A 112,729-nucleotide genomic window follows, 5' to 3' on the forward strand; every position below is an offset into this window, starting at 1 on the left:
CACTCGGTTTACTCCCTACAAGGAAGTACGTCAAATCCTGCTGGCACGTTCTCCGGCGCTACTGAGCGTCAATCGGCTTGAGTTGGGTGCGCAAGCACGTCAACCAAGTGCGGATAAATCGTGAATAGTTTTGATTAGCTTTTTACGAGCAGTATGCCCATGCGTGTGCTGAACATTTCTTTCTCTGTCGCGGTGACCAGTTTGTGCAGTGCGCTGTTGCTGAGCGCTTGCACCGGCCCGCGCACCAAAGTGCTGGGGCCGCAAGAGAGTTTCGCTTCCGTCACCACCTATTCACGGCTGTTTGATGCCACGCCAGCACAAACCTGCGAGGCCGCGCGGCGCGCCCTGCTCAGCCAAGGCTACATCATCGAAACCAGCAACCCCGAGCTGATTGAAGGCAAAAAGAATTTTCAGCCCAATGGCGACACCCATTTGCAAATGCTGATTCGGGTGGTGTGCGTGCCCGAAGGCAGCGCTGGCAATATCAGCTTGGGCTTTGTTACGGCGGTGCAAGACAGCTACACCCTGAAAAAAATCAACAACTCGGCCAGTTTAGGCGTGGGGGGGGTTGGCTCGGTGTCTTTGCCATTTACCTCGGGCGGCGAATCGCTGGTCAAGGTAGGCAGCCAAACCATTGCCGCCGATAGCTTTTACGACAGCTTTTTTGATTTGGTCAAACGCTACCTGCTGGACAACACCACACCCAATGCAGATTGAGTTTTCTTAAACCACCAGCGGCTCGGGTTCTAGGCGGATACCAAAACGCTCATAGACGCTGGTTTGAATCGCTTTGGCCAGCGTCATGACCTCGCCGCCGGTCACGCTGTTGTCACCTTGGCCCCGATTCACCAGCACCAGCGCCTGTTTTTCATAAACCCCAGCCTTGCCCACGCTCTTGCCTTTCCAGCCGCAGGCATCAATCATCCAGCCAGCGGCCAGTTTGATGCTGCCGTCGGGCATCGGGTAATGCACAATTTTCGGGTCGCGCGCGATGATGTCTTGGCATTGCTCCGGCGTGACGGTCGGGTTTTTGAAAAAACTACCCGCATTGCCGATGATGGCCGGGTCGGGCAATTTGGCGCGCCGAATCTCACACACCCAGTCAAAAATTTGCTGTGGTGTTGGTGGAGCCTCGGCCTCAGCGGCGCGGCGTTGCAGCTCTACATAGCCCAATTCGGGCTTCCAAGGTTTGGGCAGACGCAAACGCACCCGCGTGATGATGGCCCGCCCGGCCAAGCCCATGCCACGCGGCAGGTCGTCGGTGCTGCTGCCTTGGGCCGGGGGGTGTTTGAACACCGAATCGCGGTAGCCAAAGGCACACTGCGCCGCATCCAAGGTAAAGGTTTGGCCGGTCAGCATGTCAAAAGCCTCCAATGACTCAAAACGGTCTTGCAGCTCCACCCCATAGGCACCAATGTTTTGCACCGGCGCGGCCCCGACGGTGCCCGGAATCAAGGCCATGTTTTCTAAGCCCGGCCAGCCTTGGGCCACAGTCCACGCCACCACATCGTGCCAAGACTCGCCCGCACCGGCTTCTACAATCCAAGCACGCTGCGTCTCTTGCCACAAGCGACGGCCCCGGATTTCCATTTTTAACACCACCGGCTCCACATCGCCGGTAAAGACGATATTGCTGCCACCGCCCAGCGCCAGCCACGGTTGTCGCCCCAGCAAGGGATGGGCGCGCAGCGCCTGCAAATCATCCACACTACGCACGCGCAGCAGGGTTTGGGCACGGGCCAAGATGCCAAAGGTGTTGCAAGGCTGTAAGGAAACGTTTTTCTCGACTAACATTGCCCGGATTGTCGCACTGGCCTGTTCGGGCCTTGCACCCCTGTGCGGCAGCTGTTTTTTGAAAGACCCTGACCATGCCCTCCTTTGATACCGTTTGTGAAGCTGATTTTGTTGAAGTAAAAAACGCCGTGGACAACGCGGCCAAAGAAATTGGCACCCGCTTTGACTTTAAGGGCACCTCTGCCGGCATCGAGCTGAAAGACAAAGAAATCACCCTGTTTGGCGATGCCGAGTTCCAATTGCAACAGGTAGAAGACCTGCTACGCAACAAACTGACCAAGCGCAACGTCGATGTGCGTTTTTTAGACATTGGCAAGCCGCAAAAAGTCGGCGGCGACAAGGTCAAGCAAGTCATCAAGGTGCGTAATGGCATCGAGAGCGAGTTGGCCAAAAAGCTACAAAAGCTGATTAAAGAAAGCAAGCTCAAGCTGCAAGCGGCCATCCAAGACGACAAAGTGCGCGTCACGGGCACCAAACGCGACGATTTACAAGCAGCAATGGCTTTGATTCGCAAAGATATTGCCGATATGCCCTTGTCGTTCAACAACTTCCGCGATTAAACCGATTTTTTTGCTTGCTACGCCATGCCCTTTATGCCCGCTCTTGCCGCTCCTTTACTGATGGCCACCCTGTTGGCGTTCACTGGCTCCTTGGCCAAGGCCCAAGCCGTAGCCTTGAGTGGTGTGTTGGGCAGTAAAGCGCTGTTGGTGGTGGGCAGCAATGCACCGCGCGCCGTGGCTGTGGGCGAAACACACCAAGGTGTGCGTGTGCTGTCGGTGGGCAAAGACGAGGCCGTGGTCGAGGTGCAAGGCCAGCGCAGCACCTTGCAGCTGGGCCAAGCCCCTGTGAATGTGCGCGGCAGCAGCGGCAGCGGCCAGCGCGTGGTGTTGATGGCCGATACCCGAGGGCATTTTGTGCAGCAGGGGCAAATCAACGGCCAGTCTATGTCGTTCATGGTGGATACCGGCGCTTCTACCATCGCCATCGGACAGGCCCAAGCGCAGCGTTTGGGTTTGGACTACCGCAGTGGCCAGCCGGTGCGTATGAACACCGCCAACGGCGTGGCCCAAGGCTGGCGCTTGCACCTTGATAGCGTGCGCCTAGGTGAAGTGCAAATAACGGGCTTAGAAGCCGTGATTACCCCCCAGCCGATGCCGCATGTGTTGCTGGGCAACAATTTTCTCAATTATTTTCAGATGACCCGCACCCCAGACCAGATGGTGCTAGAAAAGCGCCGTTGAGTGCCTGCCTGTCATGAATTCCAGAGCCGTACAGCACCGTCCAGCCCAAGACGAAGAATACGAAGATTTGTTGGGCCTGTGGGCCGATTTAGAGTCGGCCCTATCGGTGCTGTTGGCACATCCGCTACAAGTACGCAATTTTGCCGCCAAGGTGCGCCAGTGCGACCGTTGGTTGCAAGACTTGGTGGCACACGATATTGATGCCGCGCTCTACTTGATGTTCCAGTTGGCCTCGACTTCCACCGTGGGTTATAGCACCTCACACGCGCTGGTGTGCGCCACCTTGTGCCACATCATGGCCGGTGAGTTGGCCTTGTCGCAGCGCGAGCGCAATGCCCTGGTGCGCGCCGCCCTGACCATGAACATCGGCATGACAGCGCTGCAAGACGAATTGGCCAACCAGCACGAGCGCCCCAGTGCAGCGCAGCAGGAGGCCATTCGCAAGCACCCCGAAGAAGGCCAAGCGATTTTAGAACGCCTGTATGTGACCGACCACCTTTGGCTCGATGTGGTGGGGCAACACCATGTCAATCTACCCCAGCGCACCCCTTTGGCGGCCTTGGAAGAGCTAGACCGCCTCACGCGCGTCCTCAACACCATAGACCGCTACGCCGCCATGATCAGCCCGCGCCACAGCCGCCCTGGGCGCAGCACCACCGATTCGGTGCGCGCTTTGGTCGGCCCCGGCATTGACCAGCGTGATGAAGTGGGTTATCTGTTGGTACGCACGATTGGCCTGTGCCCACCGGGCACCTTTGTGCGCCTAGACAACGGCGACATTGCGATTGTGTTGCGCCGCAGCGACAAGGCCAATCTCCCCTTGGTTGCCAGCTTGGCCGATCGCAACGGCAAGCCTTACAGTCCGGCCAGGCTGCACCAAACCGCCGATAGCAAACCCAATATCCAATCGTCTTTGCCGCGTGCTGCCGTGACGATAGAACTCAACCACCGCACCATGATGCGCGTAGGCTTGTATGCCGCCCAACGCAGTATAGGCGTAGGTACTGGCAGCGTGGCGATACCCTAAACACGGAGCGGATAGGCTCCTTTTTTTGAAAAATTTTATGCCCAACACGCCCTTTGAACCGCTTATCACAATTCATAATCGTTCACATGCCCCGTCATGGCACGGGCTACCAAGTCACGGCTTAATCGGTCGCTGATGAGTTCGGCAAATTTATAGACAAAATTACGCAAATAAGCCCCGCGCTTGAACGCCACCCGCGCCACACTTTGGCCAAACAGGTGTCCTACCGGACGCACCAGCAAATCACCCACTGGGTCATCGCGCATCGCCATCTCGGCCACAATGCCTATGCCCAAGCCCAAACGCACGTAGGTTTTAATCACGTCCGAGTCAATCGCCTCTAAAGCGATGCGCGGTTGCAAACGGCGCGCCGCAAAGGCAGCATCAATCTTGCCACGCCCGGTGAAGGAAGGGTGGTAGGTAATCAGCGGCTCGTGGGCAATGTCTTCGATAGCGATACGTTCTTTTTGCGCCAAAGCATGGCCCGGTGGCAGCACCAGCACATGCTGCCATTCGTAGCAGGGCAAGGTCACCAGCTCGGGATAATCGGCCAATGATTCGGTGGCCATGCCAATCTCGGCCACCTCGTCAATCACCATGCGCGCCACTTGGTCGGGGGTGGTCTGGTGCAAACTGACGTTGACCTTGGGATAAGCCTCGCGCAGGCGTGCCACCGGCAGTGGCAGCACATAACGCGCTTGGGTGTGCGTGGTGGCAATGCTGAGCGTGCCGTTGTCTTGGGCGCTGAATTGCTCGCCAATGCGTTTCAGGTTGCTCACTTCGCCCATGATCAGCTCAATGCTCCGCAGCACATGCAGGCCCGGCTCGGTGATGCGCTTGAGGCGCTTGCCGTGGCGGGCAAAAATCTCTACCCCCAGTTCTTCTTCCAGCTCAATAATGGCCTTAGACACCCCCGGTTGTGAGGTGTGCAGCGCCTTGGCAGCTTCGGTCAGGTTCAGGTTGCGGCGTGCAGCTTCTTGCACGAAGCGGAATTGATGCAAATTCATATCAAATTTCTTATAAAGAATTGCATCATTATGGACTATTGGTCTATAAAAGACCGCGCAAGGGTTATGGCACCGGGAGCGTGCAGGCGATTTCGGCCATCAGGGCGGTCAGGCGTGGCTGCTCGCCGATGGCGGGTTGCACTGTCAGGGCGATGTTGGGGTGGGCGGCGCGCAAGGCGGCTACCAGCTGCGGCAGGTCTTCGCGGGCGTGTTTGCCGGTGCCCAAAAACATCGGCACCACGGTGATAGCGCGCAGGCCCTGTGCGTGCAGTTGCTGCACGGCGTGGGCCAAATCGGGCTGACAGCACTCCAAATAGGCACAACAGGCCAACACCTGCGGCTGGGTGGCGGCGATGTGCGCGCACACCGCTTCTATCGGTAAACACCACAGCGGATCGCGCGAGCCGTGGGCAAACAAAATAACACCGTGGGTCCAAGTAGTCATAAACACCAAGCACAAGAAGTGCGCCGCACCCTCAACGGCGCAACACCAACCAAGCAAAAGCAGCCAAGGACAACAGCGAATACAGCAAGCCCGGAATCGCTGCCGCTAACCACGGTGCCCAATGCTGCAAACTGCCGACAAAGCCAAACACGTTGTTGAGCAAAAAGAAGCTGATGCCCGCCATCACGCCACCAAACACATAACTGGCAATGCCACCCGAGCGGAAATGCAGGTAAGCAAACGGCAGCGCCAGCACCACCATCACCAAGCAGCTCAAGGGGTAAAACACCTTGCGCCAAAACTCGATTTCGTAGCGCTGCGCTGCTTGGCCGTTGGCCTCTAAGTGGCGGATGTATTGAAACAGGTCAATCGTGGCCATGCGGTCGGGTTTGAGTACCGCAGCCGCCACCATATCGGCACTGATTTGGGTTTTCCAGTGCCATTGTGGCCATTGCAAATGTTCTATGCGCGCTGGTGCCTCTGGGGCGGTCCAGTGGTAGCTGGTGTGGTCTATTTGCTGCAACAACCAGCCCCCTTCTGGCACGAATTGGGCGTGTGCAACATGGGTACGCGCCACCATGCGCCCTTGGGGGTCAAAGGCAAACAAGCGCAAATCCAACATTTGCCCTTCTGCCCCAAGCGCCCGCACATTGACGACAAAAGAAACCTCGCCTTGGGTTTCGCGCAGCCACGCGCCAGTGGCCCCGGTGCTAATCACCCCCCGGTATTTTGCTTTGACCAGCTGGGCCGCCCGGTCGGCCAGTGGGGCCAGATAATCCCCCACGGCAAAGGTCAGTACAACAAAAAATCCGCCCAAGGCCAGCAAGGTACGCAAAGCGCGCCACGGCCCCAAGCCGCTGGTTCGCATGATGGTGAACTCGGAGCTTTGTGCCAGCCTTGCCATCACAAAGATGGTGCCAATCAGTACCGTAATCGGTAGCAGCTCGTACAAATGATTGGGCAGCGCCAAAGCGATATACAACAACGCATGGCGAAGTTGGTAACCGGGGCTACGACCGACCCAGCGCAGCTCATCGACCAAATCGAAAAAGAAAAACAGCGCCAAAAAGCCCAGTGTGACAAACGCCACGGCGGCCAGCACTTCGCGGTAAATCAAACGGCGAATAGTTTTCATGCAGCGCTCCGACGCTGCCACCACTGGCGCGGGCTCCAATGGTAGTGGCGCATCGTCAACCACAGCCCCGCCAATGCCAGCGTACTGCCGTGCAGCAGTAACAGAAAATGCGGCAAACTGACCCGGCCCACCGCCACCCAACTTTGGCCTAAATTCAGCAGGTTGTAATACACAATAAAGGTAAACAGTGCCAACATCAGGTTGCCACTTTGGCTGGCGCGTGGGTTCACGCTGGCCAGCGCCAGCGCCAGTAGCACAAAGTTCAGGCCCGCGAAAACCAGCCCCAAGCGCCAACCCAATTCGGCTAGATGCAGCGGGGTAGGCTCGGCCCACAATTGGGCGGTGCTACGGGTTTTGAGTGGCTCTGCCCCAGCAGCACTATCTGCCGTGCTGGTGCCGATGCGGGTGCCATACTCCATAAATTGGCTGATTTTGCTGCCCGGCTGCTGGGTAAAGGTCTCGACACGCTGGCCGTGGCTCAAAACCACCATTCGCTCGCCCTCGCGCACCTCCACCTTGGCACTTTGGGCCGACGTAATGGATTCGCCTTGGGCATCGGTAGTGGCTATAAACACTTTGCTGGCCACATCGCCAGCGGTGCTATCGCGGTCAATAAAAAAGACGCGGCGGCCATTGGCTGATTCTTGGAACTCGCCCGGTGCAATGCGGTCAATGTCGCTGCGCTGCTCATACTGCACCCTGAGGGTCTGAATTTGCTGATTGGCCCAAGGCCAGACCAGCAAAGCCAACAAGGCAATCGCCAACAACACCGGCCAAGCAAAACGCAACAGCGGCCCCAAAAAGTTGAACAGCCCCCGGCCACTGGCAAACCAAATGACCATTTCGCTGTCGCGGTACATGCGCGACAAGGTGCTGACAATAGCGACAAACAGGCACAAACTCAGCAGCGTGGGCAACTGCCCGAGTACGGTAAAGCCCATGACCAGCATCACATCCGAAGGACTGACATTGCCGCGTGCGGCCTGACCCAAGGTGCGAATCAGCATCATGGTCATCACCACCGTGACCAGCACCACTAAAGTAGCGCCAAAGCTGCGTGCCAGCTCTTTGCGGATAGATGAATCGAATAACATTGCTTCAAACGAAAAGGCGCATTATGAACTTCGACTTAAAAACCCTGACACTATCTACCGCTGCCCACGAAAAATGCGATTTGCTCATCGTACTGGTGGCCGATGGCTTCATTCCCGGCAGCGATGCGCTGTCCACGCTGGCAGCTGGGGCCATCAAGGCGGGTGATTTGCAAACCAAAGCAGGCAAGATTTTGCCCTGCTACCAAGTGCCCACCGTGGCCGCACGCCGTGTGGTGCTGGCAGGCATTGGCAACGGCCAAGCTGCTGGCGCGCGCCAAGGCGTGCTGGCGCTGGCGGCTGCCCTCAGTGCGGGCGCGCCCAAACGCGCGGTAGTGTGCTTTGCTGGCCCCACCGAGGCCAGCGCGGTGGCTGCTGCCGTGGCGGCCCTGGCGCAGGCCAGCTACGTCTATACCGCTACCAAACCCAAAGCCGAGGCGCGCAGTCTGCAACGGGTTGTCATTGGGGTGCCAGACACCGCCGCTGTGGCCGATGCCTTTCACCACAGCGTGGCGGTGGCCACGGGGGTCGAGCTGGCGCGTGAATGGGGCAACCGCCCCGGTAACCATGCCACTCCCACCTTGTTGGCCCAGGCCGCCAAAGAATTGGCCAAGCAGCCCAATGTAGATTGCAAAGTGCTAGGCCCGACCGAAGTCGCCAAGTTGGGCATGGGGGCATTTCAAGCCGTGGCCCAAGGCACTGCCGAAGAACTGCGCTTTATCGAGTTGCGCTACCAAGGCGCGGCCAAGTCGCAAGCGCCTATCGTGCTGGTGGGCAAAGGCATCACCTTTGACAGCGGCGGCATCTCGCTCAAGCCCGGTGCCGAAATGGACGAGATGAAGTTCGATATGTGCGGTGCAGCCAGCGTGCTGGGTGTCTTCCGTGCCTTGGCCGAGCTGCAACCAGAAATCAACGTGGTTGGTTTGATTCCGGCCTGCGAAAATTTGCCCAGCGGCCAAGCGATTAAGCCGGGTGATGTGGTCACCAGCATGAGCGGCCAAACCATCGAAATTTTGAACACCGATGCCGAAGGCCGCCTGATTTTGTGCGATGCCCTGACTTACGCCGCGCGCTTCAAACCCAGTGCCATCATCGACATTGCCACGCTCACGGGCGCTTGCGTGATTGCCTTGGGGGGTGTCCGCAGTGGCCTGTTTGCCAGCGATGATGCCTTGGCCCAAGCCCTGCAAAATGCAGGCGAGGCCGCGCAAGACCCCTGCTGGCGCTTGCCCTTGGACGAAGAATATGCCGAGGGCCTCAAATCCAATTTTGCCGATTTGGCCAATGTTGCCGGTCGTCCCGGTGGTTCTATCACGGCGGCTAAGTTCTTGCAAAAGTTTGTCGGCAACACCCCGTGGGCGCATTTGGACATTGCTGGCACGGCTTGGAAGAGCGGCACCGCCAAAGGGGCCACAGGCCGCCCGGTGGCCTTGTTGGTGCAATACCTGCTCTACGCAAGCACCAGCAGCGCCAGTAACGCCAGTAACGCCAGTAACGCCAGTAACGCCAGTAACGCCAGTAACGCCAGTAACGCCAGTAACGCCAGCGCTACACCCGCTGCACTGGCCAAAGCCAGCCGCGCACCCCGCACCAAGGCCAGTAGCGCCAGCAAAGCCTAAAGCCCGGCGCTGCCATGACCACGCAAATCGCCTTTCACTTTAACGCCCCCGACAAGCTCTACTACGCTTGCCGGGTTGCGCGCAAGGCACAGCGTCAGGGGCAGCGCTTGGTGCTGACCGCCCCTCAGCAAACGCTGGCGCTGCTCGATGAAATGCTCTGGAACTTATCACCCTCAGATTTCATTCCCCATTGCAGCGCCGATGCCAGCGCGGAGCTATTAAAGGCATCACCGATTGTGCTGGCCCCCGACCCGCGCCAAGCCCCACAACACCGGCAATTGCTCATCAATCTGGGCAGCACCCTACCGCTGGGTTTTGAGCGCTTTGAGCGCCTGATTGAAATTGTCAGCAGGGATGATGAGCAAGACCGCCAACAGGCCCGCACCCGCTGGCGCAATTACCAAACCAGCGGCTACACCATCGTGCGCCACGACTTAGCCCTGTCCGCCCGCTAACCGAGAAGATACTACTTGCATGAGCCGAAACCCCAAGGCACCGCCGCGTTTTATTCCTACCCTGACCGAGGTGGTGCCACTGCCGCCACCCAGCGCACCGCCAGCTGCCGCACCAGAGCTTGCCCCTGCTCCCGCTGCCAGCGCAAGCCAGCCACCGCCGTGGCTGCTGGATATTCCTACTTTGGCCGATAGCATTGACGCACAGCTCAACGACCCCCCAGAAGCCCCGCCTGCACCGGCAACGCCCCCCCTGCACCGCCCAGCCCCCACCCCAGCACCGGCCTTGCACGCTAGCTTATCGGCAGCACAAGAAGCCCAGTTGGTGCAGCGCCTATTGCAACGGCTAGAAAACACCCTAGAGCAGCGCTTAGAACAGGCCATTGACCACATCGTGCAAGAGCAAATCGCCCTGATACTGCCGCGCTTGCGCCACGAGGTGCGTGGCCTGGTGCAACAAACCGTGGGCGAAGCGGTGGCGCAAGAATGGATTAATGCGCGCACACCGAATCGCCAAGACCTATCGCCCCCTCTCTGAAGCGTGCCACCTTTAGCGGCGCATTTGCAAGGCCCCAGGATTGACGATATTGGTGGGCGTGCCTTGCAGGTAGCGCAGCACATTGTCAAAGGCGGCACCAAAAGACTGCTCGTAACTGTCTTGCTCTACATAGCCAATATGCGGCGTGCAGACGCAGTTTTCTAGCCGCAACAGGGCGTGGCCTTGCAAAATAGGCTCGCTTTCAAACACATCTATTGCCGCCATGCCGGGGCGGCCTCGGTTCAGGGCGGCAATCAAGGCATCGGGGGCAATCAACTCGGCGCGCGAGGTATTGACCAGCAAGGCGCTAGGTTTCATGCTGGACAAATCATCCAAAGTGATGCTGCCTTGGGTCTCTGGGGTTAGTTGCAGGTGCAAGGACAGCACATCGCACTCGGCAAAGAACGCTTCACGGCTACTGGCCACCGCATAGCCATCTTGTTGCGCCCGCGCCAAAGAAGCCTCACGCCCCCAGACACACACCTGCATCCCAAAAGCGCGGCCATACCCGGCCACCAACTGCCCCACTTGGCCATAGCCCCAAATACCCAGCGTTTTGCCGCGCAACACTGCACCCAGGCCAAAGTTGGCCGGCATAGAACCGGCCTTGAGGCCCGATTGTTGCCAAGCCCCATGCTTGAGGTTGGCCACATACTGGGGCAGGCGGCGCATCGCGGCCATCAGCAGCGCCCACGTCAGTTCTGCCGGGGCCACGGGGGAGCCAATGCCCTCGGCCACTGCCACGCCACGCTCGGTGCAGGCCAGCACATCAATGTGGCTACCCACCCGGCCACCGGCTTGGGCAATCAGGCGCAGGCGCGGCAGCTTTTCTACCAGTTGGCGGCTGATGGGGGTGCGATCACGCAGCAGCACGATGATGTCGGCATCTTTGAGCCGCACCGATAGCTGCCCCAGCCCTTTGACGTTGTTGGTGTAAATCTTGAGGTTATAAGCATCAAGGCGAGAGGCGCAGTGCAGTTTACGCACAGCATCTTGGTAGTCGTCCAAAATGACGATATTGACTGTCATGCAGATCCTTTTTTTGCACGGGGAACGGCAAACCAATCGATGCAGCGGTACCACACAGTGCCGCCACTCAAAAGCCGAAGTTTACGCAAGGCACAGTGTCTACGGCAGCGCTTGGGTTTAAAGCTCCTCAATGCGCCGTGCTGGGTAGCTGTCCCAGCTTTGGCAGCCGGGGCATTGCCAAAAATGCTGGCGCGCTTCAAAACCACAGGCGGCACAGCGGTAGCGCATCAGGGGTTGAGCGGCACGTTCCACCGCCCGTTGCAGCCAAGGCTGCCATGCGGCGTGGCTGTGGGCTTCGAGGCGCAAGCAGTGCGCTGCTGCTACCAAAGAAGCCTCTTTCTCCAGATGCTGGGCATAGCGCAGTGCTGCCGGTGCCGAGGGGGAGCTGCTGCTATTTTCCAGGACGACAATGCCGTCCAGCACATCCAAGGCCGGAAATTGCCCATAATGCTGTAACAACAATGCCAATGTGGACGGCACCTGTCCGCAGGCTTGCGCCGCTTGGGCCAGCAAAGCAGCAGCCAACGGCAGGGCTTGCGGTATATCGTGCGCTAACTGGCTGAGGATGCGGACGGCCGCCTCGGCTTGGCCCTGTTGCAAGCGTAACCGGGCCAACTCTATGCGCGGGCGTGGGGCTTCGGGGGCCAGCTGCATCGCCTGCTCTAACAAGGTGGTGGCTTGGGGCCATTGGGCTTGTGCCATCAGTGCGTGCGCCTGCTCGCACAAATAATGGGCTTGGCGGGTACTGAAATCACCCTGCCCCGCTTGCTGCATTTTTTGCGCGATGGTTGTCGCTTGCGGCCAATCGCGTGAGCGCTCATGAATCGCCAACAGGGCCAATCGGCCTTGTTCTTCAAAGGCGGTACCTTCTAGGCGCAGTAAAGCCACCTCTGCCCGGTCTAGCAGCCCGGCCTTGAGAAAATCCAACGCCAAGGCATACTGCGCCCGGTCGCGGTCTTTGCGGTCTAAATCGCCACGCGCGAGCAAATGCTCGTGTACGCGCACCGCCCGGTCGTATTCACCCCGACGACGAAATAAATTACCCAAAGCAAAATGCAGCTCCGAGGTGTCGGGGTCGTGCTGTACGGCCTCGATAAAGGCATCAATGGCTTGGTCTTGTTGCTCATTGAGCAGGTAATTTAAGCCTTTGAAATACGCTTTGGGAGCGGTGCGGCTTTCGGCACGCAGTTGGCGCAAATCAAAGCGCGAGGCCAGCCAGCCCAGCATAAAAGCCAAGGGCAGGCCCAGCAAAATCCAAGACAAATCAAATTCCATGGGGTGGCTCGGTGCTGGCTGCTGCGGTAGCAGCGGAAGGAGGGGCAGCGGCATCAGCGGCAGCCGGTGGTGGTGCTGCTGCATGTTGTCGCTGCGCCGCGCAACGGTGCATCCACCAGCGCGGCACCATGCCCAGCACACCAGCCACCATACCCAAGGCAAAGGCGCTTAAAACCAACAGTACCATCGGGGCGCGCCACTGCGTACCAAAAAAGAAATACACCGTGGCATCTTGTTGGTTATTTAAGGCAAAAGCAAACAGGGTAAAAAAAATGGCTGCCTTGAGCAGCCACAGGAGGTATTTCATGGTCGGCCACATCCCCTTGTTGAGGGGGCCATTTTAAGACGACATGGCCATACTAGCAGCTTGCTGCTTTGTATTGGATGGTAAGCCTGCATCCACGGCCTCGCGCAGGGCTTTGCCCGCCTTGAAATGCGGCACCTGTTTGGCAGGAATTGCCACCGCCGCACCACTGCGCGGATTGCGCCCCATGCGCGGTGGGCGTGCATGGATAGAAAAACTACCAAAACCCCGAATTTCAATGCGCCGCCCTTGCTCTAGGCTGTGGCTCATCGCATCTAAAATCGTTTTGACGACCGCCTCGGTGTCGCGGCGGCTCAATTGTCCAAAACATTCTTCTAGTGCTGCCACTAAATCTGATCGGTTCATGGATTTTTACTAGCTTGTGCCAATTATCATGAAAAAAGCCGGGGCTGTGTTGGCACACAAACCCGGCTTTGGCTTGGCTTTTCAGCTAAAAGCGATAAAAGCGATTACTTGTCCGAGTTATCCAACTTGGCGCGCAACAAGGCACCCAAGCTGGTGGTACCGGCGCTTTCGCGGGCCGATTGCTGGCTCAGCGATTGCATGGCTTCTTGCTGTTCGGCTTGGTCCTTGGCCTTGATAGACAACTGGATGTTGCGTGTCTTGCGGTCGACGTTGACCACCACGGCAGTCACTTCATCGCCTTCTTTCAGCACGTTGCGTGCATCTTCGACGCGGTCGCGCGAGATTTCGGAGGCACGCAGGTAGCCGATGATGTCTTCACCCAGGTCGATTTCAGCGCCACGGGCATCCACGGTCTTGACCTTGCCAGTGACGATTTGGCCCTTGTCGTTGACGGTGACGAAGGTGGTGAACGGGTCGCCATCGAGTTGCTTGATACCCAAGGAGATGCGTTCGCGGTCCACATCGACAGCCAACACGATGGCATCGACTTCTTGACCCTTCTTGTAGTTACGCACGGCAGCTTCGCCGGTTTCGTTCCAAGACAGGTCAGACAGGTGCACCAGGCCGTCGATACCGGCAGCCAAGCCGACAAACACGCCAAAGTCAGTGATGGACTTGATGGGGCCCTTGACGCGGTCGCCGCGCTTGGTGTTTTGGGAAAACTCTTGCCAAGGATTGGCCTTGCATTGCTTCATGCCCAGGCTGATACGGCGCTTGTCTTCGTCGATTTCCAAGACCATGACTTCGACTTCGTCGCCCAGCGTGACCAGCTTGGATGGAGCGATGTTCTTGTTGGTCCAGTCCATTTCGGACACGTGTACCAAGCCTTCGATGCCGGGTTCGAGTTCAACAAATGCGCCGTAGTCGGCGATGTTGGTGATTTTGCCGAACAGGCGGGTGCTTTGAGGGTAGCGACGCGACACGCCCATCCAAGGGTCATCACCCATTTGCTTGAGGCCCAAGGAGACACGGTTCTTCTCGGTGTCAAACTTGAGAATCTTGGCGGTGATTTCTTGACCAGCCGTGACCACTTCGGAGGGGTGACGGACACGGCGCCATGCCATGTCGGTGATGTGCAGCAGGCCGTCGATGCCACCCAAATCAACAAACGCACCGTATTCGGTGATGTTCTTGACCACGCCTTGCACAATGGAGCCTTCTTTCAGGGTTTCCATCAGTTTGGCGCGTTCTTCGCCCATCGAGGCTTCGACCACAGCGCGGCGGCTCAGCACCACGTTGTTGCGCTTGCGGTCCAACTTGATGACCTTGAACTCCATCGTCTTGTTTTCGTAGGGAGTCAGGTCTTTGATTGGACGGGTGTCGATCAGGGAGCCGGGCAGGAAAGCGCGGATGCCGTTGACCAGCACGGTCAGGCCGCCCTTGACCTTGCCGCTGGTGGTGCCAGTGACAAATTCGCCGGATTCGAGGGCTTTTTCCAGCGCCAACCACGAGGCCAAACGCTTAGCGGTGTCGCGCGACAGGATGGTGTCGCCGTAGCCGTTTTCAATCGAGCCGATGGCCACAGAGACGAAATCGCCTACTTGGACTTCGACTTCGCCCTTGTCGTTCTTGAACTCTTCTAGCGGAACGTAGGATTCGGACTTCAGACCGGCATCCACCACAACAAAGTTGTGTTCTACACGCAACACTTCGGCGGGGATGACCTCACCGGAACGCATTTCGGTACGCTGCAAAGATTCTTCAAAAAGGGCGGCAAAAGATTCAGACATGTATTTCCTTGCCACTGACAGGTTGACCACAGCCCTATTGCCGTGGTTTCTAAGGCCGCCAGTGGTGGTTTGCAATGTGGCTAAAAGCCACGGGTTAAGTAAACAAAAAACCACACTGCCCAGACGCTAAGGCGCGGCGCAAGCTGGTGTGGACCGGGATGGTTGAAAACAACCGAACATCAACCTGCTGCGTGGGACGCAAAAGGCTGGCGTTGCTGCCACCAAACCAACACCTGCTGCACGGCCTGATGGGCGGTGCAGTGGGTGCTGTCGAGTAGCAGTGCATCTGGTGCTGCTTGCAGGGGGGCAACGCTGCGGGATATATCCCGCGCATCGCGCGCTTGCAAATCAGCCACAAGGCTGGACATATTAGCCGAATCGCCCTTGGCAAGCAACTGCTGATAACGCCTATCGGCGCGCGCCTCGGCGCTGGCAGTCAGAAAAACTTTGAGCGGCGCTTGCGGAAAAATGACGGTGCCCATGTCGCGGCCATCGGCCACCAAGCCCGGCAAGCGTCTAAAGCTGTGCTGCAAAGCCACCAAGGCGGCGCGCACCGCAGGCAAACTAGAAACCTGTGAGGCGTTCATACCGGCTTCTTCGGTGCGAATGGCGGCGCTGATGTCTTCGCCCGCCAGCCAAACTTGACCGGCCTCAAAGCGAATATCGAGCTGCTGCGCCAAGGCGGCAATTTCGGCTTCGGCACTGGCATCGAGGGCCAAACCGGCGCGTTGGGCGGCCAAGGCGGTGATGCGGTAGAGCGCCCCAGAATCTAAAAAGGCATAGCCCAGTTGTTGCGCCACGGCAGCGGCCACCGTGCCTTTACCGGAGGCGGTCGGGCCATCCAAGCAAATGACCGGAATGGCCGTCGGGCGCGCTTGTACCACCGAGAACAAGGCTTCAAAATAATCCGGGAAGGTTTTGGCCACGCATTGGGGGTCTTCGATGCGGATGGGCAGGCCCGCCGGGTTCAACGCGGCCAAAGAAAAGCACATCGCTACGCGGTGGTCGTCGTAGGTGTGGATGCTGGCAGTGCGCCAATCGGCTGTCGCCGCTGGAGGCGTGACGCGGATAAAGTCGGCACCTTCTTCTACCGTGGCACCGAGTTTGCGTAGCTCAGTGGCCATTGCGACGATGCGGTCGGTTTCTTTGACGCGCCAACTGGCAATGTTGCGTAGCGTGGAGGTGCCATTGGCGTACAGGGCCATGACGGCCAGCGTCATGGCGGCATCGGGGATGTGGTTGCAATCCAAATCAATCGCTTGCAAGGGCCATTGGCCGCGCTCAATCTGCAACCAATTGGGGCCGCCGCTGATGTTGGCTCCCATTTGCCGGGCGGCTTCGACAAAGCGGATATCACCTTGGATGGAGTCTAGGCCTACGCCCAGTACTTTCACGCCTTCTGTATGGCCTGCGATGGCTCCGGCGGCAATGAAGTAGCTGGCCGAGGAGGCATCGGCCTCAACATGGATGGTGCCCGGTGACTGGTAGCGGCTGCCTGCCGGAATGACAAAGCGTTGCCATTGCTCATGGCGCACCGCAATGCCAAAACGGGCCAACAGTTCTAGCGTGATGTGGATATAGGGTTTGGAGATGAGTTCACCCACCACCTCAATCACCACGTCTTGCGTGGTGGCTACCAAGGGCAAGGCCATCAGCAGCGCGGTTAAAAATTGGCTAGACACATCGCCACGCACCCGAATGGGTTGGGCCAACGATAAAGTCGGTACGCCAGCAGCATGGGCAATCCGCAAGGGCGGATAACCGTCTTGGCCTAAATAATCAATCTGGCAACCCAGTTGGCGCAGGGCATCGACCAAATCACCAATCGGGCGCTCGTGCATCCGGGCGATGCCGCTGAGTTCATATTCGCCACCCAGCAAGGCCAACGCCGCTGTGAGCGGGCGCATGGCGGTGCCTGCATTGCCCAAAAAGAGTTGGGCGGGCGATGAGGCTACGCGCCCACCCAAGCCGGTGATGCGCGCTTGGCTGCCAGTTTCTTGTACGCCACAGCCCAGCGCTTTCAGGGCATCGAGCATCACACGGGTGTCGTCAGAGGCGAGCAGGTCTTCAACCACCGTGGTGCCTTCGCTCAGGGCGGCCAACAGCAAGACGCGGTTAGAGATGCTTTTGGAGCCGGGCAGGCGCACGCTGCCGTCAGCGCTGGCTAAGGGAGGAAGATCGAGAAAAGGAATGGCAAACATGCTAATGGTGGCCCTTGCTGCGTTGTGCGCCCATGCGCCAATGGCTGCGCGTGGCACTGGCCAAGGTGATAAGGTCTTCTAGGCCCTGTCGGTTGCCGGTGCGAATCAATTGTTCTAATTGCGTGAGCGCTTGGCGAAACAATTCAGACTGGGCCAACACATCTTGGCGATTGGCCAGCAAAATATCGCGCCAAATTTTGGAGTCACTGGCGGCAATGCGACTGAAATCACGAAAACCCGGACCAGCCAACGAGAAGAAGTTTTCGGCCTGCGTTTGCCCTGCCAAGCCATTGATAAAGGCAAAGGCCAGTAAATGCGGCAGATGGCTGACGGCGGCAAAAGCCTCATCGTGGGACTCGGGCGACATACTGGTGACGCGGCAACCCAGCGCCTTCCAGACTTCTTCGGCCTGCTTGATTTGCAGCGTCAGGGTGCGCTCAATCGGGGTCAAAATCACTTGGCGCCCGACATACAAATCAGCATCGGAATGCTCTACCCCGGCCACTTCGCGCCCGGTAATGGGGTGCGCGGGCACAAAGGGGCCGACTTTATCGCCCAAGGCACTGCGCGCCGCTTGCACCACATCGGCTTTGGTCGAGCCTACATCCATGATGAGCATATTGGGCGTCACCAGATGCCGAATCGCCTTGAGCGAGGCTTCGGTGGCCGACACCGGCACCGCCAGCAACACAATATCGGCCCCCGCCACCGCCAGCAGGGCCGAGGGGGCCTCTACATCAATCACGCCCATTTGGCGCGCACGGTCGGTGGTAGAGGGTGACTTGCTGTAACCCACTACCCGCTTGACCAGTCCGGCGCGTTTGAGCGCCAGTGCAAACGATCCACCCATCAGGCCGCAGCCGATGAGCCCCAATTGTTCAAACATGCCGTTTCCTTAGGAGGCCACCGGGTAGGTGCCCAGCACCTTGTAAAAAGCGCACAAACCACGCAAAGCCGCCAAAGCAGCGGCTACGTGCGGTTGGCTGGGGTGGCCATCAATGTCGATGTAAAAATAGTATTCCCATTGGCCGGTGCGTGCCGGACGCGACTCAAAGCGCGTCATAGACACGCCATACTGCTTGAGCGGCACCAGCAAATCATGCACCGCCCCCGGCTGGTTGGGCACGGACACAATCAGGCTCGTACAATCTTTGCCCGAGGGGGGCGGGGTTTGCAGGGTGTGCGGCAAGCAAATGATGGCAAACCGGGTGCGGTTGTAGGCATCATCTTGGATGGCATGGGCCACAATGTGCAGGCCAAACTGTTGTGCCGCCCGTTCGCTCGACAGTGCAGCCCAAGCCGGGTTGGTGGCAGCCAAACGTGCGCCTTCGGCATTGCTGGATACCGGGCGGCGCTCGGCGTGCGGCAGGTGTTTAGACAGCCAAGCTTGGCATTGGGCCAAGGCTTGCGGGTGTGCCAGCACGGCCTCAATGCCATCTAAGCTATCGGTTTGGCGCAGCAGGTTGTGCCGAATCAGCAAACTGACTTCGCCCACCACATGGCAGGGGGTGTGCAAAAACATATCCAAAGAGCGCGTGACTACGCCTTCGGTAGAGTTTTCTACGCCCACCACACCATATTGAGCGCTGCCCGCCGCCGTAGCGTGGAACACCTCGTCAAAGTTGGCGCAGTACATCAGGTCGGCAGCGCCGCCAAAGTATTCGACGGCAGCCTGTTCGCAGAAGGTGCCTTCTGGCCCCAACACGGCGACACGCTGGGGCGCTTCTAAGGCCAAGCAGGCCGACATGATTTCGCGCCAAATGGCTGCAACATGCGCGCTTTTGAGTGGGCCGGGGTTGGCGGTGGTGATTTTGTCAATCACTTGGGCCACGCGGTCAGGGCGGAAAAATGGCGTGCCTTCGCGTTTTTTGACTTCGCCCACCTGCTCGGCCACCAGCGCGCGCTGGTTGAGCAAGCTGAGCAATTGCCGGTCAAGGCTGTCAATTTTTACCCGCAAATCGGCCAAATCAGGCGAAGCCTGCACGGTGGGGGTGGCGGAGGATGGGGCGGTCATGCAGATTGGCGTTCAAATTCTTGCAGATAGGCCACCAGCGCTTGTACGCCCTCTAGTGGCATGGCGTTGTACAGGCTGGCGCGCATCCCATCGACCGATTTATGGCCTTTGAGCTGCAACAGGCCGCGCGCTCTGGCTCCGGCCAAGAAGGCATCATTGCGGCTTTCGTCTTGCAAAAAGAACGGAATGTTCATGCGCGAGCGGCAATGCGGGGCCACCTTGTTGACATAAAGCTGGGATTGGTCAATCGCGTCATAGAGCAATTGGGCCTTGGCAATGTTGCGCTGCTCCATCGCGGCCACGCCAGTGAGGGTCCCCTCGCGTTGGCGCTTGAGCCACTGGAACATCAATCCGGCCACGTAAATGCTCCAAGTGGGCGGGGTGTTGTACATGGATTGGTGGTCGGCCACAATTTGGTAATTGAACGCACTTGGGCAACTGGCCAGCGCTTGGCCGAGCAGGTCTTCGCGCACTACCACCACCGTCAGGCCAGCTGGCCCCAAATTCTTTTGCGCCCCAGCAAAAGCCAAGCCCACCCGCGACCAGTCCACCGGGCGCGAGGCGACATGCGAAGAAAAATCCACCACCAGCGTTGCATCACTGCCCAAGGCCTTCAAATTGGGCAATTCTTGAAACTCTACCCCGTGGATGGTTTCGTTGCTGCACAGGTGCAAATAGCTGGCCCCTCGGCTCAGTTGCCAAGTGGCGGGGTCGGGGATGGTGGTGAACTCGCTCTCTTTGCCCGAGGCGGCCAAATTGACTTCAGCCGCGTAGCGTTCGGCCTCGTGGTGCGATTTTTGGCTCCAAGCCCCCGTCACGACAAAATCAACCGTGCCACCATGCGATAGATTGAGTGGCACGATGGCGTTTTGCGCCAAGCCCCCGCCCTGCATGAACAGAATTTCAAAATCTATCGGAATGCCCATCAACTCGCGGAAATCTTCCTCGGCCTGTTCGTAGATGGAAATGAACTCTTTGCCCCGGTGGCTCATTTCCATCACACCCATGCCGCTGCCTTGCCAATCGAGCATTTCGGCGGCGGCTTGTTCTAGTACCTCAACCGGCATGGTGGCCGGGCCAGCAGAGAAGTTATAAGGGCGTTGTTTCATCATCAAAATTCCAAAAAAGGGGCGAAAGGGCCAAAGTCTTCACTGCCAAGCTGACAACCAGCCTTCAATCGGTAGCCACAGTGGCAGTTGTAGTGACAGAATCAGGGTCTTCCCCTACCTCATCGGCTCCGACAGGGTTGGCATCGTTTTCTACAATGCGCTGCAAACCGGTCAGTTTGGCCGCATCATCCAAAGCAATCAGCGTCACGCCTTGGGTGGCACGGCCTAGCTCGCGGATTTCGGCCACACGGGTACGCACCAGCACGCCGGTATCGGTAATCAGCATGATTTCGTCATCGGGGCGCACCAGTGTCGCAGCGACGACCTTGCCATTGCGTGCCGATTGTTGGATGGCAATCATGCCCTTGGTGCCGCGTCCGTGGCGCGTGTACTCGGCAATGCTGGTGCGCTTGCCGTAGCCGTTTTCGGTGGCAGTGAGTACCGATTGGCTTTCATCTTCGGCCACCAGCATGGCAATCACGCTTTGGCCGTCTTCCAAGTTCATGCCGCGCACGCCACGGGTATCGCGGCCCAAGACGCGCACATCATCCTCATCAAAGCGCACCGCCTTGCCACCGTCCGAGAACAGCATCACATCGTGTTGGCCATCGGTCACAGCGGCGCCAATCAGTTGGTCACCTTCGTCCAGTTTGATAGCAATGATGCCGCTCTTGCGTGGGTTGCTAAATTCTTGCAATGCCGTTTTCTTGACAGTACCCGCAGCAGTGGCCATAAACACATAGTGGTCGGCGGGGAAGCGGCGCATCTCGCCCGTCAGGGCCAACACCACGTTGATTTTTTCGCCCTCTTGCAGCGGGAACATGTTGACGATAGGCCGCCCGCGCGAGCCACGCGAACCAGCTGGCACTTCCCAGACTTTGAGCCAGTACAAGCGCCCCCGGTTTGAGAAGCACAGGATGTAGTCGTGCGTGTTGGCGATGAACAGCTGGTCAATCCAGTCGTCTTCTTTGGTGGCGGTGGCCAGTTTGCCACGCCCGCCACGCCGTTGCGCCCGGTATTCGGACAGGGGCTGGCTTTTGATGTAGCCCGAGTGGCTGAGCGTGACCACCATGTCGGTGGGCGTAATCAGGTCTTCGGTGGACAGGTCTTGGGCGCTGTGTTCAATCGTGCTGCGGCGCGCGCCCAATTTGCTTTGGCCAAATTCGGCTTGGATGCTTTTGAGTTCATCTCCAATGATGGTCGAGACGCGCGCGGGTGTGGCCAAAATGTGCAGCAAGTCGTCAATGTGCGCCATGACCTCTTTGTATTCGGCCACAATTTTGTCTTGCTCCAGCCCGGTCAGGCGTTGCAGGCGCATCTGCAAAATTTCTTGGGTTTGCGTCTCGGACAGACGGTAGAGCGCATCGGGCTGCATCCCAAAATCGGCCTCTAGGCCCTCGGGGCGGTAATCTGCGGCCTGCACTAGCGCGCCATCGGTGCGCGTGCGCGTCAACATGCCACGCACCAAGGCGCTGTCCCAAGTGCGCGCCATCAGGGCAGCCTTGGCCACCGGCGGCGTGGGAGCGTTGCGGATGATGGCGATAAACTCGTCCACATTGGCCAGCGCCACCGCCAGCCCCTCTAGCACATGGCCGCGTTCGCGTGCTTTACGCAGTTCAAACACGGTGCGCCGCGTCACCACTTCGCGCCGATGTTGCAAGAATACGCTGATTAAATCTTTGAGGTTGCACAAGCGTGGTTGCCCATTGATGAGCGCTACCATGTTCATGCCAAAGGTGTCTTGCAACTGGGTTTGCTTGTACAGGTTATTGAGCACCACCTCGGGCACTTCGCCACGTTTTAGCTCAATCACCAAGCGCATCCCGGATTTGTCGGATTCGTCTTGGATGTGGCTGATGCCCTCGATTTTTTTCTCGTGGACTAGCTCGGCCATGCGCTCTTGCAGCGTTTTTTTGTTGACTTGGTAGGGCAGCTCATCGACCACGATGGCTTGGCGCTGACCACGGTCAATGTCTTCAAAATGGCATTTGGCGCGCATGACGATGCGGCCCCGACCGGTGCGGTAGCCATCTTTCACGCCATTGATGCCGTAGATGATGCCCGCCGTAGGAAAATCGGGTGCGGGGATGATTTCCATCAGCTCGTCTATCGAGGCTTGTGGGTGCGCCAGCAGGTGCAGGCAGCCGTCCACCACCTCATTGAGGTTGTGCGGCGGAATGTTGGTGGCCATGCCCACGGCAATACCCGACGAGCCATTGACCAGCAAATTGGGCAACTTGCTTGGTAGCACCAGCGGTTCTTGCTCGCTGCCGTCGTAGTTGGGGCCAAAATCGACCGTTTCTTTATCAATATCGCCCAGCATTTCGTGGGCAATTTTGGACAGGCGGATTTCGGTGTAACGCATGGCTGCTGCGCTGTCACCATCGACCGAACCGAAGTTACCTTGGCCATCGACCAGCATGTGGCGCAAAGAGAAATCTTGCGCCATCCGCACGATGGTGTCATAGACCGCACTATCGCCGTGCGGGTGGTACTTACCAATCACATCCCCGACAATACGGGCCGACTTTTTGTAAGGGCGGTTCCAATCGTTGTTGAGTTCGTGCATGGCAAACAGCACGCGCCGGTGTACGGGCTTGAGCCCATCGCGTGCGTCCGGCAAGGCACGTCCCACAATCACGCTCATGGCGTAATCGAGATAACTGCGCCGCATCTCTTCTTCTAGGCTGATGGGCAGGGTTTCTTTGGCAAACTGGGTCATGACAGGGACAAGGACAGCAATGGACACCCATTTTAGGCCCAAGCCTTGTAGCAACTGCACAACACATGCGTTCAAATGCAGGCCCATACAGCCTTCACGGACCCGCTGGGGCTATTCTGTCCGGTTGCGTATGGCACAATCAAAATAACGTTTTTGGTGGTGGTCACCGACGACGTCATTGATACGCAGCGCGGCTGCGGCTTTTTCCCCAAGAGGAGAACCCATGAAAAAATTGAACAAAGTGGCGATGTTGTTTGCCTCCGCAGTGCTTGCAACCGCCGCTGGCGCACAAACCATCGACAACTGGAAAGACGGCTCCGGCGAGCTGGTCTGGAAGAACGGTACCAATGAACTGTGCTGGCGCGATGCCAACTGGACACCTGCGACCGCTGCCGCTAACTGCGATGGTGCTTTAGCTGCTCCAGTGTCGGCTCCCCCTCCTGTGGCTACCCGTGCGGCTGAACCCATCGCTGCAACCCCTGCTGCCCAACCAGCAGCACCTGTGGCCAGCAAAGTGACCTATGCTGCTGATGCCTTCTTTGACTTTGACAAGGCGGTTCTCAAGCCCGCTGGCAAAGCCAAGCTGGACGATGTAATTGCCAAGGTCAAGGGCTTGAACTTGGAAGTCATCATTGCCGTGGGTCACACCGATTCCGTCGGCTCCGATGCTTACAACCAAAAGCTGTCGATGCGCCGCTCCGAAGCCGTCAAGGCTTACTTGGTGTCTAAGGGCATCGAAAAGAACCGCGTCTATACCGAAGGCAAGGGCGAAAAACAACCCGTGGCCGACAACAAGACCAAAGATGGTCGCGCCAAGAACCGTCGCGTAGAAATCGAAGTGGTGGGTACCCGTACCGCTGCCCAGTAATCTTTACGGATTGCTACCAAAAAGCCCCGGCGACGGGGCTTTTTTTATGCACGATAGCATCGTGCAGTCGCACTTTGCTAGAAAATCAAGCCATGCACCATACCGACAATGTTGATCTGGCCGAATTGGCCAAGTTTTCTGATCTGGCCCACCGCTGGTGGGATCCAGAAAGCGAGTTTCGTCCACTGCACCAAATCAATCCCTTGCGTTTGGATTGGATTAACAATCTGGTGCCGCTACGCGCTAAGCGGGTGTTGGACGTAGGCTGTGGCGGTGGCATTTTGGCCGAGGCAATGGCCCACCAAGGGGCCGACGTGCTGGGCATTGATTTGGCCACCAAATCGCTACGAGTGGCCCAGTTGCACGCTTTAGAAGCCAACGCCGCCAACGTTGAGTACCGCGAAATCAGTGCCGAAGCCTTGGCCCAAGAGCAACCAGAGTCTTTTGATGTGGTCACTTGCATGGAAATGATGGAGCATGTACCAGACCCCTGCTCTATCGTGCGCGCCTGTGCCCAACTGGTCAAACCGGGCGGCTGGGTGTTTTTTTCCACCATCAACCGCAACGCCAAATCTTTTTTATTTGCCATTGTGGGCGCAGAATACGTACTCAACATGTTACCCAAAGGCACGCACGAGTACGCGAAATTTATCCGCCCGAGCGAGTTGGCTGCCCACTGCCGTGCAGCTCAACTAGAGGTGCAGCACAGCCGGGGGCTGCAATACAACCCCTTAACGCGCAGATACTGGCTCAGCCAAGATACCAGCGTGAATTATTTGTTTGCTACCCGCCGCGTAGGCTAAAGCGCTAGAGGGATTCATGTTCCAGCTTATTCGCGCGGTTTTGTTTGATTTAGATGGTACGCTGGTGGACAGCGCCCCGGATTTGGGGGCTGCTGCCGACAAAATGCGTACCGACCGGGGTTTGCCCTCGCTGCCCGCAGAACGCTACCGGCCTATGGCGGGCGCGGGTGCGCGTGGTTTGTTGGCCGAAGCCTTTGGCATCACGCCCGACCACGCAGACTTTCCCACCCTGCGCGAGGAATTTTTTCAGAACTATGCCGCCCGCCTAACGTACCGCACCACGGTGTTTGCGGGTGTGGCCGAGCTGATTGCCCAATTGCAGGCCCAATCACTGCCTTGGGGGGTGGTGACCAACAAAATGGCGCGCTTTACCGAGCCGCTGGTGCAAGCCCTGCCTTTGTTTGCCTCTGCTGCCACCGTGGTCAGTGGCGACACCACGCCCCACGCCAAACCACACCCCGCCCCTTTGCTGTATGCGGCGCAACAGCTGAACGTGCCTGCCAGCGCTTGTCTGTATGTGGGTGACGATGAGCGTGACATCGTGGCGGGCTTGGCCGCTGGCATGACTACCGTAGCTGCGACCTATGGCTACTTGGGCGCACAGACCGATGTGCAACAGTGGGGTGCCCATGCCGTGGTTAATTCTCCACAAGCCCTGTTGCAATACCTGAATCTGGCCTAAAATACAGGCTTAGGGGCTGCCCTGGTTTCGACGTGGGTTCGGAATTGGTGTGGTGCATGTCGAGCTTGATTGGCGCTCGTAAATCTGCATTCAACAAACTAACTGCAAACGACGAACGTTTCGCACTCGCCGCTTAAATCCGGTGAGCCTTGCAACAGCACGCTGATGGGCTGGGCAAGGGGGTCGCAAGACTTCCAGGCTGCAAGGTAATTTACATTAGCTGGTTCTGCATCGGGTACCTTGGTGCAGGATAAGATTTCAGGGTACTAGCATTCTTGGCAGCGTGCAGCTGCGCGGCCTTGGGTGTAAATTTTAAAACAGACTGCTAAACATGTAGATCTGCCCAAAGAAGGCTTGCGGACGCGGGTTCAATTCCCGCCAGCTCCACCACTCAAGGCAACGCCAGACCATGAGAGTCCCTCTAGTCTGGCGTTTTTTTTCGCCCTTAGCTTGTCTGGGCTTGTCCTGAGATTCACACCAGAATCACACCAGAATCACACCGGATTCACACTGCAACCGTGTTTCGGAGCCTTCTTTTGTAAGCAATCGAAACGGCATTGCTGCCGCTGCCGCAACACGCTGGCTAATTGCCTCCCGTTACTGCTTCGTAGCCGGACTCACACCCCAGTCCTCGGGTACGCGCTTCGTCAAACGCTGCTGCCAATTCTCCCGCTGCATCGTCAGCCCGGCTGAACAGGTCGGCAAGCACCACGCTGGCGGTGTCGTCTGGCGCGCACTGTCCGGCAGCGGCGGCAGCTTGGGCGCGATGGCGATGGGCTTCGATGAAGCTGGCGAGGTCACGGCGCAACCCTGTAGCAGCAGTGCGGGCACGAGCAGCATCAGCATGGGCAGCAGCAAGGAGTGTTTTGGTGTCGGTGTCTTGTCGGGTAATGGCATCACGGTAGCGGGCCTCCAGGTTCTTTGTCTGTACCCAAGCGAGTTCTTGCTTGTGTTGCAGCGCTGTAGCTTGGTCTTGGGACTTATGTAATTCGATGGTCTGCAGCCAAACCAGCAGGGCGAGGGCGAGAGACGTAAATGGCCAGAACAGACTCATCACCACACCCTCCACCAGAACCACGGCGTAACCATCATGTAGAGTAGGATCGGATTCATACAGTGCCCTCCTGTAGACACAGCTTGCGCTCTGCTTGGCGACGGTTCTGCAGTCCTTGGACAAACTTGCCCTCGGCGTAGCTCCATGCCGGGCGGCCATCGGGGCCACGGGCAATAGCGTCACAACCAGCCGCAAGTTCGCCTGAATTGATAAGGCGCACAGCACGGGAACCACAAGCCCCTTCTTTGCCCAGGTTGATCGCAAACATGGTCAGGCCCACCAGCCGTGGCGGTGTCAGGTGATCCCAATTCACGCAGCCCAGCACGGCATAGCCGTATTCCAGCAGCGTGATTTTGTTGATCGCTTGACACTGTTCACTGGTCAATTTCGTGCCAACTACAGCATTGGGGTCGGTACGGCCGGCGCAAAATGTGGGTAGGCCACCGGCTAGATGGTCAGCATAGACACGATGGATATTGCCCTCCAAGCGCTCCAATAACATGTAAGCTGACGGGCTAGTAAGGGCGGCCATGAGTACCGCAGGGATAACACCCTTGCGTGTCACCGCCGTGGGGATGCCGGGCATGGACGGCATACGCACGCCTGTCACAGCATCCCCACACTCTTAGCTACAAACATCACAGCCAGCCCAGCAGCGCCATACACAGCAGCTATCACCCACTGGCTTGTTTGGCGTTGCATTGGCTGGTCACGCTCCAAAGAGTCCACGCGGCTTTCTACGGCATCCGTTTTTGCTTCGACTTTCTCGATGCTCTTAAATGCACGGTCAATCGCTTGTGTAGCTTGTGCTTGGCGCTCCTCGATGAGAGCCAGTCGAGTGACGGCAGCAGTGAGTTCGCGCATGGTCGATTTCATATCGCCGATGTTGCTGTGCAGGTTGTCTAGGCGGGCTACCATCTTGTGTAGTAGTGCGTCGCTGGTATGGGGGATCTGGTTAGGTGGCATAAATCGTCCTGTCGATAGAGTCGCCCCAAAATAAATTCGCGGCGCGTTGCGGTCGGTAATGTTTCTGTGGGGCTATGCACCTATTCACTCATGGCACCAGTTTCAAACCCAGCCGGAGGACGTTCTCGTGCGGGGGCTTGCTGTTTCCCACGCGATTCCGTCCCACCGCTTGAGCACGCCGACTACCCACCCGGTAGCGGTATAGGCTTTAACGGTGGCGGCTGGTGGTGTTGTGGGCGGCGGCTCCTCACGGTAGCGCTGCGCTGTGCCCATTTGGTAAGCGGCTTGCAGCCCAGCCGTGCGGCCATTGCCCGCCACGGATCGCAGCTTACCGGGTGCGCCCGTGGCGTACTCGGCCACCGTGGTGCCGTCGGCGTTGTTGGAGGCGATCAGGTCGAGCGCATCCACCACCGCATACTGCGTACTCATGCGCTCACCCTTACCATCGACCACGGTCTCAGGTCGGCCCAGTAGTGCTGTCTGGGGTAAATCGCCAAAGACAATCGGTGCGCCAGATGTCATGTCGCGCGATGGGCCAACTCGCAGGTAGTCCGGGTTGGTTGCAATTTCCTGCATCTGGGCAATGCTGGCTGCACTGGTGCGGTCGCGGTTTTGTAGCACTATAGGGTCAGGTTCGGGCACGGTCGCTAGGGCCAAACCTGCGGGCGGCATATAGGCTCCACTGTCCACCGCCAGCGCTGCGTTCTTGGAGAGCGGCCCAGCAGCGGGGTCGATACCCATCTCTTCAGAAGGTTTGGCGGGTTGGGGCGCGTAGCGGTGTGCTAACTCAGCTTCGCTGCCTAGCGCCACTGACCCATCGGGGAATGTGGTGGGCGTGCCGGCCAGTGGCGAATAGCCCAACTGCGGGGCTGGTGACGGCGGTGCATCAGCCGCTGGCCGCTCGTTGTTGGCTGGCTGTGCGCCGGGGCCGCGCAGGTTGGCCCCGGCCCCCATCACGCCCCCGGCCAGCGCGCCTTCTGTGCCCGCACGCGCCACACCCTCCATCACCGGCTTGCCGTCGGCAAAGTTCTGCCACATCTGTTCTTGCGCAGACTGCGGCAGCTCTTGCAGCACAGCCTCAGACACCATGCCGCCCAGCACCCGGCGTTTGAGCGACAGTGGCACATCCGCCCCAGCGCCCGTGCCGATCTTGGCCATCGCCGTTTCTGCCGTCTCCAGCCCCACCTGGTTGGCCAAGCGGCCAGCACCTACACCGATAAGGCCAGTACCCACACCAGCGCCCAGTGCCGCCACGGCATTCTTCTGCTGGTCTTCGCCTTGGTAGCCTGCCATCTGCTGGCCAGCCGTCACAGCGCCTTCGCCCACACCAGCAGCCACAGGTGCTGCCCACTTCTCGCCCACAGCGCCCGCCACAATGCCCGGCGTTGCTGCCTTCGCCGCTGCGCCCGTTGCCGCATCAGCCGCCACGCCAGCCACACGGCCCGCACCCAGCAGTGCTTTGGAACCCATGCCGCCCACCACCATCGATCGAAGCGCCTCCGCCACCTGATTGGCGGTGTAGGCAGGGTTACTCAGGTAAGCGCCCGCAATGTCGGCGGCGCTGCCATCTTTCCATGCCGCATCCACCGCTTTTTTGCTGTCGTCGTAGCCCTGCGAGAACTTTGTCTCGTCGGCCCACTTGCTAGGCTGAAAGCCCGTGACCTCACCCAGCGCATCGGCAGCTTTGGTGAACGGGCGCGCGCCTGCAGCCAAGGCAAAGGGTAAGTCGGCCAAGCCAGTGACCATGCCGGGCAGGCGCTGCACGCCAGCCTTGAGGGATTTTCCTAGGTCAGAGGCCGTGCCACCTGAAGATGGGGCAGAGGCAGTACCCACCAACGTGCCACCAAATGAATCGCGCTCAACGAGCGTTGCACCAAATTCGTCTTTTTCCATCCATCCAGTGTTTCCACTGCGGGGCTGGGCGGCAAACCCTACAGGGGTGTCCCTTTACTGGCGCTTGTAATCTGTAGCCACCAGACTACAATTGGACGATGTACAGCATTCTTGAAACCGAAGCCTTTGCTGATTGGGTTGATGGCCTGCGAGATATGCCAACCTGCATCCGTCTGCGCCGTCGAATCAATAAGGCCAAGCTGGGTAACTTGGGTGATGTCAAGTCTGTGGGCGATGGTGTCTGGGAAATGCGCGAATTCTTCGGCCCCGGATGGCGCATGTACTACATCCAGCGCGGTGACGTGCTGATCGTGATGCTGGGCGGCGGCGACAAGTCGAGCCAAGAGCGCGACATTGCAGCAGCCAAAGCGATGGCCAAGGAGATCAACCTATGAGCAACATCAAGACCCGGCCATTCGACATGGCCAACTACCTCAACAGCGAAGAGGAAATCGCTGAATACCTTCGCCAAGTTCTGGAAGACAACGATCCAGCCGAGCTGGCCGGAGCGCTGGGCGATATTGCCCGCGCGCGTGGCATGACACAACTTGCCCGCGATACCGGCCTGTCCCGCGAAAGCCTCTACAAAAGCCTCTCTGGGGAGCGTGCACCTAGTTCGGAGACGCTTTTTAAGGTCATCCACGCCATGGGGTTCAAGCTCTCTTTGGAGCCGCTGGCGCACATCTAAAGCCGCCCCTATTTCATACATTTTCGCCCATCGGCTCCAATGTATTCGGCTCCTTTGGGTAACGCATCAAAACTTGATTGTGTTGATACCTTGGGTCGATTCCCTGTAGCCCCACCCTGCCCACCCTGCACATACCGGTTCTCCCCCGTGGTCGGATTCAGGATCAACGCCCCACCTGGCTGCGTATTGCCAAATTCGTCTTTGCCGCCACTCAATGCTAAGGCCTTCCAAGCCTCCGGCTTGTCCTTGCCTGTCAATACGCGCAGGCGTTCAGCAATGGCTGCCTGCTGCTTGGGGTCGGTGGCGTTTAGATAGTCGTTGCGAAGCTGCTCTTGCTGTGCTGCGGCGCGGGTGGCAAAGGATTGGGTCTCTTTCTCTAGGCTGAACTTGTCACGCGCAAGCCCCTGTGCCTGGTCAAAGCGATTGCTCTGTCCCATCTCCATCATTCGCGCCCGAGCTGTGGAGCCAGCTTGTTGCATACCTTCGCGCTGGGTGGCTCCCTGCTCGCGTTGAGCAGCAAGGGCCATCGGGTCATTGCCGGTGCACAGCGCAATATCAGCCTTCACCGCTTCGCTGTATGCCTGAGCTGCTGGCGATTGGCCATTCTTTCCACCAAACGAACTCCATCGCCCCGGCTGATTGGTAATGCTGCTGGCCGATACCTCCAGATTACGCAGTGCATTGGCCGCGCTCCACGAGTTACCAGAGTGAGGTGTGGACGTTGGTACCACCGGCTGAAAACTCGTCCCTTGATCACCTGACCTGTGCGGCGGAGCCACCATCGCTTCAGCGGCAGACATTTTCTTGGTGCTGACCTGTCCGCCGTTACTTGGCGCTTGGCCATTGATGGTGAAGTCACCAGACACGTTCGTTCCGGAATAACTGTTGCCCTCGCGCTTGATGTCGCTGGTGGTTTCCATTGCTATTGCAGCAGGAGATCTGGGCTGCTTGCGCGGCTACTGCAAAAGCATCGAGGGTGAACGCATGCGCCACTGGCATGGCTACAAGCTGCGCGAAATCACGCCATCTGCCCTGCGCGACTGGATCAGCGACATGGACTGCACCAGCAAAGCCATTCGCAACATGCTGATCCCGCTGCGCTCGGTGTTTGAAGATGCGCTCAACGACGGCCTCATTGATGTCAATCCGTTTGATCGCATCGCACTGGCCAAACTGATCCGGCAAACCAGTCGGGCCAGTGACTATGTCATTGCCCCCTTCACCCAGGCTGAACGCGATACCTTGCTGCAAGCTTGTAGGCCCGACGAGCGGCCCCTGTTCCAATTTTGGTTTGACACTGGCCTGCGCCCGGGCGAATTGCAGGCCTTAGAGTGGCGGCATATCGATTGGGACAAGGCCACCGCACGCATTGAGCAAAACCAAGTGGTGGGCGTACTCAAGGCACCCAAGACGGCAGCGGGCATTCGCAGCGTGGATTTATCGACTGAGGCACTGGAGGCCTTATGCACACAAAAATCCATTCACTCGTCAAGCCAAGCACGCATCTGGCTTAACCCGCGTACGCTGAAGCCTTGGACTACTGATGCCCAGCTGCGTAAGACGGCTTGGCTGCCTCTGATGGCGCGTGCGGGCATTGGCTACCGTAACCCGTATCAGATACGGCACACCTATGCGTCCACGTTACTGACGGCAGGTGCCAACCCGTGGTACGTGGCCCAACAGCTAGGGCATGAGGATGTGGAGATGGTTTTCAGAACGTATGGCAAGTTCATCAGTGAGGATTACCAGAAGCCCAAGGCGACCGCGTGGGACACATCTTCCGTTCAGGCGTAAAATCACACCAAATTCACACTAACCTCCGCAAACCCGCATGGGTGCTGGGTGTGGCGCGGGTTCAATTCCCGCCAGCTCCACCACTCAAGGCAACGCCAGACCATGAGAGTCCCTCTAGTCTGGCGTTTTTTTTCGCCCTTAGCTTGTCTGGGCTTGTCCTGAGATTCAACCATGCAACCAGGTACCCACGACTGAGGCTATCAATGCCTCGGTCGTTTTTGGGTTTTATTTTTTGCTCGGCGGCAAATCCGTACAAGACCCGTGCGCCACTTCCGCCGCCATGCCAATGCTTTCGCCCAGCGTGGGGTGTGGGTGGATGGTTTTGCCGATATCCACGGCATCCGCGCCCATTTCAATTGCCAAGGCAATCTCGCCAATCATGTCGCCCGCGTGGGTACCGACTATGCCGCCGCCCAAGATTTTGCCGTGACCGTGGGCCTCGGGTGAATCGTCAAACAGCAGCTTGGTCACGCCTTCGTCGCGGCCATTGGCAATCGCGCGGCCTGAGGCCGTCCAAGGGAACAAGCCCTTTTTCACCTTGATGCCTTGTGCCTTGGCTTGGTCTTCGGTCAGGCCGACCCAAGCCACTTCGGGGTTGGTGTAGGCCACGCTCGGAATCACGCGGGCATTGAAGGCACTGGCGGCCAGCTCCTTGTTGCCTTGCAGTTCTCCGGCGATGACTTCTGCCGCCACATGGGCTTCATGCACGGCTTTGTGCGCCAGCATGGGTTGGCCCACGATGTCACCAATCGCAAAGATGTGCGGCACATTGGTACGCATTTGGATATCGACATCAATAAAACCGCGCTCGGTGACCGCCACCCCGGCTTTATCGGCAGCCAGCTTTTTGCCGTTGGGGGTACGGCCCACGGCTTGCAGCACCAAGTCATAGACACCTTCGGACTTGGTGCCATCCAAGCCTTCAAACTGCACTTTAATGCCTTCGGGTGTGGCTTCTGCGCCGACGGTTTTGGTTTTGAGCAGGATGTTGTCAAAACGCTTGGCATTCATCTTTTGCCAGATTTTGACCAAATCGCGGTCAGCCCCTTGCATCAGGCCGTCCATCATTTCAACTACATCGAGGCGTGCGCCCAAGGTGGAATAGACCGTGCCCATTTCCAAACCAATGATGCCACCGCCGACGATGAGCATCTTTTTGGGCACACCGGCCAAGGCCAGCGCGCCGGTCGAGTCCACCACGCGCGGGTCATTGGGCATGAAGGGCAGGCGCACGGCTTGCGAACCGGCAGCGATGATGGCCTTTTTGAAGGCCACCACTTTTTTACTGCCGGTGGGTTCTTGGCCGCTGCCGCTGGTTTCGCTTACTTCCAAGTGGTGCGAACCGACAAACTGGCCCAGACCGCGCACGATGGTGACTTTACGCATTTTGGCCATTGCGGCCAAGCCGCCGGTCAATTTGGCAATCACCTTTTCTTTGTGGCCGCGCAGTTTGTCGATGTTGACGCTGGGTGCGCCAAAATCCACACCCAAATCGCCCAAGTGGGCTACTTCGTCCATCACGGCGGCGACGTGCAGCAGCGCTTTGGAGGGAATGCAACCCACGTTGAGGCAAACCCCGCCCAGTGTGGCATAGCGTTCTACCAGTACCACCTTCAGGCCCAAGTCGGCCGCACGGAAGGCGGCAGAGTAACCACCGGGGCCACCCCCCAGCACCAGCACATCGCAATCCATATCAGCGCTGCCGGTATAGCTGGCCGCGCCCGGAACCAGTGCCGCTGGGGCCACCGCTGCCGGGACTGGAGCCACTGCTGCCTGTGGTGCGGGAGTGGCCGCTGGGGCAGGCGTAGCAGCAGCCTCGCCGCTGACTTCCAGCGATAAGACCACGCTACCCTCGCTGACCTTGTCGCCCAAAGCCACTTTCAGTTCTTTCACCACGCCCGCGTGGCTGGAGGGAATTTCCATCGAGGCTTTATCGCTCTCGACGGTAATCAGGCTTTGTTCTGCCTTGATGCTGTCGCCGGGCTTGACCAGCAACTCAATCACGGCTACATCGGCAAAATCGCCAATGTCTGGGACTTTAATATCAATCAGTGCCATAGCGTGGCCTCCTTACAGCAGCACGCGACGGAAGTCGCTGAGAATTTGGCCCAGATAGACGTTAAAGCGCGCCGCTGCCGCCCCGTCAATCACGCGATGGTCCCACGTCAAGGACAGGGGCAGCATCAGGCGTGGCACAAACTGTTTGCCGTCCCAGACGGGTTCCATCTGGCTTTTGCAGACACCCAAAATCGCCACTTCGGGGGCGTTGATGATGGGGGTGAAGTAACGCCCACCAATGCCGCCCAAGCTGGAGATGGTGAAGGTGGCCCCGGTCATTTCTGCCGGACTGAGTTTGCCATCGCGCGCTTTTTTGGCCAATTCGCCCATTTCTTGGCTGATTTGGAAGATGCCTTTTTTGTCGGCATCTTTAATCACCGGCACCATTAGGCCGTTGGGCGTGTCAGCGGCAAAACCGATGTGGTAATACTGCTTATAGACCAGTGCATCGCCATCCAAGCTGCTGTTGAACTCGGGGAATTTCTTCAGCGCGGCCACGCAAGCCTTGATGAGGAAGGCCAGCATGGTGACTTTGATGCCGGATTTGTCGTTCTCTTTGTTGGTCGAGACGCGGAAGGCTTCCAAATCGGTGATGTCGGCATCGTCATGGTTGGTGACCGCCGGAATCATAATGGCATTACGCAGCAGATTCGCACCGCTGATTTTCTTGATGCGGCTGAGTTCTTTGCGCTCAATCGGGCCAAACTTGGCAAAATCCACCTTGGGCCAAGGAATCAGGCCCAACTCGGAACCGCCACCGCCAGCCGTTGCAGCTGGGGCTTTGGCCGCTTGGGCCAAGGTCTGGATGGCCCCCGCCATGACGGACTTGGTAAAGCCTTGGATGTCGGCTTGGGTAATGCGACCTTTGGGGCCAGAGCCTTTCACTTCGGCCAGTGGCACGCCCAGCTCGCGGGCAAATTTACGCACCGAGGGCGAGGCATGGGGCAAGCCCAGCGCTGGGGTGGCGCTGGGGTTATGGGCTGCTGCGCTGGTGGTGGTTGCCGTTGCTATCGGTGCTGGTGCTGCCACCGCTGGGGCTGCTGCCGCAGCAGCAACAGGGGCCACAGCACCGGCTGCACCTTCCAAAATGGCCAACAGGTCGCCAATATTGACCTTGTCGCCCACTTTGACCTTCAACTCTTTGAGTACGCCAGCGTGGGAGGACGGAATCTCCATCGAGGCTTTGTCTGACTCTACGGTAATCAGGCTTTGCTCTAGCTTGATGTTGTCGCCCGGCTTAACGAACACCTCAATCACCGCCACGTCTTTGAAGTCGCCAATGTCGGGCACGCGCACTTCGACTGGGCCAGCCGCTACGGCCAGCGCAGGGGCCGCCGCCGCTGCTGGGGCAGCGACTGGGGCCGGTGCAGCGGCTACCGGGGCCGCCGCAGGTACAGCAGCTTCGCCAGCGGTTTCTAGCACCAGCACCACGCTGCCTTCTGCAACCTTGTCGCCCAAAGCTACTTTGAGTTCTTTGACCACGCCAGCGTGAGAGGAGGGAATCTCCATCGAGGCTTTATCCGACTCCACGGTAATCAAGGACTGTTCGGCCTGAATGCTGTCGCCGGGTTTGACCAGCAGTTCAATCACTGCCACTTCACTGAAATCCCCAATATCGGGGACTTTGATTTCTACCAATGCCATGTTTGTCTCCGGTAAGGGTTATGCGTACAGTGGGTTGACCTTGTCGGCGTTGATGCCGTACTTGGCAATGGCTTGGGCGATGCGCTCGCGGGGCAGCTCGCCTTGTTCGGCCAAGGCGGTCAGGGCCGCTACGACGATGTAATGGCGGTTGATTTCAAAATGCTCGCGCAGTTTGCTACGGAAGTCAGAGCGGCCAAAGCCATCGGTGCCCAATACTTTGTAGCTGCGGCCCGCTGGAATGAACGAACGAATTTGCTCGGCGTAGGCTTTGATGTAGTCGGTGGAGGCGACGACCGGCCCGGTGCTGGTGTTGAGCTGTTGCGCCACAAACGGCACACGCGGTGTCTCTAGCGGGTGCAACAGGTTGAAGCGCTCGGCATCTTGGCCGTCGCGGGCCAACTCGTTGAACGATGGGCAGCTCCAGACATCGGCTTGCACGCCCCAATCCACCGCCAGCAACTCTTGCGCCGCGAACGATTCGCGCAGAATGGTGCCCGAACCGAGCAATTGCACCCGTGGGCCGACCACACCAGTTGCCCCCGGTTTGCACAGGTACATGCCTTTGATGATTTGCTCTTCGGTGCCAGCGGTCAGGCCGGGCATGGCGTAGTTTTCGTTGAGCAGCGTCAGGTAGTAGAAGACGTTTTCTTGGCGTTCGACCATGCGCTTGAGGCCGTGGTGCAAGATTACGCCTACTTCGTGTGCGAAGGTCGGGTCGTAGCTGACGCAGTTGGGGATGGTGTTGGCCAAAATTTGGCTGTGGCCGTCTTCGTGCTGCAAGCCTTCGCCGTTGAGCGTGGTGCGGCCCGAGGTGCCACCCAGCAAGAAGCCGCGCGCCTGCACATCGCCTGCGGCCCAAGCCAAGTCGCCAATGCGCTGGAAGCCAAACATGGAGTAATAGACATAAAACGGCACCATGATGCGGTTGCTGGTGCTGTACGACGTGGCGGCGGCAATCCAGCTGCTCATGCCACCGGCTTCGTTAATGCCTTCTTGCAGGATTTGGCCAGCCTTGTCTTCTTTGTAATACATCACTTGGTCACGATCGACCGGGGTGTATTGCTGGCCCTTGGGGTTGTAAATGCCAATTTGGCGGAACAAGCCTTCCATGCCAAAGGTGCGCGCCTCGTCCACCAAAATCGGCACCACACGCGGCCCCAAGGCCTGGTCGCGCAGCAGTTGCGTCAAAAAGCGCACATAGGCTTGGGTGGTCGAGATTTCGCGGCCTTCGGCGGTGGGCTCTAGCACCGCTTTGAAGGTCTCTAGCGCGGGCACGGTAAAGCTCTCTTCGGCTTTTTGGCGGCGCTGGGGCAGGTAACCGCCCAGGGCTTTGCGGCGCTGGTGCAGGTACTGCATTTCGGGGGTGTCATCCGCTGGTTTGTAGAACGGGATGTTGGCCAGTTCGCTGTCGGGCACCGGAATATTAAAGCGGTCGCGGATGTATTTGATGTCTTCGTCGGTCAGCTTTTTGGTTTGGTGGACGGTGTTCTTGGCTTCGCCCGCCTTGCCCATGCCATAGCCCTTGACGGTTTTAATCAGCAGCACCGTGGGTTGGCCTTGGTGTTTCACGGCGCGGTCAAAAGCGGCAAATACTTTTTGCGGGTCGTGGCCGCCACGGCGCAGGTTCCAGATGTCGTCGTCGCTCATGTGGGCCACCATCTCGAGCGTGCGCGGGTCACGGCCAAAGAAATTTTTACGCACATAGGCACCGTCAAACGCTTTGAAGCTTTGGTAGTCCCCATCGACGGTGTCCATCATCAGTTTACGCAATGCGCCGTCTTTGTCGCGTGCCAGCAGGGCATCCCACTCGCTGCCCCATAGCAGCTTAATCACGTTCCAGCCCGCACCACGGAACTCGCCTTCCAACTCTTGCACGATTTTGCCGTTGCCGCGCACCGGGCCATCGAGGCGTTGCAGGTTGCAGTTGATGACGAAAATCAGGTTGTCCAAACCTTCACGGGCGGCCAAACCAATCGCACCCAAGCTTTCGGGTTCGTCCATCTCGCCATCGCCGCAGAACACCCAGACTTTGCGGTTTTCGGTGTTGGCAATGCCACGCGCGTGCAGGTACTTGAGGAAACGGGCTTGGTAAATCGCCATCAGTGGCCCCAAGCCCATAGAGACGGTCGGGAATTGCCAGAAACCGGGCATCAGCTTGGGGTGCGGGTAGCTGGACAGGCCCTTGCCATCGACTTCTTGGCGGAAGTTGAGCAGTTGTTCTTCCGTCAGGCGGCCTTCAAGGTAAGCACGGGCATAAATGCCGGGCGAGACATGGCCTTGGAAATAAATGCAGTCGCCGCCGTGGTTTTCGCTTTCGGCTTGCCAAAAGTGGTTAAAGCCGGTGCCAAACATGGTAGCCAAGGAGGCAAACGAGCCGATATGGCCGCCCAAATCGCCGCCATCAGCGGGGTTGTGCCGGTTGGCCTTGACCACCATCGCCATCGCATTCCAACGCATGTAGGCGCGCAGACGTTCTTCAATCTCGATATTGCCGGGGCAGTGGGCTTCTTGGTTCGGCTCAATCGTGTTGACGTAGCCGGTGTTGGCTGAAAACGGCAGGTCAATGCTGTTTTGCCGGGCTTCTTCGAGCAGCTGCTCAATCAAGAAGTGCGCGCGCTGCGGTCCCTCTTTGGCGATAACGGCACTCAGGGCATCGAGCCATTCGCGCGTTTCTTGGCTGTCAATGTCGGGGCCGTGCTGGGGAGCTTGGGGTTCGGTTGGTGCTGACATGGTTTGTCTCCTATCGGTAAACCGGAAAGAAAGTATGCGCGCATCTGCATCTAAATGGATGTGCTGCATGGCAAGTTTCGCACATTTTTATGATATTTCAAATAATGGCCTTGAATATCACAATATGAAAAATTGCTGCAACTGCACATTTTGCCCTGCCGAAGAGACCCAAAAAACCACGCCTAGCCGCCCTACACTCGTGGGTTATGCTTTCAAGTTTTATCACTGCCACCCGCCAACGCGCCTTGGCTTTGCTGCGCCGTTGCAACGATTGGTGGCTTGGTCTATCGCCCCATCACCAAGACCGTTTTGCTGCCTTGGCACCGTTGGCAGCGGTGTTGTTGTTTATGGCGGCCATCGTGGCAGCATTTTGGTATTTACGCACCGAAGAGGCCGAGCGCGAACACGAAGCCCTGCGCCGCGATGTCGAATATGCCCAACAGCGCGTGCGTTTGCGCCTGCTAGAGCGCCAAGAGCAGGTCATGCACATGGCGCGCGATTTGGTCACCCAAACCGTGGCCGAAGACGAATTTACCCAGCGTGCCGAGGCGCTGGTTAATCAATACCCCGAGTTGCAAGCCATCACCTGGGTGGATGAATTTGGCCGTATCCATGCCAGCCACCGGGCGGCCTCTTTGCCCGCTGAATGGGCGCGTTACCCGGCAGAAGTGCTGCAAGACGACGAGACGGCGCGCACTTTTGAGATGGTGCGCGCGCAGCAACAGCCGGTCTATGCCCAGCAAACCATCCAAGCCAACCAGCACCTGCCATTGTTGCAATTGCAGGTGCCGCTGAACGTGCAAGGGCGTTTTAATGGGGTGTTGCTGGCCGAGTATTCGGTCGATGGCCTGATGCGCTATGGCACACCGACCGAAGTGCTGGCGCGCTATGCCATCACGTTTTTGGATGCCAAGGGCCAAGTGCTGGCCGGAACGCCGTTGGCGGTGCGTCCGCGTGCGCTGCTGTGGGCTGAAAAAGAGGTGCAGCATACCAACGCTTACGAAGTGCCGATTTCTCCAGTGGGCGATAGGCTGGTTTTGCGCGCGCAGGCTTATCGCACCTCTTTAGGGGTGGTGGGCAGTGGTTTATTTTGGCTGGTGGTGACGCTCAGTGCCATGACCGTGTGGATGCTGATGGCAACGTGGCGACACACCCGGCGCCGAATGCAAACCCAGCTGGCGCTGGTGGCCGAGACCAACTTTCGTCGTGCCATGGAAAACTCTGTTTTAACCGGGATGCGTGCCTTGGACATGCAGGGGCGTATCACCTATGTGAATGCCGCGTTCTGCCAAATGACCGGCTGGAGCGAGGCCGAATTGGTCGGACAAAAAGCCCCCTACTCCTATTGGCCCGAAGCCGATTACGAGAGCTTGCACCACCATTTGCAAGACGAGCTGTCGGGCAAAACCATGCCGGGCGGCTTTCAGGTGCGGGTGCAGCGCAAAAACGGCGCTTTGTTCGATGCCCGCTTGTATGTTTCGCCCTTGATTGATGCCGTGGGCAAGCAAACCGGCTGGATGACCTCCATGACCGACATCACCGAACCCAACCGTATCCGCGAGCAGCTCACGGCCTCGCACGAGCGCTTTACCATCGTGCTGGAAGCGCTGGATGCCTCGGTCTCGGTGGCCCCCTTGGGCAGCCACGAGTTGCTGTTTGCCAACAAGCTTTATCGGCAATGGTTTGGCGCACAAACCGCCGGACACTTGCAATTGGTGGCACAAGCGGGCGTGTTGCCTGCCCCCAGCACCAGCAGTGCCGAAGACGAAGACGGCCTGATGGGCTTGCCCACCGATTCTGTCACCAGCGCCCACACTGAAAACGCCGAGATTTACCTACCCGAATTGGGCAAATGGCTAGAGGTGCGTTCGCGCTACTTGAGTTGGGTCGATGGCCGTTTGGCGCAGATGGTGATTGCCACCGACATCACCCCCCGGCGCTTGGCCGAAGAACAAGCCGCACACCAAACCGAGCGCGCCCAATCGGTCAGTCGCCTGATTACGATGGGCGAGATGGCCTCCAGCGTGGCGCACGAACTGAACCAACCACTCACGGCCATCAACAATTATTGCAACGGCTGCATTTCGCGTTTGCGTAACGGCCAATTGAGCGAAGAAGCACTACTGACTGCGTTAGAGAAAACCGCGCACCAAGCCCAGCGCGCCGGGCAAATCATCCAGCGCATTCGCGCGTTTGTGAAAAAAAGCGAACCCAACCGCCAGCTGGCCGATGTCGCCAAAATGGTGGCCGAAGCCGTGGAGCTGGCCGACATTGAACTGCGCCGCCACCATGTGCGCCTGACGCACCATGTGGCAGCGCGCCTGCCGCCGGTGATGGCCGATGCAATTTTGATTGAGCAGGTGCTGATTAACCTGATGAAAAACAGCGCCGAATCCATCGCCCAAGCCAACCGCCCACCAGCGGGGCGCAGTGTGGAGTTGCGCGTGGTGCCCAAAACCATAGAAGGCCAAGCGGTGGTCGAGTTTGCCGTGCAGGACACCGGCCAAGGTTTGGCCGAAGAAACGCGCGAGCGCCTGTTTGAAGCTTTTTTCTCCACCAAGCAAGAGGGCATGGGCATGGGCCTGAACCTGTGCCGTAGCATTGTCGAATCGCACCAAGGCCGTATGCAGGCGCAGAATATCTACAATGGTTTGGAAGTCAGCGGCTGCTTGTTTTCGTTCTGGCTGCCACTGGCCAAGCCCAGCCAAGAGGCAGCAGCGCCTGCCCCCCTGAAAACCCTACCCAACCGATAGGCTCCATCGAATCATGCAGGCACAGGCATCTGCTCTTCAGATACGGCTATCGCAAAGGCCGTTGTATGTGGCTGGCGTGTTGGTGTTGACCCTGACCCTGATGGCGGCGTGGCCGGTGGCCGACTTCTTGCAGGAACGCCAACGTATTTTGGCCGATGCAGCCAGAATGGCGGTGCAAAAAAGCCAGCTCATGGGGCGCTCCTTCAGCGATACCTTTTTGGTCACTGACTATGTGCTGCGCGACGTGTTGGGCCGCGTCAATTTGGCACAGGATTTGGTCTATCCGCACCCCGATGCCAGCGTGCCTGCCCGATTAGATGCGCTGCTGAAAGAGAAAATCGCCACCGTGCCCGGTTTGAACGATTTGGTGTTGCTCAATGCCAATTGCACCTTTGTGGCTGTGGCGGTGTACCCTTTTCGCGGCACCCAAAGTCGGCAAAAATTTTGCACCGAAAGCCGGGTGCCGCCGGGGCAAAGCCTGCGTATCCAATACATGCCGCAAGATAAATCGGTGTCCAAGCGTGCAGTGGTGCTGATGTCGCGTTTGGTGGGTTCGCCCGAGGGACAGCTTGTCGGGGCGGCGATGGCGGTGATTGATTTGGAGTATGCCCAGCAATGGATTGCCGTGTTGGAGGTGGACGAAAACGATGTGCTAACGATTGTCGATACCGATGGCATCTTGCTGGCGCGCAACCCATTGCAGCCCCAGTTCTTAGGGCTGCGCGCTTCCTTGCCCGCAGGAGGGCCTAGTTTTGCCGAAGTTGGCGAGGCCAACAGCTTTGTATTTGAATCTCCGATTGACGGGCGCGAGCGGGTGTTTGGCATGAGCCGCTTAGAGCGGGTGCCGTTTGTCTCGATTGTGGGCTTGGACAAAAAGCGCGTGCTGGCGGCTTGGCAGCGGCGCGCTTGGCAGTTTAGCGCTGGGTTTTTGGTCTTGGCCTTGTGTTGTGTGGTGGCTTTGCGCGCGCACTTGGCTACGGTGCGCCAAGCCGAGGCCATGCGTGTGCTGGCGACCACCGATGCCCTGACGGGCATTGCCAACCGCAGACACCTGATTGATATTGGCAACCAGACTTTTATGGCCGCACTTCACCACGGCCATGTTTTTTCAGTCCTGATGCTGGACATTGACAAATTCAAATCCATCAACGACCGCTGGGGCCACCCTACCGGCGACCGCGTGATTCAAATCATGGCCCAGCTCATTACCGCGTCCCTGCGGCCCCAAGACACCGGTGGCCGCTTGGGGGGCGAGGAGTTTGCCGTGATACTGCCCGCCACCGATGTAAGCACCGCCTTCGCGCTGGCCGAGCAACTGCGCCAAAGCGTGCAAGCGGCGCAAGTGTTGCACAACGATGGAACCAGCGCCGTCCCCTTCACCACCAGTATTGGGGTTGCTACCTTGCTGCCGAGCGATGGTTCGTTCAATGCCCTGCTGCAACGGGCCGACCGGGCGCTCTACCGGGCCAAACACCAAGGGCGCAATTGTTCGGTGTTGGCCGAGTGGGTCTGATGCCGCCGCATCAGCCCGCCCCACCCCACACCAGTTGGCCAGCGCAGAAGCTCTACAATGGTTCTAAAGCTCACGGGTTGCCTGTTTCCGTTTTGGCGGCCACTGGTAGCATGGCCCGTTGACACTACAAATACTGTAGCAAACGTACACCCCTCAAGGATAATTGCATGAGTTTGATTCCGAAAAAAGGCACTGTTTACGTAGTCGATGACGATGAGGCTGTGCGCGACTCGCTGCAATGGCTGCTCGAAGGCAAAGATTATCGGGTACGTTGCTTTGATTCGGCTGAGTCGTTTCTGGCGCGCTACGATGCACGCGAAATTGCCTGCCTGATTGTGGATGTACGCATGGGCGGCATGACTGGCCTGGAGCTGCAAGACCGGTTGTTAGAGCGCAAATCCCCCTTGCCGATTGTGTTTATCACCGGCCACGGCGATGTACCGATGGCCGTCAACACCATGAAGAAGGGCGCTTTGGACTTTATCCAAAAGCCTTTCAATGAAGATGAGTTGGTAGCCTTGGTCGAGCGCATGTTAGACCACGCCCGCGAAGCCTTTACCGACCAACAACAGGCCGCCACGCGCGAAGCCCTGATGTCCAAGCTCACCAGCCGCGAAAGTCAAGTGCTAGAGCGCATTGTGGCCGGTCGCCTCAACAAGCAAATTGCCGACGACTTGGGCATCAGCATCAAAACCGTGGAGGCGCACCGCGCCAACATCATGGAAAAGCTGGGTGCCAACACCGTGGCCGATTTGCTCAAAACCGTGCTGGGCCAAAACGCGCCCAAAGTCTGATTTCGTTTTTCTCTTTTTTGCCCCTACACCATGACTGCCCAACTGATTGACGGCAACGCCCTCTCCCAACAACTGCGCGCCCAAGTAGCAAGCCGCGCCGCTGCCCTCAAAGCCCGTGGCACGACTGCTGGTTTGGCGGTAATTTTGGTGGGCGACAACCCTGCCAGCCAAGTGTATGTGCGTAACAAGGTCAAGGCGTGCCACGATGCCGGTTTGCATTCGGTGTTAGAAAAATACGATGCCAGCCTAACCGAGGCCGAATTGTTGGCTCGCGTGCAAGCGCTGAACAACGACCCTAGCATCCACGGCATCTTGGTGCAACTGCCCCTGCCCGCGCACATTGACGACCACAAGGTGATTGAAGCAATTTCGCCTTTGAAAGATGTGGACGGTTTCCATGTCGCCAGCGCTGGTGCATTGATGGTAGGTGAAGTCGGTTTTAAGGCTTGCACCCCCTATGGCTGCATGAAAATGCTCGAATCTATCGGCCTGAAAGACCTGCGCGGCAAACACGCCGTCGTCATTGGGCGCTCCAACATCGTGGGCAAACCCATGGCCATGATGTTGCTGGCAGCCAATGCCACCGTTACCGTCACGCACAGCGGCACGGCTGATTTAGCCCACCACACCCGCCAAGCCGATATCGTGGTGGCTGCCGTGGGTAAACGCAATGTCCTTACCGCCGATATGCTCAAGCCCGGTGCCGTCGTGATTGACGTGGGCATGAACCGCAACGACGAAGGCAAACTGTGCGGCGATGTGGACTTTGAAGGTTGCAAACAAGTGGCCAGCTACATCACCCCCGTGCCCGGTGGCGTTGGCCCCATGACCATCACCATGCTGTTGGTCAACACGATGGAAGCGGCCGAGCGCGCCGCAGGAGTTTGAACCATGAGCAGCAACAATCCCCTGCTGGATTTTTCTGACTTGCCCGCCTTTGACCGCATCACCCCAGCCGATGTGGCCCCGGCAATGGATACTCTGCTGGAGCAAGCCAGCGCCGCGCTAGAAACGATTACTGCGCCCGATTTTCCCGCCCAATGGGAGGCGATGGCCCAAGTATTGGATGTCGCCACCGAAAAATTGGGCCGTGCGTGGGCTGCGGTCAACCACCTCAACAGCGTCGTCGATACGCCAGAACTGCGGGCGGCCTACAACGCCGTGCTGCCGCGCGTGACCGAGTTTTGGACGCGCCTAGGTGCCGATGAGCGCCTGTATGCCAAATACAAAGCCTTGGACGCGCAAACCCTGAACGACGAGCAGCGCCAAGCGGTCAAAAATGCCGTGCGTAATTTTGTCTTGTCGGGGGCCGAACTGAGCGGCGCGGCCAAACAGCGCTTTGCCCAAATCCAAGAGCGCCAAGCCGAGCTGCAACAAAAGTTCAGCGAAAACGCCCTCGATGCTACTGACGCTTACGCCTACTACGCCAGCGCCGCAGAGTTAGACGGCATTCCTGAAGACGTGCAACACGCCGCCCGTGCCGCCGCCCAAGCCGAAGGCAAAGAGGGCTACAAACTCACGCTGCGGATGCCCTGCTACCTGCCAGTGATGCAGTTTGCCCACAGCAGCGCCCTGCGCGAGAAGCTCTACCGTGCCTATGTCACCCGTGCCTCCGACCAAGCCCCCGCCGAGGCATTGAAGTTTGACAACAGCGCCTTCATCCGCGAAATTTTGGCACTGCGCCAAGAAGAAGCCCAACTGCTGGGCTACCCCAATTTTGGCGAAGTCTCGGTGGTTCCCAAAATGGCGCAATCGGCCACCGAAGTCGTCACCTTCCTGCGTGACTTGGCCCAACGCGCCCGTCCCTATGCCGAAAAGGATGTAGCCGATTTGCGCGCCTACGCCGCCGAACATCTGGGTTTAAGTAACCCTCAGGCTTGGGACTGGCCCTATATTGCCGAACGTCTGAAAGAAGCCCGTTACGCCTTCAGCGAGCAAGAGGTGCGCCAATATTTCTTGGCCCCCAAGGTGCTGTCGGGCTTGTTCCACATCATTGAGACCCTGTTTGAAGTCCGCATTCGGCCCGACCAAGCCCCCATCTGGCATCCGGCGGTCGAGTTTTACCGCATCGAGCGCAATGGAGTTTTGGTCGGACAGTTCTACCTGGATATGCCCGCCCGCAGTGGCAAACGCGGTGGCGCATGGATGGACGATGTACGCACACGCTGGTTGCGCCCCGATACCGGCCAATTGCAAACCCCAGTGGCGCATCTGGTGTGCAATTTTGCCGAAGGCGTGGATGGCAAACCGGCCTTGCTCACGCACGATGATGTCATCACCCTGTTCCACGAGTTTGGCCACGGCCTGCACCATTTGCTCACGCAGGTGAACGAGCGCGATGTCTCCGGCATTGCGGGGGTCGAGTGGGATGCCGTCGAGCTGCCCAGCCAGTTTATGGAAAACTTCTGCTGGGAGTGGAACGTACTCCAAAACATGACCGCCCACGTCGAAACCGGCCAGCCGCTGCCGCGCGCCCTGTTCGACAAAATGATAGCCGCCAAGAACTTCCAAAGCGGTATGCAAACCCTGCGCCAAATAGAGTTCTCGCTGTTTGACATGCTGTTGCACACCGAACACGACCCCAGCCAAGACTTTATGCCGCTGCTGGATTTGGTGCGCGCCGAAGTGGCTGTGTTGCAGCCACCGGCCTTTAGCCGTACCGCGCACACCTTCAGCCATATTTTTGCTGGTGGTTATGCCGCAGGTTATTACAGCTACAAGTGGGCCGAAGTTCTGAGCGCCGATGCCTACGCTGCGTTTGAAGAAACTGCCAGCCCCGACGGAGCGCACAACCCCGACACGGGCCGCCGCTACCGCGAGGCCATCTTAGAAGCTGGTGGCAGCCGCCCAGCGATGGAGTCTTTCAAAGCCTTCCGGGGGCGTGAACCCAGCTTGGATGCACTGCTGCGCCACCAAGGCATGGCCTAAAAAAGCCCCCACTGCATTTTCAGTCCACCGTTAGAAAATTTTGCACCCTATGTCGCGTTCTTTGTTGGCCCCTGTGGCTTCTATGTTGCTGTGCTTGTCTGCGGGTGCGGTGCTGGCCCAACCGGTGTACCGCATTGTGGGGCCAGACGGCAAAGTGACCTTCTCCGACCGTGCGCCCAGCAACGATAGCGCTGGCACCCCCACCAAAGCTGCTGTTGGCGCTGGCGGCAGTGGTACCGCAGGTGCGGGCTTGCCATTTGCGCTGCAACAGGTCGCCAGCCGCTTTCCCGTTAATTTGTACACCGGCAGCGATTGCATCCCCTGTGATGCTGCGCGCCAGTTGCTGGTGCAGCGTGGTGTGCCCTTTGCCGAGCGCACCGTCAGCAGCAATGCCGATATAACGGCCCTGGAGCGCCTCAGTGGCCAAGCCGCCCTGCCGTTTGGCACCATTGGCAGCCAGCAGCTGCAAGGTTTTTCTAGCAGCGAATGGGCGCAGTTCTTAGACGCCGCTGGTTATCCCAAGCAATCGGCTTTGCCGCCCAGCTATCGGCGGCCAGCAGCCACCCCCTTAGCGGCTGTGAAGCCCGTAGAGCCTGCACGCGCGCCAGAGCCATCAAGCCCTGCTGCACCCGAGGACTTGGCCCCGGCCAACCGTGCCCCTGCCCCCAGCAACCCGGCGGGCATCCGCTTTTAGGCGGGCCAAGCCGAACCTTGTAGCCTGCCTGCCCGCTCGCCTACCAGCCTGCGGGCTTTTTTCAGACTTTATAACTACATAAATCCAAGGAGACTCCCCCATGACTGAAGTGCAAACTTCCACTGCGCTGGCCAGCGCCACAGAGAGCAGCGTACACGAACAACTAGAAACCGCCCTGGTGCGGTTTGAACTGGTCAACCAAAGTGCCAGCGAAGGGTTGTGGGATATGCGTTACCCCGCCGATGGCATCATCAGCGCGCAAACCCCGTTTTGGTGGTCAGACCAGTTTCGCAAGTTGGTGGGCTACCACAACGAGACGGATTTTCCCAATATCCTCGATAGTTGGGGTTCACTGTTACATCCAAATGACAAAGACCGTACTTTTGCGGCCTTTTCGGCCCACCTGTTGGATAAAACCGGCAAAACCCCCTACGATTTGGAATACCAGCTCAAAACCCGCTCGGGCGAATACCGCTGGTTTCGTGCCCGTGGCACTACGCTGCGCGATGCAGACGGCAACCCACTGCGCGTAGCGGGTTCGCTCAAAGACATCAGCGAAGAAAAACGCAAGGCCCAAGAGCTAGAAACCGCGCTCGTCCGCTTTGATTTGGTCAACCAAAGCGCCAGCGAAGGGCTGTGGGACATGGGCTACCCAGCCGATGGCAACATTGGGCCACAAACCCCGTTTTGGTGGTCAGACCAACTGCGCCGTTTGGTGGGCTATCAAAATGAGCAAGATTTTCCGAACGTACTCGATAGCTGGGGTTCGCTGTTGCACCCCGAGGACAAAGACCGCACTTTTGCGGCCTTTTCTGCCCACCTGTTGGATAAAACCGGCAAAACCCCCTACGACTTGGAATACCGCCTCAAAACCAAATCGGGTGAATACCGTTGGTTTTATGCCCGTGGCACCACTTTGCGCGATGCCCAAGGCAACCCCTTGCGCGTAGCCGGTTCGCTCAAAGACATTACCGAAGAAAAACGCCGCGCCGCCGAGTTAGACCAATCCATCGGCGTGCTGACCGAGCAGCTTAGCAACCAAACCGCCGCCATCCTGAAAAAATCGGGTTCGGTAGCTGCCGGTGCCCAAGCCCTGTGTGCCACTACCGAGCAGATGAATGCCTCGGTAGAAGAACTGACCGCCTCTATCCACTCCATCGCCCAAAACGCCAAAAATACCGATGGTGTCGCCCGTAGCACGCAAGCAGAGGCCGAATCGGGCGCGCAGGCCATCAACAAATCCATCGAAACGATGGAAGTGCTGCGCCAGTCGTCCGAGGATATGTCCGAAATCATCAAGGTGATTAGCGAAATTGCCAGCCAAACCAATTTACTGGCTTTCAATGCGGCGATTGAGGCGGCCCGTGCTGGCGAGCATGGTTTGGGCTTCTCGGTTGTGGCCGACGAGGTACGCAAACTGGCCGAGCGCTCGGCCCAAGCCACCAAAGAAATCTCCAAACTCATCAACGGCTCGGTCAAACTGATTGTGCAAGGCAGCGAGGTCTCCAAACAAGTGGGCGATGCCTTTGGCAAAATTGTGACTGGGGTGCGACAAACCAGCCAATCCATCGCGGAAGTCTCTAGCGCCGCCGAAGAGCAGCTCAGTGCCGTTACCATGATTAGCGACTCGGTGCAGCACATTGCCGAAGAAACCGAAACCGCCGCCGGAGCCGCCGAAAGCATCGACAGCGCTTGCCGCGATTTGAACGCCGGGGTGCAAAATTTGCACCAAGCGTTCTTGGCCTTCCAAGCCAAAGGTGAAGCGCTAAAGCGCTAAAGGACTTCAGGTGAGTACCGCTATCGACCCCACCCCGTTACCGGGGGGCGCTTCGGCGCGCACGGTTTACGCCTCTTTCTTGCTGGGCACCGAGGAGTTTGCGCTGGATGTGCGCCACGTCCAAGAAGTGGTCAAACGGCCTACCCAGATGGTGGCGATGCCTTTGGCCCCAGATTTTTGCTTGGGCATTTTTAACCTGCGCGGCATCATCATCCCCTTGTTAAGCACCGACCGCCTGCTGGGCTTGCCGCCGCGCCCCTTAGCGCCCGAGGCCAAGGTGGTCATTATCCACCATTTGGGCATTCGCTTGGGCCTGAGCTGCGACGATACCTGCCACGTGTTGCGCCCGCGCGGTGAAGAGTTGACGCTGTTTTCCTACCAAGACCAATCTGTTTATCGGGTGGTGGCCGGGGTACTCAAACTGAACAATGCGCTGGTGCGGGTGCTGGATTTAGAGCGTTTGATTCGGCTAGAGAACATTCCGCACCCCGAAAACACCGCCTCCACCCACGCAGCGGCCAAGGCGCGGCTGGCGCGCAGAAAAGCCATCACCTTTCGGGCGGGGGGCATCGCAATGGCCTTTCCGATTGGCAGCATCCATGAAATCGTGCGCGCCCAAGGCATAGAGGCTTCGCCGGTGCAAGACCCGCTGTGTGAGGGCGTGCTGCATATCCGCCAACACATTGTGCCCGTGGTGCAGTTTGCGGGTTTGCTAGGCTTGCCGCCAACAGCGGCAGCTACCGAGAACCCAGAACAGGTACCAGAGCAGCGCGTGGTGGTGCTAAAAATCGCCCACGGCTACATTGGGCTGCTGGTGGACAGCGTGGACTCCATCGACGTGTACACCGACGATGAGGTAATGGCCGTGCCGGTGCTGTCGCGCCAACGCGCGGCCATGTTTGCCGGTTGTATAGATTTGGGCGCGCGCGGCCATGTGTTTTTACTTAATGCCCAAGGCGTGTTTGCGCTGGACGAAATAGACCGCATCACCGGCCAGCACAGCGCCTTGTTTGTCGAGACCGAAAGCGTGCAGGTGCGCCAACACCGAGCCGCCAGCCGCATGTCGTTTTTGTGGTTCAAAGCTGGCACCGCCTTTGCCTTGCCGATGCGCGAGGTGCGCGAAATCGTGCATTGTCCATCCGATTTGATTCCGATTCCGGGTGCGCCCCAGCATATCAGCGGCATGTTCAACCTGCGCGGCCAGTTGGTCACGGTGGTGGATGTGCGTTATTTTTACCAGTTGGGCGGTGCGGTGCTGTTGCCTTCGGCTGAAGACAAAATTTTGGTGATTGACTATGGCGATGCCCTGATTGGCTTGCGCGTCGATTCGGTCGAAAGCATTTTGCACATTTACCCCGAAGACAAGTTCCCCATGCCCCAAGTTTTGCGCGGTGCGTTGGCTCCGGCCATTCGCAACGATGTGCGCGAGGTGGTGCGCGTGCCCGACAGCGGCGAGCGCCCGGTGCATTTGCTGGTGTTGGATTTGGCGCGCGTGTTGGCCCAAGTGGCCGCCACCGCCGAGGGAGAGGCCCTTGAACCCGCCTGATGTACCGCGTGGGCCGGATACACCTGAGGTGTTGGGCGTGCCGGACATGCCCGACGGCCTCGGTATGGATGCCGCCACCTTGCAGCGGGCGCTCAAGCTGGTGTACCAATACACTGGCATCACCTTGGCCGAGGGCAAAAAAACCATGCTGCAATCGCGGATGCGCCAGCGGATGCGCCAGCTGGGGCTGCCCAGTTACCGTGCCTACCTAGACTGGCTAGAAAGCACTCCGGCAGAGCGCCAGCCTTTTATTGATGTGGTAACGACGCACCAAACCACTTTTTTCCGCACGCCCAAGGTGTGGGATTATTTTCGTGAACAATTTTTGCCGCAGTATGTGCAGACGCATGGGCAAAACAGTGTTTTGCGCCTGTGGTCCGCTGCTGCCTCTACCGGCGAGGAGGCTTGCAGCATGGCCATGTGCTGCGAAGAGTTCAAGCGCCAGCAACCGCGCTTTAATTACGAAATTTTGGCCACTGACATCAGCACCGAAGTGTTGGCCCAAGCCCAACAAGGCGAGTACAGCGGGGCCACGGTCACGCACTTTCGCGCCAAGCACCCCGAGTTGTTTGCACGCTACAACCACAGCCCCTCGTCTGAGCGCTTTGTCTTGCCCAAGGCGCTAAGCCAGCGCATTCGTTTTCAGCCTTGCAATTTAATGCAGCCTCAACAGCCTTGGAAAGAGCATTTTGATTTGGTGTTTCTACGCAATGTGCTGATTTACTTCAGCCCCGAAGATGCCCGACGCATTGTGCAGCGGCTGGCCCCCACCTTGCGCCACACCGGCCAGCTCATCATTGGCGAGTCTGAATCGCTCAGCGGCCAAGAGGTGCCGTTTCAGTTTATTCAGCCACAGGTGTATCGGCGCAGTTCGTTATGAGCAGCGAGCCGCTGGTGGCACCACACTTGGTGCATGTGCGTATCGGACAGCTGGCGCTGGGCCACAGCCCGATGGTACTCAAGGCGACGCTGGGTTCTTGCGTTGGTATTGCACTGCTGTGGCCAGACAAGGCACTGTATGCTTTGGCGCATTGCTTGCTGCCCTACGCGCCGCCACAAACCGGCGCGGCCTTGGGGGGGCGCTATGTCGATCAGGCCGTGTGTTCTATGTTGCGCTTGCTCAAAGCCCAAGACAAAGATTGCGCCAAAATTCAGGCCCATGTAGCAGGTGGTGCCAATATGCGCCGCCCTGATAATCCAGAGCGCTCAGAACGCCCCACGCGCATTGCACCGCATTTGGCGGTAGGCCAGTTGAACATCCAAGCCGCAGAGAAGGTGCTAAGCCAGCAAAAAATTGCCCTGCTATCGCGCGATGTGGGCGGTTTTTGCGCCCGGCAAATCGTACTGGACTGCGCCCAAGCACAAATCAAAGTGCTGCATGTCCCCACGCCCACTTGGTAAGGTGGGCCGGATTGGCACAAGTGCGTGTTTAGGCGGTTGGTGCCGGTTGCAGTTGCAGTTCAGCCATCATTTGCTCGCGCATGATAAATTTTTGCACCTTGCCAGTGATAGTCATGGGCATGTCTTGCACGATGCGGATATAGCGCGGCACTTTGTAATGGGCGATTTGGTCACGGCAAAAAGCACGCACTTCGTCTTCTGACACGCTTTGGCCGGGCTTGGGCACAATCCAAGCGCAAATTTCTTCGCCATACTTGGCATCGGGCACACCAAACACCTGCACCGATTGCACCTGTGGGTGGCGGAACAAAAATTCTTCAATCTCGCGTGGATAGACATTCTCGCCGCCACGAATCAGCATATCCTTGGCCCGGCCCACAATGTTGCAATAGCCTTCTGCGTCGATGGTGGCCAAATCGCCGGTGTGCATCCAGCCGTCTTGCACCGCCTCTTGGGTGCGCTGTGCATCGCCCCAATAGCCTTGCATAACCGAGTAGCCACGCACCAACAATTCGCCCTTTTCGCCCATCGGCACGACTTGGCCCTCGGCATTCACCACCTTGGCTTCTAACATGGGTTGAATACGCCCCACGGTTGCCACGCGCCGCTCCAGTGGGTCCGTGGTGGAGCTTTGGAACGATACCGGCGAGGTTTCGGTCATGCCGTAGGCAATGGTGATTTCGGACAGATTCATTTGCGCCACCACACGCTTCATGGTTTCAATCGGGCAAGGGGAACCAGCCATGATGCCAGTACGCAGGCGGGACAAATCAAACTGGGCAAAATTCGGGTGGTCTAACTCGGCAATAAACATGGTGGGTACGCCATGCAGGGCGGTGCAGCGTTCCTCGCTCACGGCTTGCAAAGTGGCCGCTGGGTCAAACGATTCGCCCGGAAATACCATTGTCGCCCCCACCGAGACACAGGCCAACACCGACATCACCATGCCAAAGCAGTGGTAAAGCGGCACGGGCACGCACAGCACGTCGGTCTCGGTAAAGCGCATCGCTTGGGCCACAAAACGCGCATTGTTGACCACATTGTGGTGTGTGAGCGTCGCGCCCTTGGGGTTGCCCGTGGTGCCACTGGTAAATTGGATGTTGATGGCATCGTGGCACGACAAGGTAGCCCCGATGGCATCCAGTGTATCGAGTGCGGCACTGTCCAAAGCAGCCCGGCCTTGCTTGAGCACTTGGGCGTAGTTGAGCATACCGGGGGTTTGGGCATCGCCCAAGCGGATAATGGCTTGCAGCATCGGCAGGCGGGCGGCCTTGAGGGCACCGGGCGCACAATCGGCCAGCTCTGGGGCCAAGCGTTGCAGCATCGCTAGGTACTGCGAGCTTTTGAGCTGCTCTGCCGTGACCAGCGCCCGACAACCGGCCAGTTGCAGGGCATATTCCAACTCAGACACCCGATAGGCCGGGTTGATATTCACCAACACCAGCCCAATACGGGCCGTGGCGAACTGTGTCACCACCCATTCAACCCGGTTGGGGGCCCAAATGCCCACCCGGTCGCCCGCTTGTAGGCCTAGTGCCAGTAAACCAGCCGCCAAGGCATCGACTTGTTGTTGCAGTTGCGCCCATGTCCAACGCACGCCCTGCTCCCGAAATACCACGGCCAGCTTGTCGGGGTAACGCTGTACCGTATCGGCCAAAAATTGGGCAATGGTGGCCTGCGACAAGGTGGCATCGGTACGTCCATTGACTTGGGACAAGCCGTCCAGCGGTGCAAGGTTCCAGTCTTGGACAACAGAGGTGGTCATTATTTTGTCTCCTGCTTTGGGCTTCTGTGAAAGAATCAAATTGTGCAGATGACAAACACACCAAAATGGACAAAATGGTTGCAAAACCAACCCCGAAGAAAGCCCTTATGCTAAAAATATCGCGAGGCCCGTGGCTGCTGCTGACCCTCTCGGCTACCTTGTTGGCGGGTTGTGTCGTTGACGATCCTTACTACTACGACGATCGCCGCACCGATGCCCCCGTGTACTACCATGACCATAGCCGTACACCACACTATGTTCCGGTGCCTTATGACGATGGCCGCCCGCGCTACTACCACGACGACCGGCGGCCACGTGTGGAGCGGTATCCACCCCCCCCACATCCGCCACGCGATAGGCGTGACCAAGACCGGCGTGATCGTGACCGTGATGAGAGGAACGATCGGCATTCAGTGCGCACTGAGGTGCGTCCACACGACAATCGGCGCACCGAGGAGCTGCCCGTACGCCCACCGCCGCCCCTCAGGGTAGTGCCTAAGCCCAAGCTCAATGACGGCGACAACCGTAACTACGAGGCTCCACCACCACCGCGCTACCGTGCGAAGCCTTATGGCGATCCGAACCGCACACCTTAAAACGACTCAGGCAGGGCTACTGCAGGTGCTATGAACTGCACAAGCCCTGGGTTACGCTGGGATAGCGCAAGCGCAAGCGCAACTCTTGGCGCAAACGCTGGTTTTCTAAGCGGCGCGATTCGCTCATAAAACTGAGCAGCATGGGCGGTAGCTGTGCTTGGGCTGCCGCACGCGATAAGCGCGGCGGGCGTGGCAATCCGTACAGATCGGCTGCTGCATCAAAATAATCGCCCATTTTTAACACCGTGTTGTCACTAGCGTGGTAGATGCGCTGGGCGGCACCGCGCCACAAGGCCATACGGCAGGCACGCGCCAAATCATCGGCATGGATATGGTTGGTAAACACATCCTCACTGGCTTGCAGTACGGCGGTGCCGCGCAACAGCCGTGCCCGTGGTGTGCCGCCCTCCCGGTTGGGGGCGTAAATGCCGGGCACGCGCAAAATACTAACGCGCACCCCAGCCCGTCCTAAGCTGTGGCGCAACTGGCGTTCTGCTGCCACACGCCGCTGCGCCCGTGCGGTGGCCGGGGCCACGGGGCGGGTTTCTGGCACCCAAGCCCCAGCACAATCGCCATAAACCCCACTGGTAGAGGCATAGACCAAGGCGCGCGGCAAACGCCTCCGGCGCAAAGTACGCACCAGCGCCAGCGTGCGCGGGTCATGGTGGCCTTGGGCGGGTGGCGGGGCCAAGTGCAACACATGGGTAGCCAAGCCAGCTAAGCGGCGCAGGCTGGGCGGCTGGTCTAAGTTGCCTAGCAAAGGCGTGATGCCCGTAGCACGCAGCAGTGGCAAACGCTCGGGGCTAGAGCTGAGGGCATACACGCGCCCACGCGCCACGGCCGTGGCTCCGGCCAGACGCTGCACGCGCAGGCCAATATCACCACAACCGACAATCAGCAACCGTGGTTGCCGAAAACGTGCTGGCAGCGCGCCTTGGATTCCAGAGGAAAATTTCATAAAACACAATGAGATTTCAGGGGATGGCAACATGCCGCGGCCAACAAGGCACAATTCGGCTGTTTCACCTGTTGTTTGATTGATTCTCCAAGGATACCCACCCCCATGAGCAATGCACCTGCCCAGGTACAAATTACCGTGCAACCCAGTGGCCGCAGCTTTGCGGCCCAAGCTGGCGAAACCATTTTAGAAGCCGCCATCCGCCAAGGCGTGGGCCTGCCCTACGGCTGCAAGGATGGCGCTTGCGGCTCTTGTAAATGCCAAAAGCTAGAAGGCGAAGTGCTGCACGCCGACTACCAAGCCAAAGCCCTGAGTGCCGAAGAGGCCGCTGCCGGTTGGGTACTGACTTGCCGTGCCCAAGCCCAATCGGACGTGGTGCTGCAATCGCGCCAAGTGACGGATGAAAGTGCCTTCCCCATCAAACGGATGCCGGTGCGCGTCACCAGCCGCGTCCAACTATCGCACGATGTGATGCAACTGCAATTGCAATTGCCCGCCAATGACCCGTTCCGCTACCACGCCGGGCAATATATTGAGTTCATTTTGCGCGATGGCGCACGCCGTGCTTACTCGATGGCCAATGCGCCCCACACGCAAGCGCAAGCCCCGAGCATCGAGCTGCACATCCGCCATATGCCCGGTGGCCGCTTTACCGACCATGTGTTTAGCGCTCTGAAAGAAAAAGACATTTTACGCGTTGAAGGCCCGTTTGGCAGCTTCTACCTGCGCGAAGACACTGACAAGCCGATTATTTTGTTGGCCTCGGGTACGGGCTTTGCCCCTATCAAAGCCTTGTTGCAGCAATTGCAGTTCAAGGGCAGCCAACGCCCTGTGAGTTTGTATTGGGGTGGCCGCCGCCCGGCAGATTTGTATATGGATGCGTGGGTGCGCGAGCAGGCCGTCAGCCTGCCCCAGTTGCGCTATGTGCCGGTGGTCTCGAACGCTTTGCCCGAAGACGGCTGGACAGGGCGCACGGGCTTTGTCCATCAGGCCGTGCTGGATGATTTTGCCGATTTGTCCAGCCACCAAGTGTATGCTTGCGGCGCACCGATTGTGGTGGAATCGGCCCGTACCAGCTACACCCAAGAGCGCAACTTGCCTGCGGATGAGTTTTATGCCGATGCCTTCACCAGCGAGGCCGACAAGCACCCACAAGGCTAAATGGGGTTTACTTCAGGGCAGCACTTGCTTTTCTAAGCGCCAAATGCCGCGCAGCAAGGCATAGCTTTGTCGCTGCCCTGCCACCGATTCACGCCCCAGTTCCAGTTGCAACTCTGGCCCTTGTGGCCACTGGTAGCCCAAAGTGGTGGCGGTGCGTTGGGCGCGTTGGTAGCGGTTCAGGCGTGTCTCGGTAGCCAGCAAAGCAGCACCCGGCCCATGCAGGCGATGGCGGGCTTGTAGCTGTTCGGTGCGTAGCCCCCAATCCCAACGTGGATGAAATTGCCAACGCGCCTCTAGCCAGCCACCATACGAAGTGCCCCGGTATTGGGCATCGCCATTGGCCGAACTGAGGCCACCGTTATCGCGCCGCCCCCAAGCGGCAGCCGTCAAAATGAACGGTACGTCATGGCCTTGCCAGCGCGCGCTGGTGGCGGCCAAATCGGTGCGTCCGTCAAAACAAGCCACTTGGCCCAAGGTGCTGTGGTTACAGACTGGAGCGCTGTGGCTGTGCCCGCCTCCTAGGCTGCTGGTGCGGCTGCCGCGTCCTTCAGGCTCCAAATGGGTGGCAAAACCATCCAGTGCCAACGTGCCTTGGGCTACCGGCACGGCTGTGCCAATATGCAGTGTAGGCACTACTGGCCCTTGGGCCGCGCCCGGAAAAACCGCCCCTTTCCATAAGCCTACATCCAGTGCCAGCGGCCACTGGGCCAGCGTGCCACGCCAGCCCCATTGCACGCCATCGTCTATCCACAGGCCGTTCACGCTGGCTTGTTGTGCCAGTGGCATCAGGGCGAAGCGGTCAAAGTGGCCCGCGCTTTCTAAAACCGCTCCCATAGCAGGGCGCTGCCGTCCGGCAGTCAGTAGCCAAGTGCCGTTGCCGTAGGGTTGGCGCAGTTGCAGCCAAAAGGCTTCGGTATGGGCGCGGTCGCTGCCATGTTTGCCGACGGCGGCATAGGCTTGCCATTGCGGGTTCCAGCGCCAAGCGGCTTCTAGCACCCCATGTTCTAGCCCCCAGCCGCGCCGGTCAATGCCCGCATCGCCTTGCAATAAAAAACCATCCATGCGTGCGGAGGGCAATGCCCTATCAGCTTGTAGGTAAGTGATGGCAGCGGCTGCGCCTAAGCGTAAGCTGGCGCTGTCTTCTGCTGCCGGTGCAGTCTGGTCTATACCGCCATGCGCTGCTACCCACACAGGGCAGCTGGCCAGCCACGCCCACAGTGCGGCTTTAGGGGCGCGGCCACGGGTCAGAATGGCGGGAATCGCTAAGAAATTCATGGTCGGTAAGTGTTTTAAGAAAGGCGACGAGGTCGGATTTGTCTTGCGCGTTCAGGTCTATCAGGCTGACCAGTTCGCTTTTATGCGGGTTTTGGCGGCCATCCCCAGCGTAAGGGCCGGTGCTGATGCGGCGGCCACCAGCGGCATAGAAGTCCAGCACGTCTTCCAACGTGGCAATGCTGCCGTCGTGCATGTACGGGGCGGTCACTTCCACATTGCGTAGGCTGGGCGCACGGAAAAACCCCATATCTTTCACCAAGGCGGTCAGTTCAAACACGCCCCGGTTGGGTTCGGGGAAAGCCCCAGTTCCGCCCAGGTTGTACAGGCCGGTGTTGTGGAAGGGAGTTTCTACCACCCGACTGCTGGCATGGACGATTTGGTCATTCAAGTTAAAACTGCCGTGGCAATGAAAGCATTCGGCTTTTTCGCCAAAAAACAGCTGCATCCCGCGCGTTTCTGGGGCGGATAGCGGTGCTTTGCCTTGCAAATACTGGTCATAACGGCTATTGCCCGACAGCAGCGAGCGCTGAAAGCTGGCAATCGCTTGAATCACCTGGCCCCAATCCAACGGCGTAGCCACACCCGGAAAGGCGGCGGCAAACTTGGGCGCATACGCTGGTTCAGCGCGCAAGCGCTCCAATACCTCGGCGCGGTTGTGGTCGTTGACACCCATTTCTACCGGGTCATCGCCAAACAGCGGCACTTCCATCTGTTTTTCCAGCGTCACCAGCGAGGGGTTGGCCCAGGTCAGGGTGGCGTTATAGACCACATTGGCCAAGCCTTGGGCACCACGCGGATGCACCATGCCGGTAGAGCCTATGGCGCGCCCCAGGCCATCGGTAAAAGCCTTGTCTTGTTGGTGGCAACTGGCGCAAGATTGCTGGCCGTTGCCCGACAAACGCCGGTCGTAAAACAGATGGCGGCCCAAATCGACCTTGGCTTGGCTCATAGGGTTGGTCTCGGGCACTTTGGGCACCGGAAAATATGCCGGTAGTACCCATTGCCAACCATCGCCCGAACTTGGTACCGTATCATTCACCGATACCCCATCGCCGCCACAGCCAGCCAGCATAGCGGCCCCCGCAAGGAGGCCGCCAGCCAGCCAGCGCAGCGCAGGAGTTTTGCACTGCGCGCTGCTCATCGTGCAATCGGGCGGAAAATGGTTTGTGCCGCGCCGCCAGCAATGGGCAAACCGTTGCCCGTGCCATCGGCCTGCCAATCAAGCGCTAAGGCCCGGAAGACACCCGCGCATTCGGGGTCGGTGCCGCCCGACATACAACCAGCAGCTCCGCCCAAGTTTTTGCTTACATCATTGCCTGCCACCAAGGCTTGCACATCCAAGGCGATTTTTTGCTGCTCGGGATTAAAAGCTGCAAAATGCACTTGTGTTCGGTTGGGGGCTTGGCATTGCACGGTTTCGCCGGTAGCTGGATTGCCGAGGCAACCGGTAGAGCCTAAATGCACGGCAAAGGTTTTGGCGCTCCACTGGCCGTTGGCCCCTTCGGGGTCGGTCAATTCAATTTTACTGAACTTGCGCCCCGATTGCCAAGACCAAGCCATCGCGCCAATGTCCAGCGGCGGTTTGGCGGTGGCCACATCCGAATACAGGGTGTGGTTCAGGGCAAAGGGTACGCCCATCGTCAGTTTCAGGCCGACGTAGTTTCCGGCGGGCACCGTGCCACGCACCAGCGCATTGGTTGCTGGCGTGCCACCGTTACAAGCACCGCTCGCATCTTCTAAATCAATCAAGGTGACGCGGTCAGAACCGACGCTCAAATTCCAATCGTCATTGGCGGCTAAAGTGAGAGGCGTTTCTGTGCCATCGGCCTGCAACAGGGCCACGTTGGAGATATAAAAACGCAAATCCTTGATGTGCGCGTTGGCAGCACCCGTGCCCAAACCCGCTACCAGCGTGTTGCACTGCACCGGCGTATGGCCGGCCACCGCGACAAACTCTAATGCGACCGCGCGCGTGCTGGCGCTGCTATCGTCACCACTGCCGCCACCGCAGCCACTCAACAAAGCCAGTGCCAACACCGACAGACCACCCGAAAAACCGACCAAACCACGCTTCAACATACACATTCCAATCCAAACCGCACCGGTTGGGGCGCGCTGATAAACCCCCGCACGCCTCTATGGAAAATAGGCAATGGGCAGGCCACAGCAAACCACCGCCTAGCAAGGCAGTGCGCCAAAAAAACAGGTGTTAAAAAACGAAAAATGACAACCCCACCCGCAGGGGTGGGAATTGTGAAATCAAGGGAATAATGTCAAGCGAAGGACGGGGGGCCACGCGCTGGCATGGGCGGAGCCACCAACGCAGCAATACGGGCCGCTGGGATAGACTGCATGGCATACGCCAGCGAGCTATCGAGCAAAGAAGGCGCTGGAGCCAGAGGAGGCGGGGGAGCCAAGGGGCTTTGGCACAGCGGGCAGTCCAGCACGGTATAGCCGGACTCTACTTCGCCTTGGCTGTCTTTGAGCAGCAATTTCATGCCACCGTTCATGGAACAGACCAGTTCCATCGACTGTTGCCCAGTAAACGGAGCGGCAACGGCGGCACTTAAAGACAATACGAAACACGCCAGCACCCAGCGGATGACAAGAGGCATGGAACGAAGTTGCTGCATGGCCTGATTATTCCACAAACTGGGTAGGGCTTTAACCTATTTATCCCGATTTAGCCCAACAAGCGCGCCAACGTGAGCAACGCCAACAGCAACAACCAAACCACCACTGAGCGCCAGACTAAACCGACCACACTGCGTAAATGGCCGACTTCGGGTTCGCGGCCAGGGGTGCGGTCGCTGTCGCCGATATTGGCCTCTACTGCGATGCCCGGCGGCGCAGGCAGGGCTTCTACCTGCAATTTGAGTGCTTCGCCACCCAAGCGCACATTGATGGCCCCAGCGGTAGCGGCCAGCACCACGCCATCGTTGTCATTGGGGAAGCGTTGGGCATGGAAACGCCAGCCGTCAATCGCTTCTTCAAAACTGCCTACCACGGCAAAGCACAGCGCCGTAAGACGCGCGGGTAGCCAGTCCACCACCATCCAGCAGCGCAAAGCAAGCACCTGCAAGGCCAGACTGGTGGGAGCTGCCAAAGCGCCACGGCGTGGGGTAGCAGTGCGCGCGACAAACTCGGCCATGCGGTACAACACCGCTCCTGCTGGCCCTAAACCTAAGGCCGCCAGCAAGGAAAACCATGCCAACACCCCAAACACATGCCGATGCGCGGCCAGTACCGAATACTCAATCACATGGCGCACCATTTCGCTGCGCGGTAAATCCGAGGCATCTACCTGTTGCCACTCGGCCAGCAAGCGGCGCGCGCGTTCTTGGTCATCCTCTTCTAAGGCATCGCGCAGACGGGTAAAGTGGTGGCTAAACTGGCGAAAACCCAGTGTCAGGTACAGGATGGCCACGCTCCACAGCATGGCAAACGGCCAACCCAAACCCCAAAGCAACAACCAATGCACCGCCAGTGCCAGTAGCGCTGGCAAGGCTACGGCCATAGACCAAGCCACCCAAGCATGGTGGTGCTTGCCTGCATCAAAATTGCGCCCCACCCACAGCGCCCAAGCGCGCAATCCGGCATGGATACGGTTGTGGGCCGCCAGTGGCCGGGCCTGCTCTAGCAGCAGGGCGAACAAGATGGCAAAAAAACTCATACTGGCATCATACCCAGCAGTTTTTCTGCTGGGGGCGCTGGGAGTGGCTCAGGCTTGCAGGAAACGGTAAAAATTACGTAACATTCCGGCCGTGGCACCCCAAATGTAGTGATTTTTGTCGCCACTTTGGTAGGGCATAGAAAACCACTCGCGGCGCACGCCCTGCCAGTCAAACACATGGCGGCGGTGATTGGCTGGATTGAGTAAAAACGCCAAAGGCACTTCAAAAATCTCGGCCACCTCCTGCGGATTGGCTTGCAATTGGCATCCTGGCTGCACCAAGGCCACCACGGGCGAGACCGCATAGGCCGAGCCGGTGAAGTAGGTTGGTAAACTGCCCAGCACCTCCACCCAGTGGGGGTCTAGCCCAATTTCTTCTTGGGCCTCGCGCAGGGCCGCTGCCGTGGCCGAGGCATCTTCGGCATCCATACGCCCCCCCGGAAAAGCCACCTGCCCCGAATGGCTAGACAGGTGCAGGCTGCGCTGCGTCAGTAACACCGTAGGCTGGGGGCGCAACACAATCGGCACCAGCACCGCTGCGGCGGCTTGGGGACGGTCTAAAAAAGCCGGTTCGCGCACGACCTCGGGCTGCCAATGCCGTGGCGGTTGGGCAAAGCGCTGGCGCAGGGCAGCGGGGGTTTGCGCTGGCGCTGGTATAGCAGGCAAATGGCTGTCTATGCCCACCACAGGCACCTGTTGGGGGTCAAAGCGTGGCAATCGAGAGTGGGAGGACATTAAACACAATCCCTGACACAAAGAAAAAAGCCGCCACAGGCAAGGCTGTGGCGGCTGGTGCGCTTAAAGCGGCGCTGGGGCAGGCTTTATGCTGCTGCCACTGCTGCGGCCACGGGGGCCTTGCGCTGGGGCAGCTTTTCTTTGATACGTGCCGACTTGCCGCTGCGCTCGCGCAGGTAGTACAGCTTGGCACGGCGCACGTCACCACGGCGCTTGACTTCAATCTTGGCGATGAGCGGGCTGTAGGTTTGGAAAGTACGCTCTACGCCTTCGCCGCTGGAGATTTTACGCACGGTAAAACCACTGTTGATGCCACGGTTGCGCTTGGCAATCACTACACCTTCGTAGGCCTGTACGCGCTTGCGTGTGCCTTCTACCACGTTTACGCTCACAATGACGGTGTCACCGGGGCCAAAATCGGGGATGGTTTTGTTGAGGCGGGCGATTTCTTCCGCTTCTAGGGTTTGGATCAGGTTCATGGTTGCATCCATCGATCGTGTTCGCGCCATTATTGGCATGGTCAGGATTGACCTTGTGCCTTGCACGGGCAAGGCGGCCGAGCAGAGGATCGAAAAGCCCAAGATTATAGCGCGCCCGACAATCCGCCTAGCAGGGCCTCATCAGCGGGGTGCAATTGGCCAGCTTTGCGCGCGTTGTCGATTAAATCGGGGCGGTGTTGGGCCGTGGTTCGCAAAGATTGCTCACGCCGCCAGCGTTCAATCTGGGCATGGTGGCCTGATAGCAAGGGCGCAGGCACGGTTTGGCCTTGCCAATGTTCGGGGCGGGTGTAGTGCGGGCAATCGAGCAAACCATCGAGCGCCGGGTTAAAACTGTCGAATTGGTGGCTGCCTTCATCGCTCAGTACCCCCGGTTGCAAACGGGCTACGGCATCGAGCAGTGCCAAGGCAGCAATTTCGCCACCCGAAAGCACAAAATCGCCCAAACTGATTTGGGCATTGACGTAGCGGTCTATAAAACGCTGGTCTATGCCTTCGTAGCGGCCACACAGCAAAATCGCCCCAGCGCTGGCCGACCACTGTTCTACGGCGCTGTGGTTGAGCGCGGCCCCAATGGGCGAGAACAATACCAGCGGCACTTGGGCAGCGGGGTCTTCGGCGCGCTCGGTGCGGACAGCGAGCAGACAGCGTTCTAACGGTGCCGCCATCATCACCATGCCGGGGCCACCGCCAAAAGGCCGGTCATCGACGCGGCGGTAATTGCCTTCGGCATAGTCGCGGGGGTTCCAGCAACGCACATCGACCAAACCACTGGCATAGGCGCGCCGGTTGATGCCACTGCTTAAAAAGGGCGTAAACAGCTCAGGAAACAGGGTAATGACATCAAAACGCATGGCAGGCGGCAGTGGGCACTCAGTAATCGGGTTGCCAATCGACCACAATGCGGCGCTGCTCTAATTCGACTTTATCGACAAAGGCCGCAACAAACGGAATCATGCGTTCTAGCGGCTTGCCGCCGGGCTGCTCTTGCTCTAGCACCAACACGGTTTGTGGGCCGGTGGACATGAGTTCGCGCACTTGGCCCAAGGCTACGCCTTCGCGGTTAAACACCGCTAGGCCGATTAAATCGACCCAATAGTATTCATCTTCGGCGGGTGCTGGAAAAGCAGAGCGGGGTACAAAAATGCGCGCACCGCGCAGCGCTTCTGCTGCGTTGCGCTCGTCAATGCCCTGCGCCCAAGCGACGATGGTGTCGGAGTGCGGGCGCACTTGGCGTATGGTCAAGGCCACGGTGCCGCTGAAGGTACGCGCGCCGCGCTCGCTGGGTTGCAGATACCACTGCTTGGCGGCAAACAGGGCATCGGGCGCGGCATTGTGCGAAATGACTTTAAACCAGCCTTTAATGCCCCAAGCCTCGGCAATGCGCCCGACCTCGACGGCATCCTCGGGCAGGGCAACGGATTCCAAATTCAGGGCAGCGGACATGGCAGGGGTAAAGAAAAGAAAAAATAAAAGGCGGGTCTCGTCAGTGGCTACCGACGAAACCCGCCTTGTGTCGCTAGAAGCGATTAAGCGGCTTGTTTAGCAGCTTGCTTGATCAGGCGATCAACGGTGGGCGAAGTTTGTGCGCCCACGCCAACCCAGTAAGCCAGACGGTCTTGGGCAATACGCAGACCTTCTTCGCCGCCCTTGGCGCTGGGGTTGTAGAAGCCCAGACGTTCGATAAAGCGGCCATCGCGGCGCACGCGCTTGTCAGCAACGACGATATTGAAGAAAGGACGGGCCTTGGCGCCGCCGCGAGAGAGTCGAATGACGACCATGATGTAATCCTTGGGGTGGTGGGCTAGGACAAGCTCCCTAGGCCCGGTGTTCGCAGCGCTTGAGACACGCGACATGACCACCCGGCCAGCGACACGCTGCAAAGCCTGACATTATAACGGTGCAAGCGCATCACGGGCGCAGCCTTAAAACAGCTGCAAGCTAATCCAATAGGCAACCGCCGCCACAAAGGCGCTGGCCGGAATGGTCAAAATCCAGGCCCAAACGATGTTGCCCGCCACTCCCCAGCGCACGGCACTGGCACGTTGCGTAGAGCCTACGCCCACAATCGCACCCGTGATGGTGTGGGTGGTGGAGACGGGAATGCCCAAGCCTGTGGCCAGAAACAAGGTCAGCGCCCCGCCAGTTTCGGCGCAAAAGCCCCCCACGGGTTTGAGCTTGGTGATTTTTTGTCCCATTGTTTTCACAATGCGCCAGCCGCCGAACATGGTGCCCAGACCAATCGCCATGTAGCAAGAAATAATCGTCCAAGTAGGCGGTGCGGCATCGCTGGCCGAGGTGTAGCCAGTGGCAATTAACAATAGCCAAATGATGCCGATGGTTTTTTGGGCATCATTGCCGCCATGCCCCAAGCTATAAGCGCCTGCCGACAACAATTGCAAGCGCCGGAACCACTTATCAATCTTGTTTGGGCGGGTGCGCCGAAAAATCCAAGCCACCGCCACCATCATGAGCGAACCGAGCAAAAAGCCCAGCAAAGGCGAAACAAAAATAAACGCCACGGTTTTGAGGATGCCAGCCGAAATCAAGGCACCAGCACCCGCTTTGGCTATCACGGCACCCACAATGCCACCAATCAGCGCATGGGAGGAGCTGCTCGGAATGCCGTAGTACCAAGTGATGACGTTCCAGGTAATGGCCCCAACCAGCGCACCAAACACGACATGGGTATCGACAATGCCCGGCTGCACGATGCCTTTGCCTACGGTGGCTGCTACGCTTAAATGAAAGATAAAAATCGCAACAAAATTGAAAAAAGCGGCAAAAATGACCGCATGTGCTGGTTTGAGAACCCCCGTAGAGACCACCGTGGCAATCGAGTTGGCCGCATCATGAAAGCCGTTCATGAAATCGAACAACAAGGCCAAGGCCACCAGCATGACCACAACCCAGAGCGCAGCTTGTGCTGTTTCCATCTTGTGTTGTCCTGCCGGGCTTAGGCATTTTCGAGGACGATGCCCTCGATGCGGGTGGCGACAATCTCACATTTGTCGGAAATGGTTTCTAGGTGTTCGTACACCGCTTTGAGCTTGATGAGTTCGCGCACGTCGGGTTCTTCGCGGAACAATTTGCTCATGGCCGCGCGCAGCACGCGGTCACCGTCTTTTTCTAATTGGTCAATTTCGGCACAGGTTTTCAGTGCGGCTTCGGCGGTAGCAGGGTCGGCAATTTTGCCCAGCAGTTTGACCGCTTCGCGCACGCGCTCGCAACACTTGACGGACAAGTCGGTCAGGCGGGTGATTTCGCCTGTCATGTGTTGCAGGTCGTACAGCTCCATCGCTTCGGCCACATCTTGAATCAAATCGGCCACATCGTCCATCGCGTTAATCAGGCCATGAATTTGCTCACGGTCAATCGGGGTGATGAAGGTTTGGTGGACGGAGCGATTGACTTCGATGGTGATGACATCAGCGGCCGCTTCGGCGCTATCGACGGCTTGGCCGTATTTTTGCCGTAAATCGCTGTCACTGTAGTTGGCCACCAGTTGCGCCAGTGCGTGGGCCGCCTCGACGATGCGGTCGGCATGGTGGTTGAACATTTCAAAAAAATTGCCTTCTTGCGGCAGCAGCTTGCTAAATAGCATCAAATCTCCTAGCGAGGAATCAGGAACAATCGTTACACCATCATGACAAAAGCATGACAAATCCATGAATCCCTGAAGTGTAGCCGTGGCATCTGCCTGCTAGGGGGCTTAACGGCGCTTTCTGGCGTTGGCATCCCAATCTTTGAGTTGGGCCAACTTGTCCGCAATTTTGCTTTCTAAGCCGCGTGGCACGGGCTGGTACCAAGCGGGGGCAGCCATGCCTTCGGGCAGGTAGTTTTCTCCGGCGGCATAGGCATGTGGCTCGTCGTGGGGATAGCGGTAGGCTTGGCCATAGCCCTGTTCTTTCATGAATGGGGTGGGCGCATTGCGTAAATGGGCAGGCACTGGGCGGCTGCTGTCGCGCTGCACAAAGGCTTTGGCTTGCTGGTAGGCGTGGTAACCGGCGTTGCTTTTGGCCGCTACCGCCAAATAAAGCACCGCTTGGGCCAAGGCCAACTCGCCCTCGGGGCTGCCCAAGCGCTCGTAGCTGCTGGCGGCATCGTTGGCCAGCTGTATCGCGCGTGGGTCGGCCAAGCCGATGTCTTCCCAAGCCATACGCACGATGCGCCGGGCGATGTAGCGCGGGTCGGTGCCACCCTCTATTAAGCGACTAAACCAGTAAAGCGCCGCATCCGGGTGTGAACCGCGCACCGATTTGTGCAAGGCTGACATTTGTTCGTAGAACAGGTCGCCGCCTTTGTCAAAGCGCCGCTGTGGCAGGGTTAAGGCGTTTTGGATGAAAGCGGCATCTAAGCGTTGCACTTGCGCGACTTGGGCCGCGTGAGCGCATTGCTCTAGCAGATTGAGCAGGCGGCGCGCGTCGCCATCGGCATGGGCAATCAGGGCATCTTGGGCGGCATCGTCCCACGCCAAAGCGCCTAAGGCTTTTTGTTGGGCTTGCTGCAGCAGTTGGCGCAATTGTGGCTCGGTCAGGGCTTGCAGCACATAAACTTGTACGCGCGACAACAAAGCGGCATTGACTTCAAACGAAGGGTTTTCGGTGGTGGCCCCAATCAAGGTGACGAGGCCGCTTTCAACAAAGGGCAGCAGGGCATCTTGTTGCCCTTTGTTAAAACGATGAATTTCATCCACAAACAACAGGGTGCGCTGCCCCAGCGCCCGCTGCTGCTGTGCTTGCTCCATTGCAGCGCGAATCTCTTTGACCCCAGCAAACACCGCCGACAGGGCGATAAAGTGGCAGGCAAATGCTGTGGCCGTAAGCCGGGCCAAAGTGGTTTTTCCTACCCCCGGCGGCCCCCAAAAAATCATGGAATGCGGCTGGCCCGATTGAAAAGCCAAGCGCAGCGGTTTACCGGGGCCGAGCAGATGCGGCTGGCCAATGACTTCGTCTAAAGTTTGTGGGCGCAGGGCTTCTGCCAGTGGAATAGGTGCAACAGGCAACGACATGGCGGCAGTGGTAAAAAAGCTAATTGGAAGGACGCAACACATCGGCCCCAGCAGGAGGCTCAAATTGGAAGGTGCTGCTCGGGAGTGCGGGGTTGCTTTCTACCTGCGAAAAGCGCATCAGTGAGCGCTGCCCAAAGCTATCGACAATTTCCAGTGCGGCCAATTGTGCTTGGTCAAAGCCAATGCGTACCGCCTGCAATGGCCCGTCTTTGCTTTTGGGTTGGGCCAGAACCCATTGCAGCTTTTCTTCGCCAGCGGGCGGCGCGCTGGCCTCTAAGGAAAAATTGGCGCGCAGGGCTTTGAGGTCTGGGGCGGCGGCCAGCAAAGCCGCTGGGGTGCTGCCCAAGGCTTGCGCTTGTGCGCGTTGCGTCACTTGGTTCAAATCCGCATCGTAGAGCCACACATGTTGGCCATCGGCGACAATGGTTTGGGCAAATGGTTTTTCATAGACAAACCGAAAGCGCCCTGGGCGCTGAAACGCAAAATGGCCACTAGAGGTTTTTTGCCGCGCGGCTTGTCCGTCCTTGCCGGGAGAGGTCACTACTTGGGTAAATTGCGCCCGTCCGGTTTGGCTGCCCCGCAAAAATTGGTCTAATCTTTGCAGGCCATCATCGGCAAGTGCCAGCGGTGCCACAGCCCAGAGCAGCAAGCTGAGAATTTTTTTGTGCATTGGTCAGTAAGAAGTAAGGTAATTGTTGAAATAGCGAATTGAGAACGGGTACGATGGTGCATTCACCATTCAAAGTAGATTGCAAGGAGAGACTCGCCTATGTTCAAGCATATTCTGGTACCCGTCGATGGCTCGCCTACCTCGACGCTGGCGGTGGCCAAAGCAGTTGGGTTAGCCAAAGCCTTTGGTAGTTCCGTCACGGCGTTGTATGTGATTGACCCTTACCCGTTTACTGGCGTAGGGGCTGATTTTGCCTATGGCCAGTCCCAGTACCTGAGTGCGGCCACCGCCGAAGCCAATGCTGCCCTAGAGGCGGTGCGCCAAACCATGCAAGAAGCTGGGGTGACGGTGGAGCTGCTGTTGGGCGAAGGCCATGCCGTCCACGAAGGTGTGGTGCAAGCGCTAGAAAAAACCGGCGCAGACCTGATTGTGATGGGTTCGCATGGTCGCCGTGGCTTAGAAAAGCTGATGCTCGGCAGCGTGGCCCAGCGTGTGCTGAGCGCCGTGCATGTGCCGGTGCTGGTGGTGCGCCAGTAAGCCATATAAACCAGTTACAATCCGCGCCAACGGAAGGTTGGCAGAGTGGTCGATTGCACCGGTCTTGAAAACCGGCAGGGCTTTACCGCCCTCCAGGGTTCGAATCCCTGACCTTCCGCCATCGCATAAAACAAAGCCCGCCAACTACGTACAGTTTGCGGGCTTTTTCATTGGGCAAACGGGCGAGATACGCTAAATGGGCGGCAAGGCATGTTCCAGCGCTTGCTGTAAATCTTGCTGCAAATCGGAGGCCGCCTCTAATCCAATCGCCAAGCGCACCAGCTTACCGGGGCGCAGGTGTGGTGTCGGCAAGCTACGCAGGCCAGAGCGCTCGTAAGGCATCACCAAACTGATGGGGCCACCCCAGCTGTAACCAATTTTGAAGCAACGCAGGCTATCGCAAAAGGCATCCACTTGCTGTTGGCTGTAGCGTTCATCGACTATAAAACTAAACAAACCCGCCGCTACCCCCTCGCCACCGTGAGCGCTGCCGCACAGGGCTTGCCATTGGGCATGGCCGGGCGCATCGGGCAAGGCGGGGTGCAATACTTGCACCACGGGGGGCTGCTGTTGTAGCCAAGTTGCCAAATGGCGCGCGGCGCTGTCTTGGGCGTGGTAGCGTAGCGCTATGCTGGGCAAAGAGCGCAACAGCAACTCGGCATCATTGCCCGCAATGCCCAGCCCCAAGTGCATGTGCAACAGTTTAATTTTCAGGTGTAATGAGGGGTCGCGCGTGATGATGCTGCCCATTAGCACATCGCCGCCACCGCTGGGGTATTTGGTTAAAGCATGGGCCGATACATCGACCGCCAATTGGCCATCACCCAGCAAATCGAACGGCGCAAAAGCGATACCCGCGCCCCAAGTGTTGTCTAAGGCCGTGGTAATGCCTCGGGCTTGGCAGATACGCAGCAGCGCTGGCAAGTTCGGAAACTCCATCGTGATAGAGCCTGCCGCCTCTAACCAAACCAAGCGCGTGGCTGGGGTGATTTTGGCGGCCAAATCGGCTGGATTCATTGGGTCGTACAGGGTATGGCTGATGCCAAACTGTGCCAGCGTGGTCGCTGCCATCGCGCTATTGGGGCCATAGGCATTGTCTGGGATGAGTACCTGCTGGCCACTACGCAACAAGGCCAAAGACACCGTGGCAATCGCCGCCAGCCCGCTGGGCACTAGCACGCATTGCAAGCCACCTTCTAAGGCGCACAGGCGCTCTTCTAGGATGAAGGTGGTGGGTGTGCCGTGCAGGCCATAGGTATAGCTGCTTTTGTCTTTCCACTCGCGGCTACGCATGGCCGCTACGTTCGGAAAAATCACCGTGGAGGCTTTGTGTACCGCTGGCGCTGGGGCCATAAATCCCCCAGGGGGGTGGTAGTCGTGGTGAATCAGGCGGGTGGATAGCTTGGAGGTGTGGTCTTGCATGGCGCAATGGTACAGCGGACGTAGCGGGTAATCGACAGGCTTATTTTTATGTATATAATATGCGTCTTTCCTCAATAGCTCAGTCGGTAGAGCGCCGGACTGTTAATCCGTAGGTCCCTGGTTCGAGCCCAGGTTGAGGAGCCAAAATTTATCCGCCTTGCTGTTGCAAGGCTTTGTATGCCGATTATTCCTCAATAGCTCAGTCGGTAGAGCGCCGGACTGTTAATCCGTAGGTCCCTGGTTCGAGCCCAGGTTGAGGAGCCAAAATTTACCCGCCCTGCTGTTGCAAGGCTTTGTATGCCGATTATTCCTCAATAGCTCAGTCGGTAGAGCGCCGGACTGTTAATCCGTAGGTCCCTGGTTCGAGCCCAGGTTGAGGAGCCAAATAAAACCCCACTGCGTGTTAGCCATGCAGTGGGGTTTTTCTTTGGGATTTCTTTGGGATGCTTGGCTTAATCTAAGCGCACATCGGCCACCGGTAAGCTGCCAAAATCGGGGCGCTGCAACCAAGCCAGCACACGGGCGGCGGCCTCGTGCGCTGGGGTCAGCATTCCGGCAGCTTGCAAGGCGGCAAAATTATGGGCATCCGGAAAATCATCAGGAGCCGCGCCGCGCAATTGCAGCTGCATGTCGGTGTCTATGACACCCGGTGCCAAAGCGCAAATTTTGGCCCCGTTGGGTTTCAGGGCCTCGTCTAAGGCCACGCAGCGGCTCAAGTTGTCCAGACCCGCCTTGGCGGCACAGTAGGCCGACTGCGAAGCCATTGCCCGCCGTCCCAAGCCCGAAGAAATGTTCAACACTTTGCGCGGCACGGGCCAGCTTTCGGTAGCAGCTAGAAATGCGGCCGTCAACAACATCGGTGCTTCTAAATTGACACGCAGGGCTTGGGCCAGCGCTGCCGGGTCACTGGCCGAGAGCGGGGCAATCGGTGGGATGGTTCCGGCATTGTTTATCAGGGTGGCGCTGGCAAAAGCGCCTACCGGCTGGGCTTGTAGCCACTGGCGCAAGCGGGCTGCTGCGGTGCAGCTGTCGGCCAAATCTTGCTGCCACTGCTCTAATTTTGCTCCTTGGGCCAAGGCTTGTTGTGCCAGCCCGTCGTGGTGTTGGCGCGATAGCCCAATCAACGTGTGGTCTGGATGCAGCAGCTGTTGTGCCATTGCCAGCCCCATGCCGCGTGAAGCGCCCGTCAAAATGGTGAGATGGCCGCTCATGGTGTGTTTTTCTCCTGCTAAAAATCGGCTGGGCAAGTGTAGTGCAGCACCTGCCCCGTGCTGGGATGCACCAATTGCAAGGCGGTGGCATGTAACAACAAACGCGGCGCACGGGCCAGCGTGGCTGCATCGGCATACAAGGCATCGCCCAAAATAGCATGGCCACAGGCTGCCAAATGCACGCGCAATTGGTGCGTGCGCCCGGTCAGGGGTTCTAACTCGACGCGGGTGGTTGGGGCTTGGGTATCGGTGCTGAGTACGCGCCAGCGGGTTTGGCTGGGTTTGCCTTGGAGCGGGTCTATGACGCGCAAAGGACGGCGCTCCCAGTCGGCGGCAATGGGTAAATCAATCAATTGCCATGCGCTGGTATCGCTTGCTGCGGGTGTCCAGCATCCTTGTACGATGGCTTGGTAGCGTTTGTGGATGCGGCGCTCGGCAAAGGCGGCGCTCAAGGCGCGTTGGGTGGCCAGATTGCGTGCCATCAGCACCAAGCCCGAAGTAGCTTGGTCTAGCCGATGCACCACCAAAGCCTCGGGCCAGCAGGTTTGCACACGCGCACTCAAGCAATCTTGCTTGTCTGGTCCCCGCCCCGGCACGCACAGCAAACCAGAGGGCTTGACCAGCACCAGCAAATCGGCATCTTGATACAGGCAGGGGATGCCTTCTGGGCCAGAGGTGGGGGCCGCCGAAGGGATTACTATGCTCACAGCTCGCCCAGCAGGAGTTTTTGCACCGTGGCGCACATCTCCTCGACATCGTTGGGTTTGTGGATGAGCGCGCGTGCGCCTTCGGCGCGGGCCGCGTGTTCGATTTCGGCGGTGATGTAGCCCGAGGCCAGCGCTACCGGCAAATCGGGGCGGATGCTGAGTGCCTCGCGTACCAAATCAACCCCGCAATAACCGGGCATGTTGTAGTCTGTGACCAGCAAATCGTAGGTTTGCGGGTGAGCGCGCAGGGCAGCGGCGGCTTGGTGCGGGTCGGTAAAGCCACTGACCAGGTAACCCCGGCGCTTGAGCAGGCGCTGTACCAAAAATACCAGCGCTTTGTCGTCATCCACATACATGACATGGTGCTGGCGGCTGGGTTGCACAGGGGGTGTCGGGGGACTGGTCTCTGGTACAGGCTCTGCTGCTGGGGGGGCCAGCTCTGGTGCCAGCGCCGGAAAATACAGCGTAAAGCGGCTGCCTTGGCCGCGCACACTCTGAACATCCACGGCACCCCCGTGGGTTCGCATCACGCCATGCACCACCGATAGCCCTAAGCCCGTGCCTTGGCCCACCGGTTTGGTGGTAAAAAATGGCTCAAAAATGCGCTGCAAAATCGCGGCATCAATGCCGGGGCCGCTGTCTGAAACGCTCAACACCACATAATCGCCCAGTGCCAGCCCTAAGCGCTCGCACTGGCGTTGCTCGGGGCGCAGGGTGTGCAGTGCTACTTGTACGCTACCGCGCCCCTCGCCAATGGCATGGATGGCATTGGTACACAGGTTGAGTACGGCTTGTTCTACTTGGGTCGGGTCGGCCAGCACGGCGGGCAAGGCGCTGTCCATGTGCAGGCGCAAATCAATCGCTGGGGGCAAGGTGACGCGCAACAGGCGCTCGGTATCCGCCAACACTTCGTCTAAGGCGACACTGGTACGCCGGAGGGGTTCGTTGCGGCTGAAGGTGAGAATTTGGCGCACCAAATCGCGCGCGCGCCGTCCGGCTTTTTCGATTTCGACCAAACTCTCGTAGGCGGGCGAGCCAGAACCACAATCGGCCTTGGCCAACTCGGCATTGCCCAAAATGGCGCTGAGGATGTTGTTGAAGTCGTGGGCGATGCCACCGGCCATCGTGCCGACGGCCTGCATTTTGTGCGATTCGCGCAGTTGCACTTCTAGCTCGTTGCGATGGGCCTCGGCTTTTTTGCGCCCGGTTAAATCACGGGCAAAAATGGTGGTGGTTTCGCCTTCGGCGTGGCGCTCAAAGGAGACGCTCACTTCTACTGCCAGTTCTTTGCCGCTAATCGTGTGCGCGATGCGTTCACCCAACATGGCTTGGGTGGCCACTTGGGCAAAGGCTAACACTTGTTGGGCATCGGGCAAAAAGCGTTGTAAGGGGCTGCCCAAGGCATCGCTGGCGCTGCATTGGAACAAGGCTGCCGCTGTGGGGTTAAACACCGTGATGCGCTGGTGTTGGTCCACGCAAATAATCGCATCGAGTGAGGAGTTAATCACCGCCTCTAGCCGCCGTTCGCTGGCATGGAGTTGGGCGTTGCGTTGTTGTAATTCTTGCGCGCTTTGCTGCAAGGCTTGGCGCTCGGCCAGCAAGGGGCCTTGGTCAATCACGGCGCACAAAAATTGCCATTGGGGCGGTTCGTCGTCGTGTTGGTGCGCTTCAATCCGGGCGATATGCAAATCGCCGGTAATCTGGCCTTGCTCGCCAATCGTAAACACCACTTCAGTGGCCTCGCTGTGGCCCTCGGCCAAGGCTTGGGCAAAGGCTTGGCGCACTTGGGGGGCGTGGTCGGCACAGACAAAGGCTTGTAGCTCGGTCAGGGGGCGGTCGCGCTCGGTCGGCTGAAAACTGCGGTGCGCCATCGAATTGGCCTGTACCACCATGCCATGCTCATCCAACACCATCAGTGCCAGCGGCACGCTAGAGAACAAGGTCTCGAAGCGCTCGGAGGCGCTCTCGGCTGCCGATTCGCTGTAACGCAGCACTTTGTTTTGTGCTTCCAGCTCGGCTTGGTAAGCGCGCAACTCGGTAATCAAATCGGCCATCGGGCCGCTGGGGCGCTCGGCCAGATTGCGCCGCTCTAGCTCCTCTGCCGGTGTAGCGGGGATGGGCAAGGGTTCGGGTTCGGTGCTACGCAGCAAAAAAGCACGGTCAAGGCGGCTCATAGCAAGCAAGGCCCTGAACTGTGGTTAAACCAGTGGCCATCAAGCCTGTTGCACCAAGGCGGCATAGGCAGCTTCCTCCAGCAAGGAGGATAACTGCGCTGGCTCGGAGATGGCGATTTTAAAAAACCAACCTGCGCCCAAGGGGTCGGTGTTGGCCAAGGCAGGGTCGGCGCGCAGGGCCTCATTGACCTCTACCACTTCGCCCGCTACGGGCATAAAGACATCAGCCGCTGCTTTGACGGATTCGACCACACTGGCCACTTCGCCTTGGGCAAACACTTTGCCCACCGCAGGCAAGTCAACAAACACCACATCGCCCAAAGTCTCTTGGGCGTGGGGAGTGATGCCAACGGTAGCGGCTTGCTCGTTGGCAGCGCTAATCCATTGGTGGTCGGGAGAAAACAGCAGGTGCATGGTGACAATTGAGGGGTAAATTCAAAAACTGCACTGTAGCGGTTTTTCGTTGGGGCGCTGCAAGCCCACCAAGGCAGCCTGAACGCTTAACCCAGCAGCAAGGCATCGTCCGAGAGTTTTTCGCCGCGCACTTTTTCAAACATTTGTAGCAAATCGGGCACATCCAAACGCTGGCGCTGCTCGCCCGCTACATCCAACACCACTTGGCCTTGGTGCAGCATTACGGTGCGCTGGCCTACGTCCAGCGCTTGGCGCATACTGTGCGTCACCATCATGGTGGTGAGTTGGTTTTCAGCAACAATGCGCGCCGTCAGCTGCAGCACAAAATCAGCGGTGCGCGGGTCTAGCGCGGCAGTGTGTTCATCCAACAACAAAATGCGCGAAGGTTGCAAAGCCGCCATGAGCAAACTCACGGCTTGGCGCTGGCCGCCCGAGAGCAAACCAATGCGGTCGGTCAGGCGGTTTTCTAGCCCCAGCCCCAGGGTGGCCAAACGGGCACGAAATACCTCGCGCTGGTGCGCCTTGACGGCCCCACGCAAGCCCCGAATGGTGCCGCGCTCTTGCGCCAGTGCCATGTTTTCTTCAATCGTCAGGTCTTCACAGGTACCAGCCATTGGGTCTTGGAACACCCGTGCCACGCGCGAGGCACGCGCCCAGACGGGCTGGCGCGTCACATCGCTACCGTCAATGCTGATGGTGCCGCTATCGACGGATTGATCGCCCGAAATGGCGTTCAAGAAGGTAGATTTTCCGGCCCCGTTGGAGCCAATGACCGTGACAAATTGTCCGGCGGGGATGCTCAACGACATACCGCGCAGGGCGCGGGTTTCAATGGGCGTGCCGGGGTTGAAGGTGAGTTGCAGGTTTTGGGCGCTTAACATAGCAATTTTCTCTGGGCTTTAGTGCGAACGGCGCGCCGCCAGCTTGCGCTTGAGCTGCGGAATCACCAAGGCCACGGTGACCAACAGGGCGGTAACCAAGTTCAGGTCTTGCGCTTTCAGGCCAATAAAGTCACTGTTGAGGGCCAAGGCGATAAAGAAGCGATAGACAATCGCGCCAATCACTACCGCCAGCGTGGCCAATACCAGCTTGCGCGAGGGCAAAATGCTCTCGCCCACAATCACGGCGGCCAAGCCAATCACGATGGTGCCAATGCCCATCGAAATATCAGAACCCCCTTGGGTTTGGGCAAACAAAGCACCCGCCAATCCCACCAAGCCATTGGATACGGCCATGCCCAGTAACACCATCGCCCCAGTGTTGACACCTTGGGCGCGGGCCATGCGCGCATTCGAGCCGGTGGCGCGAATCGCCAAACCGCGCTCGGTGGCAAAAAACCAATCCAGCGCCAGCTTGGCGGCCAACACGACCACCAGCAAAATCAAGGGCCGGGCCACATAGTCGCTCAGGCTTTCAGGTTGCAGCAGCGTGAGCAGCGTCGGGTCATTGATGAGGGGCACATTGGGGCCACCCATGATGCGTAGGTTGATGGAATACAGCGCAATCATCATCAAAATGCTGGCCAGCAAGTCCATAATTTTGAGTTTGACGTTGAGCCAGCCGGTAATTAACCCCGCCAGCGCACCCGCTGCCATCGCCGCCAAAGTGGCCAGATAGGGATTGGTGCCCGAGGCAATCAACACCGCACATACAGCGCCCCCCAGCGGAAAGCTACCGTCCACCGTCAGGTCGGGAAAGCGCAGCAAGCGGAACGAAATAAACACGCCCAGCGCCACCAGGCTGAAAATCAAACCGATTTCAACCGCGCCAAGCAAAGAAAAAAGGGACATGGTGCACAGGCCAGCAAGCAAAAAACAAAGCAGGAGCCAAGCGTTGCATGGCTCCTGCACAGCAGTCGGGGCAAGCCTTACAGCACCCCATTATTTCAAAATGTTAAATTATTTTACAACTTGCGCTGCGGACTTGATGAGCGCATCCGACAGCTTCACGCCCTGCTTCTCTGCGGCACCGGGGTTGACGTACAGCTCTACCTTGGTACTGGTTTCGGGTTTGATGTCGCCGGGCTTCTCGCCCTTGAGGATGCGCGCTACCATGCGGCCAGTTTGTTCGCCCAAATCGCGGTAGTTGATACCCAAGGCCGCCACCGCGCCACGCTTGACGCTATCGGTGTCCGAGGCCACCAGCGGCAGCTTGGCTTCTTGGCCCACTTTGACCAGCGCCTCGTAGGCCGAGACCACGTTGTTGTCGGTGTTGGTATAAATCACATCCACCTTGCCAACTAAGCTACGCGCCGCGCTGCCCACATCGACCGAGCGCGGTGCTGCCGCCTCCACCAGCGTCATGCCCAACTTGGGCAGCAGCGCCTGCAATTGCTTGACCACCACCACCGAGTTGGCCTCGCCGGGGTTATAGACCATGCCGACGCGCTTGGCACCGGGCACCACCTGCTTGACCAAGTCCATTTGCTTGTCTAGCGCCAACAAATCCGACACCCCAGTGACGTTGGTTTTGGAAGGCTCCCAACTGGCAAGCAACTTGGCTGCTACGGGGTCGGTTACGGCAGAAAACACCACGGGCACGGTTTTGCTGGCGGCTACCACGGCTTGGGCCGAGGGGGTGGCAATGGCTACGATGGCATCGGGCTGGTCGCCAATAAATTTGCGCCCAATCTGCGCCGCTGTGCCGGTATTGCCTTGGGCACTTTGGTATTGCCACTTTAGGTTTTTACCGGCTTCAAAACCAGCTTCTTTGAGCGCAGCTTGCACTCCATCGCGCACGGCATCCAAGGCCGGATGCTCAACAATGGCCGTAACAGCCACCGATTTTTGTTGAGCGCTGGCCGGGGCCACTGCTGCTACCGCCAACGCCATAGCACCGAAAGCCATCCAAGGCAATTTTTTCATGAGGCAAAATCTCCAAAATAGACATGGCCTGCATCGCAGGCCTAAACGGCGCAAAGCGCCAGCGTTGGTTTACATGCCAGAGTAGTTGGGACCACCGCCGCCTTCGGGCGTGACCCAGACGATGTTTTGCGTTGGGTCTTTGATGTCGCAGGTTTTGCAATGCACGCAATTTTGCGCGTTAATTTGCAAACGCTGCGCCGCGCCGCCCTTGGCTTCATCGGGTACAAACTCATAGACACCCGCCGGGCAATAGCGCGCCTCGGGGCCAGCGAATTTTGCCAGATTGACACCTACGGGCACGCTGGCATCTTTCAAGGTTAAATGGGCGGGTTGGTTTTCGGCGTGGTTGGTGTTGCTGATAAACACGCTGGAGAGCCGGTCAAAGGTCAGTTTGCCGTCGGGCTTGGGGTAGTCAATCGGGGCGCATTCTGACGCTGGCTTGAGGTAAGCATGGTCGGGCTTGTCGCGGTGCAGCGTCCAGGGGATGTTGCCCTTGAGCAAAAATTGCTCTAGCCCGTTCATCACGGTGCCTACGGTCAGGCCCTTCTTGAACCACGCCTTGAAGTTGCGTGCCTTGTTCAGCTCAGTGTGCAGCCAGCTATTTTCAAAGGCGCGTGGGTAGGCGCTTAACTCATCGTGTTGGCGGCCAGCAACCAGCGCTTCATAGGCGGCTTCGGCGGCCAACATGCCGGTTTTGATGGCAGCATGGCTGCCTTTGATACGGCTCACATTCAAATAACCGGCATCGCAACCGACCAAAGCGCCACCGGGGAACACCGTTTTGGGCAAGGACAGCAAACCACCCGCCGTGATGGCACGTGCGCCATAGCTGATGCGCTTGGCCGGTTTGATACCCTTTTCCGCATCGCCCTCTAGGTAGTAACGGATATTGGGGTGCGTTTTCCAGCGCTGAAATTCTTCAAACGGGCTAAGGTAAGGGTTGCTGTAATCCAAGCCGGTGATAAAGCCCAGCGTGACCTTGTTGTCTTCCATGTGATACAGGAAGGAGCCGCCATAAGTGTTGCTGTCCATCGGCCAACCAGCGGTGTGCATGACAAAGCCGGGCTGGTGGCGTTGGGGGTCAATCTCCCACAGCTCTTTGATGCCGATGCCATAGGTTTGGGGGTCGCATCCAGCATCCAATTGGAACTTGGCAATCACCTGTTTGCCCAAATGACCGCGCGCGCCTTCGGCAAAAATGGTGTATTTGGCGTGCAGCTCCATGCCCAGTTGAAAGTCGCCCGTGGGTTCACCTTCTTTGCTGATACCCATGTTGCCGGTGGCCACACCTTTGACCGAGCCATCGTCGTGGTACAACACCTCGGCGGCGGCAAAGCCGGGGAAAATCTCTACACCCAAGTTTTCCGCCTGTTGCCCCAGCCAGCGCGTGACGTTGCCCAAGCTAACGATGTAGTTGCCGTGGTTCTGGAAGCACTGCGGCAACAAAAAGTCTGGAGTGCGGAAAGACGATTTTTCCCCCAAGAAGATCATCGCATCTTCGGTCACGGGCTGGTTGAGTGGTGCGCCCAACTCTTTCCAATTGGGAAGCAGCTCGTTCAGGGCTTTGGGGTCCATGATGGCTCCCGACAGGATATGCGCGCCCGGCTCAGACCCTTTTTCTAACACCACCACCGAGACATCTTGGCCTTTTTCTGCGGCCAACTGTTTCAGACGGATGGCCGTGGACAGCCCAGCGGGACCACCGCCCACCACGACCACGTCGTACTCCATCGCCTCGCGGGGGCCGTATTCGGCCAGGATTTCTTCAGGGGTCATCAAAATTTCTCGTTCAATAGGGGAGGACAAAAAGCAGAAAACCTGACGGCTTGCTGACGATTGACGTAAACGTAAAGCGAATAAAAGATTTTATGCGGTGCTTGCAATTGGTCAAGCCAGCGCAGGGCTTCTTTTTGGGCCTTGTGCCAGTATTTGTTTTATATATGTTTTTAAGTATATAAGAAGCACAAAACAATAGTTTGCTTTTATATGAAGCCCCGCTACATTCGCCGCTATGCACGATTTCGCCTTTGTTTTTGCCGGGTTTGCCGTTGGGCTGATTGTGGGCCTGACCGGCGTGGGCGGCGGCTCGCTCATGACCCCGATTCTGATTTTTTTCTTTGGCATCAAGCCCCACATGGCGATTGGCACCGATTTGCTGTTTGCCGCCTTTACCAAAATGGGCGGTACCGTGAGTTTGGCGCGCCAGCGCTTGGTGCCTTGGCGCGTGGTCGGGATGTTGTGCGCCGGTAGTATCCCGGCGGCTTTCGCTTCGCTGTGGCTGTTGAACTACCTTGGCCCCGCCAGCAGCCAAGCACAACACATTATGACCACCACTTTGGGCGTGGCCCTGTTGCTCACAGCCGCTGCCACGCTGTACAAGGTGTTTGCTTTTTCGCACGCCAAACAAGTCACTGACCATGCCAAACGGCTGGCCAATCCAGAATTAGCCACGCAGCCACGCCATTGGAGTTTGCCGGTGCTGCTGGGCGCGGTGATTGGCACGCTGGTGACGTTTACTTCGGTGGGCGCGGGGGCTGTGGGCGTGACGGTGCTGTTGTTGGTTTATCCACTGCTGCCGCTGCCCCGGGTGATTGGTGCCGATATCGCCTATGCCGTGCCACTGACGCTGGTGGCCGGTTTGGGCCATGCCTCGCTGGGTTCAGTAGATTGGAGTTTGCTGGCGCTGCTGCTGGCTGGCTCCTTGCCGGGCATCTGGGTAGGTTCGCGCTTGGTTTCGCGCGCCCCAGAGCGCTTGATTCGCTCGGCGCTTTCTGTGTTGCTCGCTTGGGCGGGTGCCAAACTGGTTTTGATTTGAGTGTTGTTTTATGTACCAATATACCGACTTTGACCGACAGTTCGTGCGCCTGCGCGCCGACCAATTCCGCGACCAATTAGAGCGCTGGCAAGCAGGCAAACTGAGCGAAGACGATTTTCGCCCACTGCGCTTGCAAAACGGCTGGTACGTGCAACGCTACGCCCCCATGTTGCGCGTGGCCGTGCCTTATGGCGAGATTGCCAGCTGCCAATTGCGCGTGCTGGCCACCATCGCCCGCGACTACGATACGCCCGAGGCTGCTGTGTTCCAAGAAGCCATGACTGGCCAAGGCAAGCTGGGCACCACCTTTCTGCCGAAAAACTGCGCCCACTTCACCACGCGCACCAATGTGCAATTCAACTGGATTCCACTGTCCAAAGCTGCCGATGTGATGGACTTGCTGGCCAGTGTCGATATGCACGGCATCCAAACCAGCGGCAATTGCATCCGCAACACCACCACCGATGCGCTGGCCGGTATTGCCGTAGATGAAGTGCTCGACCCACGCCCCTATGCCGAAATCATCCGCCAGTGGACGACCCTGCACCCCGAGTTTGCCTTTTTGCCGCGCAAATTCAAAATTGCCATTACCGGCGCTACCGAAGACCGCGCCGCCAGCGCTTGGCACGATGTAGGCCTGCAACTGGTAAAAAATGCAGCGGGCGAAGTCGGCTTTAAAGTATCGGTCGGTGGTGGCATGGGCCGCACCCCCATCACCAGCAGCGTGATTCGTGAGTTCCTGCCGTGGAACCAAATCATGAACTACATCGAGGCGATTGTGCGCGTTTATAACGAGCAAGGCCGCCGCGACAACAAATACAAGGCCCGCATCAAAATTTTGGTCAAGGCCGAAGGCCAAAGCTACTTTGATGCAGTGGAAGAGGAATTCCGCCAAATTGTGGAAATAGACGGTGGCCCCCACACCATTCCACAAGCCGAATTGGACCGCGTAGCGGCCTGCTTTGTGCCGCCCGTCTTGGCCGATGTACCCGCTGTGGACCCAGCAACCCTGAGCCAGCAACTGCAAACCCAAGCAGCCGAACACCCCGCCTTTGGCCGTTGGTTGGCACGCAACGTCCACGCCCACCAAAACCCCCAACTGCGCGCCGTCACCTTGTCGTTCAAGCGTGTCGGCCAAGCGCCCGGCGATGCTACTGCCGACCAATTGGATGCCTTGGCCGCGCTGGTCGATAAATACTCGGCCGGCGAAGCCCGCGTCACGCACGACCAAAACGTGCTGCTGCCTTGGGTACATGGCAGCCAACTGTTTGCTTTGTGGCAAGAAGCCAAAGCCTTGGGGCTGGCCAGTGCCAACGTGCAACTGCTGACCGACATGATTGCCTGCCCCGGTGGCGATTTCTGCGCCTTGGCCAATGCACGCAGCTTGCCCATTGCCGAGGCCATCACCCAGCGCTACCAAGATTTGGACGAGCTGGACGACATCGGTGAGATTGACCTGCACATCAGCGGCTGCATTAACTCGTGCGGCCACCACCACAGCGGCCATATCGGCATCTTGGGTGTGGATAAAGACGGCAAAGAGTGGTATCAAATCACCTTGGGTGGCTCCGATGGCTCGCACCTGTCTGGTGCAGCGGTAGCCGGTAAAGTGATTGGGCCATCGTTCTCAGCCGCCGAAGTGCCCGATGTGATGGAAGCCATATTGACTACCTACCGCGACCAGCGCCAGCCGAACGAACATTTTGTCGATACCGTGCGCCGCATTGGCTTGGATGCTTTCAAACAAGCTGCCAATGCAGTACGCATTCCGGTAGCCGCCTAAACCGACCGTGGAGGATGATTGCCCTATGAACTTCCAAATTTTGGCTGCTAGCAGCCACACCCCCCCCACCGAAGGCGACACCAGCGTGGTAGCTTTGGCGAACGATGCCAACGCCTTAGAGTTGCCCCTAGACGGCGTGACACGCATTGACCTGCATTTTCCCGCCTTTACTGATGGACGGGCCTTCAGCCAAGCCTACTTGCTGCGGCGTCGCCGGGGCTTTACGGGCGACATCCGCGCCACGGGTGATGTGCTGATTGACCAGTTGGTACAAATGCAGCGCACTGGTTTTAGCTCGGCCGTACTGAAAGCAGGGGTAGATGCTGGCGACGCACAGCGCCAATTTGAGCGTTTCCAAGGCTTTTACCAAGCCGATGCACTACAAACCAAACCCATTTTTGCCTTGGAGCCTTGATGAGCAGCAGTTTGCTTTCACGCGGTGCGCCCGCCAAAGCCACCACCGTCCATGCCCGCCCCAGCGCCGATTTTGCGACCAAATTGGAGCAGACCCGCGCCCTGTTGCGCCAAGCGGCCGCTTTGGGCGCACCCGGTGCCGTCACGCAAGCCTCTAGCTTGGGGGCCGAAGATGTGGTGATTACCCACCTCATCAATGCTTTGGCCTTGGATATTCCGGTGTTCGTGCTAGAAACCGGCGCACTGCACACCGAAACGCTGGCGCTGTTAGAGCGCACGCAAGCGCACTCGCGCGCGCCCATCGTCGTCTATAAGCCCGAATTTGCTGCGGTGATTCAATTCATCCGGCAAAACGGCCAAGATGCCATGTACCGTAGCATTGAATTGCGTAAAGCCTGCTGCCAGATTCGCAAAATGGAACCCTTGGCCCGCGCCTTGGCCGGTAAACAAGCTTGGATTACCGGCCTGCGACGCGAGCAATCCAACGCCCGTGCCGAGGTACCGCAAATAGACACCGCCGAAGTGGCCAGCAAAGGCTTGACCAAGTTCAACCCGCTGGCCGACTGGACGCTGGGCGACGTGTGGCACTACATCGCTGAAAATGGTGTGGACTACAACCCGCTGCACGACCAGTTCTATCCCAGCATCGGCTGCGCCCCCTGCACCCGTGCCATCAGCTTGGGCGAGGATTTCCGCTCTGGCCGTTGGTGGTGGGAAGATGAAGCCGCCAAAGAATGCGGCCTGCACGTCAAGAGTTGATTGGAAAAGCCTTATGAATGCCCGTATCGACACCTCCACGCTGAGCCACCTCAGCAACCGCCATTTGGATGCGCTGGAAGAAGAAACCATCTTCATCCTGCGCGAAGTGGCTGCCGCCTTTGAGCGCCCAGCGCTGTTATTTTCGGGTGGTAAAGACTCGCTGGTAATGCTCAAATGCGCCGAGAAAGCCTTTGGCGCTGGCCGCATCCCCTACCCGCTGTTGATGATTGACACCGGCCACAACTTCCCCGAAGTGACCGATTTCCGCGATTTCCGTGCCAAAGAACTGGGCGCAGAACTGATTGTGCGTAACGTGGAAGACTCGATGGCGCGTGGCACCGTGCGTTTGGCCCACCCCGGCGAATCGCGCAACGTGCACCAATCGGTCACGCTGCTCGAAGCGATTGAAGAATTTCGCTTCGATGCCCTGATGGGTGGCGCACGCCGCGACGAAGAAAAAGCCCGCGCCAAAGAGCGCATTTTTAGCCACCGCGACAGCTTCGGCCAATGGCAACCCAAGGCCCAGCGGCCTGAGTTGTGGACGCTGTTCAACACCCGCCTGCAACCGGGCGAGCATTTCCGCGTGTTCCCCATCAGCAACTGGACAGAATTGGATGTGTGGCAATACATCGAGCGCGAAGCCATCGCCCTGCCTAGCATTTACTACACCCACCAACGCCAAGTCATTGACCGCCGAGGCTTACTCGTGCCCGTCACCGAATTGACCCCCCCCAAGGACGGCGAAGAAGTGCTGCTGCGCGATGTGCGCTTTCGCACCGTGGGCGATATTACCTGCACCTGCCCGGTAGAAAGCACTGCCGCCACCCCCGGTGAAATCGTCATTGAAACCTTGGCCGCCGATGTGAGCGAACGCGGTGCGACCCGCATGGACGACAAAACCAGTGATGCCTCGATGGAAAAGCGCAAGAAAGACGGATACTTCTGATGACAACCCCCGACAATACCAATGACCACATTTCCGCGCTGCGCTTTATCACCTGCGGCAGTGTGGATGATGGCAAAAGCACCCTGATTGGCCGTCTGCTGGTGGACAGCAAAGCCGTGTTGCAAGACCACTTGGCTGGCGTGACACGCGGCGGCGAAACCGACTTGGCCCTGCTGACCGATGGTCTATCGGCGGAACGCGAACAAGGCATTACGATTGATGTGGCCTATCGCTACTTTGCCACCGAGACGCGCAAATTCATCATTGGCGATGCCCCCGGCCACGAACAATACACGCGCAACATGGTCACAGCCGCCAGCAGCGCCGATGCCGCCGTGGTGCTGGTCGATGCCACCAAACTCGACTGGCAAAACCCACAGTTAGAACTGCTGCCACAAACGCGCCGCCACAGCCTGTTAGTGCATTTGCTGCGCGTGCATTCGCTGGTGTTTGCCGTCAATAAACTTGATGCAGTGGCCGACCCAGCTTTGGCTTGGAAACACATCAGCGCCGCTTTAGATGCTTTTAGCGCTGCTGCGGGCATTGACGTACATACCACCGTGCCCGTCTCAGCCCTGAAAGGTTGGAACGTGGTGGATGCCCAACCCGGCTGGTGCAGCTACACCGGCCCGACACTGTTGGAAATTCTGGAGCAACTGCCCAACACCCCCACCGATACCAATTTACCTTTGGCCTTTCCGGTGCAATGGGTAGAAAAGTTCCACGACTCGGCTGTGACTACCCAAGGGCGGCGCGTGTTCTGGGGCCGGGTGGCAGCGGGCAAGGTGGCGGTGGGCACCGAAGTGCAGATTTTCCCCAGCGGGCAAAAGGCCGTGGTGGCCCAAGTGATTGACCATGCACGCCAACCCGGTAGCGTGGCCGCTGGCTTGAGTGCCGGTATCACCCTCGACCGCGAAGTGGATGTATCGCGTGGCGACTGGATTGTGGCTGCCCCGGTGGCCGCTGCGGTGGCCGAAGACGACTTTGACACCCCCGCCAGCGTCAGCCCGTGGCCGGGCCGCAAAGAACTCTCCACCACCATCGCTTGGATGGACGACGAGCCTCTGGTGGCAGGCCGCACTTACTTGGCACTGCACGGCCACCGTTGGGTCAAGGCCAAGGTGCGCCGCGTGGTACACAAACTCAACATCAATACCTTGGCCGAGGAAGATGCGACCCAGCTAGAACCCAACGCCATCGGCCATGTCGAGTTGCTGCTACAAGAAGCCTTGCCCGCCGCGCCGTTCGCACAGGCACGGGTACTAGGCTCCTTGATTTTGGTGGATACCGCCAGCCACAAAACGGCTGCGGCGGTGCTGGTGAATTAATCGTTCGCGCCATTCTCTACGGCCTCCCCCCAGCACTGGGGGGCTTTCTTTTTCCCTTTGGCGGTGAAAACTTCTAAAATTGCGGCTTTTCACCGTTCCCACAAAAAAATCTCATGACCCACGTTGTTTCCGAAAACTGCATCAAGTGCAAATACACCGATTGCGTGGACGTGTGCCCGGTGGACTGCTTCGTTGAAGGCCCCAATATGCTGGTCATCAACCCAGACGAGTGCATCGATTGCGCCGTCTGCGTGCCCGAGTGCCCGGCCAACGCCATCTTTGCCGAAGAAGACCTGCCCCCGGCTGAATTGGCCTTTATCAAAATCAATGCCGATTTAACCAACGCGCCCGGCTGGAAAGCCATCACCAAGCGCAAAGCCGCCCTGCCCGATGCCGATGCCTGGAACGGCCAGCCCGGCAAAATCAAAGAGCTGGCACGCTAAGGCGGTGCCCTAGCCCACCGCTAAAGCGCCGCTACCATGCCCGCCCGCGCTCAGGACCTCCTCACCGATGCAGTCGTGATTGGGGCAGGGCCGGTCGGCCTGTTCCAAGTGTTCCAATTGGGCTTGCAAGGTTTGCAGGCCCATGTGATTGATGCCTTGCCCGCGTTGGGTGGCCAATGCGCCCAACTCTACGGTGATAAGGCCATCTACGATATTCCAGCACTGCCTACTTGCAACGGCCATGAATTGGTGCAACGGCTGGTAGAGCAATGCGCCCCCTTCGCGCCGCAGTGGCACTTGGGCCAGTTGGTCAGTAGCCTAGCCCGACAAGCCGATGGCCGTTTTGAAGTCACTACCGCCCAAGGCACGCGCTTGCTGGCGCGCACCGTATTCATTGCCGCTGGCGTGGGGGCCTTTATGCCGCGCCCGCTGGCGCTGGCGGGCTTAGAGCCGTTTGTGGGCCAGCAAATTTTTTACGCATTCAACACAGCGGACATGCTGGCTGGGCGGCAGGTGGTGATTCATGGCGGCGGCGAGACCGCCGTGGCGCAGGTGATAGAAGTCGCCAGCTTGCCAGCAGCACAGCGCCCCAGCAGCATCACCTTGCACCACCGGCGCGATGCCTTTGAGGCTCCGCCCGATATGCTAGAGCAGCTGCACAGCCTGCGCCAACAAGGCCAAGTGCAGGTCGCCATTGGCCAAGTCACCGGCCTAGACATCCACCCAGACACCCAACAACTGCGCGCACTAACCCTCCTGACCCCAAATGGGCAAACGCAACAGCTGCCCGTCGATGTGCTGCTGGTCAAACTGGGGCTGGTGCCGCGCTTGGGGCCGCTGGCCGATTGGGGCTTGGCGCTAGAGCGCAAACAAATCGAAGTCAATACCGCCACTTTTGCCACCAGCAGCCCCGGCATTTACGCCGTGGGCGACATCGTGACCTACCCCGGCAAGCGTAAATTGCTGGTGTGTGGCTTCCACGAGGCCACCTTGGCCGCTTTTGCTGCCGCCGAATACCTTAGCGGCCAAACCCTGCCGCTCGAATACACCAGCAGCAGCACCCGGCTGCAACAACGCTTGGGCTTGTTAGAGACGGCCTACAAATCCGCAGCCTACCAAAAGCCCACTGGTTCCTTGCCCTAGAAGCAGCCTAGAATCAGCGCACCTTCTTTTTGTTCATATTTTGGGTGCATGTCTTTGTCTGTCAATGAAACCACCATGCCCCGATTGCATCTCATCGGGACACTGAGCCTATTGCTGGTTGTGACACTGGCAATGGCGGGGTTTTTTTCTTGGCAAAGCGTACAAGACCATCGTGCCTCCTTAGAGCGCATCGAAAAAGTCATCCTCCAGCAGCAGCAAGCGCGCCTCACCAGCGAAATGCGCTCGGCGGTCGATTACTTGGAGTTTTTGCGCCAGCGCACCGAGACCGTATTGCGCCAAAGCGCGGTCGAGCAAGTGGACACCGCGATGCAGATTGTCGAATCCATCTATGCGCGCGAATCGCCCCACCGCCCTGCCGCCGAGGTACAACAGCTGATACGTGAAGCCTTGCGCCCGGCGCGCTTCTTTGAAGGGCGGGGTTATTTTTTCATTGATGACTTGGATGGCCGCTTCATCCTCTTGCCCACCGCCCCCCAATACGAAGGCCGTGCAGGTATAGACAACCGCGACGATACCGGGCACTACATCATGCGCGGCCTGATAGAAGCCGCACGCAAACCCCGAGGCGAAGGTTTTTCGCGTTACCGCTGGTATCGGCCCGATGCCCCCAAAGTCATGGCCGAAAAAATTGTCTATGTGCGCCTGTTTGCCCCCTACAACTGGCTCCTTGGCACCGGCGACTACCTCTATGAATGGGAAGACCGACAAAAACAAGAAGCCATGCAGCGCCTGCGCGGCCTGCGTTTTGGCTCTAGTGGCTCGATTGGATTGCTAGAGCGCAATGGCCGCTCGCTTCTCAGTCCCAACAACCCGGCCCTCGAAGGCCAGCTGCCCGAGCAAATGGCAGCAGACGAAAAAAAGGCCCTGCAAAAATTATTGGCCACGGCCCAAGCCGGTGGGGGTTTTGTCGAATACGACTGGCCGCGCCAAGAGCCAGGCAGCACGCAGCGCACGTTGGGGCGCAAAACGGCCTTGGTCAGTAGCTATGGCCCGTGGGACTGGGTGCTGGTAACCTCGATGTTCAACGACGAGCTGCAATCGACCCTGCGCGCCGAAACCCAATCCCATCGACAAGGTGATGCAGACAACCGGCTGCGCTTGGCTTTGGTCATGTTGGCGGTTGCTACCTTGGGTGTCATGGGGTCGTTGATTTTTTCGCGCTGGTCTAAAAAATTATTCAATCGTTACCACCAAGAGCTGGAAAAAGCCCAAGCCGATTTGCGGATTGCCGCCATTGCTTTTGAGTCCCAAGAGGGCATTTTTGTTACGGACCCGCAGGGCATTATTTTGCGCGTCAACCACTCTTTTACCAGCATCACGGGCTACAGTGCCGAAGAAGTAATTGGTAAAAGCCCCTCCCTACTGAAGTCCAATCGCCACGACGATGCTTTTTACCTGCAAATGCAGCAAGCTTTGCTCAACACGGGCACTTGGTCTGGCGAAATTTGGAATCGCTGCAAAGATGGTACCGTCGCGCCCGAATGGCAGACCATTACCGCCGTCAAAACCGAAGATGGCCAAGTGACCCACTATGTCAGCACCCTGACCGACATCACCCAGCGCAAAGCCGCCGAAGAAGAAATCCGCCATCTGGCCTATTACGATGCCCTGACACAGCTGCCCAACCGCCGCTTGCTCCTTGACCGCTTGCAACAAGCCCTCATCACCAGCCGCCGCACGGGCCGCCAAGCGGCGTTGATGTTTATAGATTTAGACCACTTTAAGCTGATTAACGACACCCAAGGCCACGACAAAGGCGACATTTTGTTGCAAGAAGTGGCCCAACGCTTGCTCAGAACGGTGCGTGCTGGTGACACCGTAGCACGCTTAGGGGGCGATGAGTTTGTCATTCTGTTAGAAGAACTCAGTCCGTACATTGACGAAGCCGCCACCCAAGCCGATGCCATTGCCAAGAAAATTTTGCATGTAGTCCATCACCCGTACATCTTAGACAACAACGAGATAAAAAGCTCGTGCAGCATTGGCGTGGTGCTGTTTACCGATGCCCAAGCCAGCGCTGAAGATTTGATGAAACACGCCGATTTGGCCATGTACCAAGCCAAAGAAGCTGGGCGTCATACGGTGCGCTTTTTTGACCCGCAAATGCACGATGCGGTGGTCAAACGGGTGGCCCTGGAAAAAGACCTGCGTACCGGTTTGCAACAGCAGCAGTTGTTTTTACTCTACCAGCCGCAAGTCAACCATCTTGGCCATATTTTGGGCGCAGAAGCCTTGGTGCGCTGGCAACATCCACACCACGGCATAGTCTCGCCCGCCGAGTTTATTCCGCTGGCCGAAGAAAGTGGCCTCATTTTGCCGCTGGGCCAGTGGGTGCTGCAAGCGGCCTGCGAGCAGTTGGCACGCTGGGCGCAAGACCCAGCCCATGCCCACCTGACACTCGCGGTCAATGTCAGTGGCCGCCAATTGCACCAAGCCGATTTTGTGCAGCAGGTGCTGGACACCTTGGCCAGCACCGGAGCGCCGCCCCAGCGGCTCAAGCTCGAACTCACGGAGAGCCTGCTGCTCGACAACCCGCAAGATGCCATCACCAAAATGACAGCACTCAAGCAGCATGGCGTGGGCTTTTCTTTAGACGATTTTGGCACGGGCTACTCGTCGCTGGCCTACTTGCGCCGCTTGCCTTTAAGCCAACTCAAAATTGATGGCAGTTTTGTCCGCGATTTGGTCTCGGAGCCACGCGCCGTAGCCATTGTGCGTACCATCGTGACCTTGGCCGATAGCCTAGGGCTGCAAGTGATTGCCGAGGGTGTAGAAACCCAAGAACAGTGCGACAGCCTGGCCCGCAACGGCTGCCATACCTACCAAGGCTATTTGTTTAGCAAACCCCGTACCGTGCGCGAGCTGGAACTTTAAGGAGAATTAAGGGATAACCTTGAGCATAGATAATTGTAACTTTCTATCGTTTTCTGTTACCTTATTGTTTTTCTATTAGGAGTTCGCGCTGTGTTGTCTTTGTCCCGCCGTTTCTCGCTATCTTTGTTGGCCTGTGGTCTCGCCACCGGCCTGATGGCCCTGCCCGTGCAAGCCCAAGCACCAGAATTTGTCAGCGTTAAAGGCGACAGCGCTAAAGTACGTGAACAGCCCTCCACCAAAGCCGACGTACTCTGGGAGCTGGGCGAAGGCTACCCGCTGCAAGTGACGCAACGCAAAAATGACTGGTTACAAGTCAAAGACTTTGAAACCAGTTTGGGCTGGATTTATGCCCCACGCACCAGCAAAAAACCACACATGGTCATTACGGCCAAGGTGGCCAATTTGCGCGCTGGCCCGACACAAAAAGACAAGGTATTGGCCAAACTAGAGGCACAAGAGATTGTGCAAACCGTCAAAAAATCAGGCGATTGGGTACAAATTGAGCGCAGCAATGGCCAACAAGGCTGGATTGCCAGCCAGCTGGCTTGGGGCTGGTAAAAACGTTTTTGGCTGTTAGCAAGCGCGTACCTGCTGCACCACTGGGGCATAAGCATGGTTGAGTGGCCCATGACCGCGCCCGGTATGCACAGCTGCCCCAGCAGCCAAAGCGCCCAAAATGTAACTGCGCGCCAGCGCTACCGCCTCGGGCAAGGCATGGCCCAAAGCCAAATACACCGCCAAGGCCGCCGACAAGGTGCAGCCCGTGCCGTGGCTGTTGGCCGTAACAATGCGCGCCGATGTCCAGCGCTGCAAGTGGCCATCGGCTTGGGCCAACACATCTACCACCGCATCACCGGCTAAATGCCCGCCTTTGAGCAGCACCGCCGGAGCGCCCAAGCCCAATAAGGCTTGGGCTGCCGATGCCAACGCCTGCGCGCCCTCTATCGGCTGGCCCAGCAACAAAGCGGCTTCGTCTAAATTGGGTGTAATCACCTGCACCCGTGGAAACAATTTTTCTATCAAAACCTGCACGGTTTCGCTGGCCATCAGACGGTCGCCGCTGGTGGCTACCATCACCGGGTCTAGCACCACTTGCGCCAGTTGGCAGTGGTCAATGGCATCAGCCACCACCTGCACCACCTCGGGCGAGTGCAACATGCCAATTTTGATGGCATCCACGCCAATGTCTTCTACCACGGCAGCAATCTGTGCGCGCAACATCTCTGGCGGCACCCCATGAATGGCACGCACCCCTTGGGTGTTTTGCGCCGTAATGGCCGTGATGGCCGTCATGCCATAGCAGCCTAAGGCGCTAAAAGTTTTCAAATCGGCTTGGATACCGGCACCGCCACCACTGTCAGAGCCAGCAATCGACAAAATACGCACATAGCGGAAGCCACTGGAGGTAGGCAAGGCTGCACTGGACATAAAAGCACCTGAGAAAAATTCCATTGTGGCTTATGCGGCAAATCAAAGCCCCAACCCAGCGCTTGTGCTGTAATCTTGTCAGGACGAAACAGGGGTGTCTGCACCACAGGGCGCAGGCTGAGAAAAACCCTCCATCACCCGATCCAGATCATGCTGGCGTGGGGAGTTTTCGGCACAGGCGCTTGTCTGTTTTGTCCTTGGATTTTCCACCAACGGACAAACCGAATGATCTCTCCCTCCTCCTCCTTTGCTATTTTGGGTGCGGGCCTGATGGGGCGGCTATTGGCCGTCACGCTGGCGCAACGCGGTCATGCCATTCATCTCTACGAGGCCCAAGATGCCAGCGGCCAAGGCAGTGCCGCCCGTGTGGCTGCAGCCATGCTGGCCCCCTTGGCAGAATCGGCCATTACCGAACCCGGCGTGGTACGCATGGGCGAATACGCCCTGAGCCGCTGGCCGCAATTGCTGGCAGGCTTGTCGCAACCGGTATTTTTTCAACAAAACGGTACTTTGGTGGTGTGGCATCGCCAAGATGCCTCAGAGGCCGCCCGACTGCGGCGCTTGTTTGAAACCACCAGCCGCACGGTGGCCAGTTTGCCCGCCATGCAAGCCTTGGATGGCGCAGGCATGGCCCAGCTAGAACCCGCGCTGGCGCAACGCTTTCATCAGGGGCTGTATTTGCCCGGCGAGGGCCAATTGGACAACCGCCAACTGCTCACGGCCCTAGAGCAAGCCATGCACGCCTTGCCGGTGCAGTACCACTGGAACAGTCCACAAGCGCCCGGCCATTTTCAGCCCGGCAGCAGCGGCCAGCCCGATTGGGTGTTAGATTGCCGTGGCCTAGGTGCCCAAGCCCAATGGCCCGCACTGCGCGGCGTGCGCGGCGAGGTAGTACGTGTTTATGCCCCTGATGTGACCTTGCAACGCCCGACCCGTTTGGTGCATCCACGTTACCCCATTTATATCGCCCCCAAACAAGACCATCTGTTTGTGATTGGTGCGACAGAAATTGAATCGGATGATATGTCGCCCGCCAGTATGCGCTCGGCGCTGGAGCTGATGAGCGCGGCTTACGCAGTGCATCCCGGTTTTGCCGAGGCGCGTATTTTAGAAATTGCCACCCAATGCCGCCCCACCTTGCCCGACAATTTACCCGCTGTGCGTCAAACGGCACCACGGGTGTTAGAAATCAATGGTCTGTATCGGCATGGTTTCATGATTGCACCCGCTGTGTTGGATGTGGTGCTGGAGCTGCTGGGCACCGGCCAATCGGCGCTGGCCCCACGTTTTGATTTGCGCCTAGAGCTGCTATCCAGCGCCGCCGCCACTGCCACCGCCTAGTTCATTATGCTTATCCATCTGACCATCAACCAACAAACACACCAACTGCCCGCAGATGCCAAGGTCAGCGATGCTATCCACGCCATCGACGCCCGTCCGCCGTTTGCCGTAGCAGTCAACACGGTATTTGTTCCTAAAACCCAATACAACCAGCACCGGTTGCACCACGGCGACCGGGTTGAAATCATTTCTCCCGTCACTGGGGGCTAAGGCCATGCAAAATTCATCCTCCTCCGCCGATTCCTTGGTACTTTACGGCCAAGTGTTCCATAGCCGTCTGCTGCTGGGCACCTCGCGCTACCCTTCCCCCAGCGTTTTAGAAGCAGCGGTACAACGCGCCCGCCCGGCGATGGTCACAGCCTCGTTGCGCCGCCAAGGCAGTAACCCGGCGGAAAGCGGTCAACGTTTTTGGGAATTGTTGCGCCAATTGCAAGTGCCAGTATTGCCCAACACCGCCGGTTGTCACAGCGCCCAAGAAGCCATCACCACCGCCCAAATGGCGCGCGAAGTGTTTGAGACTCCGTGGATTAAACTAGAGCTGATTGGCGATGATTACACCCTGCAACCCGACACCCTCAATTTGGTCAGTACAGCAGAACACCTGATTCGCGAGGGTTTTCAGGTACTGCCTTATTGCACCGAAGATTTGGTGCTGTGCCAACGTTTGGTCGATGTTGGTTGCCAAGCCGTGATGCCGTGGGCGGCCCCGATTGGCACCGGACGCGGCCCGGTCAACCCTTACGCTTTGCAACTGCTACGCGAGCGCCTGCCAGTGCCGTTGCTGGTCGATGCGGGCTTGGGCCTGCCCTCGCACGCCTGCCAAGTCATGGAATGGGGTTATGACGGTGTATTGCTCAATACCGCTGTGGCCTTGGCCCAAGACCCTATCAGCATGGCGGGTGCTTTTGCCGATGCGGTACAGGCAGGCCGTGCCGCTTACCGTGCCGGAGCCATGCAAGCCCAAGACACCGCCCAACCCAGCACGCCGGTACTGGGTACTCCTTTTTGGCACCACGATAGCCCATAATGCAGCAAGCATCAGAGATTTACCCGCTGGCCAACGCCATCGTAGGGCTGCACCAAGCCAGCCTTGCGCTTTGTCAGGCGCAGCCAGTGCCTCACACCACCCAAACCGATGTGGTTTACCGTGCCGCTTTGCAAGCCTGTAGCCATTTAGGCTTTATTGCCCCGGATGCCGAATGCTTGGCGCAAGCGTGGCAAGCCCAAACGGCGCGCACTGGCCATTTTGACCCCAGCCATTGGCCCGACACTGCGGAAGATTTTGGCCTACGTCCCCCAGCCAACCGTTTTGCCCCTTGTCCGCAGGCTTTGGGGCTGTACGCCGTGCTGCCCGATGCCCAATGGGTGGGCAGGATGGCGCGTGCCGGGGTGCCCACGGTGCAACTGCGTTACAAATCTACCGATACTGGCGCGATTGCTGCTGAAGTAGCCGCTGCCGTGCAAGCGGTACAAGGCACCACAGCGCGTTTATTTATCAATGACCACTGGCAAGCCGCCTTGGCCGCTGGGGCCTATGGCATTCATTTGGGGCAAGAAGATTTAGATGCCATGCAGCTGCAAGATTTGGCAAAAATTCGGGCTGCCGGGCTGCGTTTAGGGGTCAGCACCCACGGTTATGCCGAAATGCTGCGCGCCCATGCCCTAGGCCCCAGCTATATCGCTTTGGGTGCAGTGTTTCCTACCACCCTCAAACGCATGGCCACCGCCCCGCAAGGTGTAGGCCGCTTGGCTGCCTACGTGCGCTTAATGCAACATTACCCCTTGGTAGCCATTGGTGGCATTGGCTTGGAGCAATTTCCAGCCATTTTGGCCACCGGGGTAGGCTCGATTGCCGTGGTGCGCGCCTTGGTGAGCGCCCCCGACCCAGAAGCCGCTGCGGCTACTTTGCTGCAAGCGCTGGCCTAAACAAGTCAGCCAGCGCTGCAAGCCTGCCAGCCCTTACCGAGGCGCTGGTTGGTCCACCGGAGGGGTGGCCGCATGGTTGCGGCCATTCAGTGCGGGCAACAGGGTTTTATCGACCAAGGTTTTATTGATTTCGATACCTTGGCGGTAGTAATCCGCACTGATGACCGGATCAGGGGTTTTGATGGCCAACCACAGGGTATAAAAACCTGCAAAAATAACGACGATAGGCCCGGCCAAAATCAGCCAGACATAACCAAACTTCCACCACGGTGGTGGGGATGAATCGGGTTGTTGAGAAAGTGTTGTGCTTGCCATAATTTTTCCCTCAAAATAAAATTCAACGGGGTACCAAAAAGACAGATTTTTCTGTCAAATGGGCATCGGCACCGACAGTCTGAATATCAAAATTAAATGTATGTGAACCCGCAGGCAAAGAGCCATAAGGAATCTGCAACCGCACTGGTACCCAACGCGATTGTGCGGCATCAATTTCTACCTCGGTTTCAGAGACCAATTCCAGGCCATCTAAACCACGGGCAGAAATACGATAACGCTGTGAAGTTTCTGTGGCATTCATGATTTGCAAGCGGTAGATATTTTCTAGTTTGCCACCGGCCACAATACGCGATAAGGCCGCACGGTCACGCACTACATCCACCTTCAGGGGGGTGCGCGTTACCAAACTGGCCAGCATGGCCACACACAAAGCAAGCAAAATAGCAGAATAAACCAAAACCCGAGGCCGGAAAACGCGCCGCACAATCTCGGACTGCGTCCAACCTTGGGCTACGGCGTGTTGCGTAGAAAAACGCACCAAACCACGTGCGTAGCCCATTTTGTCCATCACGGTGTTGCAGGCATCGACGCACAGACCACAGCCAATGCACTCGTATTGCAAACCATTGCGAATATCAATACCGACTGGGCATACCTGCACACACAAAGTGCAATCAATACAATCGCCTAAACCCTTGGCTTTGTAATCTACGGTTTTGTTGCGTGGGCCACGCTTTTCACCACGGAGGGCATCGTAGGTAACAATCAGGGTGTCTTTGTCGAACATGGCGCTTTGGAAGCGCGCATAGGGACACATGTATTTGCACACTTGCTCGCGCAGGAAGCCTGCGTTGCCATAGGTGGCAAAACCATAAAAACCAACCCAGAACAATTGCCAAGAACCCTGCAAGGCCATTAACTCAGACCCCAACTCTCGGATGGGTACAAAATAGCCGACAAAAGTAAAGCCAGTCCAAGCCGCTATCGCAATCCATAAAAATTGCTTGAGTGATTTTTTCCAGATTTTTTCTGCGGTCCAACCTCCGTTATCCAAACGGACACGGGCACTGCGGTCACCTTCGACCTTGTGCTCTATCCACATAAAAATTTCGGTATAAACCGTTTGTGGGCAAGCAAAACCACACCACAAGCGTCCAGCCACTGCGGTAAATAGAAACAACGATAAGGCCGAAATAATCAGCAAACCCGTGAGATAAATAAAATCTTGCGGGTAGAGTACCAAACCAAAAATATAAAAACGCCGCGCCCCAAGGTCAAATAGCACCACTTGGCGCTGACCCCATTCTATCCACGGCAAGCCATAAAAAATAAGCTGGGTCAGGAAAACCATGACCCAGCGCCAACGTGCAAACAAACCACTAATAGAACGCGGATAAACTTTTTTATGTGCCGCGTATAAAGAAATAGTTTCTTGCTCGGGATTAGATTCTGCTGCTACAGGCTTGATCGGAATGATCTTCGGCTGTTTTCCGTCAGAAGATGACATAGTGCAATATCTCAAAAATCACTGGCACTTACAGCGGGTGGTGCCCTAAGGCACCACCAAGGCTAACGAAGTTAGCGGGTAGCCGTAGCACCCGGTTTATTCGACAGACCCCAGACATAAGCGGTCAGTACGCTCAGCTGCGCTTCCGTCAACTTACCAGTACCTGCTTGTGCAGGCATTTGGTTGACCTTGCCATTATTAATCATTGCAACAATGGCTGCTTCGCCCCAGCCATGCAGCCAGATGTCATCGGTCAGGTTGGGCGCGCCTACGGCTTGCATCCCCTTACCATCGGCACCGTGGCAAGCCGCACAAGCGACAAACTTGGACTTGCCCAAAGAGGCACGCAAGGAGTCGTGTGGGCTGCCCGACAGGCTCATGACATAGTGGGCCAGGTTGCGTACATCTTCTGGCGTACCAACAGCAGCCGCCATCGGGGGCATGTTGCCGATACGGCCTTTGTGCAGGGTTTCGCTGATTTTGTCAGGGGTACCACCGTGCAACCAGTCGTTGTCCGTCAGGTTCGGGAAGCTCTTGCTGCCGCGTGCATCAGAGCCGTGGCACTGGGCGCAATTGTTCATGAACAGACGGTCACCAATGGCCATAGCCTCGGGGTCAGCAGCCATTTGCTCAGGCGATAAGGAAGCAAAACGGGCATACAAAGGCTCTAGCTTGGCATTGGCATCGGCCACTTCTTTGGCGTGGGCATTTTGTTGGCTCCAGCCTGCCTTGCCTTCGTAAGCACCCAAGCCAGGGTAGATGACCAAGTAGCCAAGGGAGAAGATGACGGTCACGACAAACATCCACACCCACCAACGTGGCATGGGGTTGTTCATTTCGCGCAAGTCACCGTCCCACACGTGGCCGGTGGTGTTGTCGCTGGCAGAGGCGACTTTTTTGCGTCCGGTCATCCAGAGCAGCAGCAAGCAGCCAAAGATACCAATCAGGGTAATTCCGGCGATAAAAACCGACCAGAAATTGCTAGTGAAGTCACTCATAGTGTGTTCTCGTTCTGGTGGTTTTAGTCTTGCAGAAACGGTAGATGCGCTGCTTCGTCAAACCGCGCTTGGTTCTTACGGGAGTAGGCCCAAACCCAAATCCCGATAAAAATCGCAAACGAAATCAACGTCACCGCAACGCGCATGGTAGTGATGTCCATCGCCAAGTCCTTTCTTACTTGAGCGCTAAGCCCAGAACCTGGAGATAAGCAATCGTGGCTTCCATCTCGGTTTTACCCTTGACTTGTTCCGGCGCTGCTGCGATTTCTTCGTCGGTGTAAGGCACGCCCACCTTACGCAAGGCGCTCATGTGCGAGCCAATGGTGTCTGGGTTGACCAGATTTTTTTCCAACCAAGGGTAGGCGGGCATATTGGACTCGGGCACCACGTCACGTGGGTTGTTCAGGTGGATACGGTGCCATTCGTCACTGTATTTGCCGCCCACACGGTGCAAGTCCGGGCCGGTGCGCTTGCTGCCCCATTGGAAGGGGTGGTCATAAATGAACTCACCCGCGACCGAGTAGTGGCCATAGCGCAGGGTTTCGGCACGGAAGGGGCGAATCATCTGCGAGTGGCAGTTGTAGCAACCTTCACGCACATAGACATCGCGCCCAGCCAACTGCAAGGCGGTGTAAGGCTGTAAGCCCTTGACCGGCTCGGTGGTGGTTTTTTGGAAAAACAGCGGCACGATTTCGACCAAACCACCAAAGGCAATCACAATCACAATCAAAACGATCATGAGGAAATTGTTGGTTTCGATGCTTTCGTGCGAGAAGCCTTTCGAGGGGCTATGGTTGTTATCAGACATGAAAATAGTTCCTCGAAGCTTAGGCGTGCGCCGGTTGGGCCGCAGGAATGGTCACGGTCACGGCACGACCGGAAGTTGCTGTCATGACCACGTTCCAGAGCATGATGGTCATGCCGGTGAGGTAGAGCACGCCGCCGGTAAAGCGAATCACGTAGAACGGATAAGTAGCCTTGACGCTTTCGACAAAGGTGTAGGTCAGGGTGCCGTCAGGGTTGACCGCGCGCCACATCAAACCTTGCATCACCCCGGCAATCCACATTGCAGCGATGTAAAGCACGATACCGATGGTAGCCAGCCAGAAGTGGATTTCAATGGCCTTGACCGAGTGCATTTTTTCTTTGCCAAACAGACGGGGCACCAGATAGTACATAGAACCCATCGTAATCAGACCCACCCAGCCTAAAGCGCCAGAGTGAACGTGGCCCACAGTCCAGTCGGTGTAGTGGCTCAGGGCGTTGACGGTCTTGATGGCCATCATGGGGCCTTCGAAGGTGGACATGCCGTAGAACGACAGCGACACAATCAGGAAGCGCAGGATAGGATCGTCACGCAGTTTGTGCCATGCACCCGACAGCGTCATGATGCCGTTGATCATGCCGCCCCAAGAGGGGGCCAACAAAATCAAAGAGAACACCATACCGACCGATTGCGTCCAGTCTGGCAGCGCGGTGTAGTGCAGGTGGTGTGGGCCGGCCCACATGTAGGTGAAAATCAGCGCCCAGAAGTGGACGATGGACAGGCGGTAGCTATAAACTGGACGGCCTGCTTGCTTGGGGATGAAGTAATACATCATGCCCAAGAAACCGGCGGTCAGGAAGAAGCCCACCGCGTTGTGGCCATACCACCACTGCACCATCGCATCTTGCACACCCGCATAAGCCGAGTAGCTCTTCATGCCACCCGCAGGAATGGCGGCACTGTTGACGATGTGCAACAAGGCCACGGCCAAAATGAAGGCACCGTAAAACCAGTTGGCCACATAGATATGGCGCACGGTACGCTTGCCAATCGTGCCAAAGAAAACGATGGCATAAGACACCCAGACCACAGCGATCAGGATGTCAATGGGCCATTCGAGTTCAGCGTACTCTTTGCCTTGGGTGTAACCCAAAGGCAAGCTGATGGCGGCGGCCAAAATAACCAGCTGCCAGCCCCAGAAGGTGAACGAGGCTAACGGGCCTGCAAACAGGCGCACTTGACAGGTGCGTTGCACCACGTAGTAGCTGGTGGCAAACAGCGCACTGCCGCCAAAAGCAAAAATCACTGCATTGGTGTGCAGTGGTCGTAAGCGGCCATAAGTCAGCCACGGAATGCCAAAGTTGAGTTCGGGCCAAGCAAGCTGGGCGGCGATGATGACGCCAACCAGCATGCCAACCACCCCCCAGACTACGGTCATGATAGAAAACTGCCGTACAACGGTATCGTTGTAGTGCGCAGTATCTGCGTTTTTGGGTATATCCATCGGGCACCTCTTGATTTCAGAGAAAGTATTAACCGGAGAAGGCGTAGTGTTTTTGACAGCCGTCAATTATCGCGAAGAATCCGCTCTCCCTCCTGCTCAATGTTCTCAAATTGTCCACGGTAGACGGCCCACCACAAACCGAGCAAGATCATCAACACCAGCACCACAGACAAGGGAATCAACAAATACAGGATGTCCATGGGACGCTTTCTCCATTGGTTATGCAACAACTGCATGGCTGCTGGGTTGGCCTCTTGGTGCTGAAGCGGACTCCAACACCGGCAAAGGCCGAGACAGGCGGGCGGCATTGAGGACCACCAGCAGCGAACTGACGGCCATGCCCAAGCCTGCCAGCCAAGCTGGCATGTACCCGGCCACGGCCAGCGGCACGCTCAAGGCGTTGTAGCCTGCCGCCCACCACAAATTTTGGCGCACCACACGCAAGGTGTGACGCGCCAATAACACAGCCTGTGGAATGAGCCACAGGCTATCGCCCAGCACCACGAAGTCGGCCTTCGATTGTGCCAGTGCTACCGACTTGCCAAAGGCAAAAGAGACATGGGCACCGGCCAGCACCGGCCCATCATTAAGGCCATCGCCCACCATTGCCACTTGTTTGGCTTGGGCTTGCAAGGCTTGCAGGGCTTGGAGTTTGTCTTGCGGCGTGCAAGCGGCACGCCATTGGGCAATGCCCGACTGCGCGGCGATACGGGCCACGGCAGCTGGCTGGTCGCCAGACAAGAGTTGCACCTGCACGCCTGCATCGGCCAAGGCGCGCACTGCGCCAGCGGCTTGGGGGCGCAGGTCCTCTAGTAAATCAAAGCGGGCTAATTCGGCAAAGCTGCCATCGGCTTGCTGGCGTACCAAATAAACTTGCTGGGCTATATCTTCGGGCGCTGTGCTGGCATGGGTATGGCGTGCGGAACCGAGCAGCACTTGGCTGGGCGAATACTGTGCTTGGCGGTCTTCTACCCACGCCGAGAGGCCCTGTCCGGCCTGTTCTTGCACTTGCGTTACTTGCCAACGTTCTGTGTTGGTATCATTGGGCAGGGCTTTTGCTTTGGCCAACAAGGCCCGAGAAACCGGGTGCAAAGAATGACGCGCCAGCGCCGCTGCCAACGCAAGGGCGGCGTCGGCGGACAAGCCATCCGTCGGCTGCACCGCAGAGACCAACATGCCATCGCGCGTCAGGGTGCCGGTTTTATCGAATACCAAGGTATCTATATTGGCCAAGGCTTCTAAGCCCTGTAAATTGCGTACCAACACGCCTTGGCGCGCCAAAGTGCCCGCTGCCGATAGCATGGCCACCGGCGTGGCCAAAGACAGGGCGCAGGGGCAAGTGACAATCAACACCGCCACCGCCACCATCAGGGCATGGGCGGGGTCAGTGGGCCACCACCACAACGCCGCCAAGGCAGCAGCCACCAACACGGCCAGCAAAAAAGGCCGGGCGACTTTATCGGCCAGTTGGGCCAGCCGGGGTTTTTGCAAAGAGGCGCTTTCCATCAAAGCCACAATTTGACCAAAACGGGTGGCGGCTCCGGTGCCTTGTACCACCACCTCGACCGGGGCTTGCAGGTTATAACTGCCTGCCGTGACCGTGCTGCCTTCGGTACGCAAGATGGGGGTTGATTCACCGGTTAATAAGGCTTCGTCGGCCAAGGTTTGACCCACTACGATGTGACCATCGGCGGGAAAAGCCTCGCCGGGTAACACGCGCACCGTGTCGCCTGCTTGCAAGCGGCGCACGGCAACGCGCTCAAAACTGCCATCGGCTTGGCGACGCTCAACGCTGTCGGGCAGGCGGTTCATGACGGCTTCTAAGGCACCGGCAGTGCGGTCGCGCAGGCGCAACTCTAGCCAACGCCCCGTCAGTAAAAAGAAAACGAACATGGTGAGCGAGTCAAAAAAGACTTCGCGCCCAAATGGCCCACTAGGGTCAAAGGTGCCAACGGTACTGACGATAAAGGTGATGGCCATGCCCAAAGCTACGGGCAAATCCATGCTGATGCGGCGCAGGCGAATATCGCGCAGTGCGCTGCTAAAAAATGGGCCACAGGCAAACAACACCACTGGCAAAGAAATCACCCAAGAGGCCCAGCGCAACAGGGTTTCCATCTCTAAGGTGAGGTCACCCGGCGCCGCGACATAGGCGGGCCAAGCGTACATCATCACTTGCATCATGCAAAAACCAGCCACCAGCCAGCGCCACAGGGCGCGGCGGTTTTCTTGGCGGCGTTGTTCGCGTGCCAAGGCATCCATCGCGGGCAAGGCACCATAGCCAGCACGGCGCACCGCAGCCACCCATTGCGAGGGCAGCACTTGGGTGGGCCGCCACACCACGCGCGCGCGTTGGGTGGCGGCACTGACTTCGGCCTGTATAACCCCTGGCACGGCACGCAGGGCATCTTCGATGGTAAGGGCACAGGCGGCGCAGTGCATTCCCTCTAGCACCACATGGGACTCCCACGGGGTTTGTTCAGGGGCAGGGGAGGGGTTGGTTTTATCGGTGCAAGGGCGGCCAAACGCGGCCCATTCTTGCGGGTCATCCAGCAATTGGGGCGAGCTACCGCCTAGGGTAGCGCCCGCAGTAGGGGCCGGTGCCAAAATGCTATCGGAATTCGTGGACATGTGGCAAGCTTACCCCTTTTGCGTGCCATACTGGCTTGTTTGTGTTGTTTGATTGAACCATGTACCAACGTATTTTGATTGCCACTGATGGCTCCGAGCTTTCGGACAAGGCCGTGCAACAAGGTTTGGCACTGGCCGCTTTGGCCGGTGCCAGTGTGATAGCCCTGAAAGTGGTGCCACGCTACCCACGCAGCTATTTTGAAGGCGGCCTGCCGGTCGATGCCCAAGACATCGAACGCATTGAGAAACAATGGGACGAAGCCGCCCACAATTTGGTGGACAAAATCAAGGCAGCAGGCCAAGCCCAAGGGGTAGAGGTGCAGCCCTTGTTGGCCAAGTCTGACTTGGTGGCCGAGGCGATTATTGCCGCAGCCCAAAAGTACGATTGCGACTTGATTGTCATGGCCTCGCATGGACGCAAGGGTATCCAGCGCTTGTTGTTGGGCAGCGAGACGCAGCATGTGCTAACGCACTCGCATGTTCCGGTGTTGGTACTGCGCTAGAGTGCAGGCAACATCACGCCCGGCACAAGCGCTCTATCTCGCGCGAGGCCGCCACCCGGCCTTGTGCCAACAGAGTGCGGTGCTTGTCTAAGCCTTTGAGGTCATACAGGTAGTTGACCATCAGGCCATAAGATTGTTTGATCCCTTTGGCCGAGGGGTCTGCGGCCCAGTTGATGCGCTCCACCTTGGCACCGTTGCCCAAGTGGAAGCGCGCTACCGGGTCGACGGGTTTGCCAGTGGACAGTTCTGTCACCAAGTAACGTGCGGCGCAGTGCAGCAGCCACTGGCCCAAGGGAGATTTGGCCTCTAGTGCCAAAGGTTTCTCTAGGGCCGCCAGCAGCTGGCTGGCCTCTGGTGTTTGTGTGCTGTCCAGACCCAAAGCACGGGCCAATTCTGTCTGGCGCTTGGCGGAGACATCGGCCAAACAACTATGGGCATTTTTTTGCAGCCAAGCGCGCAAGCCCGGAATGGGCGACAGGGTGGCAAAAGTGCGTAAGCGCGGAAACTCTGCCGAGAGCGTCTCCACCACATGCTTGATGAGGGAGTCGCCAAAACTGACCCCGCGTAGCCCGGTTTGGGTGTTGCTAATCGAGTAAAAAATGGCCGTACTGGCGCGCGTGATGTCCACCGGTGCAGCTGTTTCATCCAGCAAGGGGGTGATGGAGTCGGACAATTGGTTCACCAAGGCCACTTCGACAAAAATCAGTGGCTCTTGCGGCAGGCTGGGATGGAAAAAGCCGTAGCAGCGCCGGTCGCTGTCCAAGCGGTTTTTCAGGTCGCTCCAACTGCGGATGTCATGCACGGCTTCGTATTGGATGAGCTTTTCGAGCAGCGAGGCGGGCGAATCCCACGAGAGGCGGCGCAATTCTAAAAATGCTACGTCAAACCAGGTAGAGAACAATTGCTCTAAATCGGCATCCAGTGCCAGCAGGCGTTTGTCGTTTTTGAGATGGGGCAGCAGTTCGGCACGCAAATCGACCAAAAAACGCATTCCACCGGGAAAGACGACAAAACGTTGCAATAAGCGTGTGCGCGGCGAGACCAAAGCACGGCGCAGGGCGATTTCGGCTTGGGCCTCGTTTTCGGTGCCTACGGCCACTTCGTAGCCTTGACCTGCGGCTTGTACCCGTGCAGCATCGGCGGTAAATTGTTCGCACAGCAGCCACCACAGGTCTTGGCGTTCTTCGGGGCGGGCTTGGAGGTACCACGCTGCTACGGTTTGGGCGTGGCGGGCACCTTCTACCTCACTGACTTGGGGGGTGGCAGCGGCTTGCAAATCAATTAGCAGCTTACGCAAGGCACGCGGTGACAGGGCTTCTTGACCGCGCCGCAAAGTGGCTTGCAGGCGCTCGTGGGTGTTGCGGGGCATGGGCAAAATCTCCTCTCTGGCTGGGCAGCATAGAGAATACAGGACGGAGCAGTCTAGCCAAGCGTGCGGGCACAAAAAATAGGTGGTTTATCCCGCCTAATGGGTTCGGCGTGGAGTGGGAGCGCTGCCTAGCGCCGTCCAGATTTTCCCAGCGCTGGTTTACTGCTGCTGCCCTTGCCGCTCTCGCGCGGGGGCAGTCCGGTATGTTGCGTTAGCACCCGACCTTTCATGGGCTTGCTGGGCGCAGTGGCCTTGCCCGGCGTGGAGTTGGTGCGCCGGGCGCTTTGGTAAGCCCCATCGGTGACGGGTTGGAAGGTGGGGATGAGGTGGTGCTTGCCATTGCCAATCAAATCAGCCCGGCCCAAGGTTTTGAGGGCCTCGCGCAGTAGCGGCCAGTTGTTGGGGTCGTGGTAGCGCAAAAAGGCTTTGTGCAAACGGCGGCGCTTGTCGCCGCGCACAATGTCCACGCGCTCGCTGCGCTCATCGCGGTGGATGCCTGCCAGCGGATTGAGGTTGCTATGGTACATGGCGGTGGCAGTCGCCATCGGGCTGGGGTAAAAGGTTTGCACTTGGTCGGCACGGAAGCCGTTTTTCTTGAGCCAGAGCGCCAAGTGCATCATGTCCTCATCGCTGGTGCCGGGGTGGGCGGCAATGAAATAGGGAATCAGGAATTGCTTTTTGCCCGCTTCTTCGCTGAACTTATCAAACAGCTGTTTGAACTTGTCGTAGCTGCCAATGCCGGGCTTCATCATTTTGGACAGTGGGCCTTGCTGGGTATGCTCGGGGGCAATTTTGAGGTAACCGCCCACATGGTGCTGCACCAGCTCGCGCACGTATTCGGGCGATTTGACGGCCAAGTCGTAGCGCAAACCAGAGCCAATCAAAATTTTCTTGATACCTTTGAGCGCCCGCGCCCGGCGGTAAATTTGAATCAGCGGGTCGTGGTTGGTGGTCAGGTTTTGGCAAATGCCGGGATAGACGCAACTGGGTTTGCGGCAAGCGGCCTCTATCTCGGGGCTTTTACAGCCCAAGCGGTACATATTGGCCGTGGGGCCGCCTAAATCCGAAATGGTGCCAGTAAAGCCTTTGACCTTGTCGCGGATGTCTTCGATTTCGTGGATGATGGAGTCTTCGGAACGGCTTTGGATGATGCGGCCTTCGTGCTCGGTGATAGAGCAGAAGGTGCAACCGCCAAAACAGCCGCGCATGATGTTGACGCTGAGGCGAATCATTTCCCAAGCTGGGATTTTGGTGGCGCCGTCGTGGCTACCATTTTCATCGGCGTAGCTGGGGTGTGGGCTGCGCGCGTAGGGCAGGCCAAACACCCAGTCCATCTCTGCCGTGGTCAGCGGGATAGGGGGCGGGTTGATCCAGACATCGCGTGCGGTGTGGCCTTCGCCGTGGGCTTGTACCAAGGCGCGGGCGTTACCGGGGTTGGTTTCTAGGTGCAACACGCGGTTGGCGTGGGCGTATAAAACCGGGTCGGATTTGACTTGCTCGTAACTGGGCAGCCGAATCACAGTGCGGTTGCGTGGTGGCAACTTGAGCTTGCCTTGCAAAGCCGGATTGGGCGCAAAGTGGATGGGCTGCGCGGTGGGCGCTGGTGCCGTGGCGTTGCCATCTTCTGGGTTGCAACTGCTGCCTTGGGCGGCGGCTTGTTCGCTGGTGGTTTGGTAGGGGTTGATGTGCGCCTCGACGGGGCCGGGCTGATCAACCTCGGTCGAATCCAGCTCAAACCAACCGGCTTCTGAATGGCGGCAGACAAAGGCGGTGCCGCGCACATCGGTGATGCTCTCTACCGGCTCGCGTGCGGCAATGCGGTGTGCTACCTCGACCAAGGCGCGCTCGGCATTGCCATAGAGCAACAAATCACATTTGGCATCGACCACAATGCTGCGACGCACTTTGTCGCTCCAGTAGTCGTAATGGGCGATGCGGCGCAAGCTGCCTTCAATACCGCCCAAGATGATAGGCACGTCTTTATAGGCTTCGCGGCAACGCTGGCTATAAACGATGGCAGCGCGGTCGGGGCGTTTGCCGCCCACATCGCCGGGCGTGTAGGCATCGTCGGTGCGGATTTTGCGGTCTGCCGTGTAGCGGTTAATCATCGAATCCATATTGCCCGCCGTCACGCCCCAAAACAAATTGGGCTTGCCCAGGGCTTTGAAGGCTTCGGCGCTGTGCCAATCGGGTTGGGCAATGATGCCGACACGAAAGCCCTGCGCTTCTAGCACGCGGCCAATCACCGCCATGCCAAAGCTGGGGTGATCGACATAGGCATCGCCCGTGACCAGTACGATGTCGCAACTGTCCCAACCGAGTTGCTCCATCTCGGCCCGGCTCATGGGCAGGAACGGTGCCGTGCCAAAGCGCTTGGCCCAATAGGGGCGGTAGCTGCTCAGGGGCTTGGCAGCGCGCGCAAAAAAGGAAACGTCAACCGGGGCGTTCATGAAGATGGTGGGGGAGGTGGGGGAGGAAGTGGCTGATTTTACGGCCGCAGCCCTTGTCCGTGCTGCTTTGGGGCTACTGGGGTGTAGCAGCAGGCAACCAACAGATGTGCCACACTGGCATTTTTTTAAGTAGCCTATCTATGCTGATACAACTGACCTATGCCAGCCGCTGTGCCAAAATTTTGGGGCCGGCCGATGTGAAGGATATTTTGGCGACCTCGCAGCGCAACAATGCCATCTTGGGGGTGACCGGTGCTTTGTGCATTAACAACGGCATCTTCTTGCAGCAGCTTGAAGGCGACCGACTGGCCGTCAATGCTTTGTACCATCGTATTTTGAAAGACCAGCGCCACCGCGACACGGCTATCTTGGACTATGCAGAGATTGTCTGCCGCCAGTTTACGGGTTGGTCTATGGGCCTGTTGCCCTCCATGGAAAGCAACCGCCAACTGTTTTTGAAGTATTCGGTGGGCACCGAGTTTGACCCCTACGGTATGGGTTCCGAGAGTTTGCGTAGCTTTTTCCAAGAAATGCTGCAAAACGTGCGCTGGATTGAATAATCTGAGGAGTCCCTATGGCCGGAGCCAGTTTATTAACCCTGTTGGATGACATTGCCACCATCCTAGACGATGTGGCCTTGATGACCAAGGTGGCCGCTAAGAACAGCGTGGCGATGGCCGATGATGTTTCCGTCATGACCAAAGTGGCGGCGCAAAAAACCGCTGGCGTGTTGGGCGATGATTTGGCCCTGAATGCGCAGCAGGTGGCGGGTGTGCGTGCTGAGCGCGAAATTCCGGTGGTGTGGGCGGTGGCTAAAGGCTCAATGCTCAATAAGGCTATTTTGGTGCCGCTGGCGCTGCTCATCAGTGCGTTGGCCCCTTGGGCCGTGACACCGCTGCTGATGGTGGGCGGGGCTTTTTTGTGTTTTGAAGGTTGCGAAAAATTGGCCCATGCTTTTTTGCACCGCAAAGAAGCGGAAAAGGCCGAAGAAGGCACAGAAACCGCAGCGCCCGTGACCGATTTGGCCGCCTTTGAACGCGACAAAATCAAGGGGGCCGTGCGTACCGATTTTATTTTGTCGGCAGAAATTATCGCCATCACTTTGGGGACGGTGGCAGCAGCGCCTTTTGTGCAGCAGGTGGCGGTGTTGTCGGGCATTGCCATCATCATGACGGTGGGGGTGTATGGCTTGGTGGCCGGTATCGTCAAGCTGGACGATTTGGGCTTGTGGCTAACGCGCCAAGGCAGCAGCATGGCCCAAGGGCTGGGCCGTGGCATTGTGGGGGCGGCCCCTTGGCTGATGAAGGGCTTGTCGATTGCGGGCACTGCTGCCATGTTCTTGGTGGGTGGGGGCATTTTGGCGCATGGTGTGCCGTGGCTGCACCATGCCATTGAAGCGGCTGCCGCCGCTGCCTTGCAATGGCCCGCTGGGGCGCTGTGGCAGGTGCTGGTGCCTAACTTGCTCAATGCGGTGCTGGGCTTGCTGGCTGGTTCGGTGGTGTTGGTGGTCGTGTTGTGGGTACAACGCTTGCGTGGTGCAAAACACTGATGCACATGCTACCCTTTCAGGCTGTGGCCTAATAGCGGGCTTTTCTTTTTATTTTTACTTTGAACGGAGGCCATTCATGGGCAACAAAATCGTTACTGAAGCAGATCGCAAGCGCACTCCCCGCCCTCAAACCCCCAACGGCGTGACTTTGGCCACCCCTGGCCGTGGTCAGCGCGTGAGCTTGGAGCGCGGCGTGTCCACACGCAGCAAGAAGAACCCCGGCAAGCGCTCCAAAAAGGGCGGTTAATTTGCCTTAGTGCGGAGCAGGTGCTTTGTGCGTCCTGCTCCTGCCGAAAAAAAAGCCCTCAAGCAAGCATTGAGGGCTTTTTTTATGTCGAAACTACGCGGCTCACACTTTTTCTAGCGCTTGGGCCAAATCAGCGCGCAGGTCTTCCAGATGTTCAATACCGATGGACAGGCGCACCATGCCTTCGCTCACACCGGCCTTGGCCAGTTCTTCGGGGTTGAGCTGGCGGTGCGTGGTCGAGGCCGGGTGCGTGGCCAAGGATTTGGCATCGCCAATGTTGACCAAGCGGGTAAACAATTGCAGCGCGTCTAAGAAGCGCGCACCGGCAGCACGCGGGTCGGTATCGTCGGTTTTGAGGCTGAACGACAAAATACCCGATGCCTTGCCACCCAGCTGGCGTTGTACCAAAGCATGGTCAGGGTGGTTGGGCAGACCGGCATAGCGGACCCACTCCACCTTGGGATGCTGCTCTAGGTATTGGGCCAAGGCTTGGGCGCTATCGCAGATGCGTTCCATACGCAAGGCGAGGGTTTCGATGCCTTGCAAAATCAAGAAGGCATTCAGCGGGGCCAGTGCAGCACCCATATTGCGTAGCGGCACCACACGGGCGCGGCCAATAAAGGCCGCTGGTCCCAAGGCTTCGGTATAGACCACGCCGTGGTAGCTCACATCCGGCTCATTGAGGCGCTTAAAGCGCTCTTTATGCTCGGCCCACGGGAATTTGCCGCTATCGACAATGGCACCGCCCACGCTATTGCCGTGGCCGCCCAAGTATTTGGTGAGCGAATGCACCACGATGTCTGCACCATGTTCAATCGGGCGCAGCAGGTAAGGGCTGGGCACGGTGTTATCGACAATCAACGGCACGCCGTGGGCATGGGCCACATCGGCCAGCGCGCGGATGTCCGTCACGTTGCCCAGTGGGTTGCCAATGGACTCAATAAACACCGCCTTGGTGCGGGCATCAATGTGTTGGGCAAAGCTGGCTGGGTCGCGTGGGTCGGCAAAGCGTACCTCTATGCCCTGCTGTGGCAAGGTGTGGGCAAACAGGTTGTAAGTACCACCATAGAGCGTGCTGGCGCTGATGATGTTGTCGCCCGCTTCGGCCAGCGTTTGGATGGCCGCCGTGATGGCCGCCATGCCCGAGGCCAGCGCCAATGCCGCAATGCCGCCTTCTAGTGCCGCTACGCGCTTTTCCAACACATCGTTGGTCGGGTTCATGATGCGGGTGTAGATGTTGCCCTGCACCTTTAAATCGAACAAATCTGCGCCATGCTGGGCGCTATCAAAGGCATAGGCCACGGTTTGGTAGATAGGCACGGCCACCGATTTGGTGGTGGGGTCGGGGGAGTAACCGGCGTGGACGGCAAGGGTGTCAAGGTGCATACAAATTTTTCCTCAAAGGCTGGCCCCGCGCCCATGCGGAGCTGGCAGGCATTGTGGCATGGCTGGCCTAGGCTCTAACGCTGTTTTGTGCATGTGCTTATGCCCAGGGCAAGCCCGACTTGCGCTGCAAAAAACAACGCCAAAGATGATAATGGTACGCTTTTGCATAGCCTGCCAAGCAGGTGATGGCGCATCTTATGAGTAGTAGTACATCCTCTGTGCCCGATTTTGTTCCCCGTTTGCCAGAACCTACCGGGGGGCGTTTTATCCTGTGGATTGTGTTGTTGGGGGTGTTGACAGCGGTGGCTCCCCTGTCGATTGATATGTACCTGCCCAGTTTTGTGCAGGTCGAGCAAGATTTGCGGGCACCGGCCGGTAGCATGGAGTGGACGCTGTCCACTTTTTTTATTGGCCTGACGCTAGGCCAGCTGATTTATGGCCCGGTCAGTGACCGCTTTGGCCGCAAGCTGCCGCTGTATATGAACTACTCCACCCTATGCGTTGCAAAGGATGGAGTTTCACGGGAGCCATAAACTCCCGTCTCGGCCAGTTCCTGACCGGATATTGATTCCAAAGCCCAGCGCAATACCACACGCGCTGAAGCCGTATCTCTGTTCTCTTGATGCCCGCATTGTTCGCAGCAGTGCATTCTTTGTGAGAGCTGCTTTTTGGCCACATGCCAGCACTGGGGGCAGCGCTGACTTGGTTTGAGCTTGCGGGTTGGAGCATCTACCCATTCGCCACCAGTTTCCAGCACTTTGTAGCGAAATAGTGAAGTGAACAGCCCCGCAGCGGTGTCCAGTATTTCCCGGTTCAAGCCCGCCTTTTGCGCTACCTGCTTGCCCGGTTCGTCCACAGTGCCAGCGGCACTGCGGGTCATGTTCTTGAGCGTGAGTTCTTCCGTTGCTACCAAGGCATATTGGCCCGCCAGCGCTGCCGTTTTCTGATGCGCCCAGTCCAACCGCTTGCGCGCTACCTTGCCCCGAGCAGCGGCCAAGCGGCGCACTGCCTTTTTTCTGCGATTGGAGCGGCGGTTAGGTTTGCGCGAAACGGCTTGCTGCAACCGAATGGTCTGCTCCCTCTCCTGTTGCCACCAGCGGGGGTTGTCGATTTGGATGGTCTCGTCGGTGTGCGTGACACCACTGAGAAATGTTTCCACGCCCCAGTCGTAAGCCAGTGCGCCATCGGCCTGCCTGGTCCGTTCTGGGCTGGCGACGGCCAGGGTCAACGATAAATACCAGCGGCCATCGCGGTGCAGGATGTCACTGGCACGAATATCGCCGCCCTGACGGGCTTGACCACGGGCGCGGATTTGCCCCACGCCCGATAGACGCAGACTGCCATGCCTCCAGCCTTCTTCGGGTGTGAAGCGCCAACCATCACCATGACTTTTGAAGCTGAAGCCGGGAAAACGCCCCAGCGACTTGAAGCGCGGAAAGCCCGGTGTTTGGCCCGCCTTGATGCGCCTGAAGAAAGCAGCAAATGCTTTGTCCAAGCGGCGCAGCGTCATCTGCTGGCTAGAACAGTTAGCCGCATCAGCCCACTCGGGCAGGTCGTGGCGCAGCAGCGTCAGGCCCTTGCACTGGTCGGCATAAGAAATCGATTTGCCCGCCTTGCTCCAAGCGCTGATGCGTTCCTCTAAGGCAGCGTTGTAAAGCTGCTGGTGTGAGCGCAGCATGGCACCAAGCGCAACGGCCTGTTTCGGCGTTGGGTACAGCCGATAGGTCGTTTTGCGTAGGTTGCGGGCTTCGCTCATAATTGCTTACTATACCTTCATCATGCAATTAAGACTGGCACCAGCAGGAGGTTACGCACGATGTTTGCTCAGGAGTTGGCGGGCGTGTATTCTAAGTCGGTGCTCTGGTCGCGCAGCTATTGCGTGTTCTCGTGCGGCGGCGCTCCGCTAGAAATCATCAAGCAATACATCCAGCAGCAGGACAGGCCGGACGACTGAAGCCAGCCTGCGGCTGGCGGCGCTTACCCCTCCAGCCAATGGGGGCGGCTTTGCCTCTAGGCCGCAAGCGGCCAACCCAAATGGATGGAGCCCCTCGCGCTATTCGGTGGGTTTTAGCCTTTACACCCTGGCTTCCGTGGGCTGTGCTTTGGCCGACAACATCACCATGCTCTGGGTGTGCCGGCTTTTGCAGGGCATGGGCGGTTGTGCTGGGCTGGTGATTCCGAGTGCCATCGTGCGCGACCGCATGGGACCGAGCCAGTCGGCGCGTATTTTTTCTTTGTTGGTGATGGGCTTGGCCCCGATTTTGGCCCCCTTGGTGGGTGGCTGGTTGCTGCAATGGGCGGGCTGGCGGGCCATTTTTGGCGTGCTGGTGCTGTTTGGCCTGTTCTGTTTGTTGGGCTTGGGTCTGGGCTTGCAAGAAAGCCACGACACCACCCACGAGCCGCCCTTGCAGTGGCGCACCGTGGCACGCAACTATGCCGATCTATGGCGCGACCGCAGTTTCATGGGTTTTGTACTCAGTGCGGGCCTGATTCGTGCGGGCATGTTTGCTTATATTGCAGGTTCACCGTTTGTGTTGATGCAGCTCTATGGTGTTAGCCCGCAAAACTACGGTTGGTTTTTTGGGGCCAATGCTTTCGGTTTGATTGCTGCCAGCCAACTCAATGCCTATTGGCTTAAAACCGTTCCTGCCAGCACTTTGTTACGCCGTGCCTTATGGTTGCCAGTGCTGGCAGGCTTGGCCTTGGCCGTGTTGGCGTTGGCCGGTTGGATGTCCCTGCCGTGGTTTGTGCTGGGCTGTTTTGTCTTTATGACCAGCGTGGGCGTGATTGGCCCCAATGCCAGCGCTTGCGCCTTGGCCAGCCAAGGGCGACGCGCTGGCACAGCGGCTGCCTTCAATGGGGCCACGGCTTTTTTGTTGGCCACCGTGGCTGGGGCTGTGGTGGGCG

General features: G+C 58.2%; 105 protein-coding genes, 4 tRNA genes, 1 other RNA gene, 3 pseudogenes and 1 riboswitch (1 of these 114 cut by a window edge). Of the genes and pseudogenes, 52 read left to right on the forward strand and 61 right to left on the reverse strand.

Annotation, left to right across the window (positions count from 1 at the left end):
• The first annotated feature begins 159 nt into the window (after window positions 1-159).
• Entirely contained in the window at window positions 160-717 is a 558-nt protein-coding gene (locus PHX60_RS08595; protein ID WP_300076764.1) for a DUF2242 domain-containing protein, read from the forward strand.
• 6 nt (window positions 718-723) lie between these two features.
• On the opposite strand, the gene murB is transcribed toward PHX60_RS08595, so the two are convergent.
• Window positions 724-1,794 (reverse strand): UDP-N-acetylmuramate dehydrogenase, encoded by a 1,071-nt coding sequence (gene murB, locus PHX60_RS08600; protein ID WP_300076766.1) that lies wholly within the window; start codon window positions 1,792-1,794, stop codon window positions 724-726.
• Between the two features lie 74 nt (window positions 1,795-1,868).
• Between murB and PHX60_RS08605 the strand changes: the two genes are divergently transcribed.
• The 3 genes from PHX60_RS08605 to PHX60_RS08615 are packed head-to-tail and all read left to right on the forward strand — an operon-like array spanning window position 1,869 to window position 4,062.
• Entirely contained in the window at window positions 1,869-2,354 is a 486-nt protein-coding gene (locus PHX60_RS08605) for a YajQ family cyclic di-GMP-binding protein (protein WP_300076768.1), read from the forward strand.
• 33 nt (window positions 2,355-2,387) lie between these two features.
• Window positions 2,388-3,035 (forward strand): TIGR02281 family clan AA aspartic protease, encoded by a 648-nt coding sequence (locus PHX60_RS08610; RefSeq protein WP_300076770.1) that lies wholly within the window; start codon window positions 2,388-2,390, stop codon window positions 3,033-3,035.
• Window positions 3,036-3,048: 13 nt separating this feature from the next.
• A complete protein-coding gene (locus tag PHX60_RS08615; RefSeq protein WP_300076771.1) occupies window positions 3,049-4,062 on the forward strand; it encodes an HD domain-containing phosphohydrolase in 1,014 nt (337 codons plus the stop codon).
• A 65-nt stretch (window positions 4,063-4,127) separates the two neighbouring features.
• Here the strand turns inward: PHX60_RS08615 and PHX60_RS08620 are convergent, their stop codons facing one another.
• The 4 genes from PHX60_RS08620 to lptF all read right to left on the reverse strand — a co-directional run bounded on the left by PHX60_RS08620 (window position 4,128) and on the right by lptF (window position 7,743).
• Window positions 4,128-5,069, reverse strand: a complete 942-nt coding sequence (locus tag PHX60_RS08620) for a CysB family HTH-type transcriptional regulator (RefSeq protein ID WP_300076773.1) — start codon at window positions 5,067-5,069, stop codon at window positions 4,128-4,130.
• A gap of 64 nt (window positions 5,070-5,133) precedes the next feature.
• Window positions 5,134-5,514 carry a CbiX/SirB N-terminal domain-containing protein gene (locus tag PHX60_RS08625; protein ID WP_300076774.1) on the reverse strand — a complete coding sequence of 127 codons (381 nt, stop codon included), beginning with the start codon at window positions 5,512-5,514 and terminating at the stop codon, window positions 5,134-5,136.
• Window positions 5,515-5,545: 31 nt separating this feature from the next.
• Entirely contained in the window at window positions 5,546-6,649 is a 1,104-nt protein-coding gene (gene lptG / locus PHX60_RS08630; RefSeq protein ID WP_300076775.1) for an LPS export ABC transporter permease LptG, read from the reverse strand.
• Complete coding sequence (lptF, locus tag PHX60_RS08635; protein WP_300076777.1) at window positions 6,646-7,743, reverse strand: LPS export ABC transporter permease LptF; 1,098 nt, start codon at window positions 7,741-7,743, stop codon at window positions 6,646-6,648. The genes lptG and lptF overlap by 4 nt, the downstream gene beginning before the upstream one ends.
• A gap of 23 nt (window positions 7,744-7,766) precedes the next feature.
• Between lptF and PHX60_RS08640 the strand changes: the two are divergent.
• The 3 genes and pseudogenes from PHX60_RS08640 to PHX60_RS08650 form a co-directional block, all read left to right on the forward strand.
• A pseudogene (locus tag PHX60_RS08640) lies at window positions 7,767-9,191 on the forward strand (leucyl aminopeptidase); the annotation flags it as partial.
• A gap of 182 nt (window positions 9,192-9,373) precedes the next feature.
• Window positions 9,374-9,814, forward strand: a complete 441-nt coding sequence (locus tag PHX60_RS08645; protein ID WP_300076781.1) for a DNA polymerase III subunit chi — start codon at window positions 9,374-9,376, stop codon at window positions 9,812-9,814.
• 19 nt (window positions 9,815-9,833) lie between these two features.
• Entirely contained in the window at window positions 9,834-10,349 is a 516-nt protein-coding gene (locus PHX60_RS08650; protein ID WP_300076783.1) for a hypothetical protein, read from the forward strand.
• Window positions 10,350-10,361: 12 nt separating this feature from the next.
• On the opposite strand, the gene PHX60_RS08655 is transcribed toward PHX60_RS08650, so the two are convergent.
• From PHX60_RS08655 to gyrA, 10 genes are all read right to left on the reverse strand, one after another.
• Window positions 10,362-11,378 carry a D-2-hydroxyacid dehydrogenase family protein gene (locus PHX60_RS08655; protein WP_300076785.1) on the reverse strand — a complete coding sequence of 339 codons (1,017 nt, stop codon included), beginning with the start codon at window positions 11,376-11,378 and terminating at the stop codon, window positions 10,362-10,364.
• Between the two features lie 117 nt (window positions 11,379-11,495).
• Complete coding sequence (gene lapB / locus PHX60_RS08660) at window positions 11,496-12,653, reverse strand: lipopolysaccharide assembly protein LapB (protein WP_300076787.1); 1,158 nt, start codon at window positions 12,651-12,653, stop codon at window positions 11,496-11,498.
• Complete coding sequence (locus PHX60_RS08665) at window positions 12,643-12,960, reverse strand: lipopolysaccharide assembly LapA domain-containing protein (protein WP_300076788.1); 318 nt, start codon at window positions 12,958-12,960, stop codon at window positions 12,643-12,645. Before PHX60_RS08665 ends, lapB begins: the two co-directional genes overlap by 11 nt.
• A gap of 33 nt (window positions 12,961-12,993) precedes the next feature.
• Window positions 12,994-13,323 carry an integration host factor subunit beta gene (locus PHX60_RS08670; RefSeq protein WP_300076789.1) on the reverse strand — a complete coding sequence of 110 codons (330 nt, stop codon included), beginning with the start codon at window positions 13,321-13,323 and terminating at the stop codon, window positions 12,994-12,996.
• A gap of 104 nt (window positions 13,324-13,427) precedes the next feature.
• Window positions 13,428-15,113, reverse strand: coding sequence for a 30S ribosomal protein S1 (gene rpsA, locus PHX60_RS08675; RefSeq protein ID WP_300076790.1), 1,686 nt, complete (start codon window positions 15,111-15,113; stop codon window positions 13,428-13,430).
• A 179-nt stretch (window positions 15,114-15,292) separates the two neighbouring features.
• Window positions 15,293-17,314, reverse strand: coding sequence for a bifunctional 3-phosphoshikimate 1-carboxyvinyltransferase/cytidylate kinase (locus PHX60_RS08680; RefSeq protein WP_300076791.1), 2,022 nt, complete (start codon window positions 17,312-17,314; stop codon window positions 15,293-15,295).
• Between the two features lies 1 nt (window position 17,315).
• Window positions 17,316-18,200, reverse strand: a complete 885-nt coding sequence (locus tag PHX60_RS08685; protein ID WP_300076793.1) for a prephenate dehydrogenase/arogenate dehydrogenase family protein — start codon at window positions 18,198-18,200, stop codon at window positions 17,316-17,318.
• Window positions 18,201-18,209: 9 nt separating this feature from the next.
• Window positions 18,210-19,328, reverse strand: coding sequence for a prephenate dehydratase (pheA, locus tag PHX60_RS08690; RefSeq protein ID WP_300076795.1), 1,119 nt, complete (start codon window positions 19,326-19,328; stop codon window positions 18,210-18,212).
• Entirely contained in the window at window positions 19,325-20,440 is a 1,116-nt protein-coding gene (gene serC / locus PHX60_RS08695) for a 3-phosphoserine/phosphohydroxythreonine transaminase (RefSeq protein ID WP_300076797.1), read from the reverse strand. Before serC ends, pheA begins: the two co-directional genes overlap by 4 nt.
• Window positions 20,441-20,501: 61 nt before the next feature.
• Entirely contained in the window at window positions 20,502-23,159 is a 2,658-nt protein-coding gene (gyrA, locus tag PHX60_RS08700) for a DNA gyrase subunit A (protein ID WP_300076799.1), read from the reverse strand.
• A 223-nt stretch (window positions 23,160-23,382) separates the two neighbouring features.
• Here gyrA and ompA point away from each other — a divergent pair, with 223 nt between their 5' ends.
• The 4 genes from ompA to ssrA all read left to right on the forward strand — a co-directional run bounded on the left by ompA (window position 23,383) and on the right by ssrA (window position 25,902).
• Window positions 23,383-24,027, forward strand: a complete 645-nt coding sequence (gene ompA / locus PHX60_RS08705) for an outer membrane protein OmpA (protein WP_300076801.1) — start codon at window positions 23,383-23,385, stop codon at window positions 24,025-24,027.
• Between the two features lie 92 nt (window positions 24,028-24,119).
• On the forward strand, window positions 24,120-24,830 hold the full coding sequence (gene ubiG / locus PHX60_RS08710) for a bifunctional 2-polyprenyl-6-hydroxyphenol methylase/3-demethylubiquinol 3-O-methyltransferase UbiG (protein ID WP_300076803.1): 711 nt from the start codon (window positions 24,120-24,122) through the stop codon (window positions 24,828-24,830).
• Window positions 24,831-24,846: 16 nt separating this feature from the next.
• Window positions 24,847-25,512, forward strand: coding sequence for an HAD-IA family hydrolase (locus PHX60_RS08715; protein WP_300076805.1), 666 nt, complete (start codon window positions 24,847-24,849; stop codon window positions 25,510-25,512).
• A 12-nt stretch (window positions 25,513-25,524) separates the two neighbouring features.
• Window positions 25,525-25,902: a transfer-messenger RNA gene (gene ssrA, locus PHX60_RS08720) on the forward strand.
• Between the two features lie 193 nt (window positions 25,903-26,095).
• On the opposite strand, the gene PHX60_RS08725 is transcribed toward ssrA, so the two are convergent.
• The 4 genes from PHX60_RS08725 to PHX60_RS08740 all read right to left on the reverse strand — a co-directional run bounded on the left by PHX60_RS08725 (window position 26,096) and on the right by PHX60_RS08740 (window position 29,425).
• Complete coding sequence (locus tag PHX60_RS08725; protein ID WP_300076807.1) at window positions 26,096-26,566, reverse strand: DUF2514 family protein; 471 nt, start codon at window positions 26,564-26,566, stop codon at window positions 26,096-26,098.
• Window positions 26,567-26,621: 55 nt separating this feature from the next.
• On the reverse strand, window positions 26,622-27,098 hold the full coding sequence (locus tag PHX60_RS08730; RefSeq protein ID WP_300076809.1) for a glycoside hydrolase family protein: 477 nt from the start codon (window positions 27,096-27,098) through the stop codon (window positions 26,622-26,624).
• A gap of 74 nt (window positions 27,099-27,172) precedes the next feature.
• The gene (locus PHX60_RS08735) at window positions 27,173-27,532 is read right to left on the reverse strand and encodes a hypothetical protein (protein ID WP_300076811.1); all 360 of its coding nucleotides are present in this window, start codon (window positions 27,530-27,532) and stop codon (window positions 27,173-27,175) included.
• A 102-nt stretch (window positions 27,533-27,634) separates the two neighbouring features.
• Window positions 27,635-29,425, reverse strand: a complete 1,791-nt coding sequence (locus PHX60_RS08740; protein WP_300076813.1) for a hypothetical protein — start codon at window positions 29,423-29,425, stop codon at window positions 27,635-27,637.
• A 98-nt stretch (window positions 29,426-29,523) separates the two neighbouring features.
• Here PHX60_RS08740 and PHX60_RS08745 point away from each other — a divergent pair, with 98 nt between their 5' ends.
• The gene (locus PHX60_RS08745; protein WP_300076815.1) at window positions 29,524-29,820 is read left to right on the forward strand and encodes a type II toxin-antitoxin system RelE/ParE family toxin; all 297 of its coding nucleotides are present in this window, start codon (window positions 29,524-29,526) and stop codon (window positions 29,818-29,820) included.
• On the forward strand, window positions 29,817-30,113 hold the full coding sequence (locus PHX60_RS08750; RefSeq protein ID WP_300076817.1) for an addiction module antidote protein: 297 nt from the start codon (window positions 29,817-29,819) through the stop codon (window positions 30,111-30,113). The genes PHX60_RS08745 and PHX60_RS08750 overlap by 4 nt, the downstream gene beginning before the upstream one ends.
• 8 nt (window positions 30,114-30,121) lie before the next feature.
• On the opposite strand, the gene PHX60_RS08755 is transcribed toward PHX60_RS08750, so the two are convergent.
• Complete coding sequence (locus tag PHX60_RS08755; protein ID WP_300076819.1) at window positions 30,122-31,033, reverse strand: hypothetical protein; 912 nt, start codon at window positions 31,031-31,033, stop codon at window positions 30,122-30,124.
• A 64-nt stretch (window positions 31,034-31,097) separates the two neighbouring features.
• Here PHX60_RS08755 and PHX60_RS08760 point away from each other — a divergent pair, with 64 nt between their 5' ends.
• On the forward strand, window positions 31,098-31,907 hold the full coding sequence (locus PHX60_RS08760; RefSeq protein WP_300076821.1) for a site-specific integrase: 810 nt from the start codon (window positions 31,098-31,100) through the stop codon (window positions 31,905-31,907).
• Window positions 31,908-32,132: 225 nt separating this feature from the next.
• Here PHX60_RS08760 and lpdA read toward each other — a convergent pair whose 3' ends face one another.
• The 3 genes from lpdA to aceE are packed head-to-tail and all read right to left on the reverse strand — an operon-like array spanning window position 32,133 to window position 38,339.
• Window positions 32,133-33,965: a dihydrolipoyl dehydrogenase gene (lpdA, locus tag PHX60_RS08765; RefSeq protein WP_300076823.1), complete on the reverse strand. Its 1,833-nt coding sequence runs from the start codon at window positions 33,963-33,965 to the stop codon at window positions 32,133-32,135.
• 12 nt (window positions 33,966-33,977) lie between these two features.
• The gene (gene aceF, locus PHX60_RS08770) at window positions 33,978-35,609 is read right to left on the reverse strand and encodes a dihydrolipoyllysine-residue acetyltransferase (protein ID WP_300076824.1); all 1,632 of its coding nucleotides are present in this window, start codon (window positions 35,607-35,609) and stop codon (window positions 33,978-33,980) included.
• An 18-nt stretch (window positions 35,610-35,627) separates the two neighbouring features.
• Window positions 35,628-38,339 carry a pyruvate dehydrogenase (acetyl-transferring), homodimeric type gene (gene aceE / locus PHX60_RS08775; RefSeq protein WP_300076826.1) on the reverse strand — a complete coding sequence of 904 codons (2,712 nt, stop codon included), beginning with the start codon at window positions 38,337-38,339 and terminating at the stop codon, window positions 35,628-35,630.
• 206 nt (window positions 38,340-38,545) lie between these two features.
• On the opposite strand from aceE, the gene PHX60_RS08780 reads away from it, so the two are divergent.
• From PHX60_RS08780 to PHX60_RS08825, 10 genes are all read left to right on the forward strand, one after another.
• Window positions 38,546-41,092 (forward strand): PAS domain-containing sensor histidine kinase, encoded by a 2,547-nt coding sequence (locus tag PHX60_RS08780; protein WP_300076828.1) that lies wholly within the window; start codon window positions 38,546-38,548, stop codon window positions 41,090-41,092.
• A 13-nt stretch (window positions 41,093-41,105) separates the two neighbouring features.
• Window positions 41,106-42,605: a GGDEF domain-containing protein gene (locus tag PHX60_RS08785; protein ID WP_300076830.1), complete on the forward strand. Its 1,500-nt coding sequence runs from the start codon at window positions 41,106-41,108 to the stop codon at window positions 42,603-42,605.
• A 167-nt stretch (window positions 42,606-42,772) separates the two neighbouring features.
• Window positions 42,773-43,399, forward strand: coding sequence for a response regulator transcription factor (locus PHX60_RS08790; protein ID WP_300076832.1), 627 nt, complete (start codon window positions 42,773-42,775; stop codon window positions 43,397-43,399).
• A gap of 30 nt (window positions 43,400-43,429) precedes the next feature.
• Window positions 43,430-44,287: a bifunctional methylenetetrahydrofolate dehydrogenase/methenyltetrahydrofolate cyclohydrolase FolD gene (folD, locus tag PHX60_RS08795; RefSeq protein WP_300076834.1), complete on the forward strand. Its 858-nt coding sequence runs from the start codon at window positions 43,430-43,432 to the stop codon at window positions 44,285-44,287.
• A 3-nt stretch (window positions 44,288-44,290) separates the two neighbouring features.
• Window positions 44,291-46,327, forward strand: a complete 2,037-nt coding sequence (locus PHX60_RS08800) for a M3 family metallopeptidase (RefSeq protein WP_300076835.1) — start codon at window positions 44,291-44,293, stop codon at window positions 46,325-46,327.
• A gap of 49 nt (window positions 46,328-46,376) precedes the next feature.
• A complete protein-coding gene (locus tag PHX60_RS08805) occupies window positions 46,377-47,021 on the forward strand; it encodes a DUF4124 domain-containing protein (RefSeq protein WP_300076837.1) in 645 nt (214 codons plus the stop codon).
• Between the two features lie 100 nt (window positions 47,022-47,121).
• Window positions 47,122-48,798, forward strand: a complete 1,677-nt coding sequence (locus tag PHX60_RS08810; protein ID WP_300076839.1) for a PAS domain-containing methyl-accepting chemotaxis protein — start codon at window positions 47,122-47,124, stop codon at window positions 48,796-48,798.
• Window positions 48,799-48,808: 10 nt separating this feature from the next.
• Window positions 48,809-50,344, forward strand: a complete 1,536-nt coding sequence (locus PHX60_RS08815) for a chemotaxis protein CheW (protein ID WP_300076841.1) — start codon at window positions 48,809-48,811, stop codon at window positions 50,342-50,344.
• Window positions 50,331-51,224 (forward strand): protein-glutamate O-methyltransferase CheR, encoded by an 894-nt coding sequence (locus PHX60_RS08820; RefSeq protein ID WP_300076843.1) that lies wholly within the window; start codon window positions 50,331-50,333, stop codon window positions 51,222-51,224. The genes PHX60_RS08815 and PHX60_RS08820 overlap by 14 nt, the downstream gene beginning before the upstream one ends.
• Entirely contained in the window at window positions 51,221-51,745 is a 525-nt protein-coding gene (locus PHX60_RS08825) for a chemotaxis protein CheD (protein ID WP_300076845.1), read from the forward strand. The genes PHX60_RS08820 and PHX60_RS08825 overlap by 4 nt, the downstream gene beginning before the upstream one ends.
• 28 nt (window positions 51,746-51,773) lie before the next feature.
• On the opposite strand, the gene PHX60_RS08830 is transcribed toward PHX60_RS08825, so the two are convergent.
• The gene (locus PHX60_RS08830; RefSeq protein ID WP_300076847.1) at window positions 51,774-53,510 is read right to left on the reverse strand and encodes an AMP-binding protein; all 1,737 of its coding nucleotides are present in this window, start codon (window positions 53,508-53,510) and stop codon (window positions 51,774-51,776) included.
• A 107-nt stretch (window positions 53,511-53,617) separates the two neighbouring features.
• Between PHX60_RS08830 and PHX60_RS08835 the strand changes: the two genes are divergently transcribed.
• Window positions 53,618-54,106, forward strand: a complete 489-nt coding sequence (locus PHX60_RS08835) for a hypothetical protein (protein WP_300076849.1) — start codon at window positions 53,618-53,620, stop codon at window positions 54,104-54,106.
• 28 nt (window positions 54,107-54,134) lie between these two features.
• On the opposite strand, the gene PHX60_RS08840 is transcribed toward PHX60_RS08835, so the two are convergent.
• Window positions 54,135-55,064, reverse strand: a complete 930-nt coding sequence (locus tag PHX60_RS08840) for an NAD-dependent epimerase/dehydratase family protein (RefSeq protein WP_300076851.1) — start codon at window positions 55,062-55,064, stop codon at window positions 54,135-54,137.
• 105 nt (window positions 55,065-55,169) lie between these two features.
• Between PHX60_RS08840 and PHX60_RS08845 the strand changes: the two genes are divergently transcribed.
• Entirely contained in the window at window positions 55,170-56,225 is a 1,056-nt protein-coding gene (locus PHX60_RS08845; RefSeq protein ID WP_300076853.1) for a CDP-6-deoxy-delta-3,4-glucoseen reductase, read from the forward strand.
• 12 nt (window positions 56,226-56,237) lie between these two features.
• On the opposite strand, the gene PHX60_RS08850 is transcribed toward PHX60_RS08845, so the two are convergent.
• The 14 genes from PHX60_RS08850 to lolA all read right to left on the reverse strand — a co-directional run bounded on the left by PHX60_RS08850 (window position 56,238) and on the right by lolA (window position 68,086).
• On the reverse strand, window positions 56,238-57,500 hold the full coding sequence (locus PHX60_RS08850; RefSeq protein ID WP_300076855.1) for a hypothetical protein: 1,263 nt from the start codon (window positions 57,498-57,500) through the stop codon (window positions 56,238-56,240).
• Window positions 57,451-58,641 carry a methanobactin export MATE transporter MbnM gene (locus PHX60_RS08855; protein ID WP_300076857.1) on the reverse strand — a complete coding sequence of 397 codons (1,191 nt, stop codon included), beginning with the start codon at window positions 58,639-58,641 and terminating at the stop codon, window positions 57,451-57,453. Before PHX60_RS08855 ends, PHX60_RS08850 begins: the two co-directional genes overlap by 50 nt.
• Window positions 58,638-59,579, reverse strand: a complete 942-nt coding sequence (locus PHX60_RS08860) for an MbnP family copper-binding protein (protein ID WP_300076858.1) — start codon at window positions 59,577-59,579, stop codon at window positions 58,638-58,640. The genes PHX60_RS08855 and PHX60_RS08860 overlap by 4 nt, the downstream gene beginning before the upstream one ends.
• Window positions 59,580-59,773: 194 nt before the next feature.
• The gene (locus PHX60_RS08865) at window positions 59,774-60,115 is read right to left on the reverse strand and encodes a DUF2946 family protein (RefSeq protein WP_300076859.1); all 342 of its coding nucleotides are present in this window, start codon (window positions 60,113-60,115) and stop codon (window positions 59,774-59,776) included.
• A gap of 68 nt (window positions 60,116-60,183) precedes the next feature.
• Window positions 60,184-61,173: a CobD/CbiB family protein gene (locus PHX60_RS08870; protein WP_300076861.1), complete on the reverse strand. Its 990-nt coding sequence runs from the start codon at window positions 61,171-61,173 to the stop codon at window positions 60,184-60,186.
• 48 nt (window positions 61,174-61,221) lie between these two features.
• Complete coding sequence (locus PHX60_RS08875; RefSeq protein ID WP_300076863.1) at window positions 61,222-61,908, reverse strand: CoA pyrophosphatase; 687 nt, start codon at window positions 61,906-61,908, stop codon at window positions 61,222-61,224.
• Window positions 61,909-61,994: 86 nt separating this feature from the next.
• Window positions 61,995-62,387: a 50S ribosomal protein L19 gene (gene rplS / locus PHX60_RS08880; RefSeq protein WP_300076865.1), complete on the reverse strand. Its 393-nt coding sequence runs from the start codon at window positions 62,385-62,387 to the stop codon at window positions 61,995-61,997.
• A gap of 104 nt (window positions 62,388-62,491) precedes the next feature.
• Window positions 62,492-63,259 carry a tRNA (guanosine(37)-N1)-methyltransferase TrmD gene (gene trmD / locus PHX60_RS08885; protein ID WP_300076867.1) on the reverse strand — a complete coding sequence of 256 codons (768 nt, stop codon included), beginning with the start codon at window positions 63,257-63,259 and terminating at the stop codon, window positions 62,492-62,494.
• Between the two features lie 19 nt (window positions 63,260-63,278).
• A complete protein-coding gene (rimM, locus tag PHX60_RS08890) occupies window positions 63,279-63,851 on the reverse strand; it encodes a ribosome maturation factor RimM (RefSeq protein ID WP_300076869.1) in 573 nt (190 codons plus the stop codon).
• Between the two features lie 83 nt (window positions 63,852-63,934).
• On the reverse strand, window positions 63,935-64,186 hold the full coding sequence (gene rpsP / locus PHX60_RS08895; RefSeq protein WP_300076870.1) for a 30S ribosomal protein S16: 252 nt from the start codon (window positions 64,184-64,186) through the stop codon (window positions 63,935-63,937).
• 144 nt (window positions 64,187-64,330) lie between these two features.
• The gene (locus PHX60_RS08900) at window positions 64,331-65,341 is read right to left on the reverse strand and encodes an inorganic phosphate transporter (protein WP_300076872.1); all 1,011 of its coding nucleotides are present in this window, start codon (window positions 65,339-65,341) and stop codon (window positions 64,331-64,333) included.
• A gap of 20 nt (window positions 65,342-65,361) precedes the next feature.
• Window positions 65,362-66,009: a DUF47 family protein gene (locus PHX60_RS08905; RefSeq protein ID WP_300076874.1), complete on the reverse strand. Its 648-nt coding sequence runs from the start codon at window positions 66,007-66,009 to the stop codon at window positions 65,362-65,364.
• A gap of 108 nt (window positions 66,010-66,117) precedes the next feature.
• Window positions 66,118-67,416 (reverse strand): replication-associated recombination protein A, encoded by a 1,299-nt coding sequence (locus PHX60_RS08910; RefSeq protein ID WP_300076876.1) that lies wholly within the window; start codon window positions 67,414-67,416, stop codon window positions 66,118-66,120.
• Window positions 67,417-67,435: 19 nt separating this feature from the next.
• Window positions 67,436-68,086, reverse strand: coding sequence for an outer membrane lipoprotein chaperone LolA (gene lolA / locus PHX60_RS08915; RefSeq protein ID WP_300076878.1), 651 nt, complete (start codon window positions 68,084-68,086; stop codon window positions 67,436-67,438).
• Window positions 68,087-68,185: 99 nt separating this feature from the next.
• Here lolA and PHX60_RS08920 point away from each other — a divergent pair, with 99 nt between their 5' ends.
• Complete coding sequence (locus PHX60_RS08920) at window positions 68,186-68,623, forward strand: universal stress protein (protein ID WP_300076880.1); 438 nt, start codon at window positions 68,186-68,188, stop codon at window positions 68,621-68,623.
• Window positions 68,624-68,654: 31 nt separating this feature from the next.
• A tRNA-Ser gene (locus PHX60_RS08925) sits at window positions 68,655-68,744 on the forward strand.
• 71 nt (window positions 68,745-68,815) lie between these two features.
• Here the strand turns inward: PHX60_RS08925 and PHX60_RS08930 are convergent.
• Window positions 68,816-70,045 (reverse strand): PLP-dependent transferase, encoded by a 1,230-nt coding sequence (locus tag PHX60_RS08930; protein WP_300076882.1) that lies wholly within the window; start codon window positions 70,043-70,045, stop codon window positions 68,816-68,818.
• A gap of 68 nt (window positions 70,046-70,113) precedes the next feature.
• On the opposite strand from PHX60_RS08930, the gene PHX60_RS08935 reads away from it, so the two are divergent.
• From PHX60_RS08935 to PHX60_RS08945, 3 genes are all read left to right on the forward strand, one after another.
• A tRNA-Asn gene (locus PHX60_RS08935) sits at window positions 70,114-70,189 on the forward strand.
• A gap of 44 nt (window positions 70,190-70,233) precedes the next feature.
• Window positions 70,234-70,309: transfer RNA gene (locus PHX60_RS08940), tRNA-Asn, on the forward strand.
• A 44-nt stretch (window positions 70,310-70,353) separates the two neighbouring features.
• A tRNA-Asn gene (locus PHX60_RS08945) sits at window positions 70,354-70,429 on the forward strand.
• Window positions 70,430-70,497: 68 nt separating this feature from the next.
• On the opposite strand, the gene PHX60_RS08950 is transcribed toward PHX60_RS08945, so the two are convergent.
• The 8 genes from PHX60_RS08950 to PHX60_RS08985 form a co-directional block, all read right to left on the reverse strand.
• Window positions 70,498-71,256 carry an SDR family NAD(P)-dependent oxidoreductase gene (locus tag PHX60_RS08950; protein WP_300076884.1) on the reverse strand — a complete coding sequence of 253 codons (759 nt, stop codon included), beginning with the start codon at window positions 71,254-71,256 and terminating at the stop codon, window positions 70,498-70,500.
• Between the two features lie 17 nt (window positions 71,257-71,273).
• Window positions 71,274-71,963: an RluA family pseudouridine synthase gene (locus PHX60_RS08955; RefSeq protein WP_300076886.1), complete on the reverse strand. Its 690-nt coding sequence runs from the start codon at window positions 71,961-71,963 to the stop codon at window positions 71,274-71,276.
• Complete coding sequence (locus tag PHX60_RS08960; RefSeq protein ID WP_300076888.1) at window positions 71,960-74,137, reverse strand: ATP-binding protein; 2,178 nt, start codon at window positions 74,135-74,137, stop codon at window positions 71,960-71,962. Before PHX60_RS08960 ends, PHX60_RS08955 begins: the two co-directional genes overlap by 4 nt.
• A gap of 39 nt (window positions 74,138-74,176) precedes the next feature.
• The gene (gene gcvH / locus PHX60_RS08965) at window positions 74,177-74,551 is read right to left on the reverse strand and encodes a glycine cleavage system protein GcvH (protein WP_300076890.1); all 375 of its coding nucleotides are present in this window, start codon (window positions 74,549-74,551) and stop codon (window positions 74,177-74,179) included.
• 86 nt (window positions 74,552-74,637) lie between these two features.
• Window positions 74,638-75,432 (reverse strand): ABC transporter ATP-binding protein, encoded by a 795-nt coding sequence (locus tag PHX60_RS08970; protein ID WP_300076892.1) that lies wholly within the window; start codon window positions 75,430-75,432, stop codon window positions 74,638-74,640.
• An 18-nt stretch (window positions 75,433-75,450) separates the two neighbouring features.
• Window positions 75,451-76,341, reverse strand: a complete 891-nt coding sequence (locus PHX60_RS08975) for an ABC transporter permease (RefSeq protein WP_300076894.1) — start codon at window positions 76,339-76,341, stop codon at window positions 75,451-75,453.
• A gap of 108 nt (window positions 76,342-76,449) precedes the next feature.
• Window positions 76,450-77,415, reverse strand: a complete 966-nt coding sequence (locus tag PHX60_RS08980; RefSeq protein WP_300076896.1) for an ABC transporter substrate-binding protein — start codon at window positions 77,413-77,415, stop codon at window positions 76,450-76,452.
• A 69-nt stretch (window positions 77,416-77,484) separates the two neighbouring features.
• Window positions 77,485-79,191: an electron transfer flavoprotein-ubiquinone oxidoreductase gene (locus PHX60_RS08985; protein ID WP_300076897.1), complete on the reverse strand. Its 1,707-nt coding sequence runs from the start codon at window positions 79,189-79,191 to the stop codon at window positions 77,485-77,487.
• A 235-nt stretch (window positions 79,192-79,426) separates the two neighbouring features.
• Here PHX60_RS08985 and PHX60_RS08990 point away from each other — a divergent pair, with 235 nt between their 5' ends.
• The 10 genes from PHX60_RS08990 (at window position 79,427) to PHX60_RS09035 (ending at window position 90,499) form a co-directional block, all read left to right on the forward strand.
• Window positions 79,427-80,230, forward strand: a complete 804-nt coding sequence (locus PHX60_RS08990; RefSeq protein WP_300076898.1) for a sulfite exporter TauE/SafE family protein — start codon at window positions 79,427-79,429, stop codon at window positions 80,228-80,230.
• A gap of 10 nt (window positions 80,231-80,240) precedes the next feature.
• Window positions 80,241-82,013 (forward strand): nitrite/sulfite reductase, encoded by a 1,773-nt coding sequence (locus PHX60_RS08995; RefSeq protein ID WP_300076900.1) that lies wholly within the window; start codon window positions 80,241-80,243, stop codon window positions 82,011-82,013.
• Between the two features lie 25 nt (window positions 82,014-82,038).
• The gene (locus PHX60_RS09000) at window positions 82,039-82,428 is read left to right on the forward strand and encodes a DUF934 domain-containing protein (protein ID WP_300076902.1); all 390 of its coding nucleotides are present in this window, start codon (window positions 82,039-82,041) and stop codon (window positions 82,426-82,428) included.
• Window positions 82,425-83,186 (forward strand): phosphoadenylyl-sulfate reductase, encoded by a 762-nt coding sequence (locus tag PHX60_RS09005; RefSeq protein ID WP_300076903.1) that lies wholly within the window; start codon window positions 82,425-82,427, stop codon window positions 83,184-83,186. The genes PHX60_RS09000 and PHX60_RS09005 overlap by 4 nt, the downstream gene beginning before the upstream one ends.
• A gap of 13 nt (window positions 83,187-83,199) precedes the next feature.
• Window positions 83,200-84,132, forward strand: a complete 933-nt coding sequence (gene cysD / locus PHX60_RS09010) for a sulfate adenylyltransferase subunit CysD (protein WP_300076905.1) — start codon at window positions 83,200-83,202, stop codon at window positions 84,130-84,132.
• The gene (locus PHX60_RS09015) at window positions 84,132-85,460 is read left to right on the forward strand and encodes a GTP-binding protein (RefSeq protein WP_300076907.1); all 1,329 of its coding nucleotides are present in this window, start codon (window positions 84,132-84,134) and stop codon (window positions 85,458-85,460) included. Before cysD ends, PHX60_RS09015 begins: the two co-directional genes overlap by 1 nt.
• Window positions 85,461-85,573: 113 nt before the next feature.
• Entirely contained in the window at window positions 85,574-85,903 is a 330-nt protein-coding gene (fdxA, locus tag PHX60_RS09020; RefSeq protein ID WP_300076909.1) for a ferredoxin FdxA, read from the forward strand.
• Between the two features lie 36 nt (window positions 85,904-85,939).
• Window positions 85,940-87,046 carry an NAD(P)/FAD-dependent oxidoreductase gene (locus PHX60_RS09025; RefSeq protein ID WP_300076911.1) on the forward strand — a complete coding sequence of 369 codons (1,107 nt, stop codon included), beginning with the start codon at window positions 85,940-85,942 and terminating at the stop codon, window positions 87,044-87,046.
• 75 nt (window positions 87,047-87,121) lie between these two features.
• Entirely contained in the window at window positions 87,122-89,941 is a 2,820-nt protein-coding gene (locus tag PHX60_RS09030) for an EAL domain-containing protein (protein ID WP_300076913.1), read from the forward strand.
• A 90-nt stretch (window positions 89,942-90,031) separates the two neighbouring features.
• The gene (locus PHX60_RS09035; RefSeq protein ID WP_366144374.1) at window positions 90,032-90,499 is read left to right on the forward strand and encodes an SH3 domain-containing protein; all 468 of its coding nucleotides are present in this window, start codon (window positions 90,032-90,034) and stop codon (window positions 90,497-90,499) included.
• A gap of 15 nt (window positions 90,500-90,514) precedes the next feature.
• Here PHX60_RS09035 and thiD read toward each other — a convergent pair whose 3' ends face one another.
• A complete protein-coding gene (thiD, locus tag PHX60_RS09040) occupies window positions 90,515-91,393 on the reverse strand; it encodes a bifunctional hydroxymethylpyrimidine kinase/phosphomethylpyrimidine kinase (protein WP_300076915.1) in 879 nt (292 codons plus the stop codon).
• A 56-nt stretch (window positions 91,394-91,449) separates the two neighbouring features.
• Window positions 91,450-91,551: riboswitch (TPP riboswitch) on the forward strand.
• A gap of 43 nt (window positions 91,552-91,594) precedes the next feature.
• Here thiD and thiO point away from each other — a divergent pair.
• Genes thiO through thiE form a run of 4 tightly spaced genes read left to right on the forward strand, consistent with a single transcriptional unit; the run spans window position 91,595 to window position 94,636 of the window.
• Window positions 91,595-92,710 (forward strand): glycine oxidase ThiO, encoded by a 1,116-nt coding sequence (thiO, locus tag PHX60_RS09045; protein ID WP_300076917.1) that lies wholly within the window; start codon window positions 91,595-91,597, stop codon window positions 92,708-92,710.
• A 12-nt stretch (window positions 92,711-92,722) separates the two neighbouring features.
• Entirely contained in the window at window positions 92,723-92,920 is a 198-nt protein-coding gene (gene thiS / locus PHX60_RS09050; protein WP_300076976.1) for a sulfur carrier protein ThiS, read from the forward strand.
• Between the two features lie 4 nt (window positions 92,921-92,924).
• Window positions 92,925-93,737, forward strand: a complete 813-nt coding sequence (locus tag PHX60_RS09055; protein WP_300076919.1) for a thiazole synthase — start codon at window positions 92,925-92,927, stop codon at window positions 93,735-93,737.
• Complete coding sequence (gene thiE / locus PHX60_RS09060; RefSeq protein ID WP_300076921.1) at window positions 93,737-94,636, forward strand: thiamine phosphate synthase; 900 nt, start codon at window positions 93,737-93,739, stop codon at window positions 94,634-94,636. The genes PHX60_RS09055 and thiE overlap by 1 nt, the downstream gene beginning before the upstream one ends.
• Window positions 94,637-94,669: 33 nt before the next feature.
• Here thiE and PHX60_RS09065 read toward each other — a convergent pair whose 3' ends face one another.
• From PHX60_RS09065 to PHX60_RS09100, 8 genes are all read right to left on the reverse strand, one after another.
• On the reverse strand, window positions 94,670-94,951 hold the full coding sequence (locus PHX60_RS09065; RefSeq protein ID WP_300076923.1) for a FixH family protein: 282 nt from the start codon (window positions 94,949-94,951) through the stop codon (window positions 94,670-94,672).
• Between the two features lie 22 nt (window positions 94,952-94,973).
• Window positions 94,974-96,419: a cytochrome c oxidase accessory protein CcoG gene (gene ccoG / locus PHX60_RS09070; RefSeq protein WP_300076925.1), complete on the reverse strand. Its 1,446-nt coding sequence runs from the start codon at window positions 96,417-96,419 to the stop codon at window positions 94,974-94,976.
• 71 nt (window positions 96,420-96,490) lie between these two features.
• Window positions 96,491-97,417 carry a cytochrome-c oxidase, cbb3-type subunit III gene (ccoP, locus tag PHX60_RS09075; RefSeq protein WP_300076927.1) on the reverse strand — a complete coding sequence of 309 codons (927 nt, stop codon included), beginning with the start codon at window positions 97,415-97,417 and terminating at the stop codon, window positions 96,491-96,493.
• A 23-nt stretch (window positions 97,418-97,440) separates the two neighbouring features.
• Window positions 97,441-97,578 (reverse strand): cbb3-type cytochrome c oxidase subunit 3, encoded by a 138-nt coding sequence (locus PHX60_RS09080; protein ID WP_300076929.1) that lies wholly within the window; start codon window positions 97,576-97,578, stop codon window positions 97,441-97,443.
• Window positions 97,579-97,592: 14 nt separating this feature from the next.
• Entirely contained in the window at window positions 97,593-98,225 is a 633-nt protein-coding gene (gene ccoO, locus PHX60_RS09085; protein WP_300076931.1) for a cytochrome-c oxidase, cbb3-type subunit II, read from the reverse strand.
• Between the two features lie 19 nt (window positions 98,226-98,244).
• Complete coding sequence (ccoN, locus tag PHX60_RS09090) at window positions 98,245-99,687, reverse strand: cytochrome-c oxidase, cbb3-type subunit I (RefSeq protein ID WP_300076933.1); 1,443 nt, start codon at window positions 99,685-99,687, stop codon at window positions 98,245-98,247.
• A 62-nt stretch (window positions 99,688-99,749) separates the two neighbouring features.
• Complete coding sequence (gene ccoS / locus PHX60_RS09095; RefSeq protein WP_300076935.1) at window positions 99,750-99,887, reverse strand: cbb3-type cytochrome oxidase assembly protein CcoS; 138 nt, start codon at window positions 99,885-99,887, stop codon at window positions 99,750-99,752.
• A 19-nt stretch (window positions 99,888-99,906) separates the two neighbouring features.
• Window positions 99,907-102,318 carry a cation-translocating P-type ATPase gene (locus tag PHX60_RS09100; protein WP_300076937.1) on the reverse strand — a complete coding sequence of 804 codons (2,412 nt, stop codon included), beginning with the start codon at window positions 102,316-102,318 and terminating at the stop codon, window positions 99,907-99,909.
• A 59-nt stretch (window positions 102,319-102,377) separates the two neighbouring features.
• Between PHX60_RS09100 and PHX60_RS09105 the strand changes: the two genes are divergently transcribed.
• Entirely contained in the window at window positions 102,378-102,821 is a 444-nt protein-coding gene (locus PHX60_RS09105) for a universal stress protein (protein ID WP_300076939.1), read from the forward strand.
• 13 nt (window positions 102,822-102,834) lie between these two features.
• On the opposite strand, the pseudogene PHX60_RS09110 reads toward PHX60_RS09105, so the two are convergent.
• Together PHX60_RS09110 and PHX60_RS09115 are read right to left on the reverse strand one after the other, a co-directional pair.
• Window positions 102,835-104,193 (reverse strand): annotated as a pseudogene (locus PHX60_RS09110) (malonyl-CoA decarboxylase); the annotation flags it as partial.
• Window positions 104,194-104,318: 125 nt separating this feature from the next.
• On the reverse strand, window positions 104,319-106,640 hold the full coding sequence (locus PHX60_RS09115; protein ID WP_300076941.1) for a YgiQ family radical SAM protein: 2,322 nt from the start codon (window positions 106,638-106,640) through the stop codon (window positions 104,319-104,321).
• Window positions 106,641-106,780: 140 nt separating this feature from the next.
• Between PHX60_RS09115 and PHX60_RS09120 the strand changes: the two genes are divergently transcribed.
• The 3 genes from PHX60_RS09120 to PHX60_RS09130 all read left to right on the forward strand — a co-directional run bounded on the left by PHX60_RS09120 (window position 106,781) and on the right by PHX60_RS09130 (window position 108,436).
• A complete protein-coding gene (locus PHX60_RS09120; protein ID WP_300076943.1) occupies window positions 106,781-107,200 on the forward strand; it encodes a BLUF domain-containing protein in 420 nt (139 codons plus the stop codon).
• A gap of 14 nt (window positions 107,201-107,214) precedes the next feature.
• Window positions 107,215-108,189, forward strand: coding sequence for a DUF808 domain-containing protein (locus tag PHX60_RS09125; RefSeq protein WP_300076945.1), 975 nt, complete (start codon window positions 107,215-107,217; stop codon window positions 108,187-108,189).
• A gap of 76 nt (window positions 108,190-108,265) precedes the next feature.
• Entirely contained in the window at window positions 108,266-108,436 is a 171-nt protein-coding gene (locus tag PHX60_RS09130) for a hypothetical protein (RefSeq protein ID WP_300076947.1), read from the forward strand.
• A 102-nt stretch (window positions 108,437-108,538) separates the two neighbouring features.
• Here the strand turns inward: PHX60_RS09130 and PHX60_RS09135 are convergent, their stop codons facing one another.
• Window positions 108,539-109,822: an aminotransferase class I/II-fold pyridoxal phosphate-dependent enzyme gene (locus tag PHX60_RS09135; RefSeq protein ID WP_300076948.1), complete on the reverse strand. Its 1,284-nt coding sequence runs from the start codon at window positions 109,820-109,822 to the stop codon at window positions 108,539-108,541.
• 197 nt (window positions 109,823-110,019) lie between these two features.
• On the opposite strand from PHX60_RS09135, the gene PHX60_RS09140 reads away from it, so the two are divergent.
• Window positions 110,020-110,355 (forward strand): MFS transporter, encoded by a 336-nt coding sequence (locus PHX60_RS09140; RefSeq protein ID WP_300076950.1) that lies wholly within the window; start codon window positions 110,020-110,022, stop codon window positions 110,353-110,355.
• Here PHX60_RS09140 and PHX60_RS09145 read toward each other — a convergent pair.
• The gene (locus PHX60_RS09145; protein ID WP_300076952.1) at window positions 110,307-111,578 is read right to left on the reverse strand and encodes a transposase; all 1,272 of its coding nucleotides are present in this window, start codon (window positions 111,576-111,578) and stop codon (window positions 110,307-110,309) included. The genes PHX60_RS09140 and PHX60_RS09145 overlap by 49 nt on opposite strands.
• A 15-nt stretch (window positions 111,579-111,593) precedes the next feature.
• On the opposite strand from PHX60_RS09145, the pseudogene PHX60_RS09150 reads away from it, so the two are divergent.
• Window positions 111,594-111,776: pseudogene (locus tag PHX60_RS09150) on the forward strand (transposase); the annotation flags it as partial.
• A 106-nt stretch (window positions 111,777-111,882) separates the two neighbouring features.
• On the forward strand, window positions 111,883-112,729 hold the 5' portion of the coding sequence (locus tag PHX60_RS09155) for a multidrug effflux MFS transporter (protein ID WP_300076954.1). The gene runs 116 nt beyond the window's last position; only the first 847 of its 963 coding nucleotides appear in the window; the start codon lies at window positions 111,883-111,885; the stop codon falls past the right edge of the window.

The organism is Giesbergeria sp. (genome assembly GCF_028686475.1).
Lineage (GTDB): Bacteria > Pseudomonadota > Gammaproteobacteria > Burkholderiales > Burkholderiaceae_C > Simplicispira.

Excerpts from the sequence above, each read along its gene's own strand:
- PHX60_RS08595 (WP_300076764.1), top strand. The coding sequence starts at position 160 with ATGCGTGTGCTGAACATTTCTTTCTCTGTCGCGGTGACCAGTTTGTGC.
- murB (WP_300076766.1), bottom strand. The coding sequence starts at position 1,794 with ATGTTAGTCGAGAAAAACGTTTCCTTACAGCCTTGCAACACCTTTGGC.
- PHX60_RS08605 (WP_300076768.1), top strand. The coding sequence starts at position 1,869 with ATGCCCTCCTTTGATACCGTTTGTGAAGCTGATTTTGTTGAAGTAAAA.
- PHX60_RS08610 (WP_300076770.1), top strand. The coding sequence starts at position 2,388 with ATGCCCGCTCTTGCCGCTCCTTTACTGATGGCCACCCTGTTGGCGTTC.
- PHX60_RS08615 (WP_300076771.1), top strand. The coding sequence starts at position 3,049 with ATGAATTCCAGAGCCGTACAGCACCGTCCAGCCCAAGACGAAGAATAC.
- PHX60_RS08620 (WP_300076773.1), bottom strand. The coding sequence starts at position 5,069 with ATGAATTTGCATCAATTCCGCTTCGTGCAAGAAGCTGCACGCCGCAAC.
- PHX60_RS08625 (WP_300076774.1), bottom strand. The coding sequence starts at position 5,514 with ATGACTACTTGGACCCACGGTGTTATTTTGTTTGCCCACGGCTCGCGC.
- lptG (WP_300076775.1), bottom strand. The coding sequence starts at position 6,649 with ATGAAAACTATTCGCCGTTTGATTTACCGCGAAGTGCTGGCCGCCGTG.
- lptF (WP_300076777.1), bottom strand. The coding sequence starts at position 7,743 with ATGTTATTCGATTCATCTATCCGCAAAGAGCTGGCACGCAGCTTTGGC.
- PHX60_RS08645 (WP_300076781.1), top strand. The coding sequence starts at position 9,374 with ATGACCACGCAAATCGCCTTTCACTTTAACGCCCCCGACAAGCTCTAC.
- PHX60_RS08650 (WP_300076783.1), top strand. The coding sequence starts at position 9,834 with ATGAGCCGAAACCCCAAGGCACCGCCGCGTTTTATTCCTACCCTGACC.
- PHX60_RS08655 (WP_300076785.1), bottom strand. The coding sequence starts at position 11,378 with ATGACAGTCAATATCGTCATTTTGGACGACTACCAAGATGCTGTGCGT.
- lapB (WP_300076787.1), bottom strand. The coding sequence starts at position 12,653 with ATGGAATTTGATTTGTCTTGGATTTTGCTGGGCCTGCCCTTGGCTTTT.
- PHX60_RS08665 (WP_300076788.1), bottom strand. The coding sequence starts at position 12,960 with ATGAAATACCTCCTGTGGCTGCTCAAGGCAGCCATTTTTTTTACCCTG.
- PHX60_RS08670 (WP_300076789.1), bottom strand. The coding sequence starts at position 13,323 with ATGAACCGATCAGATTTAGTGGCAGCACTAGAAGAATGTTTTGGACAA.
- rpsA (WP_300076790.1), bottom strand. The coding sequence starts at position 15,113 with ATGTCTGAATCTTTTGCCGCCCTTTTTGAAGAATCTTTGCAGCGTACC.
- PHX60_RS08680 (WP_300076791.1), bottom strand. The coding sequence starts at position 17,314 with ATGTTTGCCATTCCTTTTCTCGATCTTCCTCCCTTAGCCAGCGCTGAC.
- PHX60_RS08685 (WP_300076793.1), bottom strand. The coding sequence starts at position 18,200 with ATGTTTGAACAATTGGGGCTCATCGGCTGCGGCCTGATGGGTGGATCG.
- pheA (WP_300076795.1), bottom strand. The coding sequence starts at position 19,328 with ATGACCGCCCCATCCTCCGCCACCCCCACCGTGCAGGCTTCGCCTGAT.
- serC (WP_300076797.1), bottom strand. The coding sequence starts at position 20,440 with ATGATGAAACAACGCCCTTATAACTTCTCTGCTGGCCCGGCCACCATG.
- gyrA (WP_300076799.1), bottom strand. The coding sequence starts at position 23,159 with ATGACCCAGTTTGCCAAAGAAACCCTGCCCATCAGCCTAGAAGAAGAG.
- ompA (WP_300076801.1), top strand. The coding sequence starts at position 23,383 with ATGAAAAAATTGAACAAAGTGGCGATGTTGTTTGCCTCCGCAGTGCTT.
- ubiG (WP_300076803.1), top strand. The coding sequence starts at position 24,120 with ATGCACCATACCGACAATGTTGATCTGGCCGAATTGGCCAAGTTTTCT.
- PHX60_RS08715 (WP_300076805.1), top strand. The coding sequence starts at position 24,847 with ATGTTCCAGCTTATTCGCGCGGTTTTGTTTGATTTAGATGGTACGCTG.
- PHX60_RS08725 (WP_300076807.1), bottom strand. The coding sequence starts at position 26,566 with ATGAGTCTGTTCTGGCCATTTACGTCTCTCGCCCTCGCCCTGCTGGTT.
- PHX60_RS08730 (WP_300076809.1), bottom strand. The coding sequence starts at position 27,098 with ATGGCCGCCCTTACTAGCCCGTCAGCTTACATGTTATTGGAGCGCTTG.
- PHX60_RS08735 (WP_300076811.1), bottom strand. The coding sequence starts at position 27,532 with ATGCCACCTAACCAGATCCCCCATACCAGCGACGCACTACTACACAAG.
- PHX60_RS08740 (WP_300076813.1), bottom strand. The coding sequence starts at position 29,425 with ATGGAAAAAGACGAATTTGGTGCAACGCTCGTTGAGCGCGATTCATTT.
- PHX60_RS08745 (WP_300076815.1), top strand. The coding sequence starts at position 29,524 with ATGTACAGCATTCTTGAAACCGAAGCCTTTGCTGATTGGGTTGATGGC.
- PHX60_RS08750 (WP_300076817.1), top strand. The coding sequence starts at position 29,817 with ATGAGCAACATCAAGACCCGGCCATTCGACATGGCCAACTACCTCAAC.
- PHX60_RS08755 (WP_300076819.1), bottom strand. The coding sequence starts at position 31,033 with ATGGAAACCACCAGCGACATCAAGCGCGAGGGCAACAGTTATTCCGGA.
- PHX60_RS08760 (WP_300076821.1), top strand. The coding sequence starts at position 31,098 with ATGCGCCACTGGCATGGCTACAAGCTGCGCGAAATCACGCCATCTGCC.
- lpdA (WP_300076823.1), bottom strand. The coding sequence starts at position 33,965 with ATGGCACTGATTGATATTAAAGTCCCAGACATTGGCGATTTTGCCGAT.
- aceF (WP_300076824.1), bottom strand. The coding sequence starts at position 35,609 with ATGGCATTGGTAGAAATCAAAGTCCCCGATATTGGGGATTTCAGTGAA.
- aceE (WP_300076826.1), bottom strand. The coding sequence starts at position 38,339 with ATGTCAGCACCAACCGAACCCCAAGCTCCCCAGCACGGCCCCGACATT.
- PHX60_RS08780 (WP_300076828.1), top strand. The coding sequence starts at position 38,546 with ATGCTTTCAAGTTTTATCACTGCCACCCGCCAACGCGCCTTGGCTTTG.
- PHX60_RS08785 (WP_300076830.1), top strand. The coding sequence starts at position 41,106 with ATGCAGGCACAGGCATCTGCTCTTCAGATACGGCTATCGCAAAGGCCG.
- PHX60_RS08790 (WP_300076832.1), top strand. The coding sequence starts at position 42,773 with ATGAGTTTGATTCCGAAAAAAGGCACTGTTTACGTAGTCGATGACGAT.
- folD (WP_300076834.1), top strand. The coding sequence starts at position 43,430 with ATGACTGCCCAACTGATTGACGGCAACGCCCTCTCCCAACAACTGCGC.
- PHX60_RS08800 (WP_300076835.1), top strand. The coding sequence starts at position 44,291 with ATGAGCAGCAACAATCCCCTGCTGGATTTTTCTGACTTGCCCGCCTTT.
- PHX60_RS08805 (WP_300076837.1), top strand. The coding sequence starts at position 46,377 with ATGTCGCGTTCTTTGTTGGCCCCTGTGGCTTCTATGTTGCTGTGCTTG.
- PHX60_RS08810 (WP_300076839.1), top strand. The coding sequence starts at position 47,122 with ATGACTGAAGTGCAAACTTCCACTGCGCTGGCCAGCGCCACAGAGAGC.
- PHX60_RS08825 (WP_300076845.1), top strand. The coding sequence starts at position 51,221 with ATGAGCAGCGAGCCGCTGGTGGCACCACACTTGGTGCATGTGCGTATC.
- PHX60_RS08830 (WP_300076847.1), bottom strand. The coding sequence starts at position 53,510 with ATGACCACCTCTGTTGTCCAAGACTGGAACCTTGCACCGCTGGACGGC.
- PHX60_RS08835 (WP_300076849.1), top strand. The coding sequence starts at position 53,618 with ATGCTAAAAATATCGCGAGGCCCGTGGCTGCTGCTGACCCTCTCGGCT.
- PHX60_RS08840 (WP_300076851.1), bottom strand. The coding sequence starts at position 55,064 with ATGAAATTTTCCTCTGGAATCCAAGGCGCGCTGCCAGCACGTTTTCGG.
- PHX60_RS08845 (WP_300076853.1), top strand. The coding sequence starts at position 55,170 with ATGAGCAATGCACCTGCCCAGGTACAAATTACCGTGCAACCCAGTGGC.
- PHX60_RS08850 (WP_300076855.1), bottom strand. The coding sequence starts at position 57,500 with ATGAATTTCTTAGCGATTCCCGCCATTCTGACCCGTGGCCGCGCCCCT.
- PHX60_RS08855 (WP_300076857.1), bottom strand. The coding sequence starts at position 58,641 with ATGAGCAGCGCGCAGTGCAAAACTCCTGCGCTGCGCTGGCTGGCTGGC.
- PHX60_RS08860 (WP_300076858.1), bottom strand. The coding sequence starts at position 59,579 with ATGTTGAAGCGTGGTTTGGTCGGTTTTTCGGGTGGTCTGTCGGTGTTG.
- PHX60_RS08865 (WP_300076859.1), bottom strand. The coding sequence starts at position 60,115 with ATGCCTCTTGTCATCCGCTGGGTGCTGGCGTGTTTCGTATTGTCTTTA.
- PHX60_RS08870 (WP_300076861.1), bottom strand. The coding sequence starts at position 61,173 with ATGAGTTTTTTTGCCATCTTGTTCGCCCTGCTGCTAGAGCAGGCCCGG.
- PHX60_RS08875 (WP_300076863.1), bottom strand. The coding sequence starts at position 61,908 with ATGTCCTCCCACTCTCGATTGCCACGCTTTGACCCCCAACAGGTGCCT.
- rplS (WP_300076865.1), bottom strand. The coding sequence starts at position 62,387 with ATGAACCTGATCCAAACCCTAGAAGCGGAAGAAATCGCCCGCCTCAAC.
- trmD (WP_300076867.1), bottom strand. The coding sequence starts at position 63,259 with ATGCGTTTTGATGTCATTACCCTGTTTCCTGAGCTGTTTACGCCCTTT.
- rimM (WP_300076869.1), bottom strand. The coding sequence starts at position 63,851 with ATGTCCGCTGCCCTGAATTTGGAATCCGTTGCCCTGCCCGAGGATGCC.
- rpsP (WP_300076870.1), bottom strand. The coding sequence starts at position 64,186 with ATGGTCGTCATTCGACTCTCTCGCGGCGGCGCCAAGGCCCGTCCTTTC.
- PHX60_RS08900 (WP_300076872.1), bottom strand. The coding sequence starts at position 65,341 with ATGGAAACAGCACAAGCTGCGCTCTGGGTTGTGGTCATGCTGGTGGCC.
- PHX60_RS08905 (WP_300076874.1), bottom strand. The coding sequence starts at position 66,009 with ATGCTATTTAGCAAGCTGCTGCCGCAAGAAGGCAATTTTTTTGAAATG.
- PHX60_RS08910 (WP_300076876.1), bottom strand. The coding sequence starts at position 67,416 with ATGTCGTTGCCTGTTGCACCTATTCCACTGGCAGAAGCCCTGCGCCCA.
- lolA (WP_300076878.1), bottom strand. The coding sequence starts at position 68,086 with ATGCACAAAAAAATTCTCAGCTTGCTGCTCTGGGCTGTGGCACCGCTG.
- PHX60_RS08920 (WP_300076880.1), top strand. The coding sequence starts at position 68,186 with ATGTTCAAGCATATTCTGGTACCCGTCGATGGCTCGCCTACCTCGACG.
- PHX60_RS08930 (WP_300076882.1), bottom strand. The coding sequence starts at position 70,045 with ATGCAAGACCACACCTCCAAGCTATCCACCCGCCTGATTCACCACGAC.
- PHX60_RS08950 (WP_300076884.1), bottom strand. The coding sequence starts at position 71,256 with ATGAGCGGCCATCTCACCATTTTGACGGGCGCTTCACGCGGCATGGGG.
- PHX60_RS08960 (WP_300076888.1), bottom strand. The coding sequence starts at position 74,137 with ATGAGCCGCCTTGACCGTGCTTTTTTGCTGCGTAGCACCGAACCCGAA.
- gcvH (WP_300076890.1), bottom strand. The coding sequence starts at position 74,551 with ATGCACCTGCTGTTTTCTCCCGACCACCAATGGATTAGCGCTGCCAAC.
- PHX60_RS08970 (WP_300076892.1), bottom strand. The coding sequence starts at position 75,432 with ATGTTAAGCGCCCAAAACCTGCAACTCACCTTCAACCCCGGCACGCCC.
- PHX60_RS08975 (WP_300076894.1), bottom strand. The coding sequence starts at position 76,341 with ATGTCCCTTTTTTCTTTGCTTGGCGCGGTTGAAATCGGTTTGATTTTC.
- PHX60_RS08980 (WP_300076896.1), bottom strand. The coding sequence starts at position 77,415 with ATGAAAAAATTGCCTTGGATGGCTTTCGGTGCTATGGCGTTGGCGGTA.
- PHX60_RS08985 (WP_300076897.1), bottom strand. The coding sequence starts at position 79,191 with ATGACCCCTGAAGAAATCCTGGCCGAATACGGCCCCCGCGAGGCGATG.
- PHX60_RS08990 (WP_300076898.1), top strand. The coding sequence starts at position 79,427 with ATGCACGATTTCGCCTTTGTTTTTGCCGGGTTTGCCGTTGGGCTGATT.
- PHX60_RS08995 (WP_300076900.1), top strand. The coding sequence starts at position 80,241 with ATGTACCAATATACCGACTTTGACCGACAGTTCGTGCGCCTGCGCGCC.
- PHX60_RS09000 (WP_300076902.1), top strand. The coding sequence starts at position 82,039 with ATGAACTTCCAAATTTTGGCTGCTAGCAGCCACACCCCCCCCACCGAA.
- cysD (WP_300076905.1), top strand. The coding sequence starts at position 83,200 with ATGAATGCCCGTATCGACACCTCCACGCTGAGCCACCTCAGCAACCGC.
- PHX60_RS09015 (WP_300076907.1), top strand. The coding sequence starts at position 84,132 with ATGACAACCCCCGACAATACCAATGACCACATTTCCGCGCTGCGCTTT.
- fdxA (WP_300076909.1), top strand. The coding sequence starts at position 85,574 with ATGACCCACGTTGTTTCCGAAAACTGCATCAAGTGCAAATACACCGAT.
- PHX60_RS09025 (WP_300076911.1), top strand. The coding sequence starts at position 85,940 with ATGCCCGCCCGCGCTCAGGACCTCCTCACCGATGCAGTCGTGATTGGG.
- PHX60_RS09030 (WP_300076913.1), top strand. The coding sequence starts at position 87,122 with ATGCCCCGATTGCATCTCATCGGGACACTGAGCCTATTGCTGGTTGTG.
- thiD (WP_300076915.1), bottom strand. The coding sequence starts at position 91,393 with ATGGAATTTTTCTCAGGTGCTTTTATGTCCAGTGCAGCCTTGCCTACC.
- thiO (WP_300076917.1), top strand. The coding sequence starts at position 91,595 with ATGATCTCTCCCTCCTCCTCCTTTGCTATTTTGGGTGCGGGCCTGATG.
- PHX60_RS09055 (WP_300076919.1), top strand. The coding sequence starts at position 92,925 with ATGCAAAATTCATCCTCCTCCGCCGATTCCTTGGTACTTTACGGCCAA.
- thiE (WP_300076921.1), top strand. The coding sequence starts at position 93,737 with ATGCAGCAAGCATCAGAGATTTACCCGCTGGCCAACGCCATCGTAGGG.
- PHX60_RS09065 (WP_300076923.1), bottom strand. The coding sequence starts at position 94,951 with ATGGCAAGCACAACACTTTCTCAACAACCCGATTCATCCCCACCACCG.
- ccoG (WP_300076925.1), bottom strand. The coding sequence starts at position 96,419 with ATGTCATCTTCTGACGGAAAACAGCCGAAGATCATTCCGATCAAGCCT.
- ccoP (WP_300076927.1), bottom strand. The coding sequence starts at position 97,417 with ATGAGTGACTTCACTAGCAATTTCTGGTCGGTTTTTATCGCCGGAATT.
- PHX60_RS09080 (WP_300076929.1), bottom strand. The coding sequence starts at position 97,578 with ATGGACATCACTACCATGCGCGTTGCGGTGACGTTGATTTCGTTTGCG.
- ccoO (WP_300076931.1), bottom strand. The coding sequence starts at position 98,225 with ATGTCTGATAACAACCATAGCCCCTCGAAAGGCTTCTCGCACGAAAGC.
- ccoN (WP_300076933.1), bottom strand. The coding sequence starts at position 99,687 with ATGGATATACCCAAAAACGCAGATACTGCGCACTACAACGATACCGTT.
- ccoS (WP_300076935.1), bottom strand. The coding sequence starts at position 99,887 with ATGGACATCCTGTATTTGTTGATTCCCTTGTCTGTGGTGCTGGTGTTG.
- PHX60_RS09100 (WP_300076937.1), bottom strand. The coding sequence starts at position 102,318 with ATGTCCACGAATTCCGATAGCATTTTGGCACCGGCCCCTACTGCGGGC.
- PHX60_RS09105 (WP_300076939.1), top strand. The coding sequence starts at position 102,378 with ATGTACCAACGTATTTTGATTGCCACTGATGGCTCCGAGCTTTCGGAC.
- PHX60_RS09115 (WP_300076941.1), bottom strand. The coding sequence starts at position 106,640 with ATGAACGCCCCGGTTGACGTTTCCTTTTTTGCGCGCGCTGCCAAGCCC.
- PHX60_RS09120 (WP_300076943.1), top strand. The coding sequence starts at position 106,781 with ATGCTGATACAACTGACCTATGCCAGCCGCTGTGCCAAAATTTTGGGG.
- PHX60_RS09125 (WP_300076945.1), top strand. The coding sequence starts at position 107,215 with ATGGCCGGAGCCAGTTTATTAACCCTGTTGGATGACATTGCCACCATC.
- PHX60_RS09130 (WP_300076947.1), top strand. The coding sequence starts at position 108,266 with ATGGGCAACAAAATCGTTACTGAAGCAGATCGCAAGCGCACTCCCCGC.
- PHX60_RS09135 (WP_300076948.1), bottom strand. The coding sequence starts at position 109,822 with ATGCACCTTGACACCCTTGCCGTCCACGCCGGTTACTCCCCCGACCCC.
- PHX60_RS09140 (WP_300076950.1), top strand. The coding sequence starts at position 110,020 with ATGAGTAGTAGTACATCCTCTGTGCCCGATTTTGTTCCCCGTTTGCCA.
- PHX60_RS09145 (WP_300076952.1), bottom strand. The coding sequence starts at position 111,578 with ATGAGCGAAGCCCGCAACCTACGCAAAACGACCTATCGGCTGTACCCA.